The following is a 115,343-nucleotide window of genomic DNA, read 5'->3' as shown; positions in this document are numbered from 1 at the left end:
GTCAACGGCGGACGTCTCGGCGAGCAGGCGACGTTCCGGTTCGCGGTCAACGAGGATCCCGATCCCGTCGCGCACTGGAACTTCTACGACATGTCCGGTGACGACGCCAAGGACACCGCGAACAAGGACGTCCGGCCCGACCCGGCCGATCTGCGCAACGGCGCGACCCGTCCCACGGACGGCCGGCGTGGCTGGCTCTCCGGTATCGAGCAGGAGGACACGGCTCTCAAGCTCGACGGTGTCGATGACTACGCGGCGACCTCCGGTCCCGTGATCAACACCCAGGAGTCCTTCACCATCGCGGCCTGGGTGCGTCCCGACCGTGTCGACAAGACGTTCTCCCTGGCGGGTGTCGCCGGCGACTACATGAGCGCCGTCAACATCACCCACCGTGCGAACGGAACCTGGTCGGCCGCGCTGCCCACCACGGACGACACCAACTCCAACGGCATCAAGTACGTCGTGAACGCCAAGGCGAAGACCGTTCCCAAGGTGTGGACGCACGTGGCAGTCGTGTACGACAGGCTTGCCAAGCGGCTGCGCCTCTACGTCAACGGCGATTTCCAGGAGGGCATCGACCTGCCCTCGGACTTCAAGCCGATCGCCGCGACGGGGCCTTTGACCATCGGGCGCAACAAGTACCGCGGTGACTGGACCAACGACTTCCCCGGCCTCATCGACGAGATGACCGTGTGGCAGTCCGACCTGAGCGCGGAGTCGCTGCGGGCGGACGTGCAGATGCACGACAAGACCACCGGCCGCAACATGGTCGAGCTCTCGGCCCGCTGGAACCCCGACACCGTCGCCGCGGGCGCCCTGACGGACACCTCCGGCTACGGCCGCGACCTGACCATCTCCTCGGGAGCGACCATCGCCGGCGGAAAGCTGGTCCTCAACGGGACCACCGGCGACGGCTACGCGGCAGGACCGATCGTCGACGAGATGGGGTCGTTCACCGCGACCGCCGAAGTCGAGCTCGACTCGGCGAAGCTCGCGACCAAGCCCAACGGGTACATCGCGCAGGTCCTGGGCCAGCGCAATGCCGGCGGGGCCGCGTGGGGCGTGTGGTTCAAGAAGGTCGCCACCGAAACCAGCCACCACCCCGACACCGGTGAGCTGGTGACCTCCGTCATCGGCAACTGGTACTTCGGACGCCTCAACTCCGATGGCACCGGCACCTGGTCGGTGAGCCCGGCCCGCGCCGAGCTCGACACCTCCGTCCAGGTCACCGTCGTCCACAACGCCCAGGACAACCGTCTGAAGCTGTACGTCGACGGCAACTACGTCTCCGACCGTGACGACTTCTACGCCACCGAGTCGGGCAGCACGACCTTCGCGGTCGGCAAGGGACTCGTCAACGACGCCTGGGGCAACTACCTGCCCGGGACGATCAACGACGTCCGCGTATGGACCGGAGCCATGATCGACGCCGAACAGGTCAAGGACTTCACCTAGACCGAACACCGCTGCCTGCCTCCTAGCGGCAGCCGGCGCCTGTACCGAGTGGCCGGGGTCGCCTCGCGCGACCCCGGCCACTCGGCTTCCTCTTGGCGTGCCCATGGCACGCCGTACGTACCTACCTCTCACCTGCGGCTCGTCCGCTTCAGGAGTTTCCTGTGTCAAAAAAGAGAAGTCTGTTGGCGAGAACACCGATCATCGGAGTCCTCGCCCTGGCCTTGTCCGTCACCGGCACGATCGCCGCGCCCCTCGCCAGTGCCGCAGACGCGCCCGGCCGCCCGTCGAGCCCGAAGCACCGGCCTGCCAAGGTCACCTCGGCGCCGGTCGAGGCGGTGGCCTCAGCCGATCTGATTGCCAAGCTGAAGGCCGAGGACAAGGCCCAGGCCGACCGCGCGAAGGCCAACCCGAAGAACACCTGGCCGAAACCCGCCACCCTCAAGAAGGACCTGAGCACCGCCCCGGCCGCTGACTCCCTGGTGACCCTCGGCGCTCCGGCCCAAACGGCCCGCGCGGGCGCCACCGCCTCCGGGCAGGCCACGGTGCAGGTGCTGGACCAGCAGGCGGCCCGCAAGGCGGGCATCACCGGTGTGCTGTTCACGGCCACCGCCGCCACACCCGGCAACGCACGGGTCGAGGTGAACTACGACTCCTTCGCGTCAGCCATCGGCGGCTCCTGGTCCACCCGCCTGGGCCTGGTGACCCTGCCCGCCTGCGCGCTGACCACCCCGGAGAAGCCGGAGTGCCGCACGACGACGCCCGTCGCCTCCACCAATGACCTCAAGAGCCACGAGCTGTCCGCCACGGTGACCGTGGCCGGCGCCGAGCCGACTGCCACGGGCAGTGTTCTGCTCCGCTCTCAGGTCAGCTCCCCGAGCACGCCTTTGCTGAGTGCCGCCTCGGCCGAACCCACCGTCCTCGCGGTGATGGCCACCAGCACCGCATCGCCATCAGGCGCAGGCGATTACAAGGCCACACCGCTCGCCAGCTCTTCTACTTGGGAGGCCGGCGGGGCCTCAGGATCATTCAGCTGGTCCTACCCGGTCACGCTTCCACCCGCGGCAGCTGGGACTGTGCCTTCACTCTCCCTGTCGTATGACTCGGGGGCTATCGACGGCCGCACGGGGAACACCAACAACCAGGGCTCCCCGGTCGGTGAGGGCTTCGATCTGACCTCTTCCTACATTGAGCGCAAGTACGGCTCGTGCGACGAAGACGGCCAGACCGACAAAGACGACCTGTGCTGGAAGTACGACAACGCTTCCCTCGTCCTGAACGGTCAGGCCAACGAACTGGTCAAGGACCCCTCGGATTCGACGGGCAACACGTGGCGGCTGAAGAACGACGATGCCACGAAGGTGATCCGCGGGCACGGTGCCGGCAGCACCGATGACGGTGACACCAGCACCGATCCGAACGACACCGACGGTGAATTCTGGAAGGTGACCACCGGCAACGGCACCACCTACACCTTCGGCCTGAACAAGCTCCCCGGAGCGCCCGCGGATACCGAGACCAAGTCGGTCTGGACGGTTCCTGTCTTCGGCGACGACGAGGGTGAGCCCGGCTACAAGAAGAGCGGTAGCTTCTCGGGGCGTGCGGTTCGGCAGGCCTGGCGCTGGAACCTGGACCTGGTCCAGGACCTGCGGGGCAACGCCTCCACGTACTGGTACACCAAGGAAGGCAACAACTACGCGAAGAACGGCGACAAGACGGCACTTGCCGAATACACGCGTGGTGGCTACCTCAAGGAGATCAAGTACGGGCAGCGGGCCGACGCGCTCTTCACCGGCATCGCCTCCGGCCGCGTGGCATTCACCTACGACGAGCGCTGCGAGTCCGACTGCTCCTCGCTCACCGAGGACACTGCCGACAACTGGCCCGACGTCCCCTTCGACACCATCTGCGCCAGCACGGAGACGGATTGCAAGGCCACGGGGCCGGCGTTCTTCACCCGCAAGCGCCTGACCAACATCACCACCCAGGTGTGGTCAACCTCCGCCACGCCGGACGCCTTCACCGACGTCGACAGCTACGCCCTCGTCTCCGGATACACGGCGCCGGTCAATCTCAACGATCCGAGCGAGCGGAGCCTGGTCCTCAAGTCGATCACCCGTACGGGCAAGAACGGCGCCGATCTCAAGCTGGACCCGGTCGATTTCGTCTATGACAACCGGCCCAACCGGGTCGATGTGCCGGGCGACAACATCCTGCCGATCAACCGCCCCCGGATCCGCACCATCACCTCGGAGACCGGAGCCACGACCACGGTCACCCTCTCCGACCCGCAGTGTGTCACCGGCACCAAGATGCCCACGTCCGTCGACGACAACGGCGACGCCGCACGGCCCTGCTACCCGGTGAAGTGGAAGGTCAACGGCGGCGACACTCGCCTGGACTGGTTCCACAAGTACCGCGTCACCAACATCACCACCAAGGACGCCGTCACCGCAGCCACCGTGTCCACCTCGTACGAGTACGAAAAGCCCGGCTGGCACTACAACGACGACCCCATGACCAAGGAGAAAGACCGCACCTGGTCGAACTGGCGCGGCTACGGCCGGGTCACCACCTACACCGGCGCCGGCTCCAACCGTTCCAAGACCACCAACGTCTACATGCAGGGCATGTACGGCGACAAGACGTCCGACTCGAACGTCACCCGCACCAACAAGGTGCCCGTCATCGACATCGACGGTGCCGGCCCGATCGCGACGGCGGACTCCACCGACTACGACCAGCTGGCCGGCTTCCTGCGCCAGTCGGTCACGTACAACGGGTCGACCATCATCGGGTCTTCCCTGAACTACCCGGTGTACACGAACACGGCCACGCAGAACGTCTACAAGATGACGGACGCGGGTCAGGTCGCTAAGGACGGCGACGGCAAGCCGGTCGTCGACAAGGCCATCGTCGCCTCGCGGGTTCGTAATTCGCGGGCCTACGAGTACACCTACCTCACCGCTTCCGACACCTTCCGTCGGACCCAGACCGACTACGTGTACGACGACTTCGGCATGGTCACCCGGGTCAACGCCCTGGGCGACCACGCCAAGAGCGGGGATGAGACCTGCACGAACACCTGGTACGCCCGCAACGCGGCGTTGGGCCTGACCAACCTGGTCTCCCGCACCCGGACCGTGGCCCAGTCGTGCACCGATGCCGAGGGCAACGACCTCACCGATGACAAGCTGAACCTGCCCAGCTCGCTCACCACCCGCGGCGATGTCATCTCCGACACCGCGACCGTCTACGACGACGCCACGGTGACCGGTTGGAAGGACGGGCGTGCCCCGACCAAGGGCCTGCCGACCTGGACCGGCCGCGCCAAGGCCTACCCGGCCGCCAGCGGCACGAACCCTCGTACCCCGACGGAGGCGGACGGCTGGCAGAAGCAGTCCAGTGCCACCTACGACGTCCTCGGCCGGCCCCTGAGCGCCACCAACGCGGCAGGCAACACCACCACCACCGCCTACACCCCAGCGACCATCGGCCCCCTCACAGCCACCGTGAGTGCTACGCCCACGCTGGAATCCAACGGGCAGACCCATCGCACCTATGCCTACTTCGATCCAGCCCGTGGTGCGGTGATCAAGGCCGAGGACGCCAACGCGAAGATCACCACCAGCGCCTACGACGCGCTCGGCCGCGTCATCGGCACCTGGCTCAACAACCGTAGCCAGGCCGGCGGTGAAACCCCGAACATCAAGTACGGATACTCCTTCAAGCGCGGATCTTCACCCTGGACCTCGGTCACCCAGCTCACGCACGACAACACCACCTACCGGACCCCGGTCTACTCCGTCTCTGACTCCCTGCTGCGCCCGCTGCAGACCCAGGCCCTCTCGCCCAACGGCGGACGGATCCTCACCGACACCCGCTACGACTCCCGCGGCCTCGCCTACGACACGTACGCCGACGCCTGGGATGACAAGAACACACCCAACGGCACCTACGACGCCGTCACCTCGGGCGGGCCTTTCCCCCAAACCAAAACCAGCTTCGACGCCGCGGGCCGGCCCACGACCTCTGAGCTGTGGGTCAACGGCGCCAAGAAGTGGTCCACCTCCACCAACTACACCGGCGACTCCGTAGCCACCTCCGCACCTGACGGAGGCACAGCCACCCGGACCATCACCGATACGCTGGGACGGACAACCGAAACACGCACCTACAGTGGCGAGCAGCCCGACGACGCCGCGTACGGCGCCACCCTCGGTACCGCGTACACCAGTGTGAAGCACGCGCTCACCCGGGACGGCAAGCCCGCCACAGTGACAGGGCCGGACGGCAGTAGCTGGTCGTACACCTACGACATCTACGGCCGTCAGCGCACCGCCACCGACCCGGACAACGGCACCACCACCACGCACTACACGTCCCTGGACCAAATCTCCAGCACGGACGACGCCCGCGGGACCACGCTCCTCTACTCCTACGACGAGCTCGGCCGTAAGACTGACAAGTGGCGGACCGCCCGGACTGATGCCAACAAGCTGGCCGCCTGGACCTACGACACCCTCCTCCGTGGTGCGCCGACTTCCTCGATCCGCTACGAAGGTGGCACGAGCGGCAAGGCTTACACCAAGAAGGTCGCCGAGTACGACTACCTCAGCCGCCCCAGCAAGACCGAGCTGATACTGCCGGCCGATGACCCGCTGGTGACCTCGGGTGCCGTCAACGCGACCACCTCATACGGCACGAACCTGTGGGAAGACGGCACCGCCTCCACCACCTCCGAGCCCGCGGCCGGCGGCCTTCCCTCGGAAACGGTCACCACCAATTACAACAACTACTTGCTGCCGGACGGCCTCTCCGGCACCACCGGATACGTCCAGAGCGTCGGCTACTCGCCTCTCGGCCGGCTCGAGACGATGAAGCTCTCGCGTTCGGGAGCGCTCGGTGTCAAGGACGTCGACATCGCCAACACCTTCGAGGAAGGCACCGGGCGCCTCAAGGCAACCACCGTCTACGAACCCACCCACGGCCTCGTCCAAGACGCCACTTACACCCATGACGATGCCGGCAACGTCAAGTCGATCTTCGACAAGGCGACCGTCAGTGGCGCCAGCGCGGCCGACTACCAGTGCTTCACCTACGACGGCCAGCGCCGTGTAACCGAATCCTGGACCCCCAAGACCGCCAACTGCTCCACCGCGGGCCGTACCACGGACAACCTCGGCGGAGCCGCCTCCTACTGGAAGTCCTACACCTATAACGCTGGCGGCCAGCGGGCCTCGGAAACGACGCACAACAGTTCCAGCACCACCGACCGCACCTACTGCTACGACACCACCCGCAAGCACGCCCTCGTCTCCAGCACCACCGGAACCGACTGCACGGGCGTCGCGGACCAGTACACCTACGACACCACGGGCAACACCACAAAGCGTCTGCGCTCCCCCTCGAGCACGGACAGTCAAACCTTGACCTGGAACGGCGAGAACAAGCTCAGCAAACTCGTCGAGGGAACCGACACCACCACCTACCTCTACGACGCTGACGGCGAACTTCTCATCCGCCGCAACACCGGTGGCGAAACCGTCCTCTACGCCGGTGCCACCGAGGTCCACCTCGAAGGCGCCAAGAAGTGGGCCAACCGCTACTACACGCTCGGCGGCCAGCGCGTCGCGGTCCGCAGCAACGAGACGGGCACCTCCAAGGTCTCCTTCCTCTCTGGCGACAATCACGGCACCTCATCGGTCGCCATCGACAGCGGTGACGACCAGTCGGTGAGCAAGCGCTTCATCACCCCGTTCGGAGCCCCACGCGGAGACGCCACCGGTGCCTGGCCCGATGACAAGCGCTTCCTCGGCAAGTCCGCCGACACCAACACCGCACTCACCCACATTGGCGCCCGCGAATACGACCCCTACACCGGCCAATTCCTCAGCGTCGACCCCCTTCTCACCCTCGACCAACACCAATCCCTCAACGGTTACAGCTACGCCAACAACTCACCCATCACCTCCAGCGACCCAACAGGTCTCTGCGTCCCCAAGGAGGACATGACCGGGCGTATTACTGGCTGCGAGCCGGGTACAAGCCCGGGCCAAAGCACGCCGGTCGTACCCACCGGAAACACCGGAAACACCGGTACCGGCGGAACCGGTGAAACCGGAGGAACCAACGGTACGGGTGGCGACGGCAACGGACTAGACGACTCGAAGCCCTCGTGCGCCATGGCCCCCGTAACGCCCGGGTTTTGTTCAGCCCTCCCGACGTATCATGGAGAAATAGTATATCCGGATAACTATCCGAAGGGTGAAGATTTCCTTGCGGCCGTAAATTCTCTAACCCCATACGATATTTCCGATATGTGGCTAAGTGGCGCCGGTGAGCACTGGCCATTGCTGATATTCGGACCCGATTCCGAGATGGTGAAACAGCTGGCCGCAACCAGCCATAACAAGAAGCTCGAGAAGCTCATAGCGGACACTGCGAGAAATGGGTCCTATAGGGAAGTAGGAAAGGGCTCTCCCTGGCATGAGGCGCACAGGCCCGGCAGTTGGAAAGATGCGCTGGGCTTGGTTTCGAGGTTCGGAAATGGCGATTTCGAAACAGTAGTGGGGTCCTGGAGCGAGTCGTATCAAGTGCTGAAGGTGAACAAGCGCGACCGTACGGTGACGGTGAACTTTAAAGCTAAAAACAGAACGAACTGGGAATCCTTTTGCCATGACGGCGGATGTCCTGGAGGGAACAATAGTCGAGGGTTCGGGGCTTCCGTGGAACAAAGGTACTACTGGACGAAGGTCATATCGCTAAGTCAGTGGAGTGACACTCGGTAGACCCTGGACTCCCCGTAGTGTGTGTGAATTTCTTGAGAAAGGAGGCTCTGTGGAATCACTGGGATCCTTGCTCCAGTTTTTGATTTTTGGAGCAATTGCTTGTGCTGTAATCCTGGCACTTCTTGTTGCCCGCAGCGTTACTAGATGGCGAAAAGGTGCTATCGAAAGAATGAGGAATTCGGATGATCTGTGAAAGATCCGGCCGCTTCGCTTAAGTGAAGAGTAGTGAAAGGTGGATCCCGAACCCCGCCCTCACTTCGTTTGTATCTCCGCTTTTGCCGAGATCTGATCATTCGAGCCCAAGAGCTTGTTGAAGTATCCGCTGTCGGGAGCGCGATGCTGGACCGTGAGACAGTGGTAAAAAATTAGAGGCCCCACCGATCTTGATCATGGTGGGGCCTCTAATGCGTGTTGAGTTCTCGCTTTGCTGGTGGGTTGATTCTGGCCACCGTAGGATCGGGAGACCCGGGGTGCTGGGTGTGGCTTGGCGTATCCAGCCCATCGGTGGCTTTAAAGGATTGGCCGCCCGACATCCCGCGGCGACTCGACCGTTCATGGGATGCGCGTGGCGAGACCGCTTAGTGAGGAGGGTCGTCGTGGTCGATTCGACGAGATCTCCGAAGCTGACCGTTTATGTAGCGTAGATCTTCGGCTATCCTGATCTGTTGTCGCCATTCTGGTTCTCCTCACGCCTTTCGGGGCGTGAGGAGAACCAGTTGTGCGCAGATCTTGCTGCCCCGAACGACGGGGGAGGGGGTGACCGTCGCTGCCCGGCTCACGATGGCGTCCCTTGTCGTGGTGTAGCCGATGAATCAGTGGGCTCGTTGGTGGTGTGGGGGTAGCGCGGGGGCGCTTTCGGGGAGCTCGGGGTAGAGCTTGGTCATGCTTCCCTCCGGCAGGTAGCGGCGGGGGAAGGCGATCCATTCGTCGTGGAGTTCGAAGAGCACGGCGGTGACCAGGTGCTCGAGGGTTTCGGGGTTGGGGAAGACCTGCAGGTCGTCGGTGCGGCGTTTGATCTCCCGGTTCAAGCGTTCCAGGGGGTTGGCGGACTGGATCTTCTTCCAGTGCTGGGGTGGGAAGACGGCGAAGCAGGTCCCTTTTGGCTGCCAGGAGCATCTCTTTCACCTTGGGGAACTGCTCGCCGAGCATGTCGGTGACGGTGTCGAGCTGGGTGCGGACCAGGTCGGCGGAGGGCTGGGCGAAGACGGTCCGGATCGTCGCGGCGACCATCTCACCGGCACCTTTGGGTATGTGCGCGAAGCAGTTGCGCAGGAAATGAACGCGGCACCGCTGATACGCGGAGCCCAGCATCACCTTGCGGATCGCGGCGACCAGTCCGCTGTGGTGGTCCGCGATGACCAGGCGGACGCCACCCAGGCCGCGAGCGCGCAGGGAACGCAGGAAGTCGCTCCAGAACGCTTCGGTCTCGCTGTCGCCCACGGCGGTCCCCAGGACTTCGCGGCCACCGTCTTCTGTGATGCCGGTGGCGATGACGACGGCCTGGGAGAGACGATCTGATGGTTCACCCGGACCTTGCAGTACGTCGCGTCCAGGTAGAGGTAGGGGAACCTGGTGTGATCCAGGTGGCGGGTGCGGAACGCGGTCAGCGGCTCGTCGAGCTCACCGCAGATCCGGGAGACCTCGCTCTTCGATATGCCGCTGTCCCCGCCCAGGGCCTTGACCAGGTCATCGACCGAGCGGGTGGAGACCCCGTGAACGTAGGCCTCCATGATCACGGCATTCAGCGCCTGATCTATACGCCGCCGGCGTTCCAACAGGCTCGGGAAGAAACTGCCGGTGCGGAGCTTTGGAATCTCCAGGTGACCGGCCGGCGTGGTCAAGATCTTGTCTCGGTGCCCGTTGCGGAACGCAGTTCGGGAGCCGGTGTGCTCGTTCCAGCCGGCACCATTGTGCGCGCTCACCTCGGCCTCGATCAGTTCCTGCAGCATCCGCTCGGCGATGCTGCGGACAAGCTCGATTCCGTCCGATGAACGTAGTGACTCCAGCAGCCGTATCAGGTCAGACTGGGACAGGGCCATCACGTACTCCTCCTGGTTGAACTGCCTGTTCACCAAGAAGAGTTACGGGATGGTCCGTCTCGCGTCAGGGAGCGGCAGACACCACCAGAAGTACGCCCCGCACACCCGCCCGCGCACGCCCGCAACCTGATCGGCTACACCACGACAGGGGACGTGACCCGGCTCACCCGTGACATGCATGACTGACCAAGCTGTCCAGGGTTCCTTCACTTGATCAAGGCGGCCCGCCGGCATGGCACGCACGCTCCGGTCTCTTGGGTCACCGCCCGCTTGTGTTTCCGCCCCGCCTGCCGGTCCTGCTGGGCCGAGCGCAAGCGGTGAGGGGAGGATGGCGGACTAGGGGTTGGGATGCGTTAGCGTGGCAGGGGGTTGTTTTCGGCTCTGGTCGGTTCGTGTTCGGTTAGAAGGGCCGTAGGGGTAAACGTGCAGGTCGGGGTTGTTCTGTGAAGTTCCTGCATACCTCCGACTGGCATCTTGGGCGGAGCTTTCACCGGGTGAACCTGCTCGGGGCCCAGGGTGTTTTTATCGATCACCTTGTCGAGACCGTGCGGGAGCATGAGGTCGACGCCGTGCTGGTTGCCGGTGATGTGTACGACCGGGCCGTGCCGCCCCTGCCTGCTGTCGAGCTGTACGACCGGGCCCTGCACCGGCTTGCCGATCTTGGTGTGCCGACCGTGATGATCTCCGGGAACCATGACTCCGCCCGGCGGCTTGGTGTCGGGGCCGGGCTGATCGGGCGGGCCGGGATCCATCTGCGGACCGATCCCGCCGGGTGTGCCGACCCCGTGGTGCTGGCCGATGCGCATGGTGATGTGGCGTTCTATGGGCTGCCTTATCTGGAGCCTGCGCTGGTCAAGGATGAGTTCGGGGCCGGGAAGGTGAGCCACGAGGCCGTGCTCGGCGCGGCCATGGATCGGATCCGGGCCGATCTCGCCGGGCGGGTGCCCGGGACGCGGTCTGTTGTGCTGGCGCATGCCTTTGTTACCGGCGGGCAGGCCAGCGACAGTGAGCGCGACATCACCGTCGGGGGCGTCGAGGCCGTGCCGGCCTCCGTTTTTGATGGGGTCGACTATGCCGCGCTGGGGCACCTCCACGGCTGCCAGACGATCAACGAGAGGGTCCGGTACTCCGGCTCTCCGCTCGCCTATTCGTTCTCCGAAGCCGATCAGCGCAAGAGCATGTGGCTCGTGGAGATGGGGGAGGGCGGGGAGATCGTGAGTGCCGAGCGGGTTGATGCGCCCGTGCCGCGCGGGCTGGCCCGGGTCCGGGGGACGCTGGAGGAGCTGCTCTCCGAGAGTGCGCACGCCCGGTACGAGGACTGCTGGCTGGAGGCCACCCTCACCGACGCCGTTCGGCCCGAGGACCCCATGGCGCGGCTCGCCGTGCGGTTCCCCCATGTGCTCAGTCTCGCCTTCGACCCCGAGGGGCGTGGCGAAGACGCCGGTGGGTCTTATGCCCAGCGGCTCAAGGGGCGCAGCGATCGGGAGATCGCCGAGGACTTCGTCGCGCATGTGCGCGGGGGCGGGGGCTTCTCCGACGAGGCCGAGCGGGACGTGCTCCAGGGCGCCTTCGACGAGGTGCGGGCCGAGGACAGCCGGCAGGAGACCCACCGATGAGGCTGCACCGGCTGCGCATCACCGCCTTCGGGCCCTTCGCCGAACCCCAGGAGATCGACTTCGACGCGCTCTCCGGCGCCGGGATCTTCCTGCTGCACGGGCCCACCGGCGCGGGCAAGACCTCCGTCCTGGATGCCGTGTGTTACGCCCTGTACGGGTCCGTGCCCGGTTCCCGGCAGGCCCCGGGGACGAGTCTGCGCAGCGACCACGCGGCCGCCGACACCCCGACCGAGATCACCCTCGAGCTCACCGCGGGCGGACGGCGGCTCGAGATCACCCGGCGGCCCGAGCAGGACCGGCCCAAGAAGCGCGGCACCGGGACGACGAAGGACAAGGCGCAGAGCTGGCTGCGCGAGTACGACGGGGAGGGCTGGAGCGCGCTGAGCCGGTCCCATCAGGAGATCGGTGAGGAGATCGAGCAGCTGCTCGGCATGAGTCGCGAGCAGTTCTGCCAGGTCGTGCTGTTGCCCCAGGGGGAGTTCGCGCGCTTCCTGCGGGCCGACGAGGCGGCGCGCGGCCGGCTGCTCGGCCGTCTCTTCGACACCCGCCGGTTCGCCGCCGTCGAAACCCTGCTCGGTGAGCGCCGCCGCGCCGCCGAGGCCAAGGTCCGCGCCGGAGACGAGCAGGTGCTGCACACCGCCCAGCGGCTCGCCCAGGCCGCCGGGGACGCCGCCGACCTGCGCGCCTGGCCGCTGCCCCGGCACCAGCCGGGCGACCCCGGGCTGGCCGGGGCGATCCGTGCCTGGTCCGCCGTCGCGCGCTGCTCCGCCCGGGAGCGGCTCACCGTCGCCGAGTACGCTTTCGCCGCCGTCGAGGGGCGTTACCACGCCGCCCGGCGGGCCGCCGAGGAGGCGCGGGAGCTCCACCGCTTGCAGCACCGGCACGCGGAGACCACCCGTCGGGCGGCCCTTCTCGCCGAGTCCGGTCCGGAGCGGGAGCGGGTGCGCGCCCTGCTCGACCGGGCCCGGCGCGGCGCCCTCGTCGCCCCCGCCCTGGAGCTGCGCGGAGCCGCCGCCGGCGCCCACATGGCCGCCGCGCACGCGGAGTCCGTGGCCCGGGCGGAGCTGCCGCCGCAGCTCGCCGAGGCGGGGACCGAGCAGCTGGCCGCGGTCGAGCAGCGGCTGCGCGAGGATCTGGGAGCCCTCGGAGCCGCCCGCCGCACCGAGCAGCGCAGCGCCGAGATCGGCCGCGAACGGGCCGACCTGGAACGGGAGTCCCGGGCCGCCGAGGAGCAGCAGCACGAGACCGCCGAGTGGCTCGGCCGCTGGGACGCCACCCGGACCGAGCTCGCCGGGCGCGCGGACGCCGCCCAGCAGGCCGCGACCCTGGCCGAGCAGCTCGCCGGCAAGCTGGAGCCCGCCCGGCTGCACCTGCACGCCGCCCGGCGGCGCGACGCCCTCGACGCCGACGCGGAGCAGGCCTCGGGCGAACTGCTCACCGCGCGCGAGGAGTCGGCCGTCGCCCGGGAGCGCTGGCTGGAGCTCAAGGAGACCCGGCTGCGCGGGATCGCCGCGGAGCTCGCCGCCGCCCTGGTGGCCGGGGAACCCTGCACCGTGTGCGGGGCCGCGGAACACCCCGCTCCCGCCCGGCCCGCCCCCGGTCACGTGGACCGGGCCGCGGAGGAGGCGGCGCACGCCCGCTTCGAGGGGGCCGAGGAGCGCAGGGCCGGCGTCGAGCGCAGGCTGGCCGCCGTACGGGAGGCCCGCGCCGAGGCCGCGGCCGCCGCGGGGGAGGCCACCACCGCCGAACTCCTGGAACTCACCTCCGGCTTGAGTTCCCGTCACGCCGAGGCGCACGCCGCCGCCGCCGGACTGCACACCGCCCGGGAGCGGCTGGCCCGCGCCGAGCGGGAGCATGCCGTGCGCAGCGCCGAGCGGAGCGAAGCCGAGGCACGGGCCGCCGCCAGGGCTTCGCGCCGCGAGGCGCTCGACCGGGAACAGGCCTCGCTGGAAGCGGAGCTGGCCCTCGTGCGGGCGGATGCCCCCAGCGTCGCGGCCCGCGCCGGAGTCCTGGAGGACCGGGTCCGCATGGTCACGGCGGCGGCGGCCTCGCTGCGCCGGGCCGAGACCACCGCCGCCCGGCTGAAGGAGGCCGACGGCCAGCTCGCCGACGCCTCCTTCAAGGCCGGCTTCGACACCACCGAGGAGGCGGCCGACGCCGTGCTCCCGGAGTACGAGCGCAGCGCGCTCCAACGCCGCACCGACGCCTGGCAGGCGGAGGAGGCCATGCTGGCCGACCGCCTCGGCGAGGCCGACACCGCCGCGGCGGCGGCCCTGCCCCCGGCCGCGCCGGAGGAGGCCGAGGCGTACGCGGCGCTGGCCGCCGCGAAGCTTCGTACGGCAGGGTCCGCCGTGGACGCGGCCCGGGTCCGCTGCAAGGACCTCGACGGGCTCTCCCTCCAGGCCGAGCGGGAGCTGCGCTCCCTGGGACCGCTGCGCGAAGCCTACGAACGGGTGGCCCGGCTGGCCGGGCTCACCGCGGGCACCTCCGCGGACAACGAGCGCAAGATGCGGCTGGAGGCCTACGTGCTCGCGGCCCGGCTGGAGCAGGTCGCCGCCGCGGCGACCGTACGGCTGCTGCGCATGTCCGGCGGCCGCTACACCCTGCTGCACTCCGACGCCAGGGCGAGCGGACGCGGGCGTTCCGGGCTCGGGCTGCACGTGGTCGACGCCTGGACCGGCAGCGAGCGGGACACCGCCACGCTCTCCGGCGGCGAGACCTTCTTCGCCTCGCTCGCCCTCGCGCTGGGCCTGGCCGACGTGGTCACCGACGAGGCGGGCGGCATGCGGCTCGACACCCTCTTCATCGACGAAGGCTTCGGCAGCCTCGACGACCAGGCGCTGGACGAGGTGCTCGACGTCCTGGACTCGCTGCGCGAACGCGACCGCAGCGTCGGCATCGTGAGCCACGTCGCCGACCTGCGGACGCGGGTGCAGGCCCAGTTGGAGATCGTCAAGCAGCGCGGAGGTTCGGTCGTGCGGCACCGCACGGCGGTCGGACCGGGCTGACCTACCTGGTCAGTGGCGTCGCTCGTACGCCCGGCCGGGCCGGCTCCCTCGCGGAGCCGGCCCGGCCGGGCGTCGGAGGCATCCCGGCGGTCAGAGCTTCGAGAGCTCGTCCACCAGGTCGTCCAGGCCCAGCGAGCCCTGGGACAGGGCCGCCATGTGCCAGGCCTTCAGGTCGAAGGAATCACCGTGCGCGGCACGCGCGTTGTCACGGCCCTGCAGCCAGGCGCGCTCGCCCAGCTTGTAGCCGATGGCCTGCCCCGGCATCGACAGGTAGCGGGTCAGCTCGCTCTCGACGAAGTCGCCCGGCCGGCCGCTGTGCAGGCCGAAGAACTCCTGCGCCAGGTCGACCGTCCAGGTCTCGCCCGGGTGGAACGGCGAGTGCGCCGGGATCTCCAGACCCAGGTGCATGCCGATGTCCACGATGACGCGCGCGGCGCGCATCATCTGGGCGTCCAGGTAACCGAGGCGCTGCTCGGCGTCCTTGAGGTAGCCCAGCTCGTCCATCAGCCGCTCCGCGTACAGCGCCCAGCCCTCGCAGTTGGCGCTGACGAGACCGATGCCGGCCTGGTAGCGGGAGAGCTGGTCCGCCACGTGCACCCACTGCGCCAGCTGGAGGTGGTGGCCCGGAACACCCTCGTGGTACCAGGTGGACACCAGGTCGTAGACGGGGAAGCGGGTCTCGCCCATCGTCGGCAGCCAGGTGCGCCCCGGACGGGAGAAGTCCTCCGAGGGGCTCGTGTAGTACGGGGCCGCGGCGCCGCCCGGAGGGGCGATCCGCGACTCCACGCGCTTGACCCGGTCGGCGAGTTCGAAGTGGGTGCCGTCGAGGTTCTCGATGGCCTCGTCCATCAGGCCCTGCAGCCAGGCCTGGACCTCGTCCACGCCCTCGATGTGGGTGCCGTGCTCGTCCAGGTGCTTGAGGGCCTCCCACGGACCGGCGCCCGGCAGGATCTTGGCGGCTTCGGTCTTCATCTCCGCCAGCAGCCGGTGGTACTCCGACCAGCCGTAGGCGTACGCCTCGTCCAGGTCCAGGTCGGCGCCGTTGAAGTAGCGCGACCAGAGCGCGTAGCGCTCGCGGCCCACCGGGTCGGGCTTCCCCTCGACCGCGGGGGCGTACACGTCCCGCACCCAGTCGCGCAGTTCCACGACGGCGGCGGTCGCGGCGGCGGCGGCCTCGTCGAGCTCGGCGCGCAGCGCCTGGGGGCCGGCGGCGGCGAACTCCGCGAAGTAGCCGCCCTTGCCCTCGCTCTCGGAGCCCTCGCCCTCGCCCGCCCACCCGGTGAGCTGCTCGATGAAGGTGGCGGTGGGGCGCGGGCTGCCGAACAGGCCGCGGTCCAGACCGAGCGCGAGGGACTCGCGGTAGCCCGCGTACGCGGCCGGTACGGCGCGCAGCCGTTCGGCGATCGCGGCCCAGTCCTCGTCGGTCTCGGCCGGGGTCAGGGAGAAGATCTCGCGGACCGAGTGCGCGGGGGAGTGGATGTTGCTGACCGCGCGCAGGGCCTCGTCGGCGTCGAGGACGGCGAGTTCGGCGTTGAGGCGCTCGCGCAGCAGTCGGGCGCAGCGGCGCTCGGCCTCGCTGTCGGCGCCCGGCAGCAGCTCCGCGGCGTCGAGCTTGGCGAGGGTGGTGCGGCAGAGCTCGGCGGTCGCCGCCTGGCCGGCCGGGGAGAGGTCCGGGAGCTTGCCGGAGCTCGCGGCGACACCGAGGTAGGTGCCCGTGATCGGGTCGAGGGCGATGAGGTCGTCGACGTAGGCATCGGCGATCTGGCGGGGCAGCCGCGCGGTGCTGTCACTGGTGATGGTGTCTGACATGTGGACATCTTCGTATGCGCGAAGGGTCCGCGTCATCACCAAAGAGCCTCAGCCTGCTGACCTGAAGATCGTCAGCCCGCTGAGGTAGGGGGCAGCAACGGTCCGCAGTCCCACTCCTGGAAGATCAGTCGGGTCTCCACCCGGGCCACTTCGCGGCGCGAGGTGAACTCGTCGAGGACCAGCCGCTGGAGTTCGCCGGGATCGGAAACGGCAACGTGGACGAGGTAGTCGTCCGGGCCCGTCAGATGGAAGACGGCCCGCGACGCCGGCAGCGAGCGCACGCGTTCGACGAAGGGACCGATCAGCTCGCGCCGGTGCGGACGCACCTGCACGAGGAGCAGCGCCTCCAGCCCGCGCCCGAGTTTTGCCGGATCGAGTTGGAGCCGGTTGCCGAGGATGATTCCGGAGCGGCGCATCCGGGCGACCCGGTCCAGGCAGGTCGAGGCGGCGATGCCGACCTCGGCGGCGAGATCGCGGTACGTGGTCCGGGCGTCGTTCTGAAGAAGGCGCAGAATCTGCAGATCGACCGGATCCAGAGCGACGGATTCGGACATTGGCCGAACGTAGCACGGAGATTTCCCGCCGGAGCCGTCGCGCTGCGCACAGTACGGCGCATGGAGACGAACGCCCCGACCGTACGACGGTCACTGGCCACAGAAGCGGTTCATGCCGGACGCGAGGACCTCGCCGGGCTCGGACTGCACGCGCCTCCGCTCGATCTGTCGACGACCTACCCGTCGTACGACAGCCGGGCGGAGGCCGCTCGCATCGACGCGTTCGCCACGACGGGAGCCCGGCCCGAGGGCCCGCCGGTCTACGCCCGGCTGGACAATCCGACCACCGCCCGGTTCGAGACGGCCCTGGCCCGGCTCGAAGGCACCGAGAGCGCCGTCGCCTTCGCGAGCGGGATGGCCGCGTTGTCGGCGTGCCTGCTGGTGCGGGGGATGAAGGAGCTGCGTCACGTGGTCGCCGTACGGCCGTTGTACGGGTGCAGCGACCACCTGCTGAGCAGCGGCCTGCTGGGATCCACCGTGACCTGGGTGGACCCGGAGGGCATCGCCGGCGCCATCCGGCCCGACACCGGTCTCGTCATGATCGAGTCGCCCGCCAATCCGACGCTCGCGGAGATCGACCTGCGCGCCGCCGCCGAGGCCTGCGGGGAGGTTCCGCTGCTGGTCGACAACACCTTCGCGACGCCCGTCCTGCAGCGGCCCGCCGCGAGCGGAGCCCGGCTGGTGCTGCACAGCGCCACCAAGTACCTCGGCGGCCACGGGGACGTGCTCGGCGGAGTCGTCGCCTGCGACGAGGAGTTCGCCCGGCAGCTGCGCCAGGTGCGGTTCGCCACCGGCGGAGTCCTGCACCCGCTGGCCGCCTACCTGCTGCTACGAGGGCTCTCGACGCTCCCCGTACGGGTCCGGGCGGCCTCCGCGAGCGCCGCGGAGCTCGCCGGGCGGCTCGCGGCCGACCCGCGGGTGCTGCGCGTGCACTACCCGAAGATCGGCGGAGCCATGGTGGCCTTCGAGACGGCCGGCGACCCGCACGAGGTGATCGCCTCCGTACGGCTGATCACCCCGGCGGTCAGCCTGGGCAGTGTCGACACCCTCATCCAGCACCCGGCCTCCATCAGCCACCGCATCGTGGCCGAGGGGGACCGGCACGCCTCGGGCGTGAGCGACCGGCTGCTGCGCATGTCGGTCGGGCTGGAGGACGTGGACGACCTCTGGGCCGATCTGGACCAGGCGCTGGACCGGGCGACGGCCCGGGAGGGGGACGGCGTCGGGGTTGGCGCGGTCGGGGCCGCGGTCTAGCTCACTGCCGGCCGCGGGGGAGGCCGCGGGATTCGCCCGGGAGCTCGTACGGAAGCTCGTACGGCAGCCGGGAGCTGACCGGGGTGGCGTCGAGCCGGGCCGTGATCACCAGGGTGCCCTCCTCGATCTGGTAGTCGAGAGGGAGACCGAGACCGCGCATGGCGGCGACCATGCCGGTGTTGTGGGCCTGGGTGACGGCGTACACGCTGTCGCATCCGGCCTCGACGGCCATCGCGATCAGCCGGCCCAGCAGCTCGGAGCCGATACCGCGGCGCTGCCAGTCGTCCTCGATGAGCAGCGCCACCTCGGTCTCGTCGCCGTCCCAGAGCAGGTGGCCGAGGGCGACGAGCTTGCCGGAGGCGGTGGTCGCGGCGAGGGTGCGGCCGAAGCGCGGGCTCAGCAGGTGGCCGAGGTAGCGGTCGGCGTCGGCGACGGGGCCGTGGTAGCGCAGGGCGAGGGTGCGTTCCGAGCAGCGGTCGTGCATGGCGCGGGCCGCGGGCAGGTCGGAGCCGTCGGCGCGGCGGACGGTGATCTCGTTGCCCTCGGGGAGGGTCAGTACGTCCCGGCTGCGCGGCACCCGCGGCCCGAGCCGGGCGTCCAGCTCGACGAGGGCGCGGGCGCGCGCGAACTCGGTCGGGGTGAAGGGCAGGTACGGCCGCTCGATGGTGATCGCACCGCCGGAAGGGTCGCGCAGCTTCATGACCGTGGCCTCCAGGACGCCTTCCACGGGCGCGTCGGCGCCGGTGTTGGGGCGCCCGGAGAGGGTGGTCGCCGGGATCGAGTGGATGGTGCAGCGGCCGAGCAGCTGGCGCAGGGCGAGCGGCAGTTCGGCGGCGTCCAGTGCGGTGCGGGTGGCCAGTCCCAGGACCCGGGTCGGGGTGTCGACCAGGTCGTGGGCGTCGGCGCGCTCGATCCAGGTGCTGTGGCCGCCGGCGCCGGCGATGGCCCGGGTGAGGTCGGCGGAGGGGAGCTGCTGCGGAGCGCGCAGCAGGAACTCGTCCACCGTGCCGCCCTCGGGCAGGGGGTGCGTCTGCAGGGTCAGGATGTCGACCCCGCGGCCGGCCAGCGCGGTGCAGAGCGCGGCGAGGCTGCCGGGCTCGTCGCGCACGGTGGTCCGCATCCGCCACAGGGCGGCGGCGGGCGGGGTGTCCGTACCGTCCGCACCGTCGGTACCAGGCGTACCGGCCGCCTCCGCGACCGTCCCGGTACCCGTGGCCGGGTCCGGGAGGCCGGTGTCCGTGGGCGGCGGCGCATGGCTGTGGCGGCGCGCCCACCAGGTGTGGAACGCCGCCGTGATCAGGAGTGCGATGGCCGAGGCGACGAGCAGGACGGGGCCTCGGGGGCCGTGCACGACGAGATTGGCGATGGCGTCGGCGACCGCGACGGCGCAGAAGAGAGCGGCGAGTTCGACGACGTCGCGGCGCCAGTGGTGGCGGTGGGGACGCTGGGAAGGGGCAGGAATACGCTCAGTCATGCAGACCACTGTGACGCAGGGGTGTTGCGTGATCACGAACGATCTGTGACCGACTGGTTAAGGATCCATCTGGCCGATTTCGCCCTGTTTTCCGGCCGATTTCAGATGGAGGCCCCTACTGTCCCACGCGTCCGGGCCGCAGGGTCCGCGTGAACAGTACGCCGCCTCCCTGGCGGCGCAGCCGGACGGTGAGCTCGCCGCACTCCCCGTCGATCTCGACCTCACCGTAGTACGGGGGGTTCTCGGACGGGGACATGTTGGCGAAGGGCGCGGACTGGACGTAGACCGTCTCCGGGCCGAAGGTGGCGTCCAGCCGGCCGGCGGGGAACCCGCCCGCGCCGATGGGGCCGGAGACGAACTCCCAGAAGGGCGCGAAGTCGGTGAAGGCGGCCCGCTCGGGCGCGTAGTGGTTCGCGGCCGTGTAGTGGACGTCGGCGGTGAGCCAGAGGGTGCCGGTGATGCGCTGGTGCTTGATGTGGCGCAGCAGCTCGGCGATCTGCAGCTCCCGCCCGAGCGGCGCGCCGGGATCGCCCTGGGCGACGGCCTCGAAGTTCGCGGCCCCGTCGGCCACCACGATGCCCAGCGGCATGTCGGCGGCGATGACCTTCCACGTGGCGCGGGAACGCGACAGCTCGCGCTTGATCCAGGCCAGCTGCTCGGGGCCGAGGATGCCGATGGGGTCGTCGGTCTGGCGGCCGGGGGAGTTCGCGTCGCGGTAGGTGCGCATGTCGAGGACGAAGACGTCGAGCAGCGGGCCGTGGCGCATCACGCGGTACATCCGGCCCTCGGCGCGGCCGCCGCGCAGGTCCGTGACCGGGAAGTACTCGCCGAAGGCCCGGCGGGCCCGGCCGGCGAGGGTGTCGACGTCCTTCACGGTGTAGCGGGGGTCGTCGAGGATCTGGCCCGGGTACCAGTTGTTGCGCACCTCGTGGTCGTCCCACTGGGCGAGGACCGGCACCTGGGCGTTGAAATCGCGCAGGTTGCGGTCGAGCAGGTTGTAGCGGAAGTTGCCGCGGTACTCGGCGAGGGTCTCGGCGACCTTCGCCTTCTCCTCGGTGGTCACGTTCTGCCACAGGGTTCCGTCGCGCAGCGGTACGGAGGCCTGGAGGGGCCCGTCGGCGTAGATGGTGTCCCCGCTGAAGAGGAAGAAATCGGGGTCGCGCAGCCGCATTTCGTCGAAGACGCGGTAGCCGCCGAGCTCCGGGTTGATGCCCCAGCCCTGACCGGCGAGGTCCCCGGACCACAGGAAGCGCACGTCGCGGCGGCGGGAGGCCGGGGTGGTCCGGAAGGTGCCGTGGACCGGCTCGCCGCTGCGGCGCGGGTCGTCGGGGTCGGCGAGGGTCACCCGGTAGTGGATCTGTTGGCCGGGCGGGAGTTCGCGCAGCGTGGTGGTGCCCGTGAAGTCGGTGTCCGGGCCGAGCAGTGGGCCGCGGTGGCGACGCACGGCGTAGCGGAACGACTCGCTCGGGGAGGTCTCGACGTACATCCGCGAGGGGCGGTCGGAACGCGTCCAGACGGTGGCGGAGTGGGCGGTGATCTCGCCGGACTGGACACCCCAGAAGGCGTTCGGGCGGTCCGAGCGGACGAAGGCGGGCACCGCCGCGTGGGCGGGGGCGGTCAGGACGCCCGTGAGGGCGCTGGACAGGGCGAGGCCCACGGGAACGGCGAGGGAACCGCCGAGCAGGGAGCGTCGGGTGTGCGGCAGAGGTGCCATCGGTGCGTCTCCAGAGGCCGGCGGGGACGGGCCGGACCAGTGTGCTGCCGTACACCGGCCGCACACCGGACCGCCCACGTCGTGCGCGCGAACCATGCGTGAACACTGATGCGCATGGTTACCTCTGACGGCTGGTCAGCACTTCACCGGGCGAGCTTGGCTGTGTCCAGGATGACGCGGGCGACCAGGGCCGGATCGTCGTTCATGGGGACGTGGCCGCAGCCGGGAAGCGCGACGAGGCGCGCGCCCGGGATGGTGTGCTTCGCGCGGACCCCCTGGCGGCGCAGGAGCAGCCGGTCGCGACTGCCCCAGGCGATGGTGACGGGCAGGTCGGGCAGATCCGCGGTGAACCGTACGGATCCGCCCGCGGCCAGGGTCCGCTCGAAACCGGTGGCCTCGCGCAGGGCGACCGTCTCGGCGACCACGGAGCCGGGCGAACGCCGTCCCGGGCGCGCGTAGATGCTGCCGGTCAGCGCGGCGCGTCCGGCGGAGCTCCGGGCGAGCCGTTCCACGGCGGGCAGGGGCAGCGCACCGGCGCCGGCGCGCATCGCGCGCAGCGCGGTGAAGGCGTAGCGGCGTTCGCCCTCCGACCAGAATCCGGCGGGGGAGAGGGCGGTGACCGAGCGGGCCAGGCCGACGCGCCCCATCTCCAGGGCGAGCAGCCCGCCGAGCGAGTTGCCCGCGACGTGCGGCCGCTCCGTCCCCAGCGCCGCGCAGAGGGCGCCCAGCGCCGGGGCGACGATGCCCAGATCGTACGGAACCCCGTGCGGCAGCGGCTCCGAGACGCCGAAGCCGGGCAGATCGACCGCGATCACGTCGTACTCGGCGGCCAGGACGTCGGTCACCGGGCGCCAGGCCTGGAGGTGGTGGCCGATCCCGTGGAGCAGCAGGAGCGGCTCGCCCGCGCCCTTGCGCTCGTAAGCGGCGGTGATGGTGCGGGGGCCCAGCGGCGAATCGATCGTGAAGGAGACCGTGGCGGTCATGCTGCTCCTCGTCGGGGTCGGGCGGCTACGGCGGCCGTGTGAGACGGCTTGTCAGTAGTGTCTCGCGGCCGGTTACCGACCGGTAGCCCCTGGGGCCAGGACTTCGACTTTCGTGGCCCGCGCGAACATCCCGTGAACAGCTTGATGCATATGCCCGATCTGCCCGGTAAAGGGGTGAGCATTGGTCTTGACCAAGGGGGTGCGCCGTCCTATCGTCGCAGGCATAGTGCAGGAACCTTTAATAAACAAAGGCGCGGAACTCACGCTGGAACACGGCGAGTGCGGCGATTGCAGGAGGAGTCAGGGTGGGGACCATGCAGCTCGAATCGGTGCCGGAGCCGAAGTACTTGCACCTCAAGACCGTCCTCAGTGAGGCGCTCGACCAGGACTTCGCCGTGGGCGAGATCCTGCCGAACGAGCGCGAACTCGCCGCCCGCTTCGGTGTCGCCCGGGCGACCCTGCGCCAGGCCCTGGAGCAGCTCGAACTCGAAGGCCGCCTCCAGCGCCGCCGCGGCGTCGGCACCACCGTCGCCCCGCCGCGCGTGGGCGTCGACGTCGGCGGAGCCCGGAACGGCTGGCCCGGCGAGAGCGTCGACGGGTGGGAGCCGGTCGACGCGGCCGAGGCCGTCGTGCCCTCCGCCGTCCTGAAGCTCCTCGGCACGGCCCCCGGCGAGCTGGTGCTCGCGGTGCGCCGCAGCCGCGTCGAGCAGGGCCAGGTCCTCGCGGCCGAGCTGCTCTACGTGCCGTCCTCCTCGGTGCAGGGCCTCTCCGCCATCGACGCCCCGGCCGGTCCGGCCCGCGCCCGCGCCGTCATGCGCGAGCTGCAGAAGCTGGTCCTCGACGGACAGGACCGCTCGGTGGAACTCGGCTCCGCCCGCGCCGACGACGCGAAGGAGCTGGACCGCCTGCCCGGCGCCCCGGTCCTGCTGGTCACCACCCGCTACTTCACGGCGGCGGGCACGGCGGCCGTCTCGGTGGCCACCTACCGCGCGGACACCTGCCGGCTCACCTTCGGCGACTCGGGCGACGTACAGATCACGCACGACACGCGGGTCGCGTCCTGACCACGCACTGACGACGCACTGACCGGGGCCGCCACACCGTGGGGGCCCCGCTTGGCCGTTTCAGCCGTCCCCGCAGGGACTGAGCCCCCAGGAGATCAGCCGCGGCGGGCACCGCATCCGCGGCGCCCCCAAAAGATCAGCGGCGGCGCGCGGTGACCGTCTTCTCCACCGCGAACAGCTCCTCCTCCACGTGGTCCAGCGCCAGCCGCAACGCTCCCGTCGCCACCGCCGCCTCGCCCAGCAGGGACAGTGCCACGCGCGGCGGCCGCAGGCAGTACCGCTCCAGCTCCCGGCGCAGGGGATCCAGTACGCCGTCCAGCCCGGCGGCCCAGCCGCCGACCACGACCAGCTCCGGATCCATCGCCAAGACCAGCGCGGCCACGTCGTGGACCAGCCGCTGGATGAACCGCTCCACCGCCGCCACCGCGCCCACGTCCCCGCGCCTGGCCATCGCGAAGACCTCCGCGACCGCCCGCTCGTCCAGGGGGTGCAGCGGTTCGCCGGTCGTCGACAGCAGCTTCTCGGGCGTGGCCTCGCGCCCCAGCAGGTGCAGCGCGCCGATCTCCCCGGCCGCCCCCCCGAACCCCCGGTGCAGCCGGCCCCCGATCAGGGAACCCGCTCCGGGGCTGAGCCCGGCCATCACGAAGACCATGTCGTCCGTGTCGGTCGCGGCGCCCTTCCAGTGCTCGGCGACCGCCGCGGCGTTGGCGTCGTTCTCCACCTGTACCGGGCAGCGGAACGAGCGCCGGAGCCGTTCCCCGAGCGGCAGCCCGGTCCACCCGGGCAGGGCCGTGCCGAGGCGGACGGTGCCGTCGGCCTCCACGATCCCGGGGCTGCCCACGCCGACCGCCCGCAGCGAGTCGCGGGGTACCCCGGCGCGGCGCAGCAGGTCGGCCACCGCACCGCGGACCCGTTCGAGGCGTTCGTCGGCGGAGGCCGTCTCGGCGACCTCCTTGGTGCCGGCGCCGATCACCCGGCCGTCCAGCCCGGACAGCAGCACCGCGATCCGGTGCGCACCGATCTCCACACCGAGCAGGTGCCCCGCCTCCGCGCGGAAGCGGAACCGTCTGGCCGGGCGCCCCTGGCGCCGCGCGCCCTCCTCCGCGTCCGCCTCGACGACCAGACCCGTCCCGATGAGTCCTTCGACGACCCCCTCGACGGTGGGCCGCGAGAGGCCGGTGACCCGGGTGAGGTCAGTGAGCGTCGGCGATTCGGCCGCACGCAGGGCCCGCAGCACCACGGCGGAGTTGATCCGCCGCAGCAGAGAGGGGTCCCCGCCGGTCAGTTGCCCCAACGTGTGTCCTCCCAGCGAGCGAGCATGTCAGCCGGATCGTACTGCGCACCAGCCGCGGCGGCGAGAAGCGGCCCCCCATCGGCCGGAATCCGCCCTTCCCCTGGTGGGCCGGTCAGGCGGGAGCGACGAAGCCGGACTCGTACGCGGTGATCACGGCCTGGGTCCGGTCACGCGCCCCCAGCTTCGCCAAGATCGCGCTGACGTGGGACTTCACCGTCTCCGTGCCCACGATCAGCTCGCGGGCGATCTCGATGTTGGTCAGCCCCTTGGCCATCAGCCGGAGCACCGCCTCCTCGCGCTCGGTCAGCGCGGCCCGCTCCAGTACCGTCCGCGCCTGCCGGTTGCCGTACTCGGCGGCCAGCGAGCGGACCGCCGCGGGGAAGAGCAGCGTCTCGCCCTCCGCCACCAGCCGGACCGCGTGAACGATCTCCGACGGCCGGGCCCGCTTCAGCAGGAACCCGTCCGCGCCGGCCCGCAGCGCCTGGTAGACGTACTCGTCGTTCTCGAAGGTGGTGACCACGAGGATCTTCGGAGGCGAGTCCACGCTCCGCAGGACCGCCCGGGTCGCCTCGATCCCGTCGAGCAGCGGCATCCGCACGTCCATCGCCACGACATCGGGGCGCAGTTGCCGCACGAGCGGAACCACCGCGGCTCCGTCGGCGGCCTCGCCGATCACCTCGATGTCGGGCTGGGCATCCAGGACGGCGCGCAAACCCGCACGCACCAGGGGTTCGTCATCGACGAGCAGTACGGTAACCGGCATCCGGTCAGCGTATTCGCTCCAGCGGCAGCCGCGTACGCACCCTCCAACCCCCCTTGTACGGCCCGGTCTCGGTGTTCCCGCCGAGCAGCGCCGCCCGCTCCCGCATCCCGCGCAGTCCGGTGCCGCCGCCGGTGATGACGGAAGGCCGGTCCGGCAGCGGATTGGTCACCTCCAGGTCCAGGCGGTCGGCGACCATGCCGATGCGCACCTTCACCGGTACGGGGCCGCAGTGCCGCAGCACATTGGTGAGCGCCTCCTGCAGGATCCGGTACCCCTCCTGGCTCACCGGGTCGGGCAACTTGTCCAGGGGGCCGATCAGTTGCGCGTCGACGACGGCGCCGCTGGCGCGCGCGGACTCGAACAGCCGGTCGGCCTCCACCAGGGTCGGCCGCTGCGACGGCCGCTGACCGGACTCGCGCAGGACGCGCAGCACCCGGTCCAGGTCCTCCAGCGCGGCCCGGCCCGTCTCCTCGATCGCGCTCAGCGCGCGGTCGGTGAACTCCGGATCGCCCGCCGCCCGCGCGGCTCCCGCCTGGACGACGGCCACGGTCAGGGCGTGGCCGATGGAGTCGTGCAGCTCCCGCGCGATGCGGGTGCGCTCCAACAGCTGCTCGGTCCGCGCCTCCAGGGCCGTGAGCCGTTCCGCGGCCGAAGGTCCCAGCAGCCGGCGGGCGATAGCCGTGATCATGTCGCCGAGCAGGACCACGAGGACGATCAGGAGGACCGGCGGCAGCGGAGCCAGCGCCCACGCGGCCCAGACCGGGAATCCGGCGGGGATCACATTCTCCTGGGTGACCCTGCTGCCGAGTCCGGCCGTGACCAGCTGAACCGTCAGCACCGGCAGCCACACCGTGGCCATCATCGTGGCCAGGGAGACCACGAGCCGTATCTCCAGCCACAGCAAGGTCCGCCAGCGGTCGCTCCAGGTCTGGGACCCGACGGTGCTGAAGCTGTGCTCCCCGGGCTCCTCACCCCTGCCCCGGACAGTGCGCTCGGAGGGAGCGAGGAGAAACTGCGCCTGGAGCCCTTCCGCCACCCGCATCCAGGGCAGCAGTCCCAGAGGTATGACGAGGACGAGCGGTACCCACGGAGCCGCGGGCTCTATGAACATCCAGACGGCCAACATCAGGATGGGCACGCACAGATGCACCCAGCGCGAGTAGGTCACTGGGCGCAGAGCGGCGCGGAACAGTCGGTGCATCCCCTCATCGTCGCAGCTCGGGGCGGTGCGGCTCCTCCCCCACGTGGGGGAGAAGGAACCCTCGCATGGGGGAGGAAGAGAGGTGGGGCCGATGGCGAACCTTGAGACATGAACAGCATCGAGATCCGAGAACTGACCAAGGAGTTCGGCCGGACCCGGGCCGTGGACCACCTCACCTTCGACGTCATGCCCGGCCGTGTCACCGGCTTCCTCGGGCCCAACGGGGCCGGGAAGTCGACCACGATGAGGCTGCTGCTGGGCCTGGACCGGATCACCTCCGGGACGGCCACCATCGGCGGCCGGCGGTACGCCGAACTCCCCGATCCTCTCCACCGGGTCGGGGCCCTGCTGGACGCGCAGTCGGCGCACGGCGGCCGCACGGCGCGTGACCACCTGCGCTTCCTCGCCGCCGCCAACCGCATCCCGATGAGCCGGGTCGAGGAGGTTCTGGAGCAGTCCGGAATCGCCCCGGCGGCCAAGCGGCGGATCAAGACCTTCTCCCTGGGCATGCGTCAGCGCCTCGGCATAGCGGCCGCGCTGCTCGGAGACCCCGAAGTGCTGCTCCTGGACGAGCCCACCAACGGCCTCGACCCCGAGGGCATCATCTGGATCCGCGAGCTCATGCGCGGCCTGGCCGCCGAGGGCCGGACGGTCCTCGTCTCCAGCCACCTCATGACCGAGACCGCGGCCCTCGTCGACCACCTGGTCGTGCTCGGGCGGGGCAGGCTGCTGGCCGACACCTCCATAGAGGAGTTCATCGACTCCCGCAGTACCCCGAGGGTGCGGCTGCGTACCACGGACCCCGTCCGGCTCCGGGCCACCCTGGCCCGGGCCGACTTCGAACTGGTCACCGCCGAGGGCGGGCGGTGGACCGTGGACGGCATGCAGGCCGAGCAGCTCGGCGTCATCGCCGCCCGCGAAGGCATCCCGATGCTGGAACTGATCGACGAGCGGGCCTCGCTGGAGCAGGCCTACCTCGATCTCACCGCGGACAGCGCCCAGTTCGCCGCCACCCGCTGACCCATCCCCTTCAAGGAGGCCTCCCCATGAGCACCGCTCTGCCCACCGTCCCCGTCCTGCACTCGGAATGGATCAAGATACGGTCCCTGCGCGGCACCTTCGGAGCGCTGATAGCCGTCTTCGTCGCCACGGTGGGCATCCAGGTACTGACGGCTTCGCTCATCGGCGACGCAGAGGCCGGCAGCATGGGGGACGACCCGCTCCTCGCGGCCTTCTACAGCCTCAACTTCGGCCAGGTCGCGGCCTTCGCCTTCGGTGCGACAGCCCTGTCGTCCGAGTTCCACAACGGCGCCCTGCGCACGTCGCTCGCGGCGGTGCCGAACAGGGCGCGGCTCTACCTCTCGAAGATGGCTGTGATCGGCGCGCTGGCCTTCGTGGTGGGACAGCTCACCGCACTGGCCACCTTCCTCGGCGGACAGCGGTTCATGGGCCCCTACACCCTGGAACTCGGCAGCCCGGGCACCTACCGTGCCGTCTTCGGCTGCGGTGCGTACCTCGCGGTGATGGCCCTGCTGTCGGCCGGACTGACGGCGGTCCTGCGCAGCGCTTCGGCCGTCCTGTGCCTTCTCATACCCTTCACGCTGATCGTGTCGTTCATCCTCGCGGCTCAGGCCGGGGGCATCGCCCAGTACCTGCCGGACCGTGCGGGCCAGATGATGATGCGGCTGGACACCTCGGCGGGCCTCGCCCCCTGGGCCGGGTTCGGGGTCATGGTGCTGTGGGCGCTGGTCGCGGTGGGCGGCGGCTGGCTGGCGATCCGGCGGCGGGACGCCTGACGCCTGACGCCTGACGCCTGACGCCGGAGTCGCTCGGCGGATCGGCTCGACCGGCCGGCTCGGCGGGGTGGGCCGGTTCCCCGCCGAGCCGGTCCGCTCCGGCAGCCGGGCAGAGCCCGCCGGTCTCCGGCGGGGTCAGTCGTCGGGGTCAGTGGGCGGCGAGGAGGGCGGGCAGTTGGCGCATGTCGTCGAAGACGACGGTTCCCGGGCCTTCGAGTTGATCGGCGGCGGTCAGACCGCCGGCGTAGCCGAAGGCACGCATTCCGGCGGCGCGGGCCGCCTGGACGCCGGGACGGCTGTCCTCGACGACCGCGCAGGCGGTGGGATCCACACCCATCCGCTCCGCGGCGTACAGGAACAGGTCCGGGGCGGGCTTGCCGCGGGCGACCTCGGTGGCGCTGTGGATGCGGCCCGCGAAGCGCGGGTAGAGGCCGGTGCGGCCGAGGGTGTGGCGCATCTTCTCGTGCGAGCCGCTGGAGGCGACACAGGTCGGCAGGGTGATCGCGTCGAGCGCCTGGGGCAGTCCCTCCACGGGTGACAGCCCCGAGTCCACCGCCTCCCGGTGGAGTTCCTCGAAGCGGTCCCACCAGTGGGCGGCCACCTCGGGACCGAGCCGGTCGGTGATCTGCTCGCGGATGGAGAGCGAGGAGCGCCCGATGAACCGGTCGACGACCTCGGCCTCGGTGAGCGGCCAGCCGAACTCCACCCCTAGGGCGACCTGGACGCGGGCGGCTATCCGTTCGCTGTCGACGAGGACCCCGTCACAGTCGAATATCACGAGTTCTATCGGCTTGATGATCATCCCCGGAGACTAGGCCGTCTCTCCGGAATGCGGGGACGGGTGGTCCAGGTCGCCCCCGGACGGGCCAGCGGTCGTCGGGGCGGGGCTGTCGACGGGCGCTCGCCTCACGCCACCGTGCAGTGCGAACGCGTGAGGTGCCTCTGAGCGCGTTCATCTCGTTCGGTCCCCGCACGGTTCGGCATGACCCGGTGTCCTGGTCCACGAGGATGGGCCAGTTCCCCCCGCTCCTGATCTGGCGTCCCTGCCCGTCTCTCGCCGTGGGAGACCATGTGAAGCCGTAGATGCCCGTGACGGCCGGGGTCGCCCACAGGTCGAGCCTGAAGGCCCACTCGTCCCAGCGATCGGTCAGGGTCCGGCCGAACTCTTCCGCGAGTCTCCGTGCTTCGCTCTCTTCCAAGAGGCCGCCTCCATCGCTCTCCGTCGCTCTCCACCACTTGAGAGAACCGACGGTACGGGACGGAAGGAGGCGCCACACGGGCCGGCCGGGAGAGGCCGGCCGGCTGCTCCCGCGGGGCGGTCGGGCTCGGGTCAGATGGTGACCGGGCCGTGGGCGGTGGTGAACTCGACCGAGACCAGGCCCGGTTCCTCGTCCTCGATCCAGGTGACGTCGATCTGGTCGAGCGGGTGGTCGGCCGGTTCGCCGAGGAACTCGGCGATGGAGGCGGCGTCGCCGGCGAGGGAGACCCCGTGGATGGTGGTGGGGGTGCGCGGGTCGGCGCTCGGGCGCTCCTCGATGGGGACCGACCACTGAAGGAAGTAGGGCAGTTGCGGGTCTTCCATCAGTTCCAGCAGGCCGATCTGCTTCCACCTCAGGTCGAAGCCGTCGGGGCGGACGCGGTGGCCCTCGGCCGAGGTGCGGCCGAGGCGGGCCTCGACCGGGGCGATGTCGTCGACGGAGACCACCCAGCCGAGCCAGCCGCCGCCTTCGGCGGCGCGGCGCGCGACCGCTTGGCCGAAGGGCGCGCGGTCGGCGGCGGGGTGGTCGAGCGTGGTGACGACCTCGACGTAGGTGCCGCCGCTCAGCGGGAGGATGAAATTGCGGGTGCCGAACCGCGGGTGGACGCCCCCGTCGACGAAACCGGCGCCGAGGGCCGATCCGATCCACTGGACGGTGGAGACGAAGCTGTCGCGGGCCACCGCATAGGACACATGATCAAGTCGCACTTCGTCATCATCACCCGGCGACCCACCCACATCCCGACGCCACGCCCGCCGCTCCGGCCGCGTCGGCCGTGGATTCAGTCGTGGAGGGGGTCGGTCACCCCGTGCACCGCCCTTCCAGGAGACAGGCTCTAGACGTCCGCGTCGGCAGGGCCGGGGTGTTCGGCGGCCGCGCGGAGACGGGCGTATTCCTGGGCCATGGAGGCGGCCGTCCAGCGGGCGTTGAGGCCGCTGGGGTTGGGCAGGGCCCAGATGCGGGTGGTGCCGATGGTGCGTTCCTGAGGGCCGATCTGGGCCTTCCGCTCGCCGAAGGCGGTGCGGTAGGCGGTGACTCCGACCACGGCCAGCCACTGGGGGCGCAGGAGTTCCACCTTGGCCGTCAGGAGGCGGCCTCCCTCGCGGAACTCCTCGGCGCTCAGCTCGTCGGCGCGGGCCGTGGCGCGGGCGACGACGTTCGTGATGCCGAGGCGATAGGTCGGCAACTCCTCCTGCTCGGAGGGGGAGAGGAGGCGCGGGGTGAAGCCCGCCATGTGGAGGACCGGCCAGAAGCGGTTGCCCGGGCGGGCGAAATGGTGGCCCGTCGCGGCGGAGAGGAGGCCCGGGTTGATGCCGCAGAAGAGGACACGAAGACCGCCCGCGACCACGTCCGGGAGGACGCGGTCGCGGGCGGCGTTCAGTTCGTCGGGAGTCAGAGGATCGACCCGGGGGTGTAGCCCGCGGCCTCGGGGTGTTCCTTGGTGATCTCCTCGATGCGCGAGACCACCGCGGCGACCTGGTCGCCCGCCGCGCCGGTGAAGGAGAGCTTGTCGGCCATCAGGGCGTCCAGCTGGGCCCGGTCCAGCGGCATGCGCTCGTCGGCGGCCAGCTTGTCCAGCAGCTCGTTGCGCTCGGCGCCCTGCTCGCGCATGGCGAGGGCGGAGGCCACCGCGTGCTCCTTGATGACCTCGTGGGCGGACTCGCGGCCGACCCCGGCCCGCACGGCGCCCATCAGGACCTTGGTGGTCGCGAGGAACGGGAGGTAGCGGTCCAGTTCGCGGGCGACGACGGCGGGGAAGGCGCCGAACTCGTCGAGGACCGTCAGGAAGGTCTCCATCAGGCCGTCCAGCGCGAAGAACGCGTCGGGCAGCGCGACCCGGCGGACCACGGAGCAGGAGACGTCGCCCTCGTTCCACTGGTCGCCGGCCAGCTCGCCGGTCATCGACGCGTAACCGCGCAGGATGACCATCAGGCCGTTCACGCGCTCGCAGGAGCGGGTGTTCATCTTGTGCGGCATCGCGGACGAACCGACCTGGCCGGGCTTGAAGCCCTCGGTCACCAGCTCGTGGCCGGCCATCAGACGGATCGTCTTGGCGATGGAGGAGGGCGCGGCGGCCAGCTGCACCAGTGCGGTGACCACGTCGTAGTCGAGCGAGCGCGGGTAGACCTGGCCGACGGAGGTGAAGGCCTGGCCGAAGCCGAGGTGGGCCGCGATCCGCTGCTCCAGATCGGCCAGCTTCGCGGCGTCGCCGCCCAGCAGGTCGAGCATGTCCTGCGAGGTGCCGACCGGACCCTTGATGCCGCGCAGCGGGTAGCGGGTGAGCAGGTCGTCCAGGCGGCCGTACGCGACCAGCAGCTCGTCGGCGGCGGTGGCGAAGCGCTTGCCCAGGGTGGTCGCCTGAGCGGCGACGTTGTGGGAGCGGCCGGCCATGACCAGCTCGGCGTGCTCGCCGGCCAGCTTGCCGAGGCGGGCGAGGACGGCGACCGAGCGGTCACGGATCAGTTCCAGCGAGAGCCGGATCTGGAGCTGCTCGACGTTCTCCGTGAGGTCACGGGAGGTCATGCCCTTGTGGACGTGCTCGTGTCCGGCGAGGGCGTTGAACTCCTCGATGCGGGCCTTCACGTCGTGCCGGGTGATCTTCTCGCGCTCGGCGATGGAGGCGAGGTCGACGGTCTCCAGCACGCGCTCGTAGTCGGCGAGGGCCTCGTCGGGGACCTCGATGCCGAGATCCTTCTGGGCGCGGAGCACGGCGAGCCACAGCCGCCGCTCCAGCGTCACCTTGTACTCGGGGGACCACAGGACGGCGAGCTCCGCGGAGGCGTAGCGGCCGGCCAGGACATTGGGGATGCGGGGCTTGGCTGTCACGTGTAGGGATTCTACTTGGGCCTCGGCTGTGCGTTTACGCAGGTAGGGGACCCGGCCGGGATTGTGCCTTGCTACGAGAGCCGGCGGGGGGCCGGCGGGGGCCCGTGAGGGCCGCTGGGGCGGGCGGGAGCGGGTGGGGCGGGCGGGAGCGGGCGGTGGCGGCCGAGGGCGGCCGGTGGTGCGCCCCGGCCCGGCCGGTCACACGAGCCGGTCGGCCGCCGGAGCCTCGTGCGGCAGCAGTTCCGGGCGCTTGGCGGGCCGGCCGTCGCCGCTGGAGCGGCCCGTCAGGCGGCGGCCGACCCAGGGCAGCAGGTGCTGCCGGGCGAAGCTGAGGTCCTGGGAGCGGCGCGCCGTCCAGCCGGGAGGGGCGGCGGGCGGCAGTTCGGCGTTCCAGTCCGCCTCGGGCGGCAGGCCCAGCGTCTGCCAGACCGCCTCCGCGACCCTGCGGTGGCCCTCTGCCGTCAGGTGCAGCCGGTCCACGTCCCACATCCGCGGGTCGCCGAGCGCGGAGGACCCGTACAGGTCGACCACGAGGGCGCCGTGCCGCACGGCGAGCTCCTCGATGATGACGAAGAGCTCCTCCATGCGCGGGCGGAAACGTTCCATCACGGGGCCGTTGCGGCCCGGCGAGCGCATCAGGACCAGCGTCCCGCAGGAGGGCGCCAGCAGGCCGACGGCCTCCTCCAGGTGCCCGCGCACCCGGCCCATGTCCACCTTGGGGCGCAGGGTGTCGTTCAGCCCGCCGACCAGGGTGACGACGTCGGCGCCCATCTCGGCGGCCACGGGCGCCTGCTCCCCGGCGATCTGCCCGATCAGCTTGCCGCGGACCGCGAGGTTCGCGTAGCGGAAGCCGGGCTCGCGGGCGGCGAGGCGGTCGGCGAGCAGATCGGCCCAGCCCCGGTAGGAGCCGTCGGGCAGCAGGTCCGACATGCCCTCGGTGAAGGAGTCGCCGACCGCGACAAAACTGGTGTAACGCGCATTCATCTCCATGGCGGGAGCGATGCTACCGCGCGGTACCCCCACCCCGCAGGCGGGGCCGGGGTACCGCGCGCACCCGTGCCGGGCTCCGCCCGCTACGTGGCGGCCGGCCGGCCGAACAGCTCCCGCAGCACGTCCTCCATCGTGACCAGGCCCGTCATGACCCCGTCCGGCGCGAGCACCGCCGCCAGGTGCGTACGGCTGCGCCGCATCGCGGTCAGCACGTCGTCCAGCGGCGTCTCCGCCCGGACCTGCGCGATCGGCCGCAGCGCGGTGACCGGGAAGGGCTCGTCCCGCTCCGTCGCGTCCAGCGCGTCCTTGACGTGCAGGTATCCCAGGATCCGGCCCTGCGCGTCGATCATCGGGAACCGGGAGTAACCGGACTCGGCCGACAGCCGCTCCAGACCCGCCGGTGTGATGCCCTCGCGGGCCGGAACCACCCGGTCCGCCGGCAGCACCACATCGGTCACCGGCCGCCGCCCCAGTTCCAGGGCGTCGTGCAGCCGCTCGCTCGCGCGGTCGTCGATGAGCCCCGCGTCGCTGGAGTCCTTGACGATCCGGGCCAGCTCGTCGTCCGAGAAGGTCGCCGCGACCTCGTCCTTGACCTCCACCCGCAGCAGGCGCAGCAGGGTGTTGGCGAAGGCGTTGATCGCGAAGATCACCGGCTTCAGGCCCCGGGTGAGGGCCACCAGCGGCGGACCCAGCAGCAGCGCCGTCCGTACCGGCTCGGCCAGTGCCACGTTCTTCGGCAGCATCTCGCCGAAGAGCATGTGCAGGTACGTGGCCAGGGCCAGCGCCACCACGAAGGAGATCGCGTGGGTCAGCCCGGACGGCACCCCGAAGAAGTCGAAGGCCGGGGTCAGCAGGTGGGCGATGGCCGGCTCGGCCACCACGCCCAGCACCAGGGTGCACAGCGTGATGCCCAGCTGGGCCGCCGCCATGAGCGCCGACACGTGCTCCAGGCCCCACAGCACGGCGCGCGCCCTGCGGTCGCCCTGCTCGGCGTGCGTCTCGATCTGGCTGCGCCGCACGGAGATCATGGCGAACTCCGCGCCGACGAAGAAGGCGTTGACGACCAGGGTCGCCAGGCCGATCAGCAACTGGACGGCGGTCATCGGGCCTCCTCCACACCATCACCGGGGGTCGGTTCGACCGGCACGCGCAACAGCACCCGCGCGGCCCGCCGCCCGCTCGCGTCCACCACGTCCAGCCGCCAGCCGTCGAGCTCCAGGCTGTCGCCCACCATGGGGATCCGCCCCAGCTCGGTCGCTATCAGACCGGCCAGCGTCTCGTACGGCCCGTCCGGCACCCGCAGTCCGATCCGCTGGAGCTGGTCGGTGCGTGCGGAGCCGTCCGCCGAGAACAGGGTGCGCCCGGAGTCGTCCTCCCCGGCCGGGGCCAGGTCGGGGGTCTCGTGCGGGTCGTGCTCGTCGCGGACCTCGCCGACCACCTCTTCGACGATGTCCTCCAGCGTGGCCACACCGGCCGTGCCGCCGTACTCGTCGATGACCACGGCCATGGTCTGCTTCCCGGACAGCCGGTCCAGCAGCCGGTCCACGGTCAGCGACTCCGGTACGAGGAGGGGTTCGCGCAGCAGCTGCGACACCGGGGTGCGGTGCCGCTCCTCCGCCGGCAGGGCCAGTACGTCCTTGATGTGGACGGTGCCGACGACGCTGTCGAGGCTGCCCCGGTAGACGGGGAACCGGGACAGGCCCGTGGCGAGCGTCGCGTTCGCCACGTCCTCCGCGGTGGTCTGCAGGTCGAGGGCGGTGACCTGGACCCGCGGGGTCATGACGTTCTCCGCGGTCAGGTCGGCCAGGTTCAGGGTCCGCATGAACAGCTCGGCGGTGTCCTTCTCCAGGGCGCCGGCCCGCGCGGAGTGCCGGGCCAGGGCCGCCAGCTCCTGCGGGGTGCGTGCCGAGGCGAGTTCCTCGGCGGGCTCCATGCCGAACCGGCGCACCATGTGGTTCGCCGTGGTGTTCAGATGGCTGATGAAGGGCCTGAAGGCACGGCTGAAGACCCGCTGGAAGGTGGCGACGCGCTTGGCGACGGCCAGCGGGGAGGAGATCGCCCAGTTCTTGGGGACGAGCTCGCCCACGACCATCAGGACGACGGTCGACAGCACGGTGCCGAGGATCAGGGCGGTGGAGGAGGCGGCTCCGGCGGACAGCCCCATGGCTTCGAAGGGGCCCTTGAGGAGGGCCGCGATCGAGGGCTTGGAGATCATGCCGATGACCAGGCCGGTCACGGTGATGCCGAGCTGCGCGCCGGAGAGCTGGAACGTCAGGCTGCGGACCGCGGTCAGGGCGCTGTCGGCGCCGCGCTCGCCGCGCTCGACGGCCCGTTCCAGTTCGCTGCGCTCGATGGTGGTCAGCGAGAACTCGGCCGCGACGAAGACTCCGCAGGCAAGGCAGAGCAGCAGCGCCACGACGAGCAGGAGCACTTCGGTCATCGGTCCTTCACCTCCGTCCCATGATCAGCCAGGAGCAGGGGTGTCGCGCGCTGTCGCGGACGGGGAGGGAGGGGACTGGGAGGCTCGCCCATGGACGGACGCTCACACCTTTCGTTCGGAGGGATTCCGAGGGGAGAAGAGGAACAGCTGCCTACAGGGTAAAGGAAGAGCAAAGTGAGCGGATCGTTCCTTCGGCGGACCCGCCCGGCCCCGGGGGCGGGTGATGCCCCCGATGGGACCGGATGTGAACGATCTTCGCATCCCGCCCGGGCCCGCGTCCGGGAGACCGGGCGGGAGGAGCCGGGGTCCGTCTCGGCAGCCGGAAGTCGGTGGCGGGCCACCGGCCGTGCGTGCTTGGCTCCGGGACATGACCGATCTGCACATGCGGGCCGCCGTGCCGGCCGACGCCGAGACCGTACTCGCCTTCTGGAAGGAAGCCGCGGAGGGCACCTCGATCACGGACGACGCGGACGGCGTGACCCGGCTCGTCACCCGCGATCCCGAGGCACTGATCCTCGCGGAGAGCGACGGGGTCCTGGTCGGATCCGTGATCGCCGGCTGGGACGGCTGGCGGGCGTCCCTGTACCGGCTCGCCGTACTGCCCTCCCGTCGTCGTCAGGGGATCGCCACGGCGCTCCTGGAAGCGGCCGAACGGCGCTTCGTCGCCGCCGGGGGCCGCCGCGGCGACGCGATGGTCCTCGAAGCGAACGAACGCGCGCAGCGGGCCTGGGCCGCCGCCGGCTACCACCGCGAGGACCATTGGCGGCGCTGGGTCAAGCCGCTGGTGGAGACGCCCTGACATCGGGCCCCGCTCCCGCCCCCGCCCGGAGGCCCGGGCCGCCGCGTCAGGTCGCGTCGGGTTCGGCGCCCGCGCCCTTCCTGGCCAGGGTGAGGATTCCGGCGCAGATCAAGGACAGGCCCAGCAGCTGCGGCAGCAGCCACCAGTGGGCCCGGAGCCGTTCCTCGTACAGCAGTACGCCCAGGGCGACGCTCACACCCGCGTCGCCGAGCGTCAGCGCCGGCTGCGAGGCGACCAGCGGGCCGCCCTGCATGGCGTGTTCGAGGAGCAGGAGGGCGCAGATGCCGGTCGCGGCGAAGGCGTAGGTCTCCCAGGTGCGCAGGAAGGCGCCGATGCCGTCGTCGTCGAGCACGTGCATGGCCGACTTCATCAGCGCCGCGGTCAGCGCGTAGCAGACGGCGGTGGCCGCGCCGAGACATCCGGCCCGCATCCGGCCGGGCCGCCGCCGCAGGCCGGCCACGGCCAGCACCGCCACCGCGACCGCGCACGCCGCCAGGGCCAGGACCCACCGGTCGGCCGGGACGTCCGTACGGTTCCCCGTCGGCGAGGCGGCCACCAGGACGATTCCGAGTCCGGCCACCACCGCTCCCACGGCCAGCCACAACGGCCCCGGCATCCGGGTCCGCGTCACCAGCGAGGCGATCAGCAGCGCGAGCGGCAGCTCCAGGACGAACAGGGGCTGTACGAGGGCCAGCGCGCCCGTGGCCAGCGCCACGGCCTGCCCGGCGCCGGCGGCGATCACCGCCAGGATCCCGCCGACCCACAGGGGTTGGCGCAGCAGGTCGAGCACCAGGCCGAAGCGGAACCCGTCGCTCTGCGGCACGGTGAGCGCCGCCCGCCGCTGGAGCACGGTCGCGAGCGCGTTGCTGAGCGCCGCGAACAGCGCGAAGAGGACCGGCACGAGGAAGCCCACGCCCCGATCCTCATCCGCTCCGCCGCCGCGGCCCACCACGACACCGCCGGGTGGCCGCGCGGCGGCGCCCGTTCGCCCGTCCGGCCGTACGGGGCATCGCCGCCCCGGCCGGCCGCGGCGGCCGGGTCAGTCGGAGGGCGCCGTCCAGGTGCCGTGGAGGGCGGCGGCGAGCCAGTCGGGCGCCGAGGTGCGGAAAGCCGCCGGGGGCAGGGTGCCCGCGCCGGCCGGGACCGCGCCCAGGAGGGGGAGTCCGGAGACCGTGGGCAGGTCGGCCAGGTTGCAGCGGGCGGCCAGGTCGGGCTCGGCCGGCCAGCTGCCGATCACCACGCCCGGGGAGGTCAGGCCGCGGGCCCGGAGGGCCTCCGCCGTGAGGGCGGTGGAATTGAGGGTGCCGAGGCCCGCCGGAGCCACGATCAGCACCGGGGCGCCGAGCAGTCGGGCCGCGTCCGCCAGGGTCTGGCCGGCTTCGTCGAAGCGGACCAGGAGGCCGCCCGCGCCCTCGACCAGGACCAGGTCGTGGGAGAGGGCGAGCTCGCGGGCCGTCTCCGCGATCCGCTCCGGGGAGAGCGTCGGGAGCCCCGAACGCCGGGCCGCCGTGTCCGGGGCCAGCGGCTCCGGATAGCGGGCCAGCTCCGCCGTGGTGACGGCGGAGCCGGCCAGCCGGCCGACCTCCGCCGCGTCTCCGGGCTCGTCGGGACCGACGCCCGTCTGGGCCGGCTTCAGCACGGCCACCGAGAGGCCCGCCGCGAGCGCCGCCGCCGCGACGGCCGAGGTGACGACCGTCTTGCCGATCTCCGTTCCCGTCCCCGAGACCATCAGGACCGCCATCTCAGGCCTCCCTCGCGGCCGCGACCACGGCCCGGCAGATGCGGGCCACGTCCGCGTCGCCCGTGACGAACGGCGGCATCGTGTAGATCAGGTCCCGGAACGGGCGCAGCCAGACGCCCTCCCGGACCGCCGCCGCCGTGGCGCGCGCCATGTCGACCGGGTGGTCGAGCTGGATGACGCCGATGGCGCCCTGGACCCGTACCTCCTGGACGCCCGGCAGCTCCGCGGCCGGGGCCAGGCCCTCCAGCAGGGCGGCCTCGATGCGCTTGACCTCGCCCTGCCAGTCCTGGCCGAGCAGCAGGTCGATGGAGGCCAGGGCCACCGCGGTGGCCAGCGGGTTGCCCATGAAGGTCGGCCCGTGGGCCAGGACCGGCACCTCGCCCCGCGAGATGCCGTCCGCGACCCGCTCCGTGCAGAGCGTCGCGGCGAGGGTGAGGTAACCGCCGGTCAGGGCCTTGCCCAGGCACATCACGTCCGGGGTGATCCCGGCGTGGTCCGCCGCGAACAGCGCGCCCGTACGGCCGAAGCCGGTGGCGATCTCGTCGAGGATGAGCAGCACGTCGAACTCGTCGCACAGCTCGCGCAGCACCCGGAGGTAGCCCGGGTTGTGGAAGCGCATGCCGCCCGCGCCCTGGACGACCGGCTCCACGATCACGGCCGCCAGTTCGTCCGCGTGCGCGGCGAACAGGGAGCGCAGGTGGGCGACGTAGGACTCGTCGACCGGAGCGGAGAAGCCGCTCGGCGGGGCGTCCGCGAAGAGCTGGCGCGGGAGGATGCCCGACCACAGCTCGTGCATGCCGCCCTCGGGGTCGCAGACGGCCATCGGCTGCCAGGTGTCCCCGTGGTAGCCGCCCCGCCAGGTCAGCAGGCGGCTCTTCCCGGGGCGCCCCACCGAACGCCAGTACTGGAGGCACATCTTCACCGCGACCTCGACGGAGACCGAGCCCGAGTCGGCGAGGAAGACGTGCTCCAGACCGGCCGGGGTGAGCTCGACGAGCTTCGCGGCCAGCCGGACGGCGGGCTCGTGGGTGAGCCCGCCGAACATCACGTGGGACATCCGGCCGAGCTGGCCGGTGACCGCCTCGTTCAGCGCCGGGTGGTTGTACCCGTGGATCGCCGACCACCAGGAGGACATGCCGTCGACCAGCTCGTCGTGCCCCTGCGAGGGCTCGGCCAGCCGGAGACGGACCCCCGAGGCGGAGGCGACGACGAGCGGCTCCTGCCGCCCGGGCATCGGGCCGTACGGGTGCCAGACGTGCTGCCGGTCCAGCGCGAGCAGTTCGGCGGCCGGCAGCGCGTCGGGCGAATGGTGCTGATCAGGCATTGGGAGCGAGATCCGTTCCCGCACCGCGGCGGCGCACCGCCACCAGACCGGGCCGGACCTCGCCCGCTTCGGCCTGCGCCGGTACGGGTCCGTCGGCCGGAGCGGCCACGGAGGCCGCCACGGAAGCCGCTACGGGGGCCTCGTGCCCGGCGTGCCCCGAGCAGCCGCCGCACGCCGAGCCGCAGCCGGCCTCGTCCGCCGTGGCGGAGGAGCCGCAAACGGAGGCGCCGGAGCCCTTGGAACCGCAGCCCCCGGCGGTGGCCGCCGCCGCGATGTCGGAGCGGTGCGCGGGAAGGGTCGTCGTACCGGCGCCCTCCACCTCGAAACCGGCGTCCGCGATCATCTCGAGGTCGGCCTGTCCGGCCTGGCCCTCACTGGTCAGGTAGTCACCCAGGAAGATCGAGTTCGCCACGTGCAGCGCCAGCGGCTGCAGGGTGCGCAGGTGCACCTCGCGGCCGCCCGCGATGCGGACCTCGACGTCGGGGCAGACGAAGCGGACCATCGCGAGGATGCGCAGGGCGCGCTGCGGGGTGAGGTTCCACTCCTTGGCGAGCGGGGTGCCCTCGAAGGGGATCAGGAAGTTGACCGGGACCGAGTCGCTGTCGAGCTCGCGCAGCGCGTAGACGACGTCGACGAGGTCCTCGTCGCTCTCACCCATGCCCGCGATCAGGCCCGAGCAGGCCGACAGGCCGGCGGCGTGCGCCTTCTGCACGGTGTCGACCCGGTCCGCGTAGGTGTGGGTCTTGGTGATCTGGCCGTACGTGGCCTCGGAGGTGTTCAGGTTGTGGTTGTAGGCATCCGCGCCCGCGTCCTTCAGTCGCTCGGCCTGGCCGTCCGACAGGAGACCGAGGCAGGCGCACACCTCGACGCCCTCGTTCTGCTCCTTGATGGCCGCGATCGTCTTGCCGACACGGTCCACGTCGCGGTCCGTCGGACCGCGTCCGCTCGCCACGAGACAGACCCGCTTGGCCCCGCCGGCGACGCCCGCGGCCGCGGCCTGGGAGGCCTCCTCGGGCTTCAGCCACGTGTACTTGAGGATCTCGGCCTTCGATCCCAGGCGCTGGGAACAGTACGAGCAGTCCTCGGGGCAGAGCCCCGACTTCAGGTTGACCAGGTAGTTCAGCTTGACCCGGCGTCCGAACCACTGTCGGCGCACCTTGCCGGCCGCGGCCACCACGTCGAGCAGTTCGTCGTCAGAGGTCGCCAGCACGGCGAGTGCCTCTTCGCGGGTCGGCAGCTCACGCCGCAGCCCCTTGTCCACGAGGGTGTTCAGCAGGTCCATGCTGCCGATCCTGTCCCACACGGGCACTCCCGGCCAAGGAGAGATCGAACAACATGGCCGGAAGAGAGTGTGTGTATCGCCACACCTGACGCAGGGGTCACGGACGGTTAGGGTCGGGCAGGTCTGTGGACTGCCGACAAAAAGCCGAGGACCGTCGATGCCGCACCAGCACACTCCCGCCCCCGTGGACGTCTTCTCCTGGATCGACGAAGCGGAGCTGGCCAGGCAGGAGGCGGGACTCGTCCGTACCCTGCGTCCGCGGCCGGCGCACTCCCCGCTCCTCGACCTCGCGAGCAACGACTACCTCGGCCTGTCGAGGCACCCCGAAACGGTGCGGGGAGCGAGCGAGGCGGCGGAGCGCTGGGGCGCCGGAGCCACTGGATCACGTCTGGTCACGGGGACGACCGAACTTCATGCGGAGCTCGAGCGGGAGCTGGCCGCCTTCTGCGGGTTCGAGGCGGCGCTGGTCCTCTCCTCCGGGTACGCGGCGAACCTGGCCGCCGTCACCGCGCTCAGCGACCGGGGCACCCTGGTGGTCTCGGACGCGGGCAACCACGCCTCGATCGTGGACGGCTGCCGGCTGTCGCGCGCCGAGACCGCCGTCGTCCCGCACTCCGACCCGGACGCCGCGCGCAAGACCCTCGCCGCCCACCGGGGGCGGGCCCTGCTGGTCACCGACTCGGTGTTCTCGGTCGACGGGGACGCCGCCCCGCTCGCGGCCCACGCCGAGGCCTGCCGGGAGCAGGGCGCGGCCCTGCTCGTGGACGACGCGCACGGTCTCGGGGTCCTGGGCGAGGGCGGCCGCGGGGCGCTGCACGCCGCCGGGCTCGCGGGGGCACCCGGGGTGGTCGCGACGCTGACCCTCTCGAAGTCCCTGGGCAGCCAGGGCGGCGCGGTGCTCGGTCCGGCCAAGGTGATCCGGCACCTGGTCAACACGGCGCGGACCTTCATCTTCGACACCGGGCTGGCCCCGGCCGCGACGGGCGCCGCGCTGGCGGCCCTGCGCCTGCTGGAGCGGGAACCGGAGCGCGCGGACCGGGCCCGCGCGGTGGCCGCCGAACTGTACGGGCGGCTCACCGCGTCCGGCCTGACCGCGGCCCGGCCGGACGCGGCCGTGGTGTCGGTACGGGCCCCGTCGGCCTCGGCGGCACTGCGCTGGGCCGCCGACTGCCGCGAGGCAGGTCTGTCCGTGGGGTGCTTCCGGCCGCCGTCGGTGCCGGACGGCATCTCCCGGCTGCGACTGACCGCGCGGGCGGATCTCACGGGGGCGGAGATCAGCCGTGCGGTCGAGACGATCCTGGGGACCGCTCCGGCCGGAGCCACGGACCACTGAACGGAGCCGCTACGGGCGCCCCGGCGTTCTCGGGACCGGCGTTCCTACGTCTCGAGATCCGCACGAACGCAGACGAGGAAGCCGTCCCAGGCGTGCCCGGTGAAGAGCACGGCCGGGCCGTCCGCCCGCTTGGAATCGCGGACGGCGAGCAGGCCGCCGCTGAGGACGGCCGTTTCCACACAGTTGTTCATTCCGGTGCTGCGGCTGCTTCGCCGCCACCGCGCGCTGTTCAGAAGTCCGCCTGTGGATAAGGGGGTTGCGGACACGGGGGTGCCTCCTTACGCGTCGTCAGCGAGGGCGCTGATGAGATCCGACGAGTCGCGGGGCGGGAGGGCGTGCGCCTGGATGGTGCGGAACGCGGCGCTGTACGCCTCAAGGTCTTCCTTCCGCTCCAGATAGAGGCTACTCGTCAAATGGTCGAGTACCACCACATCCAGATCGGCGATGTTCGGAAATGAGAAGATGACGAACGGTCCTGTCAGGCCGAGATGTCCCCCCACGCTGAACGGCAGTACCTGAAGCCGCACTTGGGGCAAACGCGCCACCTCCACCAGGTGCCTCAACTGTTCCTCCATCACCCCGGACCCGCCGATCGTGCGCCGCAGCACCGCCTCGTCGAGCACCGCGCTCAGCTCCAGCGGCGGATCGGCCCGCAGGACGGACTGGCGCGCCAGCCGTACGTCGACCAGCGCGTCCACCTTCGGCTCCGGCAGCCCGCCCAGCGCGGCCCGGGTCACGGCGCGCGCGTACCCGGAGGTCTGCAGCAGGCCCGGCACCACCGACAGTTCGACGGTGCGGGCCGAGCGGGCACCCGCCTCCAGGCTGATGAAGTCCCGGTACTCCTGCGGCAGCAGCCCGCGGTAGTCGTGCCACCACTGGCGCCCGCGCCCGGTGTCGGCGTCCGGGGCGGGGCCCGCCGCCGAGGCCGAGAGTGCTTCCAGCAGGGCGCGCTGCTGCGCGCTCACGACGTCCTCCCCGTAGACGTCGAGCAGGATCCGGATGTCCTCCACCTTGACGCCGCTGCGCCCCGTCTCGATACGACTGATCTTCGACTGGTGCCATCCCGCCAGCCGGGCCGCCTCACCGCTGGTGAGTCCGGACCGGTCGCGAAGGGCACGCAGTTCCTCGCCGAGCTTGCGCCGACGCACTGCGGGACCGTGCTGCACACCCGCCTCCTTCCACCGGCACAGGTCGCACCAGTCTGCCGTCCAAATACGCTCTTCCGTAGCAGAGTTCACCGCATTGAGCGACAGATATATGCATATCTTGAGGGATCTGCGGAAACGACGGGACGATGGGTGGCACTCTGGCGTCCAGCACAGATCCGGGGCGGCTTCGCCCCGGTGGGAAAGGGACCGTCGCCATGGCAGATCACCTGGAAGCATCCGTCACTCTGCCGAGCGATCCCGCCTCGGTCGCGGCCGCCCGCCGCTACGTCGCGGAGGTACTGGGTGAGTGGGGACTGTCCGACGGGACCGAAGCCGCCGACAGCATCCGGCTCATCGTCTCGGAACTGGCCACCAACTCCGTCCAGCACACCTTCGGCAAGTCGCCGACCTTCACGGTGGACATCCGCCTGGAGCGCGAGGAGTGGCTGCGCATCGGGGTCACCGACAGCCATCCGCGCTGGCCCAAGCGGCTTCCGGCCGCCGTCCAGCAGGACAACGGCCGGGGGATGGTCATCATCCGCTGGCTCGCCGCGGAGGCGGGCGGCCGGCTCTCGGTCAGCCCGACCGAGGACGGCGGCAAGACCGTGTGGATCGCCCTGCCCTGGACGGCCTCGGCCGCCGGCGCTCCGGCGAGGACCGCGACCGGCTGCTGACCGGCCGAGCCGTCGCGGCACCTCACGGGCCGAGCGGTCGCGGCACCTCGCAGGCCGAGCCGTCGCGGCATCCCACCGGCCGAGCGGTCGTCGCACCTCACCGGCCGAGCCGTCGCGGCGTCAGGACCCGGCGCGCTCCGCGGCGCTGCGCTCTATGCAGAGCTCGTTGCCCTCCGGGTCGGCGAGCACGGCCCAGCCGGTGCCGTCCTGCCGGCGCTGGTCGGACACCAGCTTCGCGCCGAGCCCGAGCAGCCGCTCCACGTTCTCATCGCGGGTGCCGGTGGTCGGCTGGATGTCCAAGTGGACGCGGTTCTTACCGGACTTGCCCTCGGGCACCCGGATGAACAGCAGTCCGGTCACCCCCGGCTGCCCCGGCACCAGGGAGATCTCGGGGTCGTCCGCGAGGTCGTCCGGGTGAATGGCCCAGCCGGTGACCTCGGACCAGAACTGCGCCAGCGCGTAGGGCTCCTGTGCGTCGAAGGTGATGTGGTGGACGGGGTTGACGAACATGCGGCTCCTCGTGAGCGGTTCCGTATACGGAACCGGGCGGTGCGGCGCCCGGAGTTGAACCGGGTACCTGCCCGAAACGTGGGTTAACTCAGCGGAAAAGCGCGGCGCCTAGCGTGGCGGCCACGTTCCTTCCGTCAATGGTCACCCATGCGCCGGCAAAGCGGCGATGGGCGGGACGGAAAGCCTTTCCCTGTGTTGGGCAAGACACGCTTGGCTCGGATATGCGCAGGTCAACAAAGTGTTGACGGCCCATAGGGTCGGCTCGGTGCGATGTTGATCATGTCCCGGAAGCTTGGTGATTGCTGTGCAGCTGACCCCCCACGAGCAGGAGAGACTGCTCATCCACGTGGCCGCCGACGTGGCCGAGAGACGTAAGGCGCGGGGTGTGCTCCTCAACCATCCCGAGGCGATAGCCCTGATCACCGCACACATCCTCGAAGGAGCCCGCGACGGGCGGACGGTGGCCGAGCTGATGGCCTCCGGGCGGACCGTGCTCTCCCGCGAGGAGGTCATGGAGGGGATACCCGAGATGATCCACGACGTCCAGGTCGAGGCGACCTTCCCGGACGGCACCAAGCTCGTCACCGTCCACGACCCCATCGTCTGAGAGCGAGTACCCGCATGACCCCCGGCGAAATCGCCTACGGGGACGGCCCGGTGCGCCTCAACGAAGGCCGGCCCGTCACCCGACTCACCGTGCTCAACGCCGCCGACCGGCCCGTCCAGGTCGGCTCGCACTACCACTTCGCCGAGGCCAACCCCGGCCTCGACTTCGACCGCACCGCCGCCCGCGGACTGCGCCTCGACATCGCCGCCGGCACCGCGGTCCGCTTCGAGCCGGGCATCCCCGTCGCCGTGGCCCTCGTACCGCTGGCCGGGCTGCGCACCGTGCCCGGACTGCGCGGGGAGACCGGAGGGCCGCTCGATGGCTGAGATATCGCGCCAGGTCTACGCCGACCTCTTCGGACCCACCACGGGCGACCGGATCCGCCTCGCCGACACCGACCTCTTCGTCGAGATCGAGCAGGACCTCGCCGGCGGCCCCGGCCGGGCCGGCGACGAGGCCGTCTTCGGCGGCGGCAAGGTCATCCGCGAATCGATGGGCCAGGCCCGCACCACCCGGGCCGAGGGCGCCGCCGACACCGTCATCACCGGAGTGGTGATCCTCGACCACTGGGGCATCGTCAAGGCCGACGTGGGCATCCGCGACGGCCGGATCTGCGGCATCGGCAAGGCCGGCAACCCCGACACCATGGACGGCGTGGACCGCGCGCTGGTGATCGGCCCCGAGACCGAGATCATCGCCGGCAACGGGAAGATCCTCACCGCGGGCGCCGTCGACGCCCACGTGCACTTCATCTCCCCGACCGTGATCGAGGAGGCCCTGGCCTCCGGCATCACCACCCTCGTCGGCGGCGGCACCGGCCCCGCGGAGGGCACCAAGGCCACCACCGTCACCCCCGGGCCCTGGCACCTGGCCCGGATGTTCGCCGCGCTGGAGGCCTTCCCCGTCAACATCGGCCTGCTCGGCAAGGGCAACACCATGTCCCGCGAGGGCATGTACTCCCAACTGCGCGGCGGAGCGCTCGGCTTCAAGCTCCACGAGGACTGGGGATCCACCCCGGCCGTCATCGACGCCTGCCTCACCGTCTGCGAGGAGACCGGCGCCCAGGCCGCCATCCACACCGACACCCTCAACGAGGCCGGGTTCGTCGCCGACACCCTCGCGGCCATCGGCGGCCGCACGATCCACTCGTACCACACCGAAGGCGCCGGCGGCGGGCACGCCCCCGACATCATCACCGTGGTCTCCGAGCCGAACATCCTGCCCAGCTCCACCAACCCGACCCGGCCGCACACCGTCAACACCGTCGAGGAACACCTCGACATGCTGATGGTCTGCCACCACCTCAACCCCGCCGTCCCCGAGGACCTGGCCTTCGCCGAGTCCCGGATCCGGCCCTCCACCATCGCCGCCGAGGACGTCCTGCACGACCTCGGAGCCATCTCGATCATCTCCTCCGACGCCCAGGCCATGGGCCGCGTCGGCGAGGTCATCCTGCGCACCTGGCAGACGGCCCACGTGATGAAGAAGCGCCGCGGGTCCCTGCCCGGGGACGGAGCCGCCGACAACCACCGGGCCCGGCGCTACGTGGCCAAGTACACGATCAACCCGGCCGTCGCCCAGGGCCTGGCCCGCGAGATCGGCTCCGTCGAGACCGGCAAGCTCGCCGACCTGGTGCTGTGGAAGCCCGCCTTCTTCGGAGTCAAACCCGAACTGGTCATCAAGGGAGGCCAGATCGCCTACGCGCAGATGGGCGATGCCAACGCCTCCATCCCCACCCCGCAGCCGGTCCTGCCGCGCCCGATGTTCGGGGCCTACGGGCGGGCCCCCGGGCTCAACTCGGTCAACTTCACCGCCCAGGCCGCCCTCGACGACGGACTGCCCGAACGGCTCGGACTCGGCAAGGAGTTCGTCGCCATCGAGAGCACCCGCAAGGTGACCAAGGCGGACATGCGCAACAACGACGCCATGCCGAGGGTGGGAGTCGACGCCGACACCTTCACCGTCACCATCGACGGCGAGGTGGTGGAACCGGCCCCGGCGGCGGAACTCCCCATGGCCCAACGCTACTTCCTTTTCTGATGGGGCCTCTTCTGAGGGGTGGGGTCGCCCGATGAGCCTCGCCACCCTCCTCGTCCTCGCCGACGGCCGCTTCCCCGCCGGAGGGCACGCCCACTCCGGCGGGGCCGAGGCAGCCTGCAAGGCGGGCCGGATCCACGACGCCGCGACCCTGGCGGAGTTCTGCCGGGGCCGGCTGCACACCGCCGGGCTCGTCGCGGCCGGCCTCGCCGCGGCGGCCGCCCTCGGGATCGACCCGGCGGCCCTCGACGAAGCCGCCGACGCCCGGACCCCTTCGCCCGCGCTGCGCGCGGCCGGGCGGCGGCTCGGGCGCCAGCTGATGCGGGCCGCCCGCGCCACCTGGCCCGGCGCGGAACTGGACGCGCTGGCCGCCGCGTTCCCGCGCGGGGCGCACCAGCCCGTGGTGCTCGGGGTCACCGCCCGGTCGGCGGGGCTCGGGCCGCTCGACGCCGCGCACGTGGCGGCGTACGAGAGCGTGAGCGGGCCGGCCACCGCCACCGTACGGCTGCTCGGTCTGGACCCCTTCGAGGCGACCCGGGTCCTGGCCGGGCTCGCCCCCGAGCTGGACTCGGTGTCCGGGCGCGCGGAGCGGGCCGCGCTGCGGGCCCGGACCGACGGTCCGCAGGCCCTGCCCGCGGCCTCCTCGCCGCTGCTGGACATCGCGGCGCAGGCCCATGCCGACTGGCCGGTACGGCTGTTCGCCTCCTGACCCGCGCCCCCGCACACCCCCGCACGCCCCGCACCCCCTGCTTCGGCTCAAGGAGACCTGCCATGCACCTCGACCACAGCGTGACCTTCCCGCACCGCCACACCCACAGCGCCGAGCCGCTGCGCGCGGACGGGACCCGCCGGGCCCTGCGCATCGGCCTGGGCGGTCCCGTCGGCTCCGGCAAGACCGCCACCGTCGCCGCTCTGTGCAGGGCCCTGCGCGCGGAGCTGTCGATGGCCGTGGTCACCAACGACATCTACACCCGTGAGGACGCGGAGTTCCTGCTCCGCGAAGCGGTCCTGCCGCCCGAGCGGATCAGCGCCGTGGAGACCGGCGCCTGCCCGCACACCGCCATTCGCGACGACATCTCCGCCAACCTGGAGGCCGTGGAGGAACTGGAGGAGGCCTTCCACGGGAACGGACGGCTCGACCTGATCCTCGTCGAGTCCGGCGGGGACAACCTCACCGCCACCTTCTCCCGGGGTCTCGTCGACGCCCAGATCTTCGTCATCGACGTGGCCGGCGGCGACGACATCCCGCGCAAGGGCGGCCCCGGCGTCACCACCGCCGACCTGCTCGTCGTCAACAAGACCGACCTCGCCCCCCACGTCGGCTCGGACCTGGGCCGGATGGCCCGCGACGCCGCCGAACAGCGCGGCGAACTGCCCGTGGCCTTCCAGTCCTTGCGCGGTGAGGAGGGCGTGGCCCCGGTGGCCGCCTGGGTGCGCGAGCGGATCGCCGCCTGGACCGCCCGATGAGCCCTACGGCGCTCCCCGCAGCCCTCCCGACGGCGACGGGCGCGCCCACCGGCCCTCCGGCCGGCCTGCGTGCCACCGCCCGGATCGCCGCCGCCGCCGACGGGCGGGGCTCCACGGCCCTGCCGCTGCTGGCCGGGGAGGGGCCGCTCGCCCTGCGCCGCACCCGGGGCGGGCCGGGCGAGGCGGGCGTCATGCTGGTCGGTGCCATGAGCGCCCCGCTGGGCGGTGACCACCTCAGGATCGAGGCCACCGCCGGGCCGGGCGCCCGGCTGGTGCTCCGCTCGGCGGCGGCCACCCTGGCGCTGCCCGGCCGGCACGGGGAACCCGCGCGGTACGACGTACGGCTCCGGCTCGGGGACGGGGCGGCCGTGCGCTGGCTGCCGGAGCCCCTCGTCTCGGTGCGCGGCAGCGACCTGCGGGTCCGCACCCGCGCCGAGCTCGCCCCCACCGCCCGGCTCCTGCTGCGCGAGGAGCAGGTGCTCGGCCGCACGGGGGAGGCGCCGGGCCTGCTGCGCGCCCGGCTCACCGTGAACCGGGACGGGAGACCGCTGCTGGAACAGGAACTGGCCTGCGGACCCGGCGCACCCGCCGGCTGGGACGGCCCAGCGGGACTCGCGGGCCACCGGGCGCTCGGCCAGCTGCTGGTGGTGGACCCGGAGTTCGCGAAGTCCCCGCCGCCGGCCGGGCTGCTCGGGGAGTTCGCGGCGCTCACCCCGCTGGCCGGCCCCGCCGTCCTGGTCACGGCCCTGGCCCCGGACGCGCTCCGGCTGCGCGAGCTGCTCGACTCCGCCTGCGCCGCCTACGGTTGGTGACCCCCGGCGGCGCCCGCGGCGGACGGCCACGGAACGCCAGATCAAACCCGCGGCCAACCCGGGACGAACCCGACACCGCTCAGCGGTACACGCATTTCCGGATATCGGGTTGGCAAAGAACAGCCCCGCGCTCTGTCGCCCGCTCCTGATCAGGCGGAAGTATCCCCTGCACATGCCGACGCACGTCCACGCCGGCACGAACCACGCCGCCCACGGCGGCAGATGACGCAGGGGGAACAACCACGTGATACGCAACGCGGCGCTGGGGAGCGCCGCCACTCTGATCACAGGCACGCTGGCGGCGGGCCTGCTGCTCGCCCCGTCCGCGTCGGCCTCGCAGGCCTTCGAGTCCGGGTCCTACGGCCGGGACAACCCGATCGCCGAGGCGATCGGCACCCAGATCGCCGCCGCCCGCGCGGCCCGCGCCGGGATCGACTGGAAGGACTGTCCGGCCGACTGGGGCTTCGCGGCGCCCATCCAGTGCGGCTACGTGAAGGTCCCGCTCGACTACAGCAAGCCCTTCGGCAAGACGATCGACCTCGCGGTCGACCGGGCCGTCAGCACAGGCACCAAGGAAGAGCGCCAGGGCGCGCTCATCTACAACCCGGGCGGCCCCGGCGGCTCCGGCATGCGCTTCCCCCGCCGCAGCACCACCAACAGCCCGCTGTGGGTGAACACGGCCAAGGCGTACGACTTTGTCGGCTTCGACCCGCGCGGCGTCGGCCACTCCGCGCCGATCTCCTGCATCGACCCGCAGGAGTACGTCAAGGTTCCCAAGGCCGACCCGGTGCCGGACAGCAAGGCCGACAAGAACGCCCAGCGCAAGCTCGCCGAGGAGTACGCGGACGGCTGCAAGGAGCGCAGCGGCGAGATGCTGCCGTTCATGACCACGCCGAACGTCGCGCGTGACCTGGACGTCATCCGTGCCGCCCTCGGCGAGAAGAAGCTGAACTTCCTCGGCGTCTCCTACGGCACCTACATCGGCGGGGTCTACGCGACCCTGTTCCCGACGCACGTGCGCCGCATGATCGTCGACAGCGTGGTGGACCCGTCCCGCGACAACATCTGGTACGAGGCCAACCTCGGCCAGGACATCGCCTTCCAGACGCGCTGGAACGACTGGGAGGACTGGGTCGCCAAGAACGACGCCTCCTTCCACCTCGGCACCACCCGCGCCGCGGTCGAGGCCAAGTGGCTGACGCTGCGCGCCAAGGCCAAGGCCAACCCGCTCGGCGGGCTCGTCGGCCCGGCCGAGCTCATCGGCTTCTTCCAGAGCGCCCCGTACTACGACTCCTCCTGGGTGCCCGTCGCCCAGACCTGGGCCGCGTACGAGGCCGGGGACGAGCAGGCGCTGATCGACGCCATCGCCCCCGACATGAGCGACACCGCGGGCAACGCCTCGGCGGAGAACGGCAACGCGGTCTACACCGCCGTGGAGTGCGCCGACGCCAAGTGGCCCACCAGCTGGTCCAAGTGGGACCGGGACAACACCAAGCTGCACGCCCAGTACCCCTTCATGACCTGGGCCAACGCGTGGATGAACCTGCCCTGCGCCACCTGGAAGTCCAAGCAGCACAACGCGATCGAGGTCGGGGTCGGCGCCCACCGCGGCCTGCCGCCGGTGCTGATCGTGCAGTCCGAGCGTGACGCCGCCACGCCGTACAAGGGCGGGGTCTCCCTGCACAAGCGGCTCGCCGGCTCGCGTCTGATCACCGAGAAGGACGCCGGCTCGCACGGTGTCACCAGCCTGGTGAACCCCTGCATCAACACCCGGGTCGACACCTACCTGCTCACCGGCAAGGTCGACGCCCAGGACGTGACGTGCGCTCCGCACGCCACCCCGGTGGCCCCGGCCCCCGTCGCCGCCAAGCTGATCGCGCCGGCCCCGGCCGCCGACCAGCGGGCGATCGACGAGCGCCCGGCCATCCGCTAGCGGGGCCGTGCGGGCAGAGCCCGCACGGCACGGCACGGGAGAAGGCTCAGCGCGTCCTGCGCCGGGCCTTCTTCCGTGCTTCCTCTTCCTCCGCCTTGACCTCGCCGGCGTACCGGTCCACGTACTCCTGGCCGGACAGGGCGAGGACCTCGTACATGATCTCGTCGGTGACGGCCCGCAGTACGGCCCGCTCGCCCTCCATCCCCTCGTACCGGGAGAAGTCCAGCGGCCGGCCGAAGCGGATCGTGACCCGGCGGATGCTGGGGATCTTCTGCCCGGGCGGCTGGATCTCGAAGGTCCCGACCATCGCGCACGGGACGACCGGAACCTTGGCGCCCAGCGCCATCGCGGCCACGCCCACCTTGCCCTTGTAGAGCCGTCCGTCGTGCGAGCGGGTGCCCTCCGGGTAGATGCCGAGCAGTTCGCCCTTGGAGAGCACCCCGAGCCCCTCGCGGAGCGCCGCCTGACCGGCGTCCTTGCCGGAGCGGTCCACCGGGATCTGGCCGGCGCTGCGGAAGAAGGCGGCCGTGAGCCGCCCCTTCAGGCCCGGTCCGGTGAAGTACTCGGCCTTGGCGAGGAAGGTGATGCGCCGGCCCAGGATCGCCGGCATCAGGAAGTGGTCGGAGAAGGAGAGGTGGTTGCCCGCGATGATCGCGGCCCCGTCCTCCGGAATGTTCTCCAGTCCTTCGATGCGGGGCCGGAACAGGAGCCGCAGCAGCGGCCCCAGGATCACGTGCTTGAGCAAGTGGTAGAACACCAGGCGGCTCCCGTCGACGTCCCTTGGTCACGGACATCCTACGGACGGCTCGCCAGGTGGGTGGAGGGCGCGGTTACTCACGTACCTACTCAGGCACGTACTCAGCTACTGCCCTGCTCGGTTACCCGCCCTACTCACGTACCGCCCGAGGCGGCCATGCCCGCGGTGAGCAGCCCCAGCACGACCCAGCCGAACCACAGCCAGCCGTTGCTTCCGAGGGCCACGGAATACGTGGCGATCGCCACCAGAGAGGCGAAGGTCATCAGCGCCATAGCCTTCACGGATCCGGTCATGCCCCATGGTGGCGCCTGAGGGCGGGTCCGCGCTACTGGCCACGCGCTTGGAGCGAGGCCAGATACGAGTTGTAGGCCGCCAGCTCCTGATCGCCGTTGCGCTCCTCGGACCGGTCGGAGCGCTTCGCCGCCCGCTGTTCCGAGTGGTACCACTGGTAGACCAGCGCGATCAGCACCAGCACCGAGGGGATCTCGCTGAAGGCCCAGGCGATGCCGCCGCCCCACTGCTGGTCGAGCAGCGGGTCGATGCCGAGGGAGGCGGGCGGGTTCGCGTACGTCTTGATCATCGGCTCGCTGCCCATCATCAGCGCGATGCCGAAGAAGGCGTGGAAGGGCATTCCGGCGAACAGCTCCAGCATCCGCATCACATAGCCGGGGCGGTGCGGACCCGGGTCCACGCCCATGATCGGCCAGAAGAAGACGAGGCCGACGGCGAGGAAGTGCACCATCATCGCGATGTGACCGGTCTTCGACCCCATCAGGAAATCGAAGAGCGGGGTGAAGTAGAGGCCGTAGAGGCTCGCGATGAACATCGGGATGGTGAACACCGGATGGGTGATCACCTTCATGTACCGGCTGTGCAGGAGCATCAGCAGCAGCTCGCGCGGCCCCTTGTGGCCGCGGGCGGCCGGCGCCAGCGCGCGCAGCGCCAGCGTCACGGGCGCGCCCAGCAGCAGCAGGATCGGGCTGAGCATGCTGATCACCATGTGCTGGACCATGTGCACGCTGAACATGACCATGCCGTAGTCGTTCAGCTTGGTGCACATCATCAGGGCCACGCTCAGCACGCCGATGGCGAAGGCGACCGTCCGCCCGACCGGCCAGGCGTCCCCGCGCCGCCGCAGCCGCACCACGCCCCACCCGTACAGGGCGAGGCCGAGGAGCGAGCCGATCAGGAAGAAGGCGTCGAAGGAGAACTCCAGCCCGCGCCCGAGGGTGAAGGGAGGCAGGTCCATGTCCATGCCGGGCATGTCCATGCCGTCGTGCGCGAGGTAACTCAATCTCTTCACTCCTTGACCCGTGGTGCCCCACCACAGTAATGCCGCCCCCGGACGGAAAATCGTCAGGGGGCGGCCATTGCGGGAGTCACACGATGAAAAGGGGAAAGATCACAGGACGTTCTGCGCCTCGGCGTAGCGCTCGGAGGGGACCGTCTTCAGGGTCTGCACGGCCTCGTCGAGCGGGACCATGACGATGTCCGTGCCGCGCAGGGCCGTCAGCATCCCGAACTCGCCCCGGTGGGCGGCCTCCACCGCGTGCCAGCCGAAGCGGGTCGCGAGGACGCGGTCGTACGCCGTGGGCGTGCCGCCGCGCTGGACGTGGCCCAGGATGACCGGCCGGGCCTCCTTGCCGAGACGTTCCTCCAGCTCGACGGCGAGCCGGTTGCCGATGCCGGCGAACCGCTCGTGGCCGTACATGTCGGTGCCGCCCTCCTCCAGCGCCATCGAGCTGCCCTCGGCGGGCTTGGCGCCCTCGGCGACCACGACGATCGCGAAGCGCTTGCCCTGCTCGAAGCGTTCGCCGACGACCGCCGTCAGCTCCTCGATGTCGAAGGGGCGCTCGGGCACGACGATGGCGTGCGCGCCGGCCGCCATGCCCGAGTGCAGGGCGATCCAGCCGGTGTGGCGGCCCATGACCTCCACGACCATCACGCGCTGGTGGGACTCGGCGGTGGTCTTCAGCCGGTCCAGGGCCTCGGTGGCGACCCCGACGGCGGTGTCGAAGCCGAAGGTGACGTCGGTGGAGGCGATGTCGTTGTCGATCGTCTTCGGGACGCCGACGATCGGCAGGCCGCCCTGCGACAGCAGGTTCGCGGCCTTCAGGGTGCCCTCGCCGCCGATCGGGATGATGGCGTCCAGGCCGAGATCGGCGACGTGGCCGCGGGCCCGCTCCACGCCGTCGCGCAGATGGGCGGGCTGGACCCGGGAGGAACCCAGAATCGTTCCGCCACGGGCCAGGATGCCGCTCACGGCGTCCAGGTCGAGCTTGCGGTAGTCGCACTCCAGCAGGCCGCGCCAGCCGTCGTGGAAACCGATGACCTCGTCCCCGTGGTCGACGACGGCGCGGTGTACGACGGAGCGGATGACGGCATTGAGCCCGGGGCAGTCGCCTCCGGAAGTGAGCACACCAATGCGCATGGCAGGAGGACCTTTGCAACGTGGGCCGACGACCGGACCACGTCGTCCGGTTGGAACTACCCAGCACCCTACAAGCGGATCGAGGGTGGACTGAACCATCCTCCACATGCTGGTCAGACGAGTCGTACGAAAACACGTCGGCCCGGACCCCACCAGGGGAATCCGGGCCGAACGAAGGGTGCCGCGAGGATCAGGCGGGCTGCGTGGCCGCCGCGATCCGCTCGGCGCGCAGCGCGTCGTACCAGCGGTCGTCGATGGGCGGCAGCGCGTTCACGTCGAGGGCCAGCTTCAGCAGCAGGTCCGCGATCTGCGGGTTGCGGGCCAGCACGGGACCGTGCATGTACGTGCCGAACACGGTGTCGTTGTACGCGCCTTCGGTGCCGTCGCCGGTGCCGTTGCCCCGGCCCATCGAGACGCGGGCGAAGGGCCTGGCCGTCGGGCCGAGGTGCGTGACGCCCTGGTGGTTCTCGAAGCCGGTCAGCTGCGGCAGCCCGAGCCGCGGGTCGATGTCGCCCAGCACGTCGCCGACGCACCGCTCGCCCTCGCCGCGCACGGTCACCACGTCCAGCAGGCCGAGGCCCTGCTGCCGCTCGCCCACGTCGTTGACGAACTCCTGGCCCAGGATCTGGTACCCGGCGCAGACGGAGAAGACGATCGCCCCGTTCGAGACGGCGCGCTCCAGACCGCCGTCGCGCACCAGCCGCTCCGCGGCCAGCCGCTGCGGCCGGTCCTCGCCGCCACCGATCAGGTAGATGTCGCCCGAGGTCGGGATGGGCTGGTCGCTGCGCACGTCCACGCGCTGCACGTCCAGGCCGCGCCGGCGGGCCCGGCGCTCGACGACCAGGGCGTTGCCCTGGTCTCCGTACGTGCTGAGCAGGTCGGGGTAGACCCACACCAGACGCAGGCTGTTGTCGCTCATGCTCTTGTCCTTATGGGTACTAGTTGCCGACGCGGCGGCGCACGTCCTGGAAGGCGGTGTAGTTGGCGATCAGCTCGATCTGTCCGGGCGGCGCCAGCTGCACGGCCTCGTCGAGGGTCTCGCACACCCGGAAGTCCAGGCCCGCGACTTCCAGACGGACCGCCAGGTCGAGCTTGCGGTCGCCGATCACGAAGATCGGGTGGCCGGCCAGGCGCGGGTAGTCCACGTCCCACAGCCAGGAGGTGTCGGTACCGTCCGCGCCGCGGGCGTTGACCGACAGGATCACCGGGGTCGGCGGCGGGTCGATCAGGGAGAAGGTCTCCAGCCAGCCGGCCGGGTTCTTCGCGAGCAGCAGGCGCAGTTCGCGGCCCTGGAAGCTCACCACGTCGTAGCGTCCGGCGACGGCCTGCACCTCGTACATCCGCTCCAGCGCCACCTGCGGCGGGACGCCGAAGACGGCTGCCACGGCGGCCGAGGTGGCCGCGTTCGCCTTGTTGGCGCGGCCCGGGAGCTGCAGGCTGATCGGCCAGGCGCTGCCGTGCGGGTCGAGCACGTGGTCACCGGAGAGCACCCAGCTGGGGGTGGGCCGCCGGAAGCCGCACTCGCCGCAGAACCAGTCGTCGCCCGGACGCTGCATGACGCCACCGCAGGAGGGGCACGACCAGGCGTCGTCCTTCCACTCCTGGCCGGCCGCGACCCACACCACGTTCTGCGAGGAGGAGGCGGCCCACACGATGAGCGGGTCGTCCGCGTTCGCGACGACGACCGCCTTGGAGCCCGAGAGGCCCTCGCGCCACTTCTCCGCGAGCATGCGGGTCTCGGCGGCGCGGTCCAGCTGGTCGCGGGAGAGGTTCAGCAGGGCGATCACCTTGGGGGTGACGTCCCGGGCCACTCCGGCCAGGTACTTCTCGTCCACCTCGATGACGCCGTACCGGGCGTCGGAGCCGCCCGCCAGGGCGGAGGTGATGCCCGCCGGCATGTTCGCGCCCAGGGCGTTGGAGACGACCGGACCGCTGGCCCGCAGGGCCTCCGCGATGAGCCGGGTCGTCGTGGTCTTGCCGTTCGTCGCCGAGACGAGGACGACGTCGAGATGCTGCGCCAGTGCGCCGAGGAGATCGGGGTCGAGTTTGAGCGCGACCTTGCCTCCGATCACCGATCCGCTTCCGCGTCCCGCGGCCCGCGACACCGCCGCCGCGGCCTTGCCCGCCGTCACGGCCAGCTTGGCCCGCGGCGAAAGCGGCTCTGTGTTGCCTGCCATCGTCCCTTGTCCTCCTTGCGTCGGTCGCCCCCAGCCTATCCATGACCTGCCCGCGCCCTGACCGCGGCGCCCCCGGTCCGCCGAAGATCTCCTCATATAGTCGCCCGTCGTACTCTTACGGCCATGCGACAGCGCCCCCTCCCCGGTACCTCCGGCATCGTCCGCACCATGAGCCTGCTGGGCGACCCGGTGCTCCATTCCGCTTGCGCGGAGGTCACCGAGTTCGGACCGGCCCTCGACCGGCTCATCGAGGACATGTTCGCCACGATGTACGCCGCGCAGGGCGTGGGCCTCGCCGCGAACCAGATCGGTGTCGGGCAGCGGGTGTTCGTATACGACTGCCCCGACGACGAGGACGTCCGCCACGTCGGGCACATCGTCAACCCGCGGCTGGTGTCCGCCGACGGGGACGAGTACCTCGGTCCCGAGGGCTGCCTGTCCCTGCCGGGGCTGGAGGCGGGAACCCTCCGCCACGACAGCGCGGTGGTGGAGGGCGTCACGTCGGACGGCGCGGCCGTGCGGATCTCCGGGACCGGGTTCTTCGCGCGGTGCCTGCAGCACGAGTGCGATCACCTGGCCGGTGTGGTGTACGCGGACCGGGTGACCGGGCTGCGCCTGCGCAAGCTGCGGCGGCAGATCCGCAAGACCGACTGGGGTGCGGCCGGGATCCACGCGCTGGGTGAGTGACGTCCCGGCGGGGCCGGGAGTCCTGGGTCTTCGCCCCGGACCCCGCGCCTCGAACGCCGGCGGGGCTCAGAACCCCGGGCCGTCTGCTCTGTTGCCCGCCGTGGCCAGGCGGCCCCAGAGTAGGTCGGTGAGCGCGCCGACCAGCTCCGTGCGATCGCAGGGGCGTTCGCCGAGCCACCAGTCGCCCGCCGCGTGCATCATGCCGACGATGCCGTGGCCCCAGACCCGGGCCAGGCGTTCGCCGCCGGGGCCCAGGTCCACGCGTTCGCCGATCACCTGGGCCAGTTCCTCGCCGAGGCGGCGCAGCAGCGGGGCCGAGTGCAGGCCCACGTCGAAGCCGCGCTCGGGGGCCTGGGAATCCTCGGCCGGGTGCATGAGGAAGCGGTAGACCTGGGGGCGGGCCTCGATCGCGGCGAGATAGGTGTCGAGGGTGGCCTCCACCCGGCGCCGCCGTTCGGCGGGGGCGTCGAGGGCCGCGCGCAGCGAGTCGAGCAGGGCGTCCGTGTGCCGGACGGCCAGGGCCTGGTAAAGGCCCGCCTTGTCGCCGAAGTGGCGGTAGAGGATGGGCTTGGTGATCCCCGCCTCCGCCGCGATGGCGTTCATGGACGCCTTGGGGCCGTCCCTGAGGACGACCCGGTCGGCGGCCTCCAGCAGCTCCCGCCGCCGGCGCTCACCCGCTCCCGGCTCGCCGGACTGCCGTGTGGTCTCCATGCCGTGTCACTCCCCGCCCTTGCGATGTCCTTCAGGCCCACGCAACGTAACACCCCGCACACCCCGGTGATCTCATCGGCCGCCCGCGATCGCGGCTGCTTGACAGTGCTTACCGGCCGGTAACAGACTGGAGTCGGCGTGGGGGTTACCGTTGGTAACAACTTCTAGACGAAAGATGGAGGGGACATGGCGGAGTTCACCATGGATCTGAACGACGACCAGAAGCAGGTACGGGACTGGATCCACGGCTTCGCCGCCGACGTGATCCGCCCCGCCGCCGCGGAATGGGACGAGCGCGAAGAGACTCCGTGGCCCGTCATCCAGGAGGCCGCCAAGGTCGGCATCTACTCCCTCGACTTCTACGCCCAGCAGTTCTTCGACCCCACCGGCCTCGGCATCCCGATGGCCATGGAGGAGCTGTTCTGGGGCGACGCGGGCATCGCCCTGTCGATCGTCGGCACCGGGCTCGCCGCCATCGGCGTCGTCGCCAACGGCACCGAGGAGCAGATCGGCACCTGGATCCCGCAGATGTACGGGACCCCCGACGACGTGAAGGTCGCCGCCTTCTGCTCCTCCGAGCCCGACGCCGGCTCCGACGTCGGCGCGATGCGCACCCGCGCCGTGTACGACCAGGCCACCGACGAGTGGGTGCTGAACGGCACCAAGACCTGGGCGACCAACGGCGGCATCGCCAACGTCCACATCGTGGTGGCGGTCGTCGACCCGGAGCTGGGGACGAAGGGGCACGCCTCCTTCATCGTGCCGCCGGGCACCCGGGGCCTTTCCCAGGGGCAGAAGTTCAAGAAGCACGGCATCCGCGCCTCGCACACCGCCGAGGTGGTGCTGGAGGACGTACGGATCCCCGGTTCCTGCCTGCTCGGCGGCAAGGAGAAGCTGGACGAGCGGCTCGCGCGGGCCCACGAGCGGGCGAAGGCGGGCGGCGGGGAGCGCGTGAAGAACGCGGCCATGGCCACCTTCGAGGCCTCCCGCCCGGCCGTCGGCGCCATGGCGGTCGGCACGGCGCGCGCCGCGTACGAGGTGGCACTGGACTACGCGAAGACCCGTACGCAGTTCGGCCGCCCGATCATCGACAACCAGGGCGTCGCCTTCCAGCTCGCGGACATGCGGACCTCCATCGACGCGGCCCGGCTGCTGGTCTGGCGGGCCTCGTGGATGGCCGTCGCGGGCAAGCCCTTCACCTCGGCCGAGGGCTCGATGTCGAAGCTGTTCGCGAGCGAGACCGCGAAGAAGGTCACCGCGCAGGCGGTCCAGATCCTCGGCGGCAACGGCTTCACCCGCGAGTACCCGGTGGAGCGCATGCACCGCGACAGCGCGATCTACACCATCTTCGAGGGAACGAGCGAGATCCAGCGCCTGGTGATCGCCCGCACCCTCTCGGGCATGCCGATCCGCTAGCGCGGAGCTCCGCTCGAACGGGGAAGGGCCCCCGGCGCCACGCGGCGCCGGGGGCCCTTCCGCTGCCGGTCGCCCGGTCAGCGCAGCGGCGTAAGGCAGTAGAGGACGGTGCCTTCGGGGCTGTAGTCCGGCCGGGCCAGGTAGTCGCCGGGGGCGCAGGTCCCGCCCGGGGCCAGCGAGGGGCGGGTGGCGCGGTACTGGGCCTCCGGCGCGGCGCAGTCCGTGACCAGGAGCTTCTGGTCGCTCCAGTCGCCCTCGTTGCGGACGCACTGCCCCGACACCAGCGGGCGCACGGTGTCGTCCCCGGCCAGCGCGCCGATCACGATCAGGGCGGGGATCGCCAGGAACAGGAACAGCGCCGGTAGGAGGAAGAGCAGTGCGGCCGGCCGGCGGCGCAGCGGCTTGCCCGGGTCGAGCGGGGGCCGGTGGCCGCCCGTCGGGGGAGCGAGCCGGCGGAAGGCCGCGCGCGGGCCGAGGTTCAGCAGCAGGGTGACCGGCGTGACGAACATCGACAGGGGACCCCACCAGCCCTGCCACAGGGTGTTCGAGGACATGCGGCGGTAGGTGGCGAGCCCGCAGTCCCGGCAGAACGGCCCCCGCAGGCTCAGGAACCGCATCAGCACGATCATGCCCTGATGGCCGCGCACGGTGGCCTCGGCGGCCGGACCGGCCCCGCAGAGCCGGCAGCCGTACGAGGGCTGCGGCGCGGACCAGGAGCCGTACGGACCCGGCTGCGGCGGCACGTGCGGCGCGTGCGGCGCCTGGGCCGCCGCAGGCCCGTAGGGGCCCGCGGACCGCGGCGGGGCGTACGGGCCCGCCGGCCCCGGCTGCTGCGGCTGTTGGGCCGCGTACGGGCCGTACGGGCCGTACGGGCCTGCCTGCGGAGGTGGCGGGGTGGCCACGGAGATCCCCCTCGGTCGTGCGGTGATCACCGGGTGCGGTGATCAGGGAACCTTAGCCGCGGCCCTCAGGGCCGCAGCAGTCGGTCCAGGGCGCGGGTGAAGAAGAGCCGGGCCGCCGCCGCGACCAGGGGGTCGAAGGGGCGGCCCAGGCCGCGCACGCGCAGTTCCTCGCGCCATTCGGCCTCGCTGCCGCCCCGCGGCGAGGGACGGAGCTCGATCTCCGCCCGGCCGGTCACCACGCGGCCGTGTTTGACGAGCCGGACCAGTCCCGCCGAGCCGTCCAGCGGGGGCTGCCAGAAGGTGACCTCCATGGGGTCGTCGAAAGTGATCCTCCCCACGCCCGTACGCATGGTGAAACGGGTCCCGGTGTGCGTCGGCGGCGGCGTTTCGATGATCGCCCGGGTGAGCGGGACGGCGGCGCCGTGGCGTTCCCAGTCCGTCAGCCTCCTCCACGCCTCCCCGGGCTCGAGAACTGTGTGGCGAATGATCCGGATAGCGGGCATGAGCGCATCGTAAGCGGGCATACACACCCTGAACTGGGCGGCGAATATGGGTTCCGTCCGGGGGTGGCGATCAGCAATACTCACCGCCACCGTGGATCGCGGATTCGACCGGGTGACCACCGGCCCTCCCGCCCCACACTGCGAGGAGGTGCGCCATGTGCTCCCACCAGCCCCCCTGCCCGTCCGCCGACAGCGTCGACCACGACGCCGCACGCACCGTGGCCTTCCACCCCGAACAGGGTTGGAATCTGCTCTGCAACGGCGCCGTGGTATTCGACGACACAGGTGAACTGCTCCCCGACGGCCGCACGGTGGAACCCCGCCGCCCGGCCCTTGTCTGAGCGAGGAGGCAGCATGCGCCAGCAGCTGATCCGAAAGCCCGTTCCGAAGCCCGCACCCCGAGACCTGGATCTGCGTACCCCGTCGGGCAGACCCCTCCCGTACTGACGGGAGCCCTCGAGTTACGCCACGGCGCCACCGGTTGGGCCCGCACGGGCCGGAGTCAGCCGGTGGTCGCCGCCGCGCCGCCCAGGAAGGCGCTCTCGTACGCCTCGTCGCCGATCGCCGCCCGGGCCTGGCGTTCGCCCTGGTCGCGCACGGCCGCGAGTGAGGGGGACCCCATCTGCGGCCGGCCCACCGTGCGCCACCAGGCGTGCCCCGTGCCCAGCAGCCGGGCCGCCAGCTCGCCGTCGCCCAGCCCCGCCACCGCCGCCGCGAGCAGGTCGAGGCCCAGCGCGATCCCGAAGCGGTCGCCCAGCAGCCGTTTGCCCGACAGCATCGCCCGCGCGTGCCGGGCCGCCTCCCCGTGGTGGCCGAGCCCGAGCGCCGCCATGGCCAGGATGTAGTCCGCGTACGCCCGCAGCCAGCGCTCGCCGAGCTCCGCGCAGGCCTCGCGCAGGCCCTCCGCCTCCCGCTCGGCCTCCTCGAAGCGCCCGAGGTCGCACAGGGCGTAGCCGGTGGCCAGCCGGCACAGCAGCCACCCCACGCCGGCGGTTCTCCCGCCGTGCCCCCCGCGCGCCCTGGGGCCGGCGAGCGCCAGGGCCCGTACGGGATCACCCGGCATCAGCACCGACACCGCGTGCAGGTACGCGGCGCGCAGCTCCGGCTCGGGGTCGGCCAGCGTGGCCGCGGCGCCGGTGCACGCCTTGCCGAGCTCCTCGGCCGTGGACAGGTCGCCCTGGAGCAGGGTGGTGAGGCCCAGGGCCCACAGGGCCTGGACGTAGGCGGCCCCCGAGCGCGGGCCCCTGCTCAGGGCCCGTTCGAGGAAGGACCGGCCCTCGCCGACGTGGCCGCAGGAGAACCAGAAGAACCAGAGCGCGCCGGCCGTCTCCAGGGCCGCCGTCGGATCCGAGCGGAGCAGGTGCTCCAGAGCGGTGCGCAGCTGCGCGTGCTCGGCGGTCATCCTGCGGTACCAGTCCACCTGGCCGGGGCCCATCCAGGCGGGGTCGGCGGCCTTCGAGAGCGCCGCGTACCAGTGGGCGTGCCGGTCGGCGATCACCCGTTCCTCGCCGAGCTCCGCCAGCCAGTCCTGGCCGTACTCGCGGATCGTGTCCAGCAGCCGGTAGCGGGCGCCCGCGCCCCGCTCCCGGCTGCACCGGACCACCGACTTCGCCACCAGCCCCGCCAGCACCCGCTCCACCCGCGCGGCGGGCAGCGGGCCGCCCGAGCACACCGCGCGCGCCGCGGCGACGTCGAAGTCCCCGGTGAACACCGAGAGCCGGGCCCACAGCAGCCGCTCGACCGGCTCGCACAGCTCGTGGCTCCAGCCGATCGCGGTGCGCATCGTCTGGTGGCGGGGGAGGCGGGCGGTGGTGGTGCCGGAGAGCAGGTCGAAGCGGCCTTCGAGGCGCTGGGCCATCTGTTCCAGGGTCCAGAGCCGCATCCGGGCGCCGGCGAGTTCGAGGGCGAGGGGGATCCCGTCCAGGCGGCGGCAGATGTCCGCGGCGAGGCCCGCCCGCTCCGGGTCGGCGAAGGCGGCCGCGGCGTGCGGGGTGGCGGCGAGCGCGCGGGCCCGGAACAGGGCGAGGGCGTCGCTCTCGGGGCCCTCGCTGGGCAGCGGGCTGACCTCGAGAAGGTGTTCCCCGGGGCTGCGGAGCGGCTCGCGGGTGGTGATCATCACGGTCAGGCCCGGCGCGGACTGCAGGAGTTCGCCCACCAGGTGGCGGCAGGCGGCCACCAGGTGCTCGCACGTGTCGAGGACGATCAGCAGTTCCTTGTCGGCCATCCACGCGCACAGTTCCTCGTCCAGGGGGCGAGGGGACTGGTGGGCCAGGCCGATGGTGTGCGCGACCGTGTCGGTGAGCAGCTCGGCGTCGCGCAGCGGGGAGAGCTCCACCCACCACACCCCGTCGCGCCTGCGCTGGCGCGGGTCGGCGGCGGCCCGGAGGGCCAGCCTGGACTTGCCGACGCCTCCGACACCCGTGAGCGTCACGAGTCGCCGCTCGCGCAGCAGGTCGGACAGGAGGCCGAGTTCACGCTCGCGGCCCACGAAGCTCGCCGTTTCCGGCGGCAGGTTTCCCGGCACGGCGCCAGAGTCTGGTCCAGGAATGCCGTCCATGGAATCTGCCTGATTGTTGTTGACCGAGTACTCACCGAACACGGGAGTATTCTGCGCGATCTTCTTTCGCGATAGTGCCGTTCGGGCCAGATCGGACGAACAGGTTGTCAGATACCGCTTCCCGACCGGGGAGTTCAGGAGGTCAGAACGATCCGCCGCTCGGCGGAGAACGCCCCCCAGGTGCCGTCGGGCAGCCGTGCGCGGAGCTTCACGGTCCATACGGTTCCGGGTGGTTCGGCGACCGTCAGGCGGTGCTCCGCCCGGCCGACCGGGACCGCGCCGGCGCCGAACTGGATGACGGTGGTGGGGCGGCCGTTGACGTAGAGCTCGTACTCGCTGGTCTCCCGGCCGGTCTCCGGAGGGGTCCAGGCGAGGGTGACCGTGCCCGGCGAGGCGGCCGCGGTGAACTCGGCCGGGGCGGTGCCGGTCCGCTGTCCGGGGCCGGGCGGGGTGCTCACGTCGACGGCGGGGCCGTCGGGGGAGGAGTTGTCGGCGCCGTCGCGGGCCCGGACGGTGAAGGTGTACACGCTGTCGGGCCGGAGGTCCTCCAGGACGGTCGTGGTGACGCCGGGGCCGACCGTGTGGATCCGGGCGTCGCCCTGGTAGACGTCGTAGGCGGTGACGCCCGTGTCGTCGGTGGCCGCGGCCCAGGTCAGCCGGGCCGAAGTGGGCCCGAGCGGCGCGCCGTTCGTACGGGGCGGCGCGCTCGGGGCCACCCGGTCCTCGGCCGTCGCGGCGGGGGTGGTGGCGGAGACGGCCGGGCCGGCCGGGGAGGTGTTCCCGGCGGCGTCCCGGGCGCGGACGGTGAACGCGTAGGCCGTCCGCGGGGTGAGGCCGGTGATGTCCGTCATCGTCTTGTCGGCGGGCAGTTCGCGGACCAGGCGGTCGGCCTGGTAGACGAGGAAGGACGTCACCCCGTCGGAGGGGGCGGCCGACAGCCACATGACGTGCACGGTCGTGGCGCTGCCGGCCTGGGCCGTGAGCCCGGCCGGGACCGCCGGGGGCGTCGTGTCGGAGCCGCCGCCGCAAGCCGTCAGCGCGGCGGCGGCGAGAACCAGGGCGAGGGCGGGCGCCGCCGCTGCCCGTACCCGTACGGAAGGCCGCCGGGAGCGGCGCGGGGAGTGCGGCGCGATGCGGGGTGCGGGGTCGTGCACGGCGGGCGCCCTCTTCTTCCGGCTCTTCGGGTCCTGCGGCTCTGGGTCTTGCGGCCCTTCGGGTCTTCTGGTTCTCCCGGCTTCCTGGAAAGGTCTAGACATATATGGCACGCTCCGCCGCGGCCGGGCAAGACCCCTGCGGCCCCTTCCCGCCGAGGGTGCCCGGTTCGTGTCCTTCCGTTCTCGTCTGGCATTATTGCGAGCTCTTTGCAATAACGAAGGAAGTGCACCAGATGAAGGCCCGGACCGTACGGGGAATGGCCGGGGCGACCGCGGCCGCGGTGATCGTCACGGGCGCGGCGGCCTGTTCGAACCCCGGGGGAGGCGCCGCGGCGGGCGCCGGCGCCGCCGACTCCGCGGTCGTCGGCATAGCCACCGAGCCGGAGAGCCTCAGCCCGCTGCTGGGCTACGGCAAGGACGGCAACTCGAAGATCTTCGACGGACTGCTCGCGCACGACGCCGGCATGAAGCTGAAGCCCGCGCTGGCCGAGTCCCTCCCGGAGGTGTCCCAGGACGGGCTCACCTACACCTACGCGCTCCGCCGGGGCGTGAAGTTCAGCGACGGACGGCCCTTCGGCGCCAAGGACGTGGTCTTCACCTACCGGACGATCCTCGACGCGAAGACGAACAACGCGTCCAAGTCCGAGCTCGACGCGATCGCGGACGTCACCGCGCGGGGCGACGAGTCCGTCGTCTTCACCCTGAAGTACCCCTACGCCCCCTTCGCCGAGCGGACCGTCCTGCCCATCGCCCCCGAGCACCTCGCGGGCGGACAGGACGTCAACAGCGGCGAGTTCACCACCAAGCCCGTCGGCACCGGACCGTACGTGCTCACCGCCTGGTCCAAGGGCGAGAAGCTGAGCTTCAAGGCCAACCCGACCTACTGGGGCGGTGAGCCCGCGGTGAAGAAGTTCACCATGGCGGTCATCAAGGACGACGACGTGCGCGCCACCCGGCTGCGCTCCGGCGAACTGGACGGGGCCGTCCTGCCGCCGAACCTGGCCAAGGGGTTCAAGGCCGACACGGCGCGAAAGACGTACGCCGCCAAGAGCTTCGACTACCGCAACGTCACCCTGCCGACCGAGCACCCCGTCACCGGAGACACGGCCGTCCGCCGGGCCCTGGACATCGCCGTGGACCGCGCCACCATGGTCGACAAGCTCCTGGAAGGCGCGGGCAAGACCGCCTACGGCCCCGTCCCGACCGGCAGCCCCTGGTTCGCGGCCGGCACGGAGCGCGCCCACGACCTCGACAGGGCCAAGAAGATCCTCGACGAGGCCGGCTGGATCCCCGGCGCCGACGGCGTCCGCGCCAAGAACGGGGTCCGGGCCGCCTTCCCGCTCTGGTACACCTCCGGCGACAAGCTCCGTCAGGACCACGCGCTCGCCTTCGCCTCAGACGCCCGCAAGGCCGGCATCCAGGTCACCACCGAGTCCGGCAGCTGGGAGGTCATCGAGCCCCGGATGCGGACCGACGCCGTCCTCGCGGGCGGCGGCTCCCCGGCCGACCCGGACTTCGACCAGTACCTGACGCTGAACTCCGCGCTCGCGGGCGACGGCTTCAACAACATGGCCCGCTACGACAACCCGGCCGTCGACAAGGCGCTGCTCGACGGGCGCCGGAGCGCGGACCCGGCCGTGCGCAAGGCGGCGTACGACACGGTCCAGCACGAGCTGGTCAAGGACCCGGGCTACGTCTACCTCACCCACATCGACCACCTCTACGTCGTGGCCGACCGGTGGGACGGACCCTCCACCCAGACCGAGCCGCACGACCACGGCCTCGGAACCGGCCCCTGGTGGAACGTCGAGAGCTGGAAGCCGAAGCAGAAGTGAGCCGTCCCCACCCGCTCAACCGTCCCCACCCTCTCCGCCGTCCCCGCCCGCTCCGTCGTCTCGACCCGCTCCGTCGTCTCCCGTGGGGGCCGATGGCGCGCATGGCGGGGCGGCGGACGCTGTTCGCCGGTCCGGTGCTGCTCGTCGTCACCTTCGGGGTCTTCGCGGTCGCCGCACTGTCCCCCTTCGACCCCGTCAAGGCCTACGCCGGCACCGCCGGGCTCACCGCCTCGCAGGCCGGACTCGACCAGCTGCGGGCCAACCTCGGCGTGGACCAGCCCCTGCTCGCGCGCTGGTGGGAGTGGCTGACCTCGGCGCTGACCGGCGATCTGGGCACCTCCTCCGTCATGCGCCAGCCCGTCTCCGACGTCATCGCCGAGCGGCTCGGCTGGTCGGCCCTGCTCGCGCTGTGCGCCTTCGCCGTAGCCGTACTGCTCGGCACCGCGCTCGGCGTGGCGGCCGCGCGCCGGCAGGGCGGGCGCCTGGACCGGGCCGTCTCCGGGCTCGCGTACACCCTCGAAGCGGCCCCCGCCTTCTGGCTGGGCCTGCTCGCCGTCTGGTTCTTCTCGGTGCGCCTGGGCGTGCTGCCCTCCGGCGGCCTCACCGACGCCGGCAGCGACGTGGTCACCGCCGGGCAGGTGGCCCGCCACCTGGTGCTGCCGGCGCTCGTGCTCGGCATCTCCCAACTGCCCTGGTTCTTCCTGTACGTGAGGCAGGGCGTGGCCGACGCGCTGGAGGAGGATCCCGTACGCGGAGCCCGTGCGCGGGGCCTGGGGGAGCGGCGGGTGCTGCTCGGGCACGGGCTGCGCTCCGGCATGCTCCCGATGCTGACCCTGATCGGGTCCCGGGTGCCGGAACTGATCACGGGCGCGCTGCTGGTGGAGACCGTCTTCAGCTGGCCCGGCATCGCCGCGGCCACCGTGCAGGCGGCGACCTCGGTGGACTTCCCGCTGCTGGCCGCGCTGACCGTGCTGGCCACGGCCGCCGTGCTGGCCGGGAACCTGCTGTCCGACCTGCTCTACGGGCTGGCGGACCCGAGGGTGGGCTTCGATGGCTGACACGACACCGGTGACGCGCGCGACTCCGCTGGTCTGGCGCTCCCACGGCCGCGACCGCGGCTCCACACGGAAGCTGCGGGTGCGGACCTCGGCGGCGATCGTCGTCCTGATCGCGCTGGCGGTCCTGCTCGTACCGCCGCTGGTCCAACTCGACCAGCAGGCGGTCGACTTGTCGGCAAAGCTGCTGCCGCCCTCCTGGTCCCATCCCTTCGGCACCGACGACGTGGGCCGCGACCTGCTGCTGCGCTGCGTGTACGGGCTGCGCGTCTCCCTGCTGGTCGGGCTGGTGGCGGCGCTGGTCGCCACCGTCCTCGGCACGGCGGTCGGCGCGCTCGCGGGGGCGCTCGGCGGGTGGCCTGACCGGTGCGTCATGCGGATCGTGGACGCGCTGTCCTCGATCCCGCACCTGCTGCTCGGCATCTTCATCGTGGCGATGTTCAGGCCGGGGGTGTGGCCCGTGGTCGTCTCCGTGGCCCTGACCCACTGGCTGTCCACGGCCCGCATCGTCCGCGCGGAAGTCCTCTCGCTGCGCTCGCGGCCCTACCTGGACGCGGCCGTCTCGGGCGGCGCCTCGCGGTGGCGGGTGACCGTGCGCCACCTCGTGCCCGGAGTCCTGCCGCAGGCCGGGCTCGCCGCCGTGCTGATGATCCCGCACGCCATGTGGCACGAGTCGGCCCTGTCCTTCCTCGGCCTCGGCCTGCCGGCGCACCAGGCGAGCCTGGGCAACCTCGTCCAGACGGCCCGCGGTTCGCTGCTGGCCGGGGACTGGTGGCCCACGCTCTTCCCCGGGCTCCTCCTGATCGTCCCGACCCTGGCGATCGCGGGCCTGGCGGGCGCCTGGCGCGAGCGCCTCAACCCCCGCCGCCGCTCGGAGCTCAGCCTGTGAAGACCCCCGTCCCACCGGAGCAGGGCGACGCCCGGCCCGTGCTCGAGCTGGACCGGCTCTCCGTGCGCTTCCGGATGCGCGGCGGCCGGTACGTCGAGGCCGTCACCGGAGCCACCCTCGCCCTGGCCCCCGGCGAATGCCTCGCCCTCGTCGGCGAGAGCGGCTGCGGCAAGTCCGTGCTCGCCTCCGCCCTCCTCGGCCTGCTCCCCGGCAACGCCGAGACCGCCGGCGCCGCCCGGCTCGCCGACGGGACCGACCTGCTGGCCCTCGACGAACGCACCCTCGCCCGGAGCATCCGGGGCCGCCGCGTCGCACTGGTCCCGCAGAGCCCCGCCGCGCACCTCACCCCGGTCCGCACCATCCGCTCCCACCTGGAGGAGACGGTCCGCGAACTCACCGGGACGGGGCGGGCGGACCTGCGGGAAGCCGCCGAAGCGGCGGCCGAGCGGGCGGCCTTCCCCGCCACCCACCTCGACCGCCATCCCCACGAGCTCTCCGGCGGGCTCGCCCAGCGGGCCGCCACCGCGCTCGCGCTGATCGGCGACGCGCCCCTGCTGCTCGCCGACGAGCCGACCACCGGCCTCGACCGGGACCTAGTCCACCGCACGGTCGACGAGCTGCGCGCCCACACCCGGGACGCCGGGCGCGCGCTGCTGATGATCACGCACGACCTCGCGGCGGCCCACCGCATCGCCGACACCGTGGCCGTCATGTACGCGGGCCGCATCGTGGAAACCGCCCCCGCCGGAGCCTTCTTCGGCGCTCCGGGCCCCCGCCACCCCTACGCGCGCGGACTGCTCGACGCCCTCCCCGAGCGGGCCTTCGCCGCCGTCCCCGGCGCCCCGCCCGAGCTCGGCGCGCTCCCGGCCGGCTGCGCCTTCGCCGCCCGCTGTCCGCGCGCCGACTCCCGCTGCCGGGCCGAGCGGCCCGTGCTCACCGAAGGGGTGGCCTGCCACCATGCTTGAGCTCACCGGCATCACCGCCGGCTACGACCGCCGAGCCCCCGTCGTGCGCGGCGCCCGCCTCAGCCTCGCCCCCGGGGAATCCCTCGGACTGCTCGGCCCCAGCGGCTGCGGCAAGTCCACCCTCGCCAGGGTCGCCGCACTGCTGCACCGGCCCGACCGGGGGACCGTGGCCTTCGACGGCCGCGCCGTGGCCGGTTTCCGGCACCGGGCGCCGCGGGCCCTGCGCACCTCGGTCGGCATGGTGTTCCAGCAGCCCCGGCTGGCGGCCGACCCCCGGCTCACGCTGCGCGAGCTCGTCGCCGAACCGCTCCGCGCGACCGGCCGGCGCGGCGAAATCGACGCCACCGTGCCCGAGTTGGCGGACCGAGTCGGCCTGGGCGCGGACCTGCTCGGCCGGCGGCCCCACGAGGTCAGCGACGGCCAGCTGCAACGCGCCTGCGTGGCACGGGCCTTGGTGCTGCGACCGCGCTGGCTGGTGTGCGACGAGATGACGGCCATGCTCGACGCGTCGACCACGGCCGCGCTGGTCGGCGTAGTGGAGGAGTACCGGGCGGAGTCCGGCGCGGGCCTGCTGGCGGTGGGGCACGATCCCGTGCTGCTCGGACGCTGGTGCGCCAAAACGGCCCACTGGGACGAGATCGTCAAGGACTGAGCACCGGTCACGGACCGTCAACACCCGTTTGGCGGACACGAGTTTCGCCCGAAGGGCCCTCCCGCTGCGCCACCATGGCGGCGCGTAAGGAGGTGTTCCGATGGTGATCTCCCTCTCCGTCCTCGTCCTGCTCCTCGTCCTCGCGTGGATCTTCATGCGCGGTGGCGGCCTCAAGTTCTCGCACGCGCTCGTCTGTGTCCTGCTCGGCTTCTATCTCGCGAGCAGCAGCCTCGCGCAGACCATCCACAACGGGGTCTCGGCCACGGCGAACGTGGTGAGCGGCTTCAAGCCCTGACCCGCATCCCCTACCGGACCTTCTCCACAAGCGAGTTGATCAACTGTTGCGCCTTCGTGAATCATCCGGCTCTTCCATGGACTCCTCAGGCAGTGCGATCTAGCGTCTGGCCCCGGCGCGATGTCATACGCAATGTCAATAACCGAGGACAAGGGAGGAAGTCCGGATGTTCCGAAGAGCGCTGAACTGCGCCGTGGCACCCGCTCTCGCCGCATGCGCGGTGTTGTACGGGGTCTCGCCGGCCGCCGCCGAGGAGATACCCCTGGCGCCCGGCCACCGCCTGGTCAGCCACTACCAGGGCGGTCCCGCCACCGCCGCCCCGCTCCCCGGCGAAGCCCCGCCGCAGCACCCCTTCCTCGCGCCCAACGGCCGCAGCGGCATGCACTCCGACGCGGCGGGCAGCGCCACCTCGCCCTGGTCCGGACCGCTCGGCAAGAACCCGAAGGTGACCAGCGAGAAGATCGCCGCCCTCGGCGGCGAATGCGCCACCGCCACCTTCGACTCCGGCGGCCGGCTGGTCACGGTGTGCGGCACCTTCGGCGGCTTCAAGGTCAAGCTGCTGGAGCCCCGTACGCTCGCCACGCTCGCGGAGTACCAGCTCCCGCAGCGATCTTCGACGGTCCAGGCGATCACCTCGCTCGACTTCTCGAAGATCTTCAAGGACACCTCCGGCGGCGCCTACTTCTACCTGGACAACCAGGACCGGGCGGTGCTGGCCGACTCCCGCCAGCACGTCCTGCGCCTCTCGCACGCCCAGAAGCCGGACGGAAGCTGGCAGTTCACGGTCGACAACGACTGGGACCTCACCGGCCAGGTCCCGCACGACTGCGTCGACTGGACCAACCTGTGGCCCACCGGCACCTGTGACCCGGTCACCTCGGTGATGCCCGACTGGAACGGCCGCATCTGGTGGGTCACCCGCCAGGGCCGCGTCGGCACCGTGGACCCGGCGACCTCGGTGATCCGCTCGGTCCGGCTGGCGGGGGAGGAGATCCAGAACTCCTTCTCGGTCGGCGAGGACGGCGTCTCGATCGTCACCGACCACGCGCTGTACAGCTTCGCCGCCGCCGCCGACGGCACCCCCCTCGTCCAGTGGCGCCAGACCTACGACCGGGGTACGGGCACCAAGCCCGGCTCGGTCAACCAGGGCTCGGGCACCACCCCGGACCTCTTCGGCGACGGCTATGTCGCGATCACCGACAACGCCGACGACCGGATGAACGTCCTGGTCTTCAAGCGGGGCCTGGACGTGCCCGAGGGGCAGCGCCTGGTGTGCAAGGTCCCGGTGTTCCAGTCCGGCGCCTCGACCACCGACAACTCCCTGATCACCTGGGGCAACAGCATCGTCGTCGAGAACAACTACGGCTACGAGAACGTCACCTCGCTGGTCCTCGGCAAGTCGGTCGTCGGCGGCGTCAGCCGCATCGACGTCCGCGCCGACGGCAGCGGCTGCGACACGGTCTGGCAGAGCGCGATCCGCTCGCCCTCCGTGGTCCCGAAGCTCTCCACCGCGAACGGGCTGCTCTACTTCTACGAGAAGGAGCCGAACGTCTGGGGGATCGACGCCTGGTACCTCACGGCCGTCGACTTCCGCACCGGCGAGCGCCGCTGGCGTCAGCTGACCGGCACCGGCCCGCTGTACGACAACAACTGGGCCCCGATCACGCTGGGCCCCGACGGGACGGCCTACGTCGGCGTCTTCAACGGCATCGTCGCGGTCCGCGACGGCGGCTGAACCACCATGCGCTCGATGGCCACCATCGCCGCGTCGTCGCCCAGGAAGCCGTCCGGGGTGTGGGCGAGGAGGTCGGCGCAGAGGTGGCGCAGGAGGGCCTCGGGGCCGTCTCCGGACCAGTCCGAGGCCCGCTCCGGCAGCGGGTAGAAGGACCCGGACGCGTCGCGGGCCTCGATGACGCCGTCCGTGTACAGCAGGACCACGTCACCGGGCTCGAAGGCGAAGGACTGCGCGGTGAAGCCGGTCTCCGCCAGTTCGGACAGGCCCAGGGGCGGCGCCGGGTGGTCCACCTGGAGGGGGACGACCCGGCCGCCGCGCAGCAGCAGCGGCGGCGGGTGCCCGCAGCTGACCAGCCGGAGGGAGGGCTCCGCGTCGGGGACGTCGAGCACCGCGGCCGTGGTGAACCCCTCCTCCGGCCGGCCGGGGGCGCCGGCCCGCCCGTCGGCGCCCCGGTCCGGGTCGGCGGCCACGGCCGCCTCCAGATAGCCCACCAGGCCCGGCAGGTCGGCCTCCAGATGGGCCGCGGCCCGGAAGGCGCCCAGGACCACCGAGGCCTCTCCGACCGCCTCCAGTCCCTTGCCGCGCACGTCGCCGATGAGCAGCCGGGTGCCGTCGGCGGTGCGGGTGGCCGCGTACAGGTCGCCGCCGATCTGCGCCTCGGCCTCGGCCGACAGGTACACCGAGGCGATCCGCAGCGGGCCCATCCGGTCGCGCAGCGGTCGTAGGACCACCTGCTGCGCCGCGACGGCCACGGAGCGTAGCCGGGTGAGCTGATGCTCGTGGACCTCGCGCAAGTGTGCGAAGAAAGTGACGAAAGCCGAGATCAGCACGAGGGCGATGATCTGGAAGGTGTGGTTGAGGTCCGTCAGGGAAGTGCGCGCGATCGCCACCGCCACCTGCGCGAGGACCGCCACGGCGCCGACGAACCCGGTCGTGCGCGGACCGGCGAAGGAGGCGGTGAGGGCCGGGGCGGCCACCAGGAAGGGCCCCAGGTGGACGTCCGGCGGAGCCAGCACGTCGACCACCGTGACCACGGCGATCAGCGCGAACGGGACCGACAGCAGCACCGCGCGTGATTCCCGGAACCTGCTGGAGCGTGGGTGCGCCGCTGAGGGGTCCATGCCTCCTGCATACACCGCGCACGGCCGGGCGGCACCCGCTCCGGCCGTGTGGCCGGGGCGGGTGCCGCCCGGGTGGTGCTCAGGTGGTGCTCAGGGTGCCGGTGGGTGTCAGCTCACCTGGAGGGTGACGTCGTCCACGACGAAGGAGGTCTGCAGGGAGGCGTCCTCCACGCCCTGGAACTTCAGCGTGACCGTCTGCCCGGCGAACTGGGAGACGTTGAACGTCTTGAGCTGGTAGCCGGAGGCCGCGTTGACGTTGGACAGGCTCGCCAGCGTCTGGCCGCCCACCGAGACCGTGAAGGTGTCGTAGACCGTGTTCTCGGTCTCGGCGGTGTCGATGTGCAGGTAGAAACCGAGCTGGTACGAGGAGCAGCCGGTCGGGATGGTCACGGACTGGGAGGCGCTGTCCGTGCGGGTCGTGCCGTAGCCGTTGAGCCAGGCCTTGTAGGTGCCGCCGTGCGGGGTCTGGCCGGCCTGGTTGGTGATGACGTTCGTGGTGGTCGTCCACGGGGTGGTGCCGCTCTCGAACCCGCCGTTGGCGACGAGCTGGCGCGGGGTGCAGGAGGGGCCGGTGCCGGTGACGGTCAGGGTGTAGGTGGTGGTGTGGCTGACCGAGCCGGCGCCGGTGACGGTCAGGGTGTAGGTGCCGGGCGCGGTGCTCGCGCCGACCTGGACGGAGAGCGTCGAGGAGCTGCCCGACTGGACCGAGGACGGGCTCAGCGAGGCGGTCGTGCCGGCCGGGGCGCCGGTCACCGACAGGGCCACGGTCTGGGCGGCGCCGCTGGTGGTCGCGGTGCTGATCGTGGAGCTGGTGCTGCCGCCCTGGGCGGCGCTGCCGGTGGCCGGGGAGGCGCTGATCGAGAAGTCCGGTCCGGGGGTGGTGCCGCCGACGGCCTGGTTCCAGATCGTGTAGGCCACGCCGTCCGCGCTGCGGTCCAGGACCGTGGCGCTGATGTTGTTCGTGGTGTCGCAGGAGGCGTGGTAGCAGGGGTCGTACGCCGCGTTCGCGGTGCCGCCCCACTTCGTGGCCTGCGCCGAGGTCTTGCGGGCGCTGGCACCGGCCGCGTAGCCGGAGGTGGCGATGCCGCCCTGCTGGAAGGAGTAGTCGTCACTGCGGCCCTGGCCCTCGGTGTTCTCCTCGGGGGCGAGGTTCAGGGAGGTCCAGTAGGCCTTGAGCGGGGCGGCCGCGGTGGAGTTGACGTTGTTGATGAAGTAGCCGCCGTTGGTCGAGCCGACCATGTCGAAGTTGTAGTAGGCCTTGATGGCGGTCTTCTGGGTGCTGGTGAGCTGGTTGACGTAGAACTTCGAGCCGTTGAGGCCCTGCTCCTCGTCGGTCCACCAGGCGAAGCGGACGTGCTTGGTCATGGTGGGGTTCTTCTGGGCGAGGACGAGCGCGTTCTCCAGCAGGGTCGCGGAGCCCGAGCCGTTGTCGTTGATGCCCGGACCCGCCGAGACGCTGTCGAGGTGCGAGCCGAACATGATCGTCTGGTCGGCGGGGCCGCCGGGCCAGTCGGCGATCAGGTTGTTCGACGGGTAGGTGCACGAGGTGCAGTTCTGCTCGGTCACCGTGTATCCGGCGGCCTGCAGCTTGCCCTTGATGTACGCCACCGACGCCGTGTAACCGGCGCTGCCCGCACGGCGGTTGCCGCCGTTCTGGGAGGCGATGGTGTTGAACTGCGTCAGGTGCGCCTGGACGGCGGCCACGTCGATGTTCGGCGCGCCGGGGTTGGGCGTGGTGCCGCCGACGGTGAGCGCGTAGTCGACGGTGTGCGAGAGGCTGGTGCCCTGGCCCTTGACCACGACGGTCGAGGATCCCGGAGCCGCGCTGGAGGAGGTGGTCAGCGTCAGCGTCGAGGACTGGCCGGACTGCACGGTGGCCGGGCTGAAGGACGCGGTGACCCCGGCCGGGAGGCCCGACGCGGTGAGGGTCACCTGCTGGGCGGTGCCCGTGGAGATGGCGGTGGCGACCGTGGTGGTGACCGAGGCGCCCTGCTGGACGGTGCCCGAGGACGGGTTCAGGGCCAGCGAGAAGTCGCTGTTCTGGCCGCTCGGGGTGCACGTCGTGTCACCGGACTGGGCGGGCACGCTGATGGCGTCCCAGGCGGCCTTGGTCTTGTTGAACAGGTCGCAGGTGGTGTCCAGCGACTTGGCGGAACTCAGCGTCGCCGTGCGGTACTTCTTGTAGGACATGCTGGAGGTCTTCAGCAGCATGCCGCCGTAGAAGATCTTGCCGGCGTTCTGGACACCCACGCCGGTCAGCGTGGACTGGTTGCAGGTGCTGCTGTTCGGCTTGCCGCCGCCCGGGCTGGTGCCCTCGGCGAGCAGGTAGAACCAGTGGTTCAGCGGGCCGGCGGCCGCGTGCACCTCGGTGTTCGGTATCGAGGAGCTGTAACAGGCCGGGTCGTTGTTGACGGCCGGCGGGTTGTACATGTTGCGGATCGGACCGTTGCCCACGAGGTTGATCATCTCGCCGACGGTGTAGTCCGGGGTGTCGTACGGGGAGGGCTCGTTGATGAACGCCTCGGTCAGCGCGCCGAAGATGTCACCGGTGGCCTCGCCGAGCCCGGACTCCTGGCCGCTGGTGCCGCCCGGGGTGTTGGTGTCGATGGCGTGCCCGTACTCGTGGGCCACCACGTCCACGCCGGCGATCCACTCGTTGGCGTTGTTGTGGCCGATGCTGACCGAGCTGCCGTCCCAGTACGCGTTGACGTCGTTCAGGCCGACCTTCGCCGGGAAGCTGCGGCCGTTGCCGCTGACGCCGTTGCGGCCGAGCCACTGGCTCAGCATGTCCCACTGCTTCTGCGCGGCGAACATGAGGTCCACGCAACCGGTCTCCTTGGAGGTCGGGTTGCCCGTGCCCCAGGAGTCGGAGGACTTCGAGAAGACCGTGCCGCTGCTGTAGTCGGCGCAGCTCAGACCGGTCCGGTTCGGGTCGCGCAGGGAGTACGTGCCACCCGAGGCCGTGGTGTCGATGGTCAGCGGGTTCGGGCCGTTCCACTTGCTGTTGCCGCTGCCCGCGACCACCTCGTCGAAGGTGTCGACGACCTTGCCGGTGCGGGCGTCCACGAACACGTGGAGCTTGCTGGGCGCCTTGGCGGTCCGCCCGGTCAGGACGGTCTCCCAGGCCAGCACCGCCTTGTCGTCCTTGAGCTTGACGACGAGCCGACTGCTGTCCACCTTGTCGGTCTTGACCTGGCGGCCGCGCGAGACGGCCTCGGCGGCCTTCGCCGAGAACGAGGCGGTGGTCGACACGTCGATCACGGTCGCGGAGGCCGACTGGAGGGCGCGTACCCGGCCCTGGCCGTCGGCGAGGACGACCGCGTCGCCGCCGACGACCGGCAGGCCGCGGTAGCTGCGCTCGTACGCGACGGAGTACAGGTCCTTCACCCAGGGGGTGACCAGGCGCCGGTCGTACTGCTGCTGCGGGGAGTTGACCAGGCTGTCGAGGCCGCTGCGCACGGCCGCGTCGGCCGCGGCGACCGCCCGTTCGGCAGAGGCGGCCGGGCCGGGAACCGCGTTCTGCGAGGCGGTGGCGGTGGTGGCCAGCGTGCCGGCGAGGCCCGTGGTCAGCACCATGGCCGCGAGGGCGGCCATCCATCTGGTGGGCTGCAAGAGTCCACTCCGATCGTGTGGGGGGGATGGGACGGGGATGGGGCGGGGAGAGGCGGTGGGGCGGTCTGGCTGTTCGCGGCCGAGTATGGGTGTGTCCATGACGAGATCGGGACATCCCTGCCGACATAAGACCGGCGTTATGGTGCCGACGCGTGACGCTGCGTACGCTGCACGGATGCAGCTGGAGTTGAGACATCTGCAAGCCGTCTGCCAGATAGCGGAGACGGGAAGCCTGGGGGGTGCGGCGCGGATACTCGGGGTCTCCCAGCCGGCGCTCTCCGCCCAGCTGCGCCGGATCGAGCGGGTCACCGGCGGTGAACTCTTCGTCCGGGGCCGCCTCGGGGTCGAACCCACCCCGCTCGGCCAGTTCGTCCTGGCCAAGGCGCGCCGGGTGCTCAGCGAGATGGACGCCCTCGGCGCGGAGACCCGGGCCCGGACGGCCGACGCCCCGCTGCGCCTGGGCTGCATCCTGCTGGTGCTGATCGACGGGCTGATCGCCCGGCAGGACCTGGTCCTGTCGGGCCGGGAGATCACCGTGGACCTGGAGGACTCGGTGACCGCCCTGGTGCGGATGCTGGGCGCGGGCCGCTACGACGTCATCGTGTACGGAGAGGTGAACGACCACGAGGTGCCGCTGCCCGCGGGGGTGACGGCCCGCACCCTGGTCCCCAAGGAGCCCTTCTGCATCCGGATGTCGGCCCGCCATCCGCTGGCCCGGCTGGAGGCCCTGGATCTCGCGGACCTCGCCGACGAGCAGTGGATGACCCTGGTGGAGGACGACGACGGCGGACCCGAGGCGCTGGTCGAGGCCTGCGCCAAGGCCGGCTTCGTCCCCGCGCTGCGCTACCGGATCACCGACCGCATGATGCAGTACGACCTGATCTCCGCGGGCCGCGCCGTCTCCCTCAGCCAGCCCACCGCGCCCGCCGTGGCCGGCACCGTGATGCGGCCGCTGATCGGGGCGCCGATCACGGGCCGCATCCGGCTCGCCTGGAACCGCTCGGCGGTCTCGGCCCGCCAGGCGGAGCTCTTCTACCGGTCGGCGGCCTACGCGTACCTCGCCAATGTGGACAACAACCCCTTCCACCGGGCGTGGTGGGACGAGCATCCGGAAGCCCACCCGGTCCTCGACTGACGCCGTTCACAGAAGCTGACGTCATTTCATACTCCGTACATGGAACGGGTATTGGCATCCCTTTACGCTCTCCGCATGGCAGTGGCAGCCACACCATCCTTTGAAGTTGATGGGGCGCCTTCGGAGAGCGGGAGGAAATACGCATGAGCAAGAGAGTCCGTACGCAGGTCAGCCGGAGAGGCTTCCTCGCCGGCACCGCCGCGGCCGCGGCCGCCGCCACCGTGCCCGCGATCGGCCAGGCCGCCGCGGCCTCCGGGGCAGCGGCCGCCGGCCGTCCGAACATCCTGCTGATCGTCACCGATGACCAGCCCAAACAGACCGACTGGGCCCTCCAGAAGACCATCGGCTGGCTCGCCGGGCAGGGCGTGAAGTTCAACCACGGACACGTCACCACCCCCCTGTGCGCACCCTCCCGCTCCTCGGTGTTCTCCGGCCGCTTCGCCCACAACCACGGAGTGCGCAACAACGCCTCCTCGGCGGCCCTGGACCAGAACACCACCGTTCAGCGCTATTTGAAGCAGGCCGGATATCGCACGGGCCTCTTCGGCAAATACCTCAATTCCTGGAACATCGCGGACGCGCCCCCGCATTTCGAGGATTTCGCGCTGCTCCAGCCCTCGTACGTGGACGGCAAGTGGAACGTCAACGGGACGGTCCAGACGATCAACGGCTACACCACGAACGTCATCAAGAACCGGACACTGGGCTTCCTGGACAAGGCGACCACCGACACCCGGCCCTGGTTCGCCTACGTCACCCCGTACGCCTCGCACGGACCCCGTACGCCCGAGGCCAAGTACGCGGGCGTGCCCGTACCCGAGTGGAACGGACGCCCCTCCGTCACCGAGGCCGACCGCAGCGACAAGCCGCCCTACATCCAGGACGCCACCGGCACCCTGGAGGACGGCAAGCGCATCCGCGCGGAGCAGCTGCGCGTCCTCCTGTCGGTCGACGACGCCGTCCAGGCCTTCAAGAACAAGCTGGAGGCGATCGGCCAGCTGGACAACACCCTCGTCATCTACATCGGCGACAACGGCTTCGGCTGGGCCGACCACGGATGGACCGCGAAGTCGGTGCCCTACAGCCCCGCCCACGAGGTGCCGTTCTACCTCTCCTGGCCCGCCGGAGGCCTCGGGGCCGGCACGGTGGACAACCGCATCGTCGCCAACATCGACATCGCGCCCACCATCCTCGACGCCGCGGGCATCACCCCGAACACCCCGCAGGACGGCCGCTCGCTGCTGAGCTCGTACAGCCGGGACCACCTGCTCGTCGAATGGTGGAAGCAGGGCACCGGCCCCGACCACCGCACCTGGTCCTCCTACGTGGCCAAGGACAAGCAGTACGTGGAGTACTACAAGCTGCACACCGACGCCAACGGCACGGTGTCCGGCACCGGAGAGGTCACCTTCCGGGAGTACTACGACCTCGCCGCCGACCCGCACCAGCTGGTCAACAAGCTGTACCAGGCCACCCCGACGCAGGAACGGAACCTGGGCATCCCCGCCCTGGCCGCCCAGCTCGCCGCCGACCGGGTCGGCTAGCCACCAGACCTCCGGCCGGGCGCGCCACTCCGCGCCCGGCCGGACCGCATCCATCCCGCACGTTCACCGGAGCCCCCATGTCCTCCTCCTGCTGCACTCCGGGTCACGACGCCCCGGCCGGCGCCCTGACCCTGCTCGCCGCGCCCGCCGCGCCCGCGCCCCGGCCCGTACGCGGTCTGCTCGACCTGCCCGGGGGCCGGTTCCTCATGGGCACCGAGGACGCGGACGGGTTTCCGGCGGACGGGGAGGGCCCGGTCAGGGAGGTTGCCGTGGATCCCTTCCGGATCGCGCCGACCACGGTGACCAACGCCCAGTACGCCACCTTCGTCAAGGCCACCGGACACGTCACGGAGGCGGAGCGGTTCGGGTTCTCCTTCGTCTTCGCAGGTCTGCTCGTCGGCGAACTCGCCGCCACCGCGCCCGCCGTGGAGGGGGTCCCCTGGTGGCGGGCGGTGTCCGGAGCCGACTGGAAACATCCCGAAGGGCCCGGGACCTCCGTCGCCTCCCGGCAGAACCACCCCGTCGTCCACGTCTCCTGGAACGACGCGATCGCCTACTGCGCCTGGTCGGGCACCAGGCTGCCCACCGAGGCCGAGTGGGAGTACGCGGCCCGCGGCGGGCTGGAGCAGCGCCGCTACCCCTGGGGGGACGAACTCGCGCCCGGCGAGCGGAAGATGCTGAACATCTGGCAGGGCGAGTTCCCCGACGGCCCCACCGGGCCCCGGCTGGGCACCGTGCCCGTGAAGTCGTACCGGCCCAACGGCCACGGGCTGTACAACGCGGTGGGCAACGTGTGGGAATGGAGCGCGGACCCCTTCGCCCCGGGGCACCCCTCGCGGGCGATGCGCGGCGGATCCTTCCTCTGCCACGACTCGTACTGCAACCGCTACCGGGTCGCGGCCCGCAGCTCCAACACCCCGGACAGCTCCACGTCCAACATCGGCTTCCGCGTGGCCGCCTGAGGACAAATCAGCTCACCTGGACGACGAGACCGGCCACGTGGTCGGTGACCATGTCGAGGATCTCGGCGGCGGCCTCGTCGTCGCCGAGGACCAGGAAGTTCAGGGTCACCCCGTCGGTCATGGCCGACAGGTAGCGGGCCAGCACGCCCACCGGCACGCTGAGCTCGAACGGGTGGATCCGGCGCAGCTCTTCGAGCAGCTCGGTGTACGTGTCGCAGTAGGACTCGTACTGTTTGCGCGCCAGGTGCCCGAACTCCGGCTGGCGCAGAGCGTACTGGGTCAGCTCGTAGGTGAGCATGTGCGCGCCGGGGCTGGCCGCCACGTGGTCCCAGTACGCCTGGAAGCCGGCCCGGATGGTCTCGCGCAGCGTGGGCCTCGGCAGGATCGCGGCCTTCACGAGGGTGACGTAGTGCGCGGTGATGGTCTCGATGACCGACTCCAGCAGCGCCTGCTTGGAGTCGAAGCAGTAGTGGAACACGCTCAGGGAGACGCCCGCCTCGGCGGCGATGGACCTGGTCGTGGTCCTGGACACCCCGTCGCGGGTCATCGCGCGGATCGCCGCCTCCGTCAGCTGCCTGCGCCGGTCGGTCAACGGCATCCGTGCCATGTACGGGTTCCCCTTCGCTCCGGTGCGCCCCGAGCGGGGTGTCCGCGGGCGCACCGGCCCCGGACACCCCGCTCGACGCCGTCAGCTGCTGTATACGCCGACTTCGTACAGGGAGTAACCCCACTTGGTGCCGCGTCCCGCTCCGTGGACGCGTACGTACCGGGCCGGGACCCCGGAGAACCTCGCCGTGTCCACCCCGCCGTCACCCTCGACCGTGGACCAGGCCGTCGTCCAGTCCGTCCCGTTCGCGGAGACCTCGATGCGGTACGAACGCCCGTACGCCGCCTCCCAGTCCAGGGTGACCCGCTTGACCAGCTGCGAGGAGCCGAGGTCGACCTGAAGCCACTCGTCGTCGTGCCACTCGCTCGCCCAGCGGCTGCCGCGGCTGCCGTCGAAGGCGAGGCCGGGAGCGAAGCTGACGAAGGGGTTCCACCACTCGGACGTGCTCGCCGAGGAGGGCCGGCCCGCGGCGAGGTTCACGCCGGCCTTGTGCTGCTCCGACGCGCCCCAGGTGCGCAGGTAGGACTCGGCGCCCTTGAACAGGTCGTCCACCACGCCCTGTCCGCCGACGATGCGGATGTCCTCGATCCAGTCGGGCACCAGGCCGTAGTGCGAGGCGCCGTCGGTGTTGAGGTCCCACGTGCGCTGGCCGGTGGTCACCTTGTCGATGACGGAGCCGCCGTCGGTGCTGCGGAAGGGGTACGTCACCGGGTTCGGCGTGTTCGCCCCCCGCGGGCCGGGCCAGCCGCCGACGCCGTTCATGTCGGTGCCGTAGCCGTAGCCCACGTTGTACTTCTCGCGCAGCGCGTCGGTCCGCTTGGCCTCGGCACTGAAGCCCTCGGAACCGCCCATGTACGCGGCGGCGAAGCCGCCGAGCTTGTAGAGCCGCTCCATCCAGCCGAGGTCCATCCAGCTGTGCGAGGAGATCACGCCCGGGTAGTTCTCGCTCTCCATGATGTCGAAGGCCTGGCCGGCCGCCTTCACGCTCATGTGGTCGAGCTCGAGCATCATCTTGCGTTTCATCATGCCGCGCACCGCGTAGTCACCGAGGTCGGTGAGGCCGCGGGTGTTGCACTGGGCGCCCGAGGCGTACGAGGGCACGCTCACGCCCGCCGGCAGCTGCTTCTCCGCCGAAGCCGCGGGGGCCAGGCCGATGGGGTTGTCGTGCTGCGGGCCCTTGCACTCCTCCGTCTTCCAGAAGGTGCCCGTGGAGAGGAACTGCCCGACGTTGATGGCCGTTCCCAGCGCGCCCTCGTCGAAGCGGACCCCGCACAGGGCGTTGTCGAACTTGTGGCACAGGAACATGCTGCGCACGCCGAGGTTGTACAGCTCGTCGAGGCCCTTGTCGATGTCCGCCTGGCCGCACTGGGCGATGTCCAGGATCTGCTTGCAGCCGAAGGGCTCGGAGGTCTCGACGCCGAGGACCACGGCCAGCTTGCCCTGCTTGATCACCTCGCGGGCCTGGGCGGAGTCGGTGACGATGCGGAACCAGCCCTTGCCGGCGCCGCCGTACATCTTGTCGACGTACGCCTGCATGTCGTAGGTCTTCTTCGCCTCCAGGCGGATGGCGGTCATCTCGTCGCAGCCGCGGTCCTTGAAGAAGTAGACCGAGCAGATCACCCCGTTGGTGACGAGGTCGTTGACGAGGACGCGCTGGCCGCCGCGCCAGGCGCGCTCGATCCAGGCGTAGTAGTTCTGCTGGTGGGTCAGCGAGTCGTGGGCGGGCCAGTCCTTGAAGGTGGGCCAGCCGTCGGGGTCGTGCTTGCCGTCGCCGCCCTTGGTGATGAAGTCGAAGATCGCCAGGCTGCCGTCCGGGTAGTGCTCGGGACAGTCCTTGAGCGCGTCGGCGATCCCGGCGTCGGAGAACGGCTTCCCGCAGATCAGCCGGCCGCCGAAGCCCTCGTTGGACATGATGTGGTCGTGCGCGTCGACGAAGCCCCGGACGTTGCCCTGGGCGTCGGTGCCCTTGAAGGGCTCGCCGGTCACGTTGATCTGGGAGTCGGGCGCGGGCCGTGCGGTCGGGTTCCACCAGCCGTTGTCGGCCGCCGCCCCGGGCACCGGGCCCAGGGTGAGGGCCAGCAGGCCGAGGAGCAGGGACAGGACCGCGAACGGCTTGCGCCGCGGGCGGGGGAGTGGTTCCGGTCGTTGCCTTCGTGGTGCTCGGGGTTCTCGGCGTTCGTGGGTCATGGCCACTACTCACGTCCTCGGTCGGCGGAGGGCGCGGTCGAGGACACGGTCCACCGGAGGCGTGGCCGCCTTGGCACCTGTTTGTCATGTCCCGCGCAAGCATTGGGTCGAGAATCGCTACTGCCGGGTACAGAGTCAAGAGTCCGGGTCAGATGACCTGATGGATCGTCACCTTAGCGGCATGGCGGGCAGCCGTCAGCGGGATGCGGAGAACCGGCCGTAGCGCCCGGGGGTGGTGCCGACGACGCGCTTGAAGTGCCGGGTGAAGTGCGACTGGTCGTAGAAGCCCGCCGCGACCGCGACCTCGGCGGCCGGGCGGCCGTCCAGGAGCAGCCGGCGGGCCAGGGCGATCCGGCGCGAGACGAGGTACTGGTGCGGGGCGATGCCGAAGGCCCCGCTGAACGCGCGCACCAGATGGGCGGGATGGGCCTGGAGCAGGCCGGCCGCCTCCTCCAGGGACAGGCCGTCGGCCGCCCGCTCGTCCAGCAGCTCGCGCAGGCTCCGCGCGAGACCGGGGCCGGGGCCGGACCGTGCGGCCGGGGTGCCCGGGAGCTCGAGGCGGGGCCGGAGCAGCGTGCGCAGCCGCTCGCCGATCAGGGCCAGCCGGCTCTCCGCCTCGAACTCGTCACCGGGGGCCGCCAGCACCCGGTGGAGCTGCCCGACGCGGCGGCGCAGTACGGGGTCGGCGAGGTCGGGGCCGTCCACGGCGGCGCCGATGAAGCGCTCGTCCAGCAGGGTCGTGTCGAGGTAGACCACGCGCTTGCGGAACCCGTCCGGGGTCGCGGCCGAGCCGTTGTGCGGAACCTGCGGCGGGAGCAGGCTCACGGTGCCGCCCGGGGTGCCGCGGCGGTGGCGGTCCAGGTCGTAGCGGACGGCGCCGTCGTCGACGATCAGCAGGGTCCACGCGTCGTGGACGTGCATGGGGTAGGCGTGGGCGGTGAAGCGGGCGTGGAACACCTCGACGACCCCCGCGACCCGCGGACGCCAGGCCGAGACCTCCTGCTGGGGCTGCACGCAAAGAACGTACAAGACCGCGCGCGGGGACGCCCGGCAGTCTCAGGGCATGAGCGACGAGACGAAGACCGATACGAAGACCGAGACGAAGACCGAGGAGCAGGGCGGGCGCGGCGAGCAGCCCGGTGCGGACGCGCCCGTGCGGTTCGACACCAAGATCGCGGTGTTGCTGCGCGAGGACCTGGAGGCCTGGCAGCGGCTGAACGTCACCGCGTTCCTCGTCAGCGGGCTCGGTACGGCTCTCCCCGAGGTGGTCGGCGAGCCCTACGAGGACGCCGACGGGACCCCCTACCTGCCGATGTTCCGCCAGCCCGTACTGGTCTTCGAGGGCGGGAAGGAGACGGTGACGGCGGCTCACGCGCGGGCGGTGGGACGCGGCCTGGCGACGGCGGTGTTCACCTCGGACCTGTTCGGCACGGGCCACGACCGGGCCAACCGGGCGGCCGTGGCGGCGGTGGGAAGGGACCACTTGGACCTGGTCGGGATCGCCGTCCACGGAGCGCGCAACGCGGTGGACAAGGTGCTCAAGGGGGCCCGCATGCACCAGTGAGTGCCCCCCGAGCCGCCGGGAGCCGAACCGGTGGCGGGATGCCGTTTCGGCCACCCGGTGGTCGGGCAGGGTCGCTGCGGCGCGGCCCGCAGGGGGTCCCGGGGCCCGGCACGGGGGCCCCGCCCCGTGCTGCGCGGGGCGCTTCCGGCGCCAGTTCCTGAGCCCGTTCGTGGTGATTCTGTGGAGGTCGCCCGGGGGCCGTTCCCGGCCTGATCCCCGGCATCACGGGGGAGGCGAGCCATCGGACGCGAAACACGCCTCCGCCGCCCGTTCACGTGCTCTCCGTTTCTGCTTCACCGATCCGTGTGTCCCAGAGCCCTACGCCCCGTGGATTGTCATGCCCGCGGCCATGGGTGGGTGGCCGTTTTCCGGCCACGCACGGCTTGTGGGGAAGGGGGGCGGTCCGGTGTCTCAGCCACGTTTTCTGTTCGTGTCCTGGGTGGATGTAGAAAGACGTCAGGCGCCTGCACCGATGGCGGGGGGACCGCACGGGGTGTGCGGGAGCGGCGGCCATGGTGGCCAGGGAGGCCACGGCGGCCAGGGAGGCCACGGCGGCCAGGGAGGCCTGGGAGGCGGGCCCGACGCCGTCACCTGGCGCCTGGTCGGTTCCAACAATCACGAACTCGGCCGCAGTCCTTCCGTGTTCCGCGCCCTCGGCGCCTGCGGCGCCGCCGTGGAACGGCTCCGGGAGCGGATCGCCGAGGCCGTCCCGATCGTGGCGATGTCCACGGCCGCGGCCACGGCCGCGACGGCGGGTACGGCCAGGGCCGCGACGGCGGGCGCGGGTACGGGTACGGGTACGGGTACGGGTACGGGTACGGCTACGGGTCCCCGCGGGGTGGGCGGCGTGGTCCAGGGCGGATCCGGCGCCCTGTCCGGCTCCGGTGTCGGCGCCTGGACCTGGCAGCTCGTCCTCGACGAGCAGTGCGTGGCCGTGGCCGTCCGGACCTTCCGCCGCCAGCGCGAATGCCGGCACAGCCTCCAGCTGTTCCTGTCCGCCGCCGCCGAGGCGCAGGTGGCCTCCGGGGTCACCCACACCCGGCGGCTGCGCGGTCTGCGGCTGCCCGGTGCCGGGGACGCCCCGGGGCTGGCCCTGCGCGGGGGAGGCCCGCGATGACCGCGACCACGGTGATCCCCCCGGCCGTCCCCGAGGACGAGCTCATCACCCCGCGCGCCCTCTCCGGGAGCGGCGATCCGGCCGACCGGATCTTCCGCGGCTCGGCCCGAACCGCCGGCGCCGCCGTCCTGCTCGTCATGACCCTGGTCGGCGTCTTCCTCGGGGTCCGCGCCGTGAGCGCCCTGGACGATGCCGGCTGGACCTTCCTCACCACCTCCGCCTGGGAACCCGACTCCCACAACTTCGGTGTGGCGGCGGTGCTGGTCGGCACCCTGCTGATCGGCGGCGTCGCGATCTCCTTCGCGCTGCCGCTGGCGATGGGGACCGCGCTCTACATCACCGAGTACGCGCCGCGCCGCGTCAAGCAGACCCTGATCAGCCTCGTCGACCTGATGGCCGCGGTGCCCAGCGTGGTCTACGGCCTGTGGGGCCTGTTCCTCTTCCAGCCGCACGTGGTCGGGCTGTCCCGCTGGCTGACCACGTACCTGGGCTGGTTCCCGCCCTTCGCGGTCGACGGGGACGACCCGAGCGATCCGCTCAGCCCGAACACCTTCTACACCTCCTCCACCTTCATCGCGGGCATGGTCGTCGCGCTGATGGTGACGCCGATCGCCTGTTCCGTGATGCGCGAGGCCTTCGCCCAGGCGCCGCCCGGCGAGCGCGAGGGCGCCTTCGCGCTCGGCGCCACCCCGTGGGGCGTCATCCGCTCCGTCGTCCTGCCCTTCGGCAGGGGCGGGATCATCGGCGGCGCCATGCTCGGGCTCGGCCGCGCGCTGGGCGAGACCATCGCCGTCTATCTGATCATCTCCCCGGTCTTCGTGATCCAGCCGCACGTCCTCCAGAACGGCGCCATCTCCGTGTCCGCCCTGATCGCCCTGCGCTACGGCTCGGCCAGCCCCCTCGGGATATCCGCGCTCATGGCGGCCGGCCTCACCCTCTTCCTGATGACCCTGGTGGTCAACTTCATCGCCTCCTCGGTCGTGGCCCGCAGCCGCTCCGGAGCGGGGGCGGACGCATGACCGCCCTCACGCACAAGCCGCACCTCCCGGGCGCCGCCGACGCCGTGGACGGTCCCGGTGCCGCGAACGGTCCAGGTGCCACGGACGGCCCCGCCGCCACCGTCCGCCCGCCCGTGGTGCGGGACGGCGCCGGGGTCCCGCCCGAACACCGGCGCAACACCGCGACGCTGCACCTGCGCGACGTCCTGGCCATGGCGGGCGCGGCCGCCGCCGCGCTCTCCGTGACCGCCCTGCTGTTCGGCCGGCTCCTGCCCTTCAACGCGCCCCTCGGCTTCGTGGTCGTCCTCTACCTGGCCTTCATGGCCCTCTACGCCGTCCTGGTGTCCCTCGACGAATCAGCCGCCACCGTGCGGGCCCGCCTCGCGCAGGTCCTCGTGCACAGCGTCGCGGCCCTGCTGATGACGGCCCTGGTGTTCGTCGTCGGCTACGTGCTGATGCGCGGCTGGTCGGCCCTGGCCCACCTCAACTTCTTCACCGAGGACATGGCCTCCACCGGCCCGCTGGAGCCGCTGAGTCAGGGCGGGGCGCTGCACGCGATCGTCGGCACCCTGGAGCAGATCGGCATCGCGCTGGCCGTGTCCGTACCGCTGGGGCTGGCCTGCGCGGTGTTCCTCAACGAAGTGCCGGGCCGCTACGCCCGGTTCGTGCGCACCATCGTCGAAGCGATGACCGCGCTGCCCTCCATCGTGGCCGGCCTGTTCGTCTACGCGACCTGGATCCTGCTGCTCCACTTCGACAAGTCCGGCTTCGCGGCGGCCCTCGCGTTGTCCGTGATGATGCTGCCGATCGTCATCAGGGCCTCCGACGTGGTGATCCGGCTGGTGCCGGGCGCGCTGAAGGAGGCCTCCTACGCCCTGGGGGCCGGTCAGTGGCGCACCGTGTGGACGGTGGTCCTGCCCACGTCCCGGTCCGGACTGACCACCGCCGTCATCCTGGGCACCGCCCGCGGCATCGGGGAGACCTCCCCGGTGCTGCTCACCTCGGGCATCGCCAACGGGCTCAACGCCGATCCCTTCGAGGGGCCGCAACTCTCGCTTCCGCTGGCGGTCTTCAGCCTGGTCCAGTCCCCGGAGAAGTCCATGATCGCCCGCGGGTTCGGCTGCGCCGCCCTGCTGATGGGGCTGGTGCTGCTGCTCTTCGTGCTGGCCCGCGTCATCGGCGGCAAGGCCCCGGGCCGGCTCGGCCGCGGGGCCCAGCACCGCCGGGTGCTCGCCTCCGCCCGTGACCTGGAGCGGATGCGGGCCCGGGCCGCCGAGCGGGACCTCGCCCTGACCGAAGAGGAGGCCGGGGGGCCGGAGCCACAGGGGTGGCCGGCCGTACCTCCGCCCCGGGCGTAGCCGCCCCGCTCCTCGCGGCACCGCGCCGCGTCCATTCGTACGATCTGTGACCGATCAGGAGAGTTACCCATGCCCGGACGACCCCCGGCATACCCCGTGCGTGCCCCTTCGGGCGACCGCGCACCCGCCCGGCGCGGACGCCTGCTCGTCCGCGGACTCGCGCTGCTCCTGGCGGCGCTGGCCGCCGTCCTGCCCGGCGCGGTGCCGGCCGCGGCCGAGAGCTACGTACCGGTCTCCGGCGCGGGTTCCACCTGGAGCCAGAACGCCCTCGACCAGTGGCGGGCCAACGTCAAGCAGTACGGCATGACGGTCAACTACAGCGGTACGGGATCGTCCGACGGCCGCAACCAGTTCCGCAACGGCACCGTCGACTTCGCGGTCTCCGAGATCCCCTACGGGATCAAGGACTCGGGGGTCGTGGACCCGCCGCCCTCGCGGAAGTTCGCCTACATGCCGATCGTCGCGGGCGGCACGGCCTTCATGTACAACCTCAAGATCGGCAACCGCCGGGTCACCAACCTCCGCCTCTCCGGGGAGAACGTGGCCAAGATCTTCACCGGCGTGATCACCACCTGGAACGACCCGGCGATCAAGGCCGACAACCCGGGCCTCGCCGCCGCCCTCCCCGCCCGCAGGATCGTCCCCGTCGTCCGCTCCGACGGCTCGGGCACGACGGCCCAGCTCACCAAGTGGCTGAGCACGCAGCACGGGGGGCTGTGGGACGCCTACTGCGGCAAGGCCGGGCGCTCCACGCCCTGTGGGCAGACCTCCAACTACCCGACCATCGCCGGCCGCGGGTTCGTCGGTCAGTCCGGCTCCAACGGCGTCTCCGGCTACGTGGCCCAAGAGGGCAACATCGGCACCATCACGTACGTGGAGTACTCCTACGCGGTCTCCACGACGGGCTTCCCGGTCGTCAAGGTCCTCAACAAGTCGGGCTACTACACCGAACCCACCGCCCAGAACGTCGCCGTGTCGCTCGGCAACGCGCAGATCGACCCCGTCGACCTCACGCAGAAGCTGGAGGGCGTCTACACGGGGGCCGACGAGCGGACCTACCCGCTCTCCAGCTACAGCTACATGATCATCCCGACGGCGCAGGAGTCGAACTTCAACCCGCAGAAGGGCAAGGCGCTCGGCGCCTTCGCCTACTACTTCCTCTGCGAGGGCCAGCGCTCCGTCGACCGGCTCGGGTACTCGCCGCTCCCCATCAACCTCGTCCAGGCGGGTCTGACGCAGGTGCGCCGCATTCCCGGCGTGGTCGTGGCCAACATCGACATCAAGAACTGCCGCAACCCCACCTTCTCGCCCGACGGCCGGAACATCCTGGCCGAGACCGCCCCAAAGCCCCCCGCCTGCGACAAGCAGGGCCCCACCCAGTGCGAGACCGGCACCGGCGGCAACAAGAACCCCACGCAGCGCGGCAGTTCAGGTGGCGGCGGCGCCGCGGCCTCCGGCGGAGCCACCGGCACCGGCGGTGCGGCGGCCTCCGGCGGAGCCACGGGCGGTACGGCCGGCACGGGCTCCGGCGGAGCCACGGGGGGCACCGCGGGCACCGCCTCGGGCGGTACGGGCGGAGCCGACGGCGGAAGCGGCGCCGCGGCCTCCGGCGGTGGTACGGGTGACGGCTCGGCCAGCGGCGGCGCGGACGGCGGGGGAGTGGACCCGGTGACCGGTCAGCCCCTCGCGGCGGGCGCCGCCGACCTGTTCGGCATCCCCGTCACCACCTCGACCGGCATCGGCGGGTCCCTGCAGACCGTCCTGATGGTGCTCGGCGCCCTGATCCTGCTGGCCGTCACGGTCGCCCCTCCGCTGGTCACCCGGCGCCTTTCCCGGCGCGGGCGCACGGGAGGCGGGTCCTGATGGGCATCCCGTTCCGTACTCCGCTCCGCGCGTCGTCCCGAACCCCGCTCCGAAGCCCGCTCCGCACGCGCCGGATCCGGCTGCTCTTCGGCTCGCTCTGCCTCGTGCTGCTCCCCGTGGTCGCCACCTCCGGGCCCGGCGGCCTGGGGCCGCAGGCCGCGTACGCCGCCGGGGTGGACGCGAGCTCCGAGGTCACCGTGTCCGGGGCCGGCGATTTCGCCGACCTCAAGGTGACCGTCGGCCAGACCCGCAACCTCGTCGGCCAGGTCGTCAAGATCTCCTGGACCGGCGGAAAGCCCACGGTCTCCGACACCGCCTACAGCGCCAACTACCTCCAGATCATGCAGTGCTGGGGCGACGAGGCCACCGGGCCCGCCGCCGACCAGTGCCAGTTCGGCGCTTCCTCGGCCCTGGGCTCCGCCGGCAACCAGGCCGGGGCCTACACCAACACCCGCCAGCTCAACTACGGAGCCAACCTCCAGGACGCGGAGCACGAGCCGCTGCCGCCGCCCACCCCGAGCGGGATCTCGTTCGCCCCCTTCCGCACGGTGGGCGGCGACCCGGTCAGTCCGGGCAACTGGAACGAGTTCTACGACGTCAACAGCACCAACGAGGTTCCGTACGCCCGCACCAACGCCCGCGGAACCGGCGAAGTCTGGTTCGAGACCCAGACCGCCGTCGAGGCCCCCGGCCTCGGCTGCGGCACCGCGGTCCCCGGTTCCCAGGGCGCCCCGACCGGACGCGGCTGCTGGCTGGTGATCGTGCCGCGCGGCGAGAAGGAGGTCGACGGCAGCCCGTACACCGCGCAGTCCAGCGGGCAGCTCCAGTCCTCCCCGCTCAGCCCGGCCAACTGGAAGCAGCGCCTCGTCGTCCCGCTCGGCTTCGAACCCCTCGGCAGCTACTGCCCCATCGGCGCCGAGGAACGCGGCACCATCGGCAGCGAGATGGCCGCCGAGGCCATCACGCGCTGGCAGCCCGCCCTGTGCCAGACCGGCGGCAAGGCCATCTACGGCTACGCCCAGGTCCCCGACGAGACCGCCCGCGTCAAGCTGCTCTCCGGCACCCCCGGGCTGGTCTTCCTCGGCCGGCCGGCGCCGGCCGACCCCGTGCGCAAACCCGTCTACGCACCCGTGGCCCTCTCCGGCATCACCATCGGCTTCTTCATCGAGAGCCAGGCCGGATTCGAGGCGCCCGACGAGGTCAAGGCCCGCAACGGGGTCCGGCTGAGCAGCCTGCGGCTCACCCCCCGACTGGTGGCGAAGCTGCTGACCGAGTCCTACCAGGACGGCAACTCGCGCTTCGCCGACAGCACCGCGAAGAACCCGGTGAACCTGGGGCACGACCCGGAGTTCATGCACCACAACCCCGACTACGCGGGACTGGACTTCCCGGGCAAGCTCGGTGACGCCCTCGTCCCGCAACCGCTCGCCGACACCACCCGGCAACTGTGGGAGTGGGTGACCCGGGACCCGGCCGCCCGGGAGTTCCTCGACGGCACGCCCGACAACACCGGCGCCCACGGGGACGCCTCGTACGCCGGCATGGCCGTGAACCCGAACTACCGGGGGATCGCCCTGCCGGTGGACACCTTCCCCAAGAGCGACCCGTACTGCCAGCCCTTCCCCCTGGACCACCCCGAGTCCCCGCTCTGCATCCAGGACAAGCACCCCTACGCCACCGACATGCACGCGGCCGCGCGCGCCGCGAGCCGGGGCGACACCCTGGCCCGCACCTCCTGGGACGCCACGGCCACCCCGCCCACGTACAAGAAGGACCCGCCGCAGCTCGCCGGCTCGCGCGCCGTGCTCGCCGTCACCGATACCGCGACCGCCGACCGGTACGGCCTGGTGCGCGCCGAACTGCTCAACGCGGGCGGGAAGTTCGTCGCTCCCGAGCCGGCCGCCCTCCTCGCCGCCGCGAAGGCCCGCAAGGCCGGTGCCGACGGGTTCAGTTCACCCGACCCGGCGGCCGCGGACCCGGCGGCGTACCCGCTCACCGTCCTCACCTACGCCGCCACCGTACCCGCGGACCTTACGGAGGCGGAGGGCAAGGACTACGGCGCCATGCTGGCCTACGCGGCCGCCCAGGGGCAGACCCCGGGCGTGGCCGCGGGCAGCCTGCCGCACGGCTACGCCCCGCTGCCGCAGGCCCTGCGTGCCCAGACCCGGGCGGCGGCCCAGCGGGTGAGCACCGAGGCGGGCAAGAAGCCGACGCCGTCGCCGGAGCCCCCGGCGCCGAGCAGCCCGGCGCCGGGCGGCTCGGGCGGTACGCCGTCCGGTACGGGCGGCGCGGCCGCGGCGGGCGGCTCCGGCTCGGCGGGTACGGGCACCTCCGGCGCCGGGACCTCGGCCGCGGGCGCCGGCTCGGCCGCGGGCGGCGCGCCCGGGCCCGCCCCGGCCTCACCCGGCGCCGCCGTGACGACCACGGGCGGCGCCGGTACCACGGGCGCCACCGGTACCTCGGGCGCCCCGGCCGCGCAGGCGGTGGGGAGCACCCCGGACTGGGCCGTCGGAGCCATCCGCAACGTCCTGCTGATCTGCCTCGTGGTCGGGGCGCTCGCCGCCTTCGCGGGGCCGCTGCTCCCGCGCTTCCTGCCCGGGGCCCTGTCGTGGCTGCGGTCGCTGCGCGGCGCGGCGGGCGGGGCGGCCGTGGGTCTGCCGGCGGACTGGGCGACCCACAAGAAACCCGGCCCGAGGGACTGGAGCCCGCCGGACCAGGACTGAAGTCCGCGGACCAGCACTGAAGTCCGCGCCGCGGCTCCCACGACGAGAGGAGGTGATGCCCGGCGACGACCGTCTGACCAATCCGCGCCAACGGAACTTCATCCCACGCGCGCCGGGCACCACCCCGGGCGCAGCCTAGCTGAGGGGTCATCCCAAGTGAACAAGAAGAAAATCGCCTTCGGCATCTCGGCCTTCGCCCTCGCGGCGACCGTCGCCGGAGCCGGCCTCGCCGCCGCCGACCCGTCGGGCGCGCCGACGTACCGCCAGCTCTCCGGCGTCGGCTCCGACACGACCCAGGACGTCATGAACGGCATGGCTTCGGCCATCACCGTGGGCGGCCAGAAGGTCATCGGCTCCTACGACTCCACCGGCTCCGCGAACATCACCACCAAGGACCCGGCCAACGGGAACTGCACCATCGCCCGCCCGAACGGCTCGGGCGCCGGCCGCTCCGCGCTGCTCACCTCGCTGCAGGCGGGCAACGGCTGTCTGGACTTCGCCCGTTCCTCCTCGCTGAACCTGGCGGCGGCGGCCCCCGGCCTGACCTACGTGCCCTTCGCGGTCGACGGCGTCACGTACGCCATCACCCCCGGTTCGGCGATCCCGCGCAAGCTGTCGCTGACCGACCTGAAGGCGATCTACCACTGCGACCCGAACTACGTGGGTTCGGGCCCCAACTACGCCATGACGGTCTACCTGCCGCAGGCCGGCTCGGGCACCCGCAGCTTCTGGGAGTCCCAGATGGGGATCACGGACGCCGACGTCGTCGCCGGCATCCACCCCTGCATCAAGGACAAGAAGGGCACCACCCCGGTGCAGGAGCACGACGGCCGCCTCCTCGACGACAAGTCGATCGTGCCGTTCTCCATCGCCCAGTACCAGTCGCAGTCCTCGCAGACCATCGCGGACCTGCGCGGCCGCGCCATCCTCGGCACGGTCGACGGCACGGCGCCCACCGTCCTCAACAGCGGGTTCGGCGTGAAGCGCGACGTCTACAACGTGATCCCGACGAGCAAGGTCGCCACCGCGCCGTGGAGCACCGTCTTCGTCGGCGCCAACTCCGAGATCTGCAAGCAGACCTCGGTGATCAACACCTACGGCTTTGCCACCAGCCCGAACTGTGGCGACATCACCAAGCAGACCCCCTGACCCTGCCCCTCACCCTGATCGCCGCTCGAGCTTCACATTCTGGAGACGTTGTGCTGAAGAACAGAGTTTTGCGGACCATGGCCCTGGGGGTCGCCGCCGTGACCACCGCCTTCGCCGCGGGTCTGGCCGGGGCGAGCGCCGCGTACGCCGCCCCGATCGGCACCATCGAGATCAACCCGGCGACCGGCGCGGACACGTCCGGCATCGCGTTCACCACCTCGGCCGCCTGCCCGGCCAACGCCACCAACGTGCTCGTCACGGTGGCGGGTTCCGGCTTCCCGGCCGAGGGCCTGAACGTGGTGGGCAACTCGCCCATCGCGACCTACCCGACCGCCGCCAACGGCGGCATGGTCATCCCGCTCACCTCCACCATGCGGGACTACGCCAGCCAGGCGGGCTTCACCACCCTGCAGGGCAAGTACGACTTCACCGTGATCTGCCGCACCGCCTTCAACGGCACCAGCCTCGGCGACTACACCGGCGCGATCTGGTTCACCTCCAACACCACCTACCAGAACACCGACCCGGCGGTGAAGACCGACACCGTGACCTCCCTCGCGGTCGCCCCGGCCGGCCCCTCGCAGGCGGGCACCCCGGTCACCCTGACCGCGGGCGTCACCCCGGCCGGCGCCGGCGGCACCGTCCAGTTCAGGGACGGCGCGGCCGACCTGGGCACCCCGGTCACCGTGAACAACGGCACCGCGGCGCTCACCACGTCCAACCTGACCGCCGGTACGCACAGCCTGACGGCCGTCTTCACGCCGGCGAGCGCCTCGTACAACGGCTCGGCCTCCTCCGCCGTCTCCTACGTGGTCACGGCCGCCGCGGCCACGGCCACCACCACCGCCCTGGCCGTCTCCCCGGCCGGCACCGCGCCGCAGTACAGCCCGGTGACCCTGACCGGCACGGTCACCCCCGCGGGCGCGGCGGGCTCGGTGAAGTTCACCGACACCGTCGGCGGTTCCACCAGCACCCTGGGCACCGTCCCGGTGGCGAACGGCACCGCGGTGCTGAACACCAGCAGCCTCCCGGTGGGCAACCACTCCTTCACCGCCGTCTTCGTCCCGGCCAACGCGGGCGCGTTCCTGGGCTCCGACTCGGGCGCGATCCCGTACGTGGTGGGCGCCTTCGCCGGTGTCTCCGCCTCCGAGACGATCACCACCACCGTCACCTCGGGCGCGCTGGCCATCAGCGTCGCCAACCCGCAGGTCACCCTGCCCTCGCCGCTGCTGGGCGCCGACGGGGACCTGCTGACCACGGCCGGTTCCATCAACCCGGTCACCCTCACCGACACTCGCGCCGGCAACCCCGGCTGGACCGTCAGCGGCCAGGTCACCGACTTCTCCGACGGTGCCACCCACGCCATCAACGGCCAGAACCTGGGCTGGAGCCCGAAGCTCGTCGACAAGGCTCCCGCGCAGACGGTGACGGCCGGTTCCGTCGTCCCCGCCGCGCACGGAGCGGCCGCCACCGACCCGGGCACCGCGGGCCTCAAGTCCGCCCGCACCCTCGCCAACGGCACCGGTCTCGGTACCGCGCACGTCACCGCCGACCTGGCGCTGAACGTCCCGACCTCCACGGTGGCCGGCACGTACTCCGCCACCCTCACGCTCACCGCCATCTGATCCAGGCGTGAGCTCCGGGTCGGAGCGGCCGCGCTTCCCCGCGGCCGCTCCGGCCCGCCCCTGACGCCTGGACCCACCGCACCCCTTCTCCGGATCGGACGCCCGAGCCATGAACCCCACCGCCCCCGCCGCCCGGCGCGGCCGCCGCCCCGGCCCGTCGGCCGCGGCCGCCCCGCTCCCCAACCTGCTGCTCATGCTGCTCGCGCTGGCCGGGCTGCTCGTGCTGGTGGCCGTAGCACCCGCGCGGGCCGCGGCCTCGGCCCCGCACGCGCCCGGGGAGGACCGCAAGTCCACCTTCGGCGTGCAGCCCGCCGGACCGAAGGGACCCGACGCCCGGGCCCACTTCTCCTACGGGGTCACCGGCGGAGCCACGACCCGCGACCAGATCGCCGTCTGGAACTACGGCGAGCAGCCGCTCACCCTCGCCGTCTACGCGAGCGACGCGGTCAATACCCTCGACGGCGGCTTCGACCTGCTCCCGGCCGGCCAGGCGCCGAAGGACGCGGGCAGCTGGATCAAGCTGGAGAAGGCCAAGGTGACCGTCCCGCCCAAGGGCAACGTCATCGTCCCCTTCACCGTCACCGTCCCCCGCGACGTGACCCCCGGGGACCACACCGGCGGCATCGTCGCCTCGCTCGCCGCCGGAGCCACGGACGCCCAGGGCAACAAGGTCAAGCTCGACCAGCGGGTCGGTGCCCGCGTCTACGTCCGCGCCGCCGGGACCCTGACCCCGCGCCTGGAGGTACAGCAGGTGTCCGCCTCGTACGAAGGATCCGCGAACCCCTTCTCCACGGGTTCGGCGACCGTCACGTACACCCTGCGCAACACCGGCAATGTGCGGCTCGGCGCCCGGCAGGCCGTACGCGTCAACGGCCTCTTCGGCACCTCCGTCACCGCGTCCGGCGTCAAGGACCTCGGCGACGTGCTGCCCGGCACCGCGCTGACGATCACCGCCAAGGCCGACGGAGTGGCCCAGGTGGTGCGGTCCTCCGCCGTGGTCTCCGTCCAGCCGGTCGCCGCCCGCGACGGCGTGGACCCCAAACTTCCGTCCCTGACCCGCTCGGTGTCGCTGTGGACGGTGCCGTGGGCGCTGCTCGCGATGGTCCTCGTGATCACCGGGGGCGGGCTGTGGGTGTGGCGCCGCCGGCGTCTGGCCCGGGCCGCGGCCGCCGCGTCGGGCCGCAGGCGCGCCACCTCCGATACCAACGAACGCCAGAACGCCAAGAAGGAGTCCATCGTGCAGTTCACCCGCCCCCGCCGCCGAGCCGCGGCAGGTGCCGCCGCCGCGGCCGCCGCCCTCGTGGGCCTGGCCCTGACCGTGCCGACGACGGCCCACGCCGCCCCGACCGGCTCGGCGACGATCAACCCGGCCACCGGTCACGACGACAGCAACGTCGACGTGACCACGTCGGCCGCCTGTCCGGAGCCCGCCACGTACGTTCTGGTCAAGGTGGTCGGCAAGGGCTTCCCGGCCGAGGGCCTCAATCTGGTCGGCAACGCGCCCATCACCACGTACCCGCCGACGGAAACGGGCGGCCTGAGAATCCCGCTGACGATGACCATGAAGGACTACGCGAAGCAGGCCGGCTTCGCCACCCTGGAAGGCCGCTACGACCTGACGGTCGTGTGCCGCATGCCCTTCGGGCCGGATATTTACGGAGAGTTCGCGGGCTCCATGTGGTTCACCTCCGGCACCGACTACCAGACGACGGACCCGGGAACCGGGAACCCGACGCCCACCCCCACGCCCAGCCCGAGCCCGACCCCCACGTCGACCCCCACCCCTACCGCGACGCCCACCCCGACCCCGACCGACACGCCGACCCCGACCCCCTCGGACTCGACGTCCCCTACGCCGACCCCGACCGACACCCCCTCCCCGACCGGGTCGGCCTCCACCGGGACGACCACGAGCGGCGGCAGCGTGGGCGTCTCCACCAACGTCACGGGCGGAGCGGCCGGCGGATCCGGCGGCCCCGGCGGCGGCCTCGCCAACACCGGCGCCGACGCCACCACGATCAGCCTGCTCTCCGGGGCCCTCGTCCTCACCGGCGGCGGGCTCGTCTGGTGGGCACGCCGCCGCGGCCTGCTGACCTTCGCGGGCAACTGACCGCACCGGCCACCGCACCGGCCGCAGTACCCGCGTCCCCGCGGCACCCGCATCCTCAGCCGCGTTCGGAGAAGACACGAGATGACAGCCACCTCCACCCCGCCGGTGGACGTGCGCCCCGACCCCGCCGGAGCCCCCGGGGCCCCGGCGGGGCGTACGGGCTCACCCGGCCTGTGGGCCACCGGCGCGGCCCTGGCCATCCTGGGCGCCCTGCTCCTCGGCTTCGTCGCGGAAGTGGGCCCGCTCGGACACCTGCGCCACGAGCGGGACCGGCGGGTGGGGTACGCGCAGCTGCGGGAAGGGCTCGCCAACGCCACCGCGCCGCTGGGGCCGACCGAGCCCGGCACCCCCGTCGCCCTGCTGGAGATCCCGCAGATCGGGCTGCGCGAGGTGGTCCGCGAGGCGACCACCTCCGGGGTACTGGCCTCGGGGCCCGGCCACCGGCGCGACACGGTCCTGCCCGGACAGCCCGGCACGAGCATCCTCATGGGCCGGCAGGCGGGCTACGGCGGCCCCTTCGCCCACATCGCGGACCTGGAGCGCGGGGAGACCTTCCGGGTCGTCACCGGCCAGGGCGAGCACACGTACAAGGTGCTGGGCGTCCGGCGCGCCGGCGACCCGCGACCGGCCCGGCCGACCGGTGACGCGGCCCTGCTCACCCTGATGACCGCGGACGGGACCCCGTACATGCCGGCCGGCGTGGTGCACGTCGACGCCGAACTGACCTCGCCCGTGCAGCAGTCCGGCGGCCGCACCCCGGGGCGGCTGGCCGCGGACGAGGCCCCGCTCGGGAGCCAGACCTCGGCCTGGTTCCCGCTGGTCCTGTGGGCCCAGGCGCTGCTGCTCGCCGCGGCGGCCCTGGCCTGGGCGCGGATCCGCTGGGGCCGCGCGCACACCTGGCTCGTCGGCTTCCCCGTACTGGCCGCCCTCGGCCTGGCGGTCGCCGACCAGGCCGCCCTCCTCCTGCCCAACCTCCTGTGAACGAGGCCGTGATGACCACCCAGACGCTTCCCCTCCCCACCGTCCCGGCAACGGGCGCGTCCACCCTCGACGCCCGGGACATCTCGGCGTGGTTCGGCGGCCGCAAGGTCCTGAACCGGGTCTCCCTGACGATGCCCGGCGGGCAGGTCACGGCTCTGATCGGCCCCTCGGGCTGCGGCAAGTCCACCTTCCTGAGGATCCTCAACCGGATGCACGAGCTGATCCCGGGCGCCGAACTGGCCGGTGAGGTCCTGCTCGACGGCGAGGACGTCTACGCCCGCGGCCGCCGGCTCACCGACGCCCGCCGCCGGATCGGCATGGTCTTCCAGAAGCCGAACCCCTTCCCGGCGATGTCGGTCTACGACAACGTCACGGCGGGCCTCAAGCTGACGGGCACCCGCGCCTCCGCGGCCGACAAGGACGCGCTCGTGGAGGAGTGCCTGACCAAGGCCGGGCTGTGGAAGGAGGTCCAGGACCGGCTCCGCCAGCCGGGCGGCGCGCTCTCCGGCGGCCAGCAGCAGCGCCTGTGCATCGCCCGCTCCCTCGCGGTCCGGCCGCGGATCCTGCTGATGGACGAACCCTGCTCGGCCCTGGACCCCACCTCCACGCGCCGCATCGAGGAGACCGTGCGCGAACTGGCCGACGAGGTCACCATCGTGATCGTGACGCACAACATGCAGCAGGCGGCCCGGGTTTCCGACCAGTGCGCCTTCTTCCTCGCGGAACAGGGCACGCCCGGCCAGATCGTGGAGCACGGCCCCACGGCGGCCATGTTCTCCACCCCCGCCGACCCGCGCACCTCGGACTACGTCCAGGGCCGCTTCGGCTGACCCCGCGGGCTCCGCGGGCTCCGCGAGGCGACGGATGACCACGGCGGGGCGACGGATCACTACATTGGGGCGCATGCCTACGCCGTCCACGCCGCCCGTGATCCTTCTGCTGTCGGGGAGCCTGCGGGCCGGCTCCTCCAACGAGACCGTCCTGCGCACCGCGCGCGCCGCGGCCCCCTCGGGGGTGCGGACGGTCCTCTACGAGGGGCTGGCGGACCTTCCGCACTTCAACCCCGACGACGACGCCGATCCGCTGCCCGCTCCCGTGGCCCGGCTGCGCGCCGCAATCGCGGAGGCGGCCGGAATCCTGATCTGCACCCCGGAGTACGCCGGCACCCTGCCGGGTTCCTTCAAGAACCTGCTCGACTGGACGGTCGGCGGCACCGAGATCTGCGACAAGCCCGCCGCCTGGGTGAACGCGGCGGCCCCGGGACGCGGCCAGGGCGCGGAGGACACCCTGCGGACCGTCCTCGGCTACACCGGCGCCGACATCAGGGACGCGGCGTGCGTACGGATCCCCGTGGACCGAGGGACGGTCGGCGCGGACGGCACGATCACCGACGAGGCCGTACGCGCCCAACTCGCCCGGACCATCGCCCTGCTGGCGGCTTAGCTTCGGGGCGTGGCCTGCGGGTCGGGTTTCAGGCGGCGCAGGGTGTAGCCCTCGTGGGCCGGGTCCAGGGGTTTGGTGGCCTCCTTGAAGAGGTACTCGGCCCGTTCGTAGGACAGGCGGCGCCGGCCCGTGTCCGGGCAGAGGTCGGCCGGGGCGGGGGTGCGGGCCGGGCCGGGGCGGCGGTCGGAGAGGAACACCGGGCCCCGGGTGCGGCCGGCCAGCAGCAGGGGCAGGAGCCGGGCCGTCGCGGAGCGCCAGCTCACCCACGTGCGGCCCGCGCGGGCCCGGCGGTCCTCCAGGTCCAGGTCCTCCACGTTCAAGGACAGTACGGTCGTGACCCCCGCGGCCGATTCGTGCAGGAGCCGCCACAACGTCCGTTCGCGCAGCGGAACTCCGGGGTCGCTCCACAGCGCGTCGAGCATCGCGGGGTCCGGCGCGGTCGTCCGGAGCCGGGGCTCGGGGCGCCGCTCCAGCCCTGCCGCGAGTTCCTCCAGGCCGGCCCAGGCACCGAAGGAGCGTACGGCCGCACGGTGCCGGTTCCAGGTCCTGGCCGCCGCGGAGCCCCAGGCGGCCGTGCACACCCGGGCCACCTCCTCGGCCGTCAGCCCGGACAGCGGCGCCGCGTCGCCGAGGTCCAGGCGCAGGCGCCGCAGGGTCTGGCCGTACGAGCGGACCGTCGCCGCGTCCAGCTCCGCCCGGCCGAGGAAGCCCTCCGCGGCCCGGCCGAGGGTCGGACCCGGCGCCGGACCGGCCGGGCCGCCGTCGGCGGGTACCGCTTCGGCACGGCGGCGCAGGAAGGCGCGCTCGGCGGCGTTCTTGGCGAGGGCCGCCGCCCGGAGGAACTCCAGCCGCGCCTCCGGGCCGCGGTCCAGGCGCAGCAGCAGGTCTCCGCGGACGCTGGGCAGCAGGTGGTAGTCGCGGAGCACGGGATCGGCGACCAGGGAGTCGACCAAGTCGAGGCCGGCCTGCGGCCCGTGCGCCATCCCCAGCGCCACCGCCCGGTTGAGCCGGACCACGGCCGTCGGCAGGAGCCGGGCCAGCGCCCCGTACAGGGTCGCGATCTGCGCCCAGTCGGTCTCCTCGGCCGTGCGTGCCTGCGCGTGGCACACGGCGATCGCCGCTTGCAGCATGTACGGGCCCGGGGCCCCGCCGGCCTCCCGCGCGCGCAGCATCGCGGTGAACCCGCGGCGGACGAGCAACTGGTCCCAGCGTCCCCGGTTCTGCTCGTGGAGCTGGACGGGCTCGCCCGAGGGCCCGGTGCGCGCCGCCGAACGGGAGGCCTGGATCTCCATCAGCGCGACCAAGGCGTGGACCTCGGCCTCCCGGGGGGCCAGTTCGGCCAGCAGCCGGCCCAGCCGGAGCGCCTCGAGGCAGAGCCCCGGGCGCATCAGGTCGTCGCCCGAGGTGGCCGAATAACCCTCGTTGAAGATCAGGTAGATGACCTCCAGCACCGAGGACAGCCGCTCGGGCAGCTCCGACTCCCCGGGGAGGTCGAAGGGCACGCGGCGCTCGGCCAGCGTCTGCTTGGCGGCGGCGATGCGCCGGGTGACGACGGCCGCCGTGACGAGGAAGGCCCGGGCGATCTCCTCGGCCGTCAGTCCGCCCAGTAGTCGGAGCGTGAGCGCCGCACGGGCCTCGGTCGGCAGCACGGGGTGGCAGGAGAGGAACATCAGCCGCAGGACGTCGTCCTGTTCGGGCTCCTGCCGCTCCTCGCGCTCTTCCCGCTCGTGGGCGAGCTGTTCCTGCTTGCCGGCCAGCATCCGGGAGCGCCGGATGTGGTCGACCGCCCGCCGTTTGGCCGTGGTCGTCAGCCAGGCGCCGGGGTTGTCGGGGACCCCGGCGCCCGGCCACTGTTCGAGCGCGGCGACGAGCGCGTCCTGGGCGAGTTCCTCGGCCAGGCCGACGTCGTGCACCATGCGCGTGAGCGTGGCGATGATCTTGGCCGATTCGAGCTTCCAGACCGCGTCGATCGTCCGCGAGGTGTCCGGCACGGATCAGGGGCCGAAGACCTGCTGGACCACGCTCTCGCCGTCGCCGACGATCCGGCGGAAGCGGCGGGCCAGCTCGATCGCCTCTTCCCTGGACCGGACCTCGATCAGCGCGAAACCGGCCACGGCCTCCTTGGCCTCGGCGAACGGCCCGTCCGTCACGGTGATCTCCTCGCCGGAGGAGGCCACCAGGATGCCGCCCGGTTCCAGGCCGCCCGTGGCCAGCAGGACGCCGGCCGCGGTCAGCTCCTCGATGAACTTGCCCATCTCGGCGTACAGGCGCTCGTCGGGGGCGGTGTCGGAAGGCTTCGTCGTCATCAGGTAGCGCATGGGGACTCCTCGTCTCGTGGTGCCGAGCTGCTGCCCGCACCTTGCCTACACGTCGAACGGGCGATGTGACAGGGAACGCGCGCATTCCCTGTCGGTTTTCTGGTTCGACGTATCAGCGAGAACCGAACGAGAGCCGCGTACGACGAACCCGAGAGGCACCCGCCATGAGCACCCAGGCCCCCACCGCCACCGCCACCCGCTCCTCCTCCGCTTCCTCCTCCGCCGCCACCACCCGCGCCCTGCTCACCTGCGCGGTCGTGGCCTCCCCGCTGTGGGCGGCCGTCTCCCTGACCCAAGCCGCGACCCGGCAGGGCTTCGACATCACCCACCACCCGCTGAGCGCGCTGAGCAACGGAAGCCTCGGCTGGCTCCAGATCACCAACTTCCTGCTCGCCGGAGCCCTCCTCGCCCTCGGGGCGACCGGCCTGCGCCGGGTCCTCGGCGGTACCCCGGGAGGCACCTGGGCGCCACGGCTGGTCCGGATCGCCGGCATCGGCATGATCGCCGCCGGAGCCTTCGTCATGGACCCGATCGACGGCTTCCCCGTGGGAGCCCCCTCCGCGCAGACCGCCGCGCTCACCTGGCACAGCTACGCCCACTTCGCCGCCGGGTCGGTCACCTTCACCTCGCTGATCGTCGCCTGCTACGTCCTGGGCCGGCACTTCGGCCGGGCCGGGAACCGCCGCTACGCGATCGCCTCCAGGGCCGCCGGTACCGCCCTCCTGATCGGCAACGGCTGGGCGATGGCCGGCGGCCGGGCCGGCACCCTGACCCTGGCCGTCGGAGCCGTCACGGCGCTGCTCTGGATCTCCGTGGTGGCCCTGCGCGGCCGCCGCGGCATCTGAACGGACGGGGCACCCGGCCGTGGGGCGAGCGCCGCTCGCCCCACGGGCGTGCGTGTGGATCACTCGATAGACTTGCGGCGGGAGGCGCCTGATGGGCACGGCAGCGAACCGGGGCCTTTACACGGGGCGGGCCTCCGGCCTGATCGGACGGCAGATCGCCGGCTACCGGATCGAGCGCATCATCGGCCGGGGCGGCATGGCCGTCGTCTACCAGGCGAAGGACCTGCGCCTGGACCGTACGGTCGCGCTCAAACTGATCGCCCCGGAGCGCGTCCGGGACGAGGTCTTCCGGCGCCGCTTCGCCCACGAATCCCGGGTCGCCGCCAGGATCGAGCACCCGCACATCGTGCCCGTCTTCGAAGCGGGGGAGACCGACGGGGTCCTGTACATCGCCATGCGGTACGTGATCGGACCGGACCTGAGGACCCTGCTGGACCGGGAGGGCCCGCTGCCCGTCCCGACCGCGCTGCGCATCGCCGCCCAGGTGGCCTCCGCGCTCGACGCCGCCCACGAGCACGAGCTGGTGCACCGGGACGTCAAACCCGCCAACATCCTGGTCGCCGAGGGCACCGACAGCGACCACCCGGAGCACGTCTACCTCACGGACTTCGGGCTGACGAAGAAATCGCTGGCCCTCACCGGATTCACCACGGCGGGCGAGTTCGTCGGCACGATCGACTACGTGGCGCCGGAGCAGATCTCGGGGCGCCCGGTCGACGGCAGGTGCGACGTCTACAGCCTGGGCTGTGTCGTCTACGAGTCCCTCGCCGGCGGGCCGCCCTTCGTCCGGGACGACGCCCCCGCGCTGCTGTGGGCGCACCAGTACGACAAGCCGCCTCCCCTGACGGAGAAGCGGCCCGATATCGCGTCGGCTGCCGACTACGTGCTGGCGAAGGCCCTGGCGAAGGTCCCGGAGGACCGTTACGACTCCTGCCTGGAATTCGTGGCGGCGCTGCGTGCGGCCACCGCCGTCGCCACCGCCGCCGCACCGGCCCGGCGGGCCGCTCGGGGGCCGGCGGAACCGGGGAGCCAGGCGCCGCCCCGGGAGCCTCCGGACTGGGCCCGGCCGGTGTTCACGGATCCTTAGGGTCCACAGGCTTCGGGTCCACGGGCTTCGGGTTCAGAGGCCCATGGAGATGGCCAGGCGGGTCATTTCCGCCGTGGTGTTGATGTTCAGCTTGGCGCGGATGCGGCGCAGGTAGGCGTCGACCGTGTGCTTGGAGAGTCCCATCGAGCGGGCCGTCTGCACGTAGGTGCGGCCGGCGGCGATGTGGCGCAGGGCCTCCTGCTCGCGCGGGGCGAGAACGGTGGCGGGGGCTTCGGCTTCGGTGTGCGGTGCGACCAGGGTGAGGCTCATGGGACTTCCTCCGACATCGGGCTCGGTCATCACGGCTGCTCGCACCTTTGAAAGCAGAAGACATATCCACGAATGTGTGTGTATGTCCGTGTTAAAGAGCATGTCGGGGGGAGTTCACCAGCCTGTCCGTCGTCCGTCACGGGCGCGTAACAGGGCAGGGGAGAAGGTCCTCAGAAGTCGACGAGGGACTGCTCGGCCCAGATGGTCTTGCCGACGAGGGTGTGCCGGGTGCCCCAGCGCTGGGTGAGCTGCGCGACCAGCAGCAGCCCGCGCCCTCCCTCGTCGAAGATCCGGGCCCGCCGCATGTGCGGGGCGGTACCGCTCGAGTCCGAAACCTCGCTGATCAGCGTGGTGCCCTCGTGGATCAGCCGCAGCTGCACGGGCGGCGAGCCGTAGCGGATGGCGTTGGTGACCAGTTCGCTGACCACGAGCTCGGTGACGAAGGCGGCCTCCTCCAGCCCCCAGGCGGCCAGCTGGTCGGTGGCGTTGCGGCGGGCCTGCGCGACGAAGGAGGGATCGGAGGGCAGGTCCCAGACGGCCACCTTGTCCGTGTGCAACGCCCGGGTCCGGGCGACGACCAGGGCCACGTCGTCGTCGGGGCGGTGGGTCAGCATCGCCGTCAGCACCCGGTCGCAGACGGTGTCCAGGCTGGAGGCGGGCCGGATCAGCGCCGCCAGCATGCCGTCCAGGGCCTCGTCGATGTCGTGCTCGCGGGTCTGCAGGAGGCCGTCGGTGTACAGGGCGAGGAGGCTGCCCTCGGGAAGGTCGACCTCGATGGTCTCGAAGGGCAGGCCCCCCAGGCCCAGCGGTGGCCCCGCCGGGACGTCGAGGAGGTACGCGGAGCCCTCGGGGGAGACCACGGCGGGCGGGGGATGACCGGCCCGGGCGGCGGTGCACCGGCGGGTCACCGGGTCGTAGACCACGTACAGGCAGGTGGTGCCGATGCCCCCGGCCGTTTCCCCGCCCGTCTCGTCCGCCGCCAGGTGGATGATCAGGTCGTCGAGGTGGGTGAGCAGCTCGTCCGGCGGCAGGTCGACGTCCGCCAGCGTGCGCACCGCGGTGCGCAGCCGGCCCATGGTGGCGGAGGCGCGCATGCCGTGTCCGACGACATCGCCCACGACCAGGGCCACCCGGGCCCCGGACAGCGGGATCACGTCGAACCAGTCGCCGCCCACACCGGCCTCGCCGCCGGAGGGCAGGTAGCGGGAGGCGATTTCCAGCGCCGACTGCGCGGGCAGCGTGTGCGGGAGCAGGCTGCGTTGCAGCGTCATCGTGGTGGTGTGCTCCCGGACGGTCCTGCGCGCCCGGTGGATTGCGGTGGCGGCCCGGGCGGTGAGCTCCTCGGCCAGCCGCAGGTCCTCCAGGTCGAAGGGCTCCCGGCCCTGCTGACGGCTGAAGAGGGCCAGGCCGAGGGTGACCCGGCCGTCGCGCAGCGGCACCAGCATCATCGAATGGGTCCCGTGCTCACCGATCCAGCCCGCCCCGGGATCCTGCGCGACCCACCGGGCGACGGCCGGGTCGGCGGTCCCGTACACCGCGCCGCGTCCCGCGGCCAGACACTCGACGGGGGGCGACAGCGCCGGGTAGACGGCCCGGTCGCCGACCGCGAACCGGGCCTCCTGGCTCCCGCCGAGCACCGAGCGCACGGCGCTGCGGGACACCGTGAGCGGACCGCTCCCGGGCGTCGGGGTCTCGCCGCGCGCGGAGGGTTCCAGCAGGTCGACGACCGCGAAGTCGGCGAGCCGGGGGACGGCCGCGTCGGCCAGTTCCTGCGCGGTACGGGCATTGTCCGGCGGGGTGTCGACGCGCGCACCGGCCAGGGTCGGCGGGAGCGGCTGCCTCGGGGCGGCGTCACCGGCCGGCCTGTCCTGCGCGCTCAGGTACACGGCCCGTACCCGGCCGTCCGGACCCGGTACGGGGGCCAGGGAGGTCGCCCAGCCGTGCGCGGAGCCCGCGCCGGGCGGCCGGACGAAGCCGTCCACGGCCTGCGGCTCGCCCGTCTCCAGCACCCGGCGCATCCCCCGCTCGGTCTCCTCGCTCACCGGGTCGGGGGCGATCTCCGACAGGCGCAGCCCGCGCATCTCGGCCTCCGTCAGGGAGAGCGCGCGGTGCATGCCCGCGTTCGCCCGGACCAGCCGCAGGTCCTCGTCGAAGACCGCCATGGCGCAGGGGGAGCGGTCGAAGGCCCATTCGCCCAGCGGCCCCTCCCAGGAGGCGTCGGGCGCCCCCGTCACGGCGGACACCACGAACCACTCGGCCGCCTCGCCGAGTGTCGCCCTGCGGTGCGCGAGCAGCGCCGAGTCCAGCCGGCGGCCGTCCCGGTGGCGCAGCGGGACCGTGCCGCTCCACCGCTCTTGCCCGGGCGCGACCGGCCGCGCCGCAGGACCCGTACCGCCGGATCCGGCGGGCCCGCCGGATCGGTCGGACCGGTCCGCGAGCAGGTCCGCGGCGGGCCGCCCCACGACCTCCGAGGAGGCGTAGCCGAGCAGCCGGCGGGCCTCCTCGCTCCACCCGGTCACGACGCCCTGGTCGCTGACGGTGGCCGTGGCCGTGTACGAGGCCCCGGGGGAGGCGTGCACCGGGGCCTCCGGGGAGGCGTGCGTCGTCCGGGCCGCCCGCTCACCGGGAGGGGTGGGAAGTTGCTCCATCGCCGCTCATCTCGCCTTCGCTGGCCAGGGGCTCCACTGACAAGCATCATCCGGAGCGGCAAGGAGCACCAACGCAGTGCGGTCACCTGCCCGGGCGCCCCTGGACCGGGGGGTCCGGGAGCCCGCGCTCCCGCGCGGGGACCACCGCGCGCGGGTCGACCGGGGCGCCCAGGACCGCGAGCCGGGCGAGTGCCAGGACGAAGGTGCGTCCGTCGTCCGGCACCTCCCCGGTGACGGGGACGAGGTGGACGTCGCGGCCGGGCAGGATCCGGCGGACCGCGGCCAGCAGCGAGTCCCCGCCGGCGACCTGGAGGAAGACGCGGGCCCCCTGGCCGTAGGCGGTGCGGACGGCATCGTCGAAGCGGACCGGCGCCGAGGCCTGCCGGAGCCACAGGGAGCGCAGCCGTTCGGGGTCGGTGCAGACCTCCGCGTTCACGGAGGACACGAAGGGCACGGCGGGGACGGCGATGCGGCGGGTGGCGAGGCCCGGGCGCAGGGCCTCCTCGGCGCGGAGCCCGGTCGCGGCCCGCCGCAGGGCGGCGCCCCGGTGCACCAGCAGCCGGACGGCGTCCACGTGGGTCAGCGCCCCGGCCGCGGCGGCGGCCGCGAACTCGCCCGAGTCGTGGCCCAGGACGAGGTCGGGGCTGATCCCGCAGTCGGCGAGGACGCGGGTGGCGGCGATCTGGACGGCGCCGAGCAGCGGCAGGCACACCTCGCTGGCGGCGAGCCTGCGCCCGAGCTCCCCGTTGTCCACGGGGAACACGTGGGAGACCCCGGACGTCTGCGACGTCCGGTACGCGGAGGCCTCGCCGTACAGCAGGTCGGCCAGGTCGAAGCCGAGGTCGGCCCGGGCCACGGCGCTCAGGACGCAGACGGCCGACCGGTAGGCGGGGAACCTCGCGTAGAGGTCCCGCATCATGTCCGGCCGCTGACTGCCCCGACCCGGAAAGAGGAAGGCGGTACGGCGCTGCGCGGCCGGCAGCGGGGCGTCGGCGGCGAAGGCGCCGTCGCCGAGGTCGCCCCGGGCTCCGGCGAGGAGCTGCTCACGGGCGTGGCGCAGCCGCAGGAGGAGTCCGGCCGTGTCGGTGGCCACGATCGCGAGCCGGGCCACCCGGGGCGCCCGCGCGCCTAGGGCGTGGGCCAGGGCCGCCAGCGGCGTACGGTCCGCCGCGTCGAGTACGTCGAGTAGCTCGCCGATGTACTGGTCCAGGAGCTCCGGGTTTCCGGCCGAGAGGAAGACGAGCTGGGGCCGACCGGTGCCGGGGACTCCTCCGGAGCCGTGGGCGCCTCCGGTGCTCCCGGTGTCCGCGGAGCGGTCCGGAAACCGGGCGGGGCCGGCCGCGCGGTCCGGAAACCGGGCGTCCTCCGGGGCACGGGCGGGGCGCGGGGTCGTGGCCGGCCCCAGGACCACCGTGTGGCGGGGGAGCATCAGAGCCGACGTGAGCAGTTCCGCGACGGCCGCCGCGGACAGGGGGTGCCCGGTCGGGGCCGTGCCCGCGGCGAGGTGGCACAGGGCCAGGTCGCCGTCGGCCGGGCCGTCTCCCTTGAGCACCGCGTAGACGCGGTCTCCGGCGGCGAGGGCCTCGGCGAAGGGCCGCAGGACGAGGACACCGGCGCCCGCGCCGAGGACGAATCCGCCGCCCACCGCGTCGAACGGGTGGCGCACCCCGGTTCCGGACGGGGCCCGGAGCCCGGAGGAGCCGAGCGGGCTGCCGGGGGTGGGGCCGAGGTGCACACCGGCGACCACGTGGTGCGGGGCGCCGGGGCGGTCCACGGAGGTCCGGTGGCCGGGGATGCCGGGGGTACCGGGGGTGCCCGGGACGCCGGGAAAGCGGCGGCCGAGTCCGATGATGGCGATGTCGGTCATGGTGGTCTGCCTCCGGTCCGGACGGCGTCGCTCCTGCGGTGCGCAGGACGGTCGCTCTCCACCGTGCCCGGAGGCGGCGCGGGGGCGTAGACCCGGCTATTCGTTACTTGACAGGCGCCCGGGAGTGGGCGCTGCGGCCGCCTCCTGGAGGTGCGCGGCGATCATGGCGAGGTCGTCGGCGATGTCGAGGATGCCGCTCGGATCGGTCGTCGGGGTCGAGGCGCCGGTGACGCCCGCGTAGAACACGTCGAAGCGGCCGTCGCCCTTGTCCAGGTAGCCGGCGATGGTGATGGCGCCGACGCCCAGGCGGTCGTTGAGGGCGTCCAGCCCCACCGCGGCGCCGGTCTTGGCGCACACCTTGCCGCGCGCCGGGCAGTCCCGGCAGTTCTCGGCCGGCAGGCCGCCGACCCCGAGGACCGGCAGGGCCTCGCGGGAGAGGCGCGCCTCGGGGGCGTGGCACGGCCCCATCCGGCACGCACGTCGCCCCGATCCGGCCACGGCAGGTCGGTCCGGGGGTGTCGGCGTACGTTGGGAAGGAAGGGGGGCGAGGCCGCGGCAGGAAGGGCTGACCCATGGCGCACACGGCTGGTGCCCACGGCACGAACAAGGTGGCGCACTTCCTGGAGAGCCCCTTCGTGGGGCTGTCCCCCTGGATCCTCTTCGCCTTCGTGGTGGGGCCCGGACGCTTCGAATGGGCGGTGGGGCTGGCCCTGGCCATCTCCGTCTGCCTCGTCGTCGGCAGCCGCCTGCTGAATCCGGGATCCTCCCTGAAGATCCTGGAACTCTCCGACGTCGTGTTCTTCGCGGTCCTGACGGTCGTCGGGATCTTCGCCAGTGACGGCACGCGACGCTGGCTGGAGACCTACGCGGGCGAGGTCGCGAACGTCTCGCTGTTCCTCATCGCCTTCGGATCCATCCTGGCCGGAGTGCCGTTCACCCTCCAGTACGCGCGGGAGCAGGTCGACCGGAAGTTCTGGGACACGCCGGTCTTCAAGCGGACCAACTACCTGATCACCGGGGTCTGGGGGCTGGCCTTCCTGATCAACGCGATCGTCGGGGCGTACGGGGACCTGGTGCTGCGCGATCCGAACAACATCTGGACCGGATGGATCATCCAGATCCTCACCATCGTCGGAGCCCTGCGCTTCACCGAGAAGTATCCGGAGGCCGTACGGGCCCGGGTCCGGGCCGGCGCCGAAGGGCAGGCCCCGAGCGGTTCCTGACCCCGTACGGGCCGTGGGGGCCGCCGCGGATCACCGCGACGGCCCCCACGGGTGCGAGGCGCCGGATCAGCCGGTGAAGCCGGCCGTGATGGAGGTGAACTGCCAGTCGCTCTGCGCGATTCCCGAGCAGGTCTCCTGCAGGCCGCCGCCGGGGCAGCCGCGGTCGCGGTTCACCGACCAGAAGGCGAGGCGCGCGATGTGGTGGGAGTTGGCCCAGTTGCGGATGTCGGTCCAGTTCTGGACGGTGGTGGTCTCCTGGGTGTCGCTGATGCCGTTCATCCCCGAGATGCCGATGTGGGAGTACGCGGTCGCGTCGTCCCAGCCGTAGACGGACTTCAGCTTGGCCTTGAGGCCCTCGGTCGCGCTGACGGTGCTGGCGTACATGTCCGTCGAGGCGTTGCCGAAGTCGAACGGCATGATCGTGAAGACGTCGATGCCGGCGTTCAGCGCCTTGGACTGCTCGATCAGCCGGTTGCCCCAGCTGGTCGGGCCGGTGGTGGAGGTGCCGAAGGTCAGGATGGTCTTCAGGCCGGGGTTGTTCTGCTTGACGATCTTCAGGGCGCCGAGGATGCGGTCCTGGACCACGGCGTTCTCGAACTCGTCGGTGTTCTCTATGTCCACGTCGATGGCCTTGAGGCCGTACGCGCTGATGACCTGCTGGTACGCACCGGCCAGGGCCTCGGCGCTGGAGCAGTTGGGGCCGAGCTTGTTGCCCTGCCAGCCGCCGATGGAGGGAACGATGTCGCCGCCGGCCGCGCGGATCGAGGCGATGGTGCTCTGGTCCACGCCGCCGGTCAGCGGGCGCTGCCCGTCCCAGGAGGCGTTGCAGCCGCCGGAGGAGAGGATGAACGCCATGGTGAACCACTTGGTGCCGGTCGCGTTCATGACGGTGGTCGGGCTCGGCGGGTTGCCCCAGCCCAGGTAGAGGTACGGAGCGGCCTGCTTGAAGCCGGTCGGCGGCGTGGTCCCGGTGTCGGTGGTGACGTTGACGGTGTTCGAGGCGGCCGAGGTGTTCCCCGCGGCGTCACGGGCGCGCACGGTGAACGCGTAGGCGGTGCTGGGGGTCAGGCCGCTGACGGTCGCGCTGGTGGTGCCCGAGGTGGCGACCTTGGTGCCGCCCTGGTAGACGTCATAGCCGTTCACGCCGACGTTGTCGGTGGACGCGGACCAGCTCAGGGACGCCGTGGTGGAGGTCTTGCCGGTGGAGGTGAGGCTGCCGGGCACGGTGGGGGCCTGGGTGTCGACGGTGCCGCCCGGGCCGTCCAGGGTGATGTCGTCGGCGTAGTAAGTGCCCTGCCCGTACCAGCCGTTGAGGTAGATCTCGGCGCTGGTCTGGGAGGCGCCGGTGGTGAAGGACACGGTCAGCTTGGTGTAGGAGGCCGCCGAGGGGGTCCAGGTGGAGGCGCCGCCGGTGACGCCGAGGTAGACGTAGCTGCCCTTGACCCAGGCCGAGAGCGTGTAGGCGGTGTTCGGCTGCACGGCGACAGTCTGGACGCACTTGGCGTTGTCGCTCGCACTGGCCGCGCCGGCCAGTGCCTTGCTCCCGCCGTGCACGGGCGAGCCGACCACGGAGCCCAGCCCGCCGGAACAGGACCAGCCGGCCGTGGTGCCGGACTCGAAGTCGCCGTTGGAGAGGACGTTGGCGCCGAAGGCCGCCCCGGGGGAGGTCAGTACCGCGGCCGCGCCGAGCAGGGTCGCGCCGACGGCGCAGGCCAGCCGGGTACGGGTTCGGGATGGGGTACGCAAGGAAGTGCCTCCAGTGGAATGGGGGGACGGCGGGGAGCGCAGACGCGAAGGCGTGGGCGTCGTGCGGCCCGTCGGGGACGCGTGGGGACGGGGCGGCGGGCCCGTGGGTGGGGGGCCTGCGGCCGGGCGGGCGTGGGCAGTTGATGTCGTATCCGCTTCGTGTGCGCTCCGTGGCCGGGAACCTAATCCTCCGGAAGGACCGCCGTCAACAGGTCTGGACCAACTGATAGGTGGTTATCTCAATCGGAAGGTTTACTAACCGTGATGCTTGACAAGCCTCCCGCCCCTTCGGAAGCATGTCGCGGTGCCAGCCTCCCGCCCCCACCACGTCGCCGTGCTCGTCCTCGAAGGGGCGAAGCCCCTCGACGTCGGCATCCCCGCGCAGGTGTTCACGACCCGCGCGAGCATGCCCTACGAGGTCCGCGTGTGCGGCGCCGCCCCGGGGCTCGTGACCGGAGGTGACGGCCTGTCGTACTCCGTCGCCCACGGCCTCGAAGCCCTCGCCTGGGCCGACACCGTCTTCGTCCCCGGCTACCGGTTCCCCGACCGCGAGGACCCGCCGCGGGCCGTCGTCGAGGCGCTGATCGCCGCCCACGACCGGGGCGCGCGGCTCGCCGCCATCTCCACGGGAGCCTTCGCGCTCGCCGCGACGGGCCTGCTCGACGGCAAGCGCGCCACCACGCACTGGCACTACACCCGGGCGCTCGCGGCGAAGTGGCCGCTGGTCCGGGTCGACGAGAACGTCCTGTTCGTCGACGAGGGCTCCGTGCTGACCTCGGCCGGAGCCGCCTCCGGCATCGACCTGTGCCTGCACGTCCTGCGCAGCGATCTCGGGGTCGCCGCGTCGAACCACACGGCCCGCCGGCTGGTCGCGGCCCCCTACCGCAGCGGCGGGCAGGCGCAGTACGTGCAGCGCAGCGTGCCCGAGCCGCTCGGCCCGCGGTTCGCCGCCACCCGCGAGTGGGCGCTGCACCGGCTCGGCGAACCCCTCACCCTGGAGGTACTCGCCCGGCACGCGGCGGTGTCCCCGCGCACCTTCTCGCGTCGGTTCGCCGAGGACACCGGTTACACGCCGATGCAGTGGGTGATGCGCGCCCGCATCGACGTGGCCCGGGAGCTGCTGGAGCGCTCGGAGCGGAGCGTGGAGCAGATCGCCGCGGACGTGGGCCTCGGCACCGGGGCGAACCTGCGCCTGCACTTCCAGCACATCCTGCGGACCACGCCGAGCGAGTACCGGCGCACGTTCGCCCGGGGCGAGTGAGTCCGCGGCCGCCTGCGAGTGGCGCGATCCTTGCGGACCGTGGCGATCGCGCCGCTGTCGCCGACGCTCCCGACCCGCGAACCTGGTGGAGAACCCAAGGGACAGGGAACAGGGAGACACCATGACTCGCATCGCCATCAACGGATTCGGCCGCATCGGACGCAACGTGCTCCGCGCGCTGCTCGAACGCGACAGCAAGCTCGAGGTCGTCGCCGTCAACGACCTCACCGAACCCGCCACCCTCGCGCGGCTGCTCGCCTACGACACCACCTCCGGCCGGCTCGGCCGCCCGGTGACCGTCGACGGGGACGTCCTCGTCGTCGACGGCCGCCGCATCAAGGTGCTCGCCGAGCGCGAGCCGTCGCAGCTGCCCTGGGCGGAACTCGGCGTGGACATCGTGCTGGAGGCCACCGGCCGGTTCGCCACCGCCAAGGCCGCGAGCGCCCACATCGACGCCGGTGCCAAGAAGGTGCTCGTCAGCGCACCGGCGGACGGGGCCGACATCACGCTCGCGTTCGGCGTCAACAGCGACTCCTACGACCCGGCGCTGCACACGATCGTCTCCAACGCCTCCTGCACGACCAACGCGCTCGCGCCGCTGGCCGCCGTACTGGACGAACTCGCGGGCATCGAGCACGGGTTCATGACCACGGTGCACGCCTACACGCAGGAGCAGAACCTCCAGGACGGTCCGCACCGCGACCCCCGGCGCGCCCGTGCCGCCGCCGTGAACATCGTGCCGACCACGACGGGCGCCGCCAAGGCCATCGGCCTGGTCCTGCCGAACCTGGACGGCAAGCTCTCCGGCGACTCCATCCGCGTCCCCGTTCCGGTGGGCTCCATCGTCGAGCTGAACACCACCGTCGCCCGCGACGTGACCCGCGAGGACGTCCTGGCCGCCTACCGCGCCGCGGCCGAGGGCCCGCTCGCCGGCGTACTGGAGTACTCGGACGACCCGCTGGTGTCCTCCGACATCACGGGCAACCCCGCCTCCTCCATCTTCGACTCGCAGCTCACCCGCGTCGAAGGCCGCCACATCAAGGTGGTCGCCTGGTACGACAACGAGTGGGGCTTCTCGAACCGGGTCATCGACACGCTCGAACTCCTCGCGAGCCGCTGAGGCCGGGCCACCGCTCACCAGGCGCGGGGGGGGGCCGGGGGGGGGGGCGCCCCCCCGCCCCCCCGGGGGGCCCCCCCCCCCCCCCCCCCCCCCCCCACGAAAAAAAAAACAGAAGGTGGGCACAAAAGAGCCGGGGGTTGTGGG

The 115,343-nt window shown here is 71.9% G+C and carries 93 protein-coding genes and 1 pseudogene (1 of these 94 only partly in view); 48 read left to right on the top strand and 46 right to left on the bottom strand.

The window, feature by feature from the left end; all coding sequences use genetic code 11:
* A protein-coding gene (locus tag ACFYYB_RS23150) for a LamG-like jellyroll fold domain-containing protein (protein WP_389437148.1) crosses the window boundary here: on the top strand, positions 1-1,455 show its 3' end. 2,037 nt of this gene lie to the left of the window's left edge; the window shows 1,455 of its 3,492 coding nt (coding positions 2,038-3,492); its start codon lies beyond the left edge, outside the window; the stop codon is at positions 1,453-1,455.
* Positions 1,456-1,547: 92 nt separating this feature from the next.
* Entirely contained in the window at positions 1,548-8,243 is a 6,696-nt protein-coding gene (locus ACFYYB_RS23145) for an RHS repeat-associated core domain-containing protein (protein ID WP_389437147.1), read from the top strand.
* Positions 8,244-9,055: 812 nt separating this feature from the next.
* Here ACFYYB_RS23145 and ACFYYB_RS23140 read toward each other — a convergent pair.
* A pseudogene (locus ACFYYB_RS23140) lies at positions 9,056-10,282 on the bottom strand (IS256 family transposase).
* 443 nt (positions 10,283-10,725) lie between these two features.
* Between ACFYYB_RS23140 and ACFYYB_RS23135 the strand changes: the two are divergent.
* Together ACFYYB_RS23135 and ACFYYB_RS23130 are read left to right on the top strand one after the other, a co-directional pair.
* Entirely contained in the window at positions 10,726-11,898 is a 1,173-nt protein-coding gene (locus tag ACFYYB_RS23135; protein WP_389437146.1) for an exonuclease SbcCD subunit D, read from the top strand.
* On the top strand, positions 11,895-14,906 hold the full coding sequence (locus ACFYYB_RS23130) for an AAA family ATPase (protein WP_389437145.1): 3,012 nt from the start codon (positions 11,895-11,897) through the stop codon (positions 14,904-14,906). Before ACFYYB_RS23135 ends, ACFYYB_RS23130 begins: the two co-directional genes overlap by 4 nt.
* Positions 14,907-14,996: 90 nt before the next feature.
* Here the strand turns inward: ACFYYB_RS23130 and ACFYYB_RS23125 are convergent, their stop codons facing one another.
* A complete protein-coding gene (locus tag ACFYYB_RS23125) occupies positions 14,997-16,715 on the bottom strand; it encodes a DUF885 domain-containing protein (protein WP_389437144.1) in 1,719 nt (572 codons plus the stop codon).
* A gap of 71 nt (positions 16,716-16,786) precedes the next feature.
* Complete coding sequence (locus ACFYYB_RS23120; RefSeq protein ID WP_389437143.1) at positions 16,787-17,269, bottom strand: Lrp/AsnC family transcriptional regulator; 483 nt, start codon at positions 17,267-17,269, stop codon at positions 16,787-16,789.
* Positions 17,270-17,329: 60 nt separating this feature from the next.
* Between ACFYYB_RS23120 and ACFYYB_RS23115 the strand changes: the two genes are divergently transcribed.
* Positions 17,330-18,523, top strand: a complete 1,194-nt coding sequence (locus ACFYYB_RS23115) for a trans-sulfuration enzyme family protein (protein ID WP_389437142.1) — start codon at positions 17,330-17,332, stop codon at positions 18,521-18,523.
* A 1-nt stretch (position 18,524) separates the two neighbouring features.
* On the opposite strand, the gene ACFYYB_RS23110 is transcribed toward ACFYYB_RS23115, so the two are convergent.
* From ACFYYB_RS23110 to ACFYYB_RS23100, 3 genes are all read right to left on the bottom strand, one after another.
* The gene (locus tag ACFYYB_RS23110; protein ID WP_389437141.1) at positions 18,525-19,997 is read right to left on the bottom strand and encodes a GNAT family N-acetyltransferase; all 1,473 of its coding nucleotides are present in this window, start codon (positions 19,995-19,997) and stop codon (positions 18,525-18,527) included.
* A 115-nt stretch (positions 19,998-20,112) separates the two neighbouring features.
* On the bottom strand, positions 20,113-21,711 hold the full coding sequence (locus tag ACFYYB_RS23105) for an alkaline phosphatase D family protein (RefSeq protein ID WP_389437140.1): 1,599 nt from the start codon (positions 21,709-21,711) through the stop codon (positions 20,113-20,115).
* A gap of 143 nt (positions 21,712-21,854) precedes the next feature.
* Positions 21,855-22,694, bottom strand: coding sequence for an alpha/beta fold hydrolase (locus ACFYYB_RS23100; protein WP_389437139.1), 840 nt, complete (start codon positions 22,692-22,694; stop codon positions 21,855-21,857).
* A gap of 305 nt (positions 22,695-22,999) precedes the next feature.
* Here ACFYYB_RS23100 and ACFYYB_RS23095 point away from each other — a divergent pair, with 305 nt between their 5' ends.
* Positions 23,000-23,758: a GntR family transcriptional regulator gene (locus tag ACFYYB_RS23095; RefSeq protein WP_389437138.1), complete on the top strand. Its 759-nt coding sequence runs from the start codon at positions 23,000-23,002 to the stop codon at positions 23,756-23,758.
* A 136-nt stretch (positions 23,759-23,894) separates the two neighbouring features.
* Here the strand turns inward: ACFYYB_RS23095 and ACFYYB_RS23090 are convergent, their stop codons facing one another.
* The 3 genes from ACFYYB_RS23090 to ACFYYB_RS23080 form a co-directional block, all read right to left on the bottom strand.
* Complete coding sequence (locus ACFYYB_RS23090) at positions 23,895-25,052, bottom strand: ROK family transcriptional regulator (RefSeq protein ID WP_389437137.1); 1,158 nt, start codon at positions 25,050-25,052, stop codon at positions 23,895-23,897.
* A gap of 112 nt (positions 25,053-25,164) precedes the next feature.
* Entirely contained in the window at positions 25,165-25,815 is a 651-nt protein-coding gene (locus ACFYYB_RS23085; RefSeq protein WP_327307902.1) for a response regulator transcription factor, read from the bottom strand.
* A 4-nt stretch (positions 25,816-25,819) separates the two neighbouring features.
* On the bottom strand, positions 25,820-27,016 hold the full coding sequence (locus ACFYYB_RS23080) for a sensor histidine kinase (protein ID WP_389437136.1): 1,197 nt from the start codon (positions 27,014-27,016) through the stop codon (positions 25,820-25,822).
* Between the two features lie 108 nt (positions 27,017-27,124).
* Between ACFYYB_RS23080 and ACFYYB_RS23075 the strand changes: the two genes are divergently transcribed.
* Both ACFYYB_RS23075 and ACFYYB_RS23070 read left to right on the top strand, forming a co-directional pair.
* Positions 27,125-28,036: an ABC transporter ATP-binding protein gene (locus ACFYYB_RS23075; RefSeq protein WP_389437135.1), complete on the top strand. Its 912-nt coding sequence runs from the start codon at positions 27,125-27,127 to the stop codon at positions 28,034-28,036.
* A gap of 26 nt (positions 28,037-28,062) precedes the next feature.
* Positions 28,063-28,812, top strand: a complete 750-nt coding sequence (locus ACFYYB_RS23070; RefSeq protein WP_389437134.1) for an ABC transporter permease — start codon at positions 28,063-28,065, stop codon at positions 28,810-28,812.
* 148 nt (positions 28,813-28,960) lie between these two features.
* Here the strand turns inward: ACFYYB_RS23070 and ACFYYB_RS23065 are convergent, their stop codons facing one another.
* The 7 genes from ACFYYB_RS23065 to ACFYYB_RS23035 form a co-directional block, all read right to left on the bottom strand.
* Complete coding sequence (locus ACFYYB_RS23065; protein WP_389437243.1) at positions 28,961-29,611, bottom strand: HAD family hydrolase; 651 nt, start codon at positions 29,609-29,611, stop codon at positions 28,961-28,963.
* A gap of 531 nt (positions 29,612-30,142) precedes the next feature.
* A complete protein-coding gene (locus tag ACFYYB_RS23060) occupies positions 30,143-30,778 on the bottom strand; it encodes a VOC family protein (RefSeq protein WP_389437133.1) in 636 nt (211 codons plus the stop codon).
* A gap of 128 nt (positions 30,779-30,906) precedes the next feature.
* Positions 30,907-31,467, bottom strand: coding sequence for a G/U mismatch-specific DNA glycosylase (gene mug / locus ACFYYB_RS23055; RefSeq protein WP_389437242.1), 561 nt, complete (start codon positions 31,465-31,467; stop codon positions 30,907-30,909).
* On the bottom strand, positions 31,464-32,897 hold the full coding sequence (gene purB / locus ACFYYB_RS23050) for an adenylosuccinate lyase (RefSeq protein WP_389437132.1): 1,434 nt from the start codon (positions 32,895-32,897) through the stop codon (positions 31,464-31,466). The genes mug and purB overlap by 4 nt, the downstream gene beginning before the upstream one ends.
* A 198-nt stretch (positions 32,898-33,095) precedes the next feature.
* Complete coding sequence (locus ACFYYB_RS23045; RefSeq protein ID WP_389437131.1) at positions 33,096-33,887, bottom strand: SGNH/GDSL hydrolase family protein; 792 nt, start codon at positions 33,885-33,887, stop codon at positions 33,096-33,098.
* Between the two features lie 83 nt (positions 33,888-33,970).
* Positions 33,971-34,990 (bottom strand): hemolysin family protein, encoded by a 1,020-nt coding sequence (locus tag ACFYYB_RS23040; protein ID WP_327307910.1) that lies wholly within the window; start codon positions 34,988-34,990, stop codon positions 33,971-33,973.
* Positions 34,987-36,327, bottom strand: coding sequence for a hemolysin family protein (locus ACFYYB_RS23035; RefSeq protein ID WP_389437130.1), 1,341 nt, complete (start codon positions 36,325-36,327; stop codon positions 34,987-34,989). The genes ACFYYB_RS23040 and ACFYYB_RS23035 overlap by 4 nt, the downstream gene beginning before the upstream one ends.
* A gap of 367 nt (positions 36,328-36,694) precedes the next feature.
* On the opposite strand from ACFYYB_RS23035, the gene ACFYYB_RS23030 reads away from it, so the two are divergent.
* Positions 36,695-37,126 carry a GNAT family N-acetyltransferase gene (locus ACFYYB_RS23030; RefSeq protein WP_389437129.1) on the top strand — a complete coding sequence of 144 codons (432 nt, stop codon included), beginning with the start codon at positions 36,695-36,697 and terminating at the stop codon, positions 37,124-37,126.
* 46 nt (positions 37,127-37,172) lie between these two features.
* On the opposite strand, the gene ACFYYB_RS23025 is transcribed toward ACFYYB_RS23030, so the two are convergent.
* The 4 genes from ACFYYB_RS23025 to bioB form a co-directional block, all read right to left on the bottom strand.
* Complete coding sequence (locus ACFYYB_RS23025; RefSeq protein WP_389437128.1) at positions 37,173-38,039, bottom strand: DMT family transporter; 867 nt, start codon at positions 38,037-38,039, stop codon at positions 37,173-37,175.
* Between the two features lie 126 nt (positions 38,040-38,165).
* Positions 38,166-38,867: a dethiobiotin synthase gene (bioD, locus tag ACFYYB_RS23020; protein WP_389437127.1), complete on the bottom strand. Its 702-nt coding sequence runs from the start codon at positions 38,865-38,867 to the stop codon at positions 38,166-38,168.
* 1 nt (position 38,868) lies between these two features.
* Complete coding sequence (locus ACFYYB_RS23015; RefSeq protein WP_389437126.1) at positions 38,869-40,191, bottom strand: adenosylmethionine--8-amino-7-oxononanoate transaminase; 1,323 nt, start codon at positions 40,189-40,191, stop codon at positions 38,869-38,871.
* Entirely contained in the window at positions 40,184-41,473 is a 1,290-nt protein-coding gene (gene bioB / locus ACFYYB_RS23010; protein ID WP_389437125.1) for a biotin synthase BioB, read from the bottom strand. Before bioB ends, ACFYYB_RS23015 begins: the two co-directional genes overlap by 8 nt.
* A gap of 157 nt (positions 41,474-41,630) precedes the next feature.
* On the opposite strand from bioB, the gene ACFYYB_RS23005 reads away from it, so the two are divergent.
* Positions 41,631-42,806 carry an 8-amino-7-oxononanoate synthase gene (locus ACFYYB_RS23005; RefSeq protein WP_389437124.1) on the top strand — a complete coding sequence of 392 codons (1,176 nt, stop codon included), beginning with the start codon at positions 41,631-41,633 and terminating at the stop codon, positions 42,804-42,806.
* A 44-nt stretch (positions 42,807-42,850) separates the two neighbouring features.
* Here the strand turns inward: ACFYYB_RS23005 and ACFYYB_RS23000 are convergent, their stop codons facing one another.
* Both ACFYYB_RS23000 and ACFYYB_RS22995 read right to left on the bottom strand, forming a co-directional pair.
* Entirely contained in the window at positions 42,851-43,072 is a 222-nt protein-coding gene (locus tag ACFYYB_RS23000) for a DUF397 domain-containing protein (RefSeq protein WP_389437123.1), read from the bottom strand.
* Positions 43,073-43,084: 12 nt separating this feature from the next.
* Complete coding sequence (locus ACFYYB_RS22995; RefSeq protein ID WP_389437122.1) at positions 43,085-43,972, bottom strand: helix-turn-helix domain-containing protein; 888 nt, start codon at positions 43,970-43,972, stop codon at positions 43,085-43,087.
* Between the two features lie 197 nt (positions 43,973-44,169).
* Between ACFYYB_RS22995 and ACFYYB_RS22990 the strand changes: the two genes are divergently transcribed.
* Entirely contained in the window at positions 44,170-44,628 is a 459-nt protein-coding gene (locus ACFYYB_RS22990; protein WP_327307920.1) for an ATP-binding protein, read from the top strand.
* A 120-nt stretch (positions 44,629-44,748) separates the two neighbouring features.
* Here ACFYYB_RS22990 and ACFYYB_RS22985 read toward each other — a convergent pair whose 3' ends face one another.
* Positions 44,749-45,138, bottom strand: a complete 390-nt coding sequence (locus ACFYYB_RS22985) for a VOC family protein (RefSeq protein ID WP_389437121.1) — start codon at positions 45,136-45,138, stop codon at positions 44,749-44,751.
* A 304-nt stretch (positions 45,139-45,442) separates the two neighbouring features.
* Here ACFYYB_RS22985 and ACFYYB_RS22980 point away from each other — a divergent pair, with 304 nt between their 5' ends.
* The 7 genes from ACFYYB_RS22980 (at position 45,443) to ACFYYB_RS22950 (ending at position 51,994) form a co-directional block, all read left to right on the top strand.
* Entirely contained in the window at positions 45,443-45,745 is a 303-nt protein-coding gene (locus ACFYYB_RS22980) for an urease subunit gamma (RefSeq protein WP_250740175.1), read from the top strand.
* A 14-nt stretch (positions 45,746-45,759) separates the two neighbouring features.
* Positions 45,760-46,071: an urease subunit beta gene (locus ACFYYB_RS22975; protein ID WP_389437120.1), complete on the top strand. Its 312-nt coding sequence runs from the start codon at positions 45,760-45,762 to the stop codon at positions 46,069-46,071.
* Positions 46,064-47,785 carry an urease subunit alpha gene (locus tag ACFYYB_RS22970; RefSeq protein WP_389437119.1) on the top strand — a complete coding sequence of 574 codons (1,722 nt, stop codon included), beginning with the start codon at positions 46,064-46,066 and terminating at the stop codon, positions 47,783-47,785. The genes ACFYYB_RS22975 and ACFYYB_RS22970 overlap by 8 nt, the downstream gene beginning before the upstream one ends.
* 31 nt (positions 47,786-47,816) lie before the next feature.
* Positions 47,817-48,491, top strand: a complete 675-nt coding sequence (locus tag ACFYYB_RS22965) for an urease accessory protein UreF (protein WP_389437118.1) — start codon at positions 47,817-47,819, stop codon at positions 48,489-48,491.
* Between the two features lie 62 nt (positions 48,492-48,553).
* Positions 48,554-49,249 (top strand): urease accessory protein UreG, encoded by a 696-nt coding sequence (gene ureG / locus ACFYYB_RS22960; protein ID WP_389437117.1) that lies wholly within the window; start codon positions 48,554-48,556, stop codon positions 49,247-49,249.
* Positions 49,246-50,061 carry an urease accessory protein UreD gene (locus ACFYYB_RS22955; RefSeq protein ID WP_389437116.1) on the top strand — a complete coding sequence of 272 codons (816 nt, stop codon included), beginning with the start codon at positions 49,246-49,248 and terminating at the stop codon, positions 50,059-50,061. The genes ureG and ACFYYB_RS22955 overlap by 4 nt, the downstream gene beginning before the upstream one ends.
* A 244-nt stretch (positions 50,062-50,305) precedes the next feature.
* Entirely contained in the window at positions 50,306-51,994 is a 1,689-nt protein-coding gene (locus tag ACFYYB_RS22950; RefSeq protein ID WP_389437115.1) for an alpha/beta hydrolase, read from the top strand.
* A 46-nt stretch (positions 51,995-52,040) separates the two neighbouring features.
* On the opposite strand, the gene ACFYYB_RS22945 is transcribed toward ACFYYB_RS22950, so the two are convergent.
* The 6 genes from ACFYYB_RS22945 to ACFYYB_RS22920 form a co-directional block, all read right to left on the bottom strand.
* A complete protein-coding gene (locus ACFYYB_RS22945) occupies positions 52,041-52,751 on the bottom strand; it encodes a lysophospholipid acyltransferase family protein (protein ID WP_389437114.1) in 711 nt (236 codons plus the stop codon).
* Positions 52,752-52,885: 134 nt separating this feature from the next.
* Entirely contained in the window at positions 52,886-53,044 is a 159-nt protein-coding gene (locus ACFYYB_RS22940; protein WP_254386935.1) for a hypothetical protein, read from the bottom strand.
* A gap of 32 nt (positions 53,045-53,076) precedes the next feature.
* Positions 53,077-54,021: a cytochrome c oxidase assembly protein gene (locus ACFYYB_RS22935; RefSeq protein ID WP_389437241.1), complete on the bottom strand. Its 945-nt coding sequence runs from the start codon at positions 54,019-54,021 to the stop codon at positions 53,077-53,079.
* A gap of 132 nt (positions 54,022-54,153) precedes the next feature.
* Positions 54,154-55,182, bottom strand: a complete 1,029-nt coding sequence (locus tag ACFYYB_RS22930) for a 6-phosphofructokinase (RefSeq protein ID WP_389437113.1) — start codon at positions 55,180-55,182, stop codon at positions 54,154-54,156.
* A gap of 190 nt (positions 55,183-55,372) precedes the next feature.
* Positions 55,373-56,101 carry a type 1 glutamine amidotransferase gene (locus ACFYYB_RS22925; protein WP_389437112.1) on the bottom strand — a complete coding sequence of 243 codons (729 nt, stop codon included), beginning with the start codon at positions 56,099-56,101 and terminating at the stop codon, positions 55,373-55,375.
* Between the two features lie 19 nt (positions 56,102-56,120).
* Positions 56,121-57,359: a MurT ligase domain-containing protein gene (locus ACFYYB_RS22920; protein WP_389437111.1), complete on the bottom strand. Its 1,239-nt coding sequence runs from the start codon at positions 57,357-57,359 to the stop codon at positions 56,121-56,123.
* 123 nt (positions 57,360-57,482) lie between these two features.
* Here ACFYYB_RS22920 and def point away from each other — a divergent pair, with 123 nt between their 5' ends.
* On the top strand, positions 57,483-58,046 hold the full coding sequence (def, locus tag ACFYYB_RS22915; RefSeq protein ID WP_389437110.1) for a peptide deformylase: 564 nt from the start codon (positions 57,483-57,485) through the stop codon (positions 58,044-58,046).
* A gap of 66 nt (positions 58,047-58,112) precedes the next feature.
* Here the strand turns inward: def and ACFYYB_RS22910 are convergent, their stop codons facing one another.
* Complete coding sequence (locus ACFYYB_RS22910) at positions 58,113-58,757, bottom strand: TetR family transcriptional regulator (protein WP_389437109.1); 645 nt, start codon at positions 58,755-58,757, stop codon at positions 58,113-58,115.
* 186 nt (positions 58,758-58,943) lie between these two features.
* Here ACFYYB_RS22910 and ACFYYB_RS22905 point away from each other — a divergent pair, with 186 nt between their 5' ends.
* Positions 58,944-60,173 carry an acyl-CoA dehydrogenase family protein gene (locus tag ACFYYB_RS22905; protein WP_389437108.1) on the top strand — a complete coding sequence of 410 codons (1,230 nt, stop codon included), beginning with the start codon at positions 58,944-58,946 and terminating at the stop codon, positions 60,171-60,173.
* A 77-nt stretch (positions 60,174-60,250) separates the two neighbouring features.
* On the opposite strand, the gene ACFYYB_RS22900 is transcribed toward ACFYYB_RS22905, so the two are convergent.
* Together ACFYYB_RS22900 and ACFYYB_RS22895 are read right to left on the bottom strand one after the other, a co-directional pair.
* Positions 60,251-61,075 (bottom strand): hypothetical protein, encoded by an 825-nt coding sequence (locus ACFYYB_RS22900; RefSeq protein WP_389437107.1) that lies wholly within the window; start codon positions 61,073-61,075, stop codon positions 60,251-60,253.
* A gap of 65 nt (positions 61,076-61,140) precedes the next feature.
* The gene (locus ACFYYB_RS22895) at positions 61,141-61,578 is read right to left on the bottom strand and encodes an SRPBCC family protein (RefSeq protein ID WP_389437106.1); all 438 of its coding nucleotides are present in this window, start codon (positions 61,576-61,578) and stop codon (positions 61,141-61,143) included.
* A gap of 155 nt (positions 61,579-61,733) precedes the next feature.
* Here ACFYYB_RS22895 and ACFYYB_RS22890 point away from each other — a divergent pair, with 155 nt between their 5' ends.
* The gene (locus ACFYYB_RS22890; RefSeq protein ID WP_250740159.1) at positions 61,734-61,919 is read left to right on the top strand and encodes a DUF5999 family protein; all 186 of its coding nucleotides are present in this window, start codon (positions 61,734-61,736) and stop codon (positions 61,917-61,919) included.
* Positions 61,920-62,080: 161 nt separating this feature from the next.
* Here the strand turns inward: ACFYYB_RS22890 and ACFYYB_RS22885 are convergent, their stop codons facing one another.
* A complete protein-coding gene (locus ACFYYB_RS22885) occupies positions 62,081-64,102 on the bottom strand; it encodes an ATP-binding protein (RefSeq protein ID WP_389437105.1) in 2,022 nt (673 codons plus the stop codon).
* Positions 64,103-64,269: 167 nt separating this feature from the next.
* Positions 64,270-65,289 carry a fibronectin type III domain-containing protein gene (locus tag ACFYYB_RS22880; protein WP_389437104.1) on the bottom strand — a complete coding sequence of 340 codons (1,020 nt, stop codon included), beginning with the start codon at positions 65,287-65,289 and terminating at the stop codon, positions 64,270-64,272.
* 233 nt (positions 65,290-65,522) lie between these two features.
* On the opposite strand from ACFYYB_RS22880, the gene ACFYYB_RS22875 reads away from it, so the two are divergent.
* The 7 genes from ACFYYB_RS22875 (at position 65,523) to ACFYYB_RS22845 (ending at position 72,715) form a co-directional block, all read left to right on the top strand.
* Entirely contained in the window at positions 65,523-67,124 is a 1,602-nt protein-coding gene (locus tag ACFYYB_RS22875) for an ABC transporter substrate-binding protein (RefSeq protein WP_389437103.1), read from the top strand.
* A 92-nt stretch (positions 67,125-67,216) separates the two neighbouring features.
* Positions 67,217-68,182, top strand: a complete 966-nt coding sequence (locus ACFYYB_RS22870; RefSeq protein WP_389437102.1) for an ABC transporter permease — start codon at positions 67,217-67,219, stop codon at positions 68,180-68,182.
* Positions 68,175-69,068: an ABC transporter permease gene (locus ACFYYB_RS22865; RefSeq protein WP_389437101.1), complete on the top strand. Its 894-nt coding sequence runs from the start codon at positions 68,175-68,177 to the stop codon at positions 69,066-69,068. Before ACFYYB_RS22870 ends, ACFYYB_RS22865 begins: the two co-directional genes overlap by 8 nt.
* Before the next feature lie 74 nt (positions 69,069-69,142).
* The gene (locus ACFYYB_RS22860; protein ID WP_389437240.1) at positions 69,143-70,033 is read left to right on the top strand and encodes an ABC transporter ATP-binding protein; all 891 of its coding nucleotides are present in this window, start codon (positions 69,143-69,145) and stop codon (positions 70,031-70,033) included.
* The gene (locus tag ACFYYB_RS22855; protein WP_327308031.1) at positions 70,026-70,685 is read left to right on the top strand and encodes an ATP-binding cassette domain-containing protein; all 660 of its coding nucleotides are present in this window, start codon (positions 70,026-70,028) and stop codon (positions 70,683-70,685) included. The genes ACFYYB_RS22860 and ACFYYB_RS22855 overlap by 8 nt, the downstream gene beginning before the upstream one ends.
* 100 nt (positions 70,686-70,785) lie before the next feature.
* Positions 70,786-70,980, top strand: coding sequence for a hypothetical protein (locus tag ACFYYB_RS22850; RefSeq protein WP_327308032.1), 195 nt, complete (start codon positions 70,786-70,788; stop codon positions 70,978-70,980).
* Between the two features lie 166 nt (positions 70,981-71,146).
* Complete coding sequence (locus tag ACFYYB_RS22845) at positions 71,147-72,715, top strand: hypothetical protein (RefSeq protein ID WP_389437100.1); 1,569 nt, start codon at positions 71,147-71,149, stop codon at positions 72,713-72,715.
* On the opposite strand, the gene ACFYYB_RS22840 is transcribed toward ACFYYB_RS22845, so the two are convergent.
* A complete protein-coding gene (locus ACFYYB_RS22840) occupies positions 72,667-73,836 on the bottom strand; it encodes a PP2C family protein-serine/threonine phosphatase (RefSeq protein ID WP_389437098.1) in 1,170 nt (389 codons plus the stop codon). The genes ACFYYB_RS22845 and ACFYYB_RS22840 overlap by 49 nt on opposite strands.
* A gap of 108 nt (positions 73,837-73,944) precedes the next feature.
* Positions 73,945-77,430: a M28 family peptidase gene (locus ACFYYB_RS22835; RefSeq protein WP_389437239.1), complete on the bottom strand. Its 3,486-nt coding sequence runs from the start codon at positions 77,428-77,430 to the stop codon at positions 73,945-73,947.
* 193 nt (positions 77,431-77,623) lie between these two features.
* On the opposite strand from ACFYYB_RS22835, the gene ACFYYB_RS22830 reads away from it, so the two are divergent.
* From ACFYYB_RS22830 to ACFYYB_RS22820, 3 genes are all read left to right on the top strand, one after another.
* Positions 77,624-78,583, top strand: a complete 960-nt coding sequence (locus ACFYYB_RS22830) for a LysR family transcriptional regulator (protein WP_327308036.1) — start codon at positions 77,624-77,626, stop codon at positions 78,581-78,583.
* Positions 78,584-78,726: 143 nt separating this feature from the next.
* Entirely contained in the window at positions 78,727-80,127 is a 1,401-nt protein-coding gene (locus tag ACFYYB_RS22825; RefSeq protein WP_389437095.1) for a sulfatase, read from the top strand.
* A 77-nt stretch (positions 80,128-80,204) separates the two neighbouring features.
* Entirely contained in the window at positions 80,205-81,089 is an 885-nt protein-coding gene (locus tag ACFYYB_RS22820; RefSeq protein ID WP_389437094.1) for a formylglycine-generating enzyme family protein, read from the top strand.
* 7 nt (positions 81,090-81,096) lie between these two features.
* On the opposite strand, the gene ACFYYB_RS22815 is transcribed toward ACFYYB_RS22820, so the two are convergent.
* From ACFYYB_RS22815 to ACFYYB_RS22805, 3 genes are all read right to left on the bottom strand, one after another.
* Positions 81,097-81,696 (bottom strand): TetR/AcrR family transcriptional regulator, encoded by a 600-nt coding sequence (locus tag ACFYYB_RS22815; protein WP_389437093.1) that lies wholly within the window; start codon positions 81,694-81,696, stop codon positions 81,097-81,099.
* A gap of 81 nt (positions 81,697-81,777) precedes the next feature.
* Positions 81,778-83,883, bottom strand: a complete 2,106-nt coding sequence (locus ACFYYB_RS22810; RefSeq protein ID WP_389437092.1) for a discoidin domain-containing protein — start codon at positions 83,881-83,883, stop codon at positions 81,778-81,780.
* 195 nt (positions 83,884-84,078) lie between these two features.
* The gene (locus ACFYYB_RS22805) at positions 84,079-84,897 is read right to left on the bottom strand and encodes an AraC family transcriptional regulator (RefSeq protein ID WP_389437091.1); all 819 of its coding nucleotides are present in this window, start codon (positions 84,895-84,897) and stop codon (positions 84,079-84,081) included.
* Between the two features lie 49 nt (positions 84,898-84,946).
* Here ACFYYB_RS22805 and ACFYYB_RS22800 point away from each other — a divergent pair, with 49 nt between their 5' ends.
* The 12 genes from ACFYYB_RS22800 to ACFYYB_RS22745 all read left to right on the top strand — a co-directional run bounded on the left by ACFYYB_RS22800 (position 84,947) and on the right by ACFYYB_RS22745 (position 100,814).
* Positions 84,947-85,447 carry a DUF2000 family protein gene (locus ACFYYB_RS22800; RefSeq protein WP_389437089.1) on the top strand — a complete coding sequence of 167 codons (501 nt, stop codon included), beginning with the start codon at positions 84,947-84,949 and terminating at the stop codon, positions 85,445-85,447.
* 472 nt (positions 85,448-85,919) lie between these two features.
* Positions 85,920-86,564, top strand: a complete 645-nt coding sequence (locus ACFYYB_RS22795) for a hypothetical protein (protein ID WP_389437088.1) — start codon at positions 85,920-85,922, stop codon at positions 86,562-86,564.
* Entirely contained in the window at positions 86,561-87,583 is a 1,023-nt protein-coding gene (gene pstC, locus ACFYYB_RS22790; protein ID WP_389437087.1) for a phosphate ABC transporter permease subunit PstC, read from the top strand. Before ACFYYB_RS22795 ends, pstC begins: the two co-directional genes overlap by 4 nt.
* Complete coding sequence (gene pstA, locus ACFYYB_RS22785) at positions 87,580-88,920, top strand: phosphate ABC transporter permease PstA (RefSeq protein WP_389437086.1); 1,341 nt, start codon at positions 87,580-87,582, stop codon at positions 88,918-88,920. Before pstC ends, pstA begins: the two co-directional genes overlap by 4 nt.
* Positions 88,921-88,989: 69 nt before the next feature.
* Positions 88,990-90,783 carry a phosphate ABC transporter substrate-binding protein PstS gene (gene pstS / locus ACFYYB_RS22780; RefSeq protein ID WP_389437085.1) on the top strand — a complete coding sequence of 598 codons (1,794 nt, stop codon included), beginning with the start codon at positions 88,990-88,992 and terminating at the stop codon, positions 90,781-90,783.
* Positions 90,783-93,506, top strand: coding sequence for a hypothetical protein (locus ACFYYB_RS22775; RefSeq protein WP_389437084.1), 2,724 nt, complete (start codon positions 90,783-90,785; stop codon positions 93,504-93,506). The genes pstS and ACFYYB_RS22775 overlap by 1 nt, the downstream gene beginning before the upstream one ends.
* A gap of 156 nt (positions 93,507-93,662) precedes the next feature.
* Entirely contained in the window at positions 93,663-94,655 is a 993-nt protein-coding gene (locus tag ACFYYB_RS22770) for a hypothetical protein (protein WP_389437083.1), read from the top strand.
* 50 nt (positions 94,656-94,705) lie between these two features.
* A complete protein-coding gene (locus tag ACFYYB_RS22765; RefSeq protein ID WP_389437082.1) occupies positions 94,706-96,280 on the top strand; it encodes an Ig-like domain repeat protein in 1,575 nt (524 codons plus the stop codon).
* Positions 96,281-96,389: 109 nt separating this feature from the next.
* Positions 96,390-98,390: a WxL protein peptidoglycan domain-containing protein gene (locus ACFYYB_RS22760; protein ID WP_389437081.1), complete on the top strand. Its 2,001-nt coding sequence runs from the start codon at positions 96,390-96,392 to the stop codon at positions 98,388-98,390.
* Between the two features lie 81 nt (positions 98,391-98,471).
* Positions 98,472-99,371: a sortase gene (locus ACFYYB_RS22755; RefSeq protein ID WP_389437080.1), complete on the top strand. Its 900-nt coding sequence runs from the start codon at positions 98,472-98,474 to the stop codon at positions 99,369-99,371.
* A gap of 11 nt (positions 99,372-99,382) precedes the next feature.
* Complete coding sequence (locus ACFYYB_RS22750) at positions 99,383-100,201, top strand: phosphate ABC transporter ATP-binding protein (RefSeq protein ID WP_389437079.1); 819 nt, start codon at positions 99,383-99,385, stop codon at positions 100,199-100,201.
* 73 nt (positions 100,202-100,274) lie between these two features.
* On the top strand, positions 100,275-100,814 hold the full coding sequence (locus ACFYYB_RS22745; protein ID WP_389437078.1) for an NADPH-dependent FMN reductase: 540 nt from the start codon (positions 100,275-100,277) through the stop codon (positions 100,812-100,814).
* On the opposite strand, the gene ACFYYB_RS22740 is transcribed toward ACFYYB_RS22745, so the two are convergent.
* Both ACFYYB_RS22740 and ACFYYB_RS22735 read right to left on the bottom strand, forming a co-directional pair.
* Positions 100,811-102,805, bottom strand: coding sequence for a sigma-70 family RNA polymerase sigma factor (locus tag ACFYYB_RS22740; RefSeq protein ID WP_389437077.1), 1,995 nt, complete (start codon positions 102,803-102,805; stop codon positions 100,811-100,813). The two genes, ACFYYB_RS22745 and ACFYYB_RS22740, sit on opposite strands and share 4 nt — an antisense overlap.
* Positions 102,806-102,808: 3 nt before the next feature.
* On the bottom strand, positions 102,809-103,132 hold the full coding sequence (locus ACFYYB_RS22735) for a YciI family protein (RefSeq protein WP_389437074.1): 324 nt from the start codon (positions 103,130-103,132) through the stop codon (positions 102,809-102,811).
* A 164-nt stretch (positions 103,133-103,296) separates the two neighbouring features.
* On the opposite strand from ACFYYB_RS22735, the gene ACFYYB_RS22730 reads away from it, so the two are divergent.
* Complete coding sequence (locus tag ACFYYB_RS22730; protein WP_389437073.1) at positions 103,297-103,977, top strand: DUF998 domain-containing protein; 681 nt, start codon at positions 103,297-103,299, stop codon at positions 103,975-103,977.
* 91 nt (positions 103,978-104,068) lie between these two features.
* The gene (locus ACFYYB_RS22725; protein ID WP_389437072.1) at positions 104,069-105,064 is read left to right on the top strand and encodes a serine/threonine-protein kinase; all 996 of its coding nucleotides are present in this window, start codon (positions 104,069-104,071) and stop codon (positions 105,062-105,064) included.
* A gap of 33 nt (positions 105,065-105,097) precedes the next feature.
* Here ACFYYB_RS22725 and ACFYYB_RS22720 read toward each other — a convergent pair whose 3' ends face one another.
* From ACFYYB_RS22720 to ACFYYB_RS22705, 4 genes are all read right to left on the bottom strand, one after another.
* Positions 105,098-105,334 (bottom strand): response regulator transcription factor, encoded by a 237-nt coding sequence (locus ACFYYB_RS22720; protein WP_389437071.1) that lies wholly within the window; start codon positions 105,332-105,334, stop codon positions 105,098-105,100.
* Between the two features lie 170 nt (positions 105,335-105,504).
* The gene (locus tag ACFYYB_RS22715) at positions 105,505-107,982 is read right to left on the bottom strand and encodes a SpoIIE family protein phosphatase (protein WP_389437070.1); all 2,478 of its coding nucleotides are present in this window, start codon (positions 107,980-107,982) and stop codon (positions 105,505-105,507) included.
* An 82-nt stretch (positions 107,983-108,064) separates the two neighbouring features.
* Positions 108,065-109,849 (bottom strand): acyltransferase domain-containing protein, encoded by a 1,785-nt coding sequence (locus ACFYYB_RS22710; protein ID WP_389437069.1) that lies wholly within the window; start codon positions 109,847-109,849, stop codon positions 108,065-108,067.
* 96 nt (positions 109,850-109,945) lie between these two features.
* Positions 109,946-110,317: a hypothetical protein gene (locus ACFYYB_RS22705; RefSeq protein WP_389437067.1), complete on the bottom strand. Its 372-nt coding sequence runs from the start codon at positions 110,315-110,317 to the stop codon at positions 109,946-109,948.
* A 104-nt stretch (positions 110,318-110,421) separates the two neighbouring features.
* Here ACFYYB_RS22705 and ACFYYB_RS22700 point away from each other — a divergent pair, with 104 nt between their 5' ends.
* The gene (locus ACFYYB_RS22700; RefSeq protein ID WP_389437066.1) at positions 110,422-111,072 is read left to right on the top strand and encodes a hypothetical protein; all 651 of its coding nucleotides are present in this window, start codon (positions 110,422-110,424) and stop codon (positions 111,070-111,072) included.
* Positions 111,073-111,138: 66 nt separating this feature from the next.
* On the opposite strand, the gene ACFYYB_RS22695 is transcribed toward ACFYYB_RS22700, so the two are convergent.
* Positions 111,139-112,818, bottom strand: coding sequence for a carbohydrate binding domain-containing protein (locus tag ACFYYB_RS22695; RefSeq protein WP_389437065.1), 1,680 nt, complete (start codon positions 112,816-112,818; stop codon positions 111,139-111,141).
* Positions 112,819-113,122: 304 nt separating this feature from the next.
* Here ACFYYB_RS22695 and ACFYYB_RS22690 point away from each other — a divergent pair, with 304 nt between their 5' ends.
* Together ACFYYB_RS22690 and gap are read left to right on the top strand one after the other, a co-directional pair.
* Positions 113,123-114,079, top strand: a complete 957-nt coding sequence (locus ACFYYB_RS22690) for a GlxA family transcriptional regulator (RefSeq protein ID WP_389437064.1) — start codon at positions 113,123-113,125, stop codon at positions 114,077-114,079.
* 121 nt (positions 114,080-114,200) lie between these two features.
* Entirely contained in the window at positions 114,201-115,199 is a 999-nt protein-coding gene (gap, locus tag ACFYYB_RS22685) for a type I glyceraldehyde-3-phosphate dehydrogenase (protein WP_383954724.1), read from the top strand.
* The last annotated feature ends 144 nt before the right edge of the window (positions 115,200-115,343 follow it).

The sequence above is a fragment of the Streptomyces sp. NPDC002886 genome (assembly GCF_042888445.1).
GTDB lineage: Bacteria > Actinomycetota > Actinomycetes > Streptomycetales > Streptomycetaceae > Streptomyces.
The sequence above is the reverse complement of the archived record's forward strand: the minus strand, read 5'-3'. Positions and strand labels throughout refer to the sequence as shown.

Excerpts from the sequence above, each read along its gene's own strand:
- ACFYYB_RS23030 (WP_389437129.1), top strand. The coding sequence starts at position 36,695 with ATGACCGATCTGCACATGCGGGCCGCCGTGCCGGCCGACGCCGAGACC.
- ACFYYB_RS23070 (WP_389437134.1), top strand. The coding sequence starts at position 28,063 with ATGAGCACCGCTCTGCCCACCGTCCCCGTCCTGCACTCGGAATGGATC.
- ACFYYB_RS22845 (WP_389437100.1), top strand. The coding sequence starts at position 71,147 with ATGTTCCGAAGAGCGCTGAACTGCGCCGTGGCACCCGCTCTCGCCGCA.
- ACFYYB_RS22825 (WP_389437095.1), top strand. The coding sequence starts at position 78,727 with ATGAGCAAGAGAGTCCGTACGCAGGTCAGCCGGAGAGGCTTCCTCGCC.
- ACFYYB_RS22905 (WP_389437108.1), top strand. The coding sequence starts at position 58,944 with ATGGCGGAGTTCACCATGGATCTGAACGACGACCAGAAGCAGGTACGG.
- ACFYYB_RS22830 (WP_327308036.1), top strand. The coding sequence starts at position 77,624 with ATGCAGCTGGAGTTGAGACATCTGCAAGCCGTCTGCCAGATAGCGGAG.
- ACFYYB_RS23075 (WP_389437135.1), top strand. The coding sequence starts at position 27,125 with ATGAACAGCATCGAGATCCGAGAACTGACCAAGGAGTTCGGCCGGACC.
- ACFYYB_RS22840 (WP_389437098.1), bottom strand. The coding sequence starts at position 73,836 with ATGGACCCCTCAGCGGCGCACCCACGCTCCAGCAGGTTCCGGGAATCA.
- pstA (WP_389437086.1), top strand. The coding sequence starts at position 87,580 with ATGACCGCCCTCACGCACAAGCCGCACCTCCCGGGCGCCGCCGACGCC.
- ACFYYB_RS23100 (WP_389437139.1), bottom strand. The coding sequence starts at position 22,694 with ATGACCGCCACGGTCTCCTTCACGATCGATTCGCCGCTGGGCCCCCGC.
- ACFYYB_RS22710 (WP_389437069.1), bottom strand. The coding sequence starts at position 109,849 with ATGACCGACATCGCCATCATCGGACTCGGCCGCCGCTTTCCCGGCGTC.
- ACFYYB_RS22735 (WP_389437074.1), bottom strand. The coding sequence starts at position 103,132 with ATGCGCTACCTGATGACGACGAAGCCTTCCGACACCGCCCCCGACGAG.
- ACFYYB_RS23130 (WP_389437145.1), top strand. The coding sequence starts at position 11,895 with ATGAGGCTGCACCGGCTGCGCATCACCGCCTTCGGGCCCTTCGCCGAA.
- ACFYYB_RS22985 (WP_389437121.1), bottom strand. The coding sequence starts at position 45,138 with ATGTTCGTCAACCCCGTCCACCACATCACCTTCGACGCACAGGAGCCC.
- ACFYYB_RS22850 (WP_327308032.1), top strand. The coding sequence starts at position 70,786 with ATGGTGATCTCCCTCTCCGTCCTCGTCCTGCTCCTCGTCCTCGCGTGG.
- ureG (WP_389437117.1), top strand. The coding sequence starts at position 48,554 with ATGCACCTCGACCACAGCGTGACCTTCCCGCACCGCCACACCCACAGC.
- ACFYYB_RS22940 (WP_254386935.1), bottom strand. The coding sequence starts at position 53,044 with ATGACCGGATCCGTGAAGGCTATGGCGCTGATGACCTTCGCCTCTCTG.
- ACFYYB_RS22890 (WP_250740159.1), top strand. The coding sequence starts at position 61,734 with ATGTGCTCCCACCAGCCCCCCTGCCCGTCCGCCGACAGCGTCGACCAC.
- ACFYYB_RS23080 (WP_389437136.1), bottom strand. The coding sequence starts at position 27,016 with ATGCACCGACTGTTCCGCGCCGCTCTGCGCCCAGTGACCTACTCGCGC.
- ACFYYB_RS22875 (WP_389437103.1), top strand. The coding sequence starts at position 65,523 with ATGAAGGCCCGGACCGTACGGGGAATGGCCGGGGCGACCGCGGCCGCG.
- ACFYYB_RS23005 (WP_389437124.1), top strand. The coding sequence starts at position 41,631 with ATGCCGCACCAGCACACTCCCGCCCCCGTGGACGTCTTCTCCTGGATC.
- ACFYYB_RS22760 (WP_389437081.1), top strand. The coding sequence starts at position 96,390 with ATGAACCCCACCGCCCCCGCCGCCCGGCGCGGCCGCCGCCCCGGCCCG.
- bioB (WP_389437125.1), bottom strand. The coding sequence starts at position 41,473 with ATGGACCTGCTGAACACCCTCGTGGACAAGGGGCTGCGGCGTGAGCTG.
- ACFYYB_RS22865 (WP_389437101.1), top strand. The coding sequence starts at position 68,175 with ATGGCTGACACGACACCGGTGACGCGCGCGACTCCGCTGGTCTGGCGC.
- ACFYYB_RS23125 (WP_389437144.1), bottom strand. The coding sequence starts at position 16,715 with ATGTCAGACACCATCACCAGTGACAGCACCGCGCGGCTGCCCCGCCAG.
- ACFYYB_RS22965 (WP_389437118.1), top strand. The coding sequence starts at position 47,817 with ATGAGCCTCGCCACCCTCCTCGTCCTCGCCGACGGCCGCTTCCCCGCC.
- ACFYYB_RS23110 (WP_389437141.1), bottom strand. The coding sequence starts at position 19,997 with ATGACTGAGCGTATTCCTGCCCCTTCCCAGCGTCCCCACCGCCACCAC.
- ACFYYB_RS22935 (WP_389437241.1), bottom strand. The coding sequence starts at position 54,021 with ATGGACATGCCCGGCATGGACATGGACCTGCCTCCCTTCACCCTCGGG.
- ACFYYB_RS22750 (WP_389437079.1), top strand. The coding sequence starts at position 99,383 with ATGACCACCCAGACGCTTCCCCTCCCCACCGTCCCGGCAACGGGCGCG.
- ACFYYB_RS22860 (WP_389437240.1), top strand. The coding sequence starts at position 69,143 with ATGCGCGGCGGCCGGTACGTCGAGGCCGTCACCGGAGCCACCCTCGCC.
- ACFYYB_RS22715 (WP_389437070.1), bottom strand. The coding sequence starts at position 107,982 with ATGGAGCAACTTCCCACCCCTCCCGGTGAGCGGGCGGCCCGGACGACG.
- bioD (WP_389437127.1), bottom strand. The coding sequence starts at position 38,867 with ATGGCGGTCCTGATGGTCTCGGGGACGGGAACGGAGATCGGCAAGACG.
- ACFYYB_RS22725 (WP_389437072.1), top strand. The coding sequence starts at position 104,069 with ATGGGCACGGCAGCGAACCGGGGCCTTTACACGGGGCGGGCCTCCGGC.
- ACFYYB_RS22815 (WP_389437093.1), bottom strand. The coding sequence starts at position 81,696 with ATGGCACGGATGCCGTTGACCGACCGGCGCAGGCAGCTGACGGAGGCG.
- ACFYYB_RS23085 (WP_327307902.1), bottom strand. The coding sequence starts at position 25,815 with ATGCCGGTTACCGTACTGCTCGTCGATGACGAACCCCTGGTGCGTGCG.
- ACFYYB_RS22975 (WP_389437120.1), top strand. The coding sequence starts at position 45,760 with ATGACCCCCGGCGAAATCGCCTACGGGGACGGCCCGGTGCGCCTCAAC.
- ACFYYB_RS23045 (WP_389437131.1), bottom strand. The coding sequence starts at position 33,887 with ATGGAGATGAATGCGCGTTACACCAGTTTTGTCGCGGTCGGCGACTCC.
- ACFYYB_RS22745 (WP_389437078.1), top strand. The coding sequence starts at position 100,275 with ATGCCTACGCCGTCCACGCCGCCCGTGATCCTTCTGCTGTCGGGGAGC.
- ACFYYB_RS22990 (WP_327307920.1), top strand. The coding sequence starts at position 44,170 with ATGGCAGATCACCTGGAAGCATCCGTCACTCTGCCGAGCGATCCCGCC.
- ACFYYB_RS22920 (WP_389437111.1), bottom strand. The coding sequence starts at position 57,359 with ATGGCAGGCAACACAGAGCCGCTTTCGCCGCGGGCCAAGCTGGCCGTG.
- ACFYYB_RS22700 (WP_389437066.1), top strand. The coding sequence starts at position 110,422 with ATGGCGCACACGGCTGGTGCCCACGGCACGAACAAGGTGGCGCACTTC.
- ACFYYB_RS22720 (WP_389437071.1), bottom strand. The coding sequence starts at position 105,334 with ATGAGCCTCACCCTGGTCGCACCGCACACCGAAGCCGAAGCCCCCGCC.
- ACFYYB_RS22755 (WP_389437080.1), top strand. The coding sequence starts at position 98,472 with ATGACAGCCACCTCCACCCCGCCGGTGGACGTGCGCCCCGACCCCGCC.
- ACFYYB_RS22820 (WP_389437094.1), top strand. The coding sequence starts at position 80,205 with ATGTCCTCCTCCTGCTGCACTCCGGGTCACGACGCCCCGGCCGGCGCC.
- ACFYYB_RS22895 (WP_389437106.1), bottom strand. The coding sequence starts at position 61,578 with ATGCCCGCTATCCGGATCATTCGCCACACAGTTCTCGAGCCCGGGGAG.
- pstS (WP_389437085.1), top strand. The coding sequence starts at position 88,990 with ATGCCCGGACGACCCCCGGCATACCCCGTGCGTGCCCCTTCGGGCGAC.
- ACFYYB_RS23105 (WP_389437140.1), bottom strand. The coding sequence starts at position 21,711 with ATGGCACCTCTGCCGCACACCCGACGCTCCCTGCTCGGCGGTTCCCTC.
- ACFYYB_RS22800 (WP_389437089.1), top strand. The coding sequence starts at position 84,947 with ATGAGCGACGAGACGAAGACCGATACGAAGACCGAGACGAAGACCGAG.
- ACFYYB_RS22705 (WP_389437067.1), bottom strand. The coding sequence starts at position 110,317 with ATGGGGCCGTGCCACGCCCCCGAGGCGCGCCTCTCCCGCGAGGCCCTG.
- ACFYYB_RS22925 (WP_389437112.1), bottom strand. The coding sequence starts at position 56,101 with ATGAGCGACAACAGCCTGCGTCTGGTGTGGGTCTACCCCGACCTGCTC.
- ACFYYB_RS22970 (WP_389437119.1), top strand. The coding sequence starts at position 46,064 with ATGGCTGAGATATCGCGCCAGGTCTACGCCGACCTCTTCGGACCCACC.
- ACFYYB_RS22730 (WP_389437073.1), top strand. The coding sequence starts at position 103,297 with ATGAGCACCCAGGCCCCCACCGCCACCGCCACCCGCTCCTCCTCCGCT.
- def (WP_389437110.1), top strand. The coding sequence starts at position 57,483 with ATGCGACAGCGCCCCCTCCCCGGTACCTCCGGCATCGTCCGCACCATG.
- ACFYYB_RS22810 (WP_389437092.1), bottom strand. The coding sequence starts at position 83,883 with ATGACCCACGAACGCCGAGAACCCCGAGCACCACGAAGGCAACGACCG.
- gap (WP_383954724.1), top strand. The coding sequence starts at position 114,201 with ATGACTCGCATCGCCATCAACGGATTCGGCCGCATCGGACGCAACGTG.
- ACFYYB_RS23015 (WP_389437126.1), bottom strand. The coding sequence starts at position 40,191 with ATGCCTGATCAGCACCATTCGCCCGACGCGCTGCCGGCCGCCGAACTG.
- ACFYYB_RS23040 (WP_327307910.1), bottom strand. The coding sequence starts at position 34,990 with ATGACCGCCGTCCAGTTGCTGATCGGCCTGGCGACCCTGGTCGTCAAC.
- ACFYYB_RS23115 (WP_389437142.1), top strand. The coding sequence starts at position 17,330 with ATGGAGACGAACGCCCCGACCGTACGACGGTCACTGGCCACAGAAGCG.
- ACFYYB_RS22795 (WP_389437088.1), top strand. The coding sequence starts at position 85,920 with ATGGCGGGGGGACCGCACGGGGTGTGCGGGAGCGGCGGCCATGGTGGC.
- ACFYYB_RS22870 (WP_389437102.1), top strand. The coding sequence starts at position 67,217 with ATGGCGCGCATGGCGGGGCGGCGGACGCTGTTCGCCGGTCCGGTGCTG.
- ACFYYB_RS23035 (WP_389437130.1), bottom strand. The coding sequence starts at position 36,327 with ATGACCGAAGTGCTCCTGCTCGTCGTGGCGCTGCTGCTCTGCCTTGCC.
- ACFYYB_RS22855 (WP_327308031.1), top strand. The coding sequence starts at position 70,026 with ATGCTTGAGCTCACCGGCATCACCGCCGGCTACGACCGCCGAGCCCCC.
- pstC (WP_389437087.1), top strand. The coding sequence starts at position 86,561 with ATGACCGCGACCACGGTGATCCCCCCGGCCGTCCCCGAGGACGAGCTC.
- ACFYYB_RS22835 (WP_389437239.1), bottom strand. The coding sequence starts at position 77,430 with ATGGCCGCCCTCGCGGCCATGGTGCTGACCACGGGCCTCGCCGGCACG.
- ACFYYB_RS23120 (WP_389437143.1), bottom strand. The coding sequence starts at position 17,269 with ATGTCCGAATCCGTCGCTCTGGATCCGGTCGATCTGCAGATTCTGCGC.
- ACFYYB_RS22955 (WP_389437116.1), top strand. The coding sequence starts at position 49,246 with ATGAGCCCTACGGCGCTCCCCGCAGCCCTCCCGACGGCGACGGGCGCG.
- ACFYYB_RS22910 (WP_389437109.1), bottom strand. The coding sequence starts at position 58,757 with ATGGAGACCACACGGCAGTCCGGCGAGCCGGGAGCGGGTGAGCGCCGG.
- ACFYYB_RS22775 (WP_389437084.1), top strand. The coding sequence starts at position 90,783 with ATGGGCATCCCGTTCCGTACTCCGCTCCGCGCGTCGTCCCGAACCCCG.
- ACFYYB_RS22930 (WP_389437113.1), bottom strand. The coding sequence starts at position 55,182 with ATGCGCATTGGTGTGCTCACTTCCGGAGGCGACTGCCCCGGGCTCAAT.